This is a genomic window from Oligosphaera ethanolica, assembly GCF_030814695.1.
Lineage (GTDB): Bacteria > Verrucomicrobiota > Lentisphaeria > Oligosphaerales > Oligosphaeraceae > Oligosphaera > Oligosphaera ethanolica.
Genome location: NZ_JAUSVL010000001.1, coordinates 4,494,893 through 4,610,235 on the forward strand (window position 1 = coordinate 4,494,893; position 115,343 = coordinate 4,610,235).

The window sequence follows — 115,343 nt, forward strand, 5'->3', positions numbered from 1 at the left end:
CTGGATGGCCTGCACGAATGCTTCCAGAAACTTTCCGAAGCCATGGGCATCGCCTATCAGCTACAGGACGATATTGATGACCAGGAAGACGACCCGGCATCGGCTGTGTTCGTGTACGCGCGCGAAAGGCAGGTTGAGCTCGCCGATGCGCGGCGGGCCCTACGCGAACTCGCTGACGCGCAACGCGAGGATGCCTACGCGGCGCTGGAAGGCGTCAGCAGCCAGCCGCTCAAAAGCCTGCTCTTCCGCATGGTCGGCAAGCTCCTGCCACCGCCGCCGGCGACCTTGCCCACGCCGCCCTAAAAGGATCGTGACATAGCAAACAAGGAAAGGGAGTTCCATTGCCCCTTCGGCCCCAGTCAGCTTCGCCGACTGGGGCCGAAGAGGCCGAGGAACACGAACATAGAGGCGCTTTACCCAGGGCGGCGCGCGCTTTCAGCGCGCTGGCCCTGGGCTGGTATGTTTCGCGCCTTCAGCGCTTCTGCCGCTTCGCGGCGATGAAATGCCCCGTAGGGTAGCCCGTCGTTTCGCGGCGATGAAATGCCCCGTAGGGTAGCCCATCGCTTCGCGGCGATGAAATGCCCCGTAGGGTAGCCCATCGCTTCGCGGCGATGAAATGCTCCGTGGTGTAGCCCGTCGTTTCGCGACGATGAAATGCCCTGTAGGGTAGCCCATCGCTTCGCGGCGATGAAATGCCCCGTGGTGTAGCCCGTCGTTTCGCGACGATGACATGCCCGTGGCGGTTGCAAGGATTCATGTGGTTGTTGCGGGAACCCAAAGCCCTGCGGGCTGTAAATGAATTGCATTGGAGTGACAGGACTGACGATGAGCAAGCCGGACAGCATCACCCAACAACTCTATCAGGCGCTGCGACGCGGCCGCGAGCTCTGCGCGCCGGAGGCGCTGAGTGCCATGGCGGAGTTTGTGGCCGGTCAACAGCATGGCGATGGTGGTTTTGTCAATCGCGCCGGCGTGGCTGACGGCTATTACGGCATGTTCGGGCTGCTGCTGGCGAGTGTTCTTGACGCGCGCATTGACCTCGGGCGGCTGGACACCGCGCTGGCTAGGCAAGACCCCCGCGCGCTCGACCTGGTGCATCTGCTGTGCCTGCTGCGTTCGCGGCTGCTCGCGGCCTTTCTGCGTGTGGCGCCGGGCCTGCGTGGCGTGGCGGCGCTCCTGCCGGCAGCGCGGGCGCTGCCCAAGGACTGGCGGGATGCGGCGCGCGACCTGCTGGCCACGGGCGATCCCGGGCGTTTTCCCAATCACGACGCGCAGTCGCCATATTCGCAATTTCTGGCGCTGAGTCTGGCGCAGGACGCCGGGCTGCCCTGGGCGGTCGCCGACCTGCGGCCCTACCAGCTGGCCAGTGGCCTGTTCAGCAACGAACGCGGTGGTGCCATAGCGAGCGTAAATGCCACTAGCGCGGCGCTGGTTTTGGCGCGCTATGGCCAGGGCGGCGTCGCCGTCGCAGCGTCGGCCCTCGATGCCTTTGCGGCTCTGCAGCGGCCCGACGGTTCTTTTCCAGCCGTTGTGGCGGCGCCTGCGGGCGACCTGCTTTCCACGGCGACGGCGTGCTTCGCGCTGTCGCTCTACGACCGCCGGCCGCCGCATTCGCCGCGGGCTTTTCTCTACGATGCCTTCACGGCCAGCGGTGGCTTCAGTGCCGGCCCGGGCGACGACGTCGCCGACCTCGAATATACGACCTATGGCCTGTTGACCATGGGGGTGCTCTGAGATGACGCATAGCGCGAGCATCCACGAGCTGCGCGACGAGCTGCGGGACTACCGCCAGCACTGGCAGGAGAAACTGTTGGTGCGCCGGGGCGACGATGGTGCCTGGCACAGCGTGCTGTCCTCATCGGCGGTGTCGACGGCGACTGCCGTAGTGGCGCTGTGCCGCAAGGCGCCCGAGCGGCACGGCGCGCTCATCGGCCGTGCGCGCGCCTGGCTGGCGCAGACGCAGCTCGGTGATGGCGGCTGGGGCGATAGCCCGGAGTCGCCAGCGAATGTCACCGCGACGCTGCTGGCCTACGCTGCGCTACACAACGCGCCGGCGCAGGCCGATGCCGCGCAACGCGCCGCGCAGTGGCTGACGGCGCAGCTTGGCGGCGTCACGCCGGCGGCGATTCGCGCGGGCATCCTGGCCAAATATGGTCGCGACCGCACCTTTTCCGTGCCGATATTGGCCTTATGCGCGGCCAGTGGCCTGTTTGGCAGCGGCCGGGCAGCCTGGTCGGGCATACCGCGGCTGCCCTTTGAGTTGGCGGTGTTGCCGCAGCGACTGCTGAGCGTGATGAATGTGCAGGTGGTCAGCTATGCCATACCGGCGCTGATAGCAGTGGGGCTGGCGCAGCACGAGGCCTGTCACGGCGGGTTGACCTGGCAGCTGCGGCGGCCATCGATTGCGCCGGCGCTGCGGGTTTTGGCGGCCAAACAGCCGGCGTCTGGCGGCTTTTTGGAAGCCGCGCCGCTGACGGCGTTCTGCCTGCTCTGCCTCTGCGCGGCCGGGCGGGGCGGCCATCCCGTGGCGGCGGCGGCGGAGAATTTTCTGGAGCGGACCTGTCGGGACGACGGGTCGTGGCCCATTGACAGCAATCTCGATCAGTGGGTGACCGCGCTGGCCGGGCGGGCGCTGGCCGGCGTTCTTCCGGAGGCGGAGCGCCAGGCGCTGGCGGAACTCATTCGCCAGCGGCAGTTTGCCGACGTGCATCCCTTCACGGCGGCGCGGCCGGGCGGCTGGGGCTGGACGCCGTTGAGTGGCGCCGTGCCCGATGCCGACGACAGCGCCGCCGCGCTCATCGCGCTCCATGATTTTGTCGCCGCCGGCGGCGGGCCGCTGGCGCCGGTGGTCGTCCGTGGCTGTGAGTGGCTGCTGGCCTTGCAGAATCGCGATGGCGGCATCCCGACCTTTTGTCGCGGCTGGGGCAAATTGCCCTTTGACCGCAGCTGTCCGGATTTGAGCGCGCACGCCTATCGGGCCCTGAGCTGTTGGCAGGACGCTTTGCCGGTGGCGCTGCGCCGCCGCGTGGCGCGTTCGCGTGGACGCCTGCTGACCTACCTGTCGGCGCAACAGGGCGCGGACGGTTCTTTTGTGCCGTTGTGGTTTGGCGACCAGCAGGCCGACGACCTGCTGGCGCCCGTCTACGGCACGGCCGTCGTGCTCGAACATCTTGTCGGTATGGACAGCGCGATGACAACGCGCGCCCGTGACTACTTGCTGCAGACGCAGGGCGCCGATGGCGGCTGGGGCACCGCGCAGGGCACGCACACAAAGCTGATTTTCACCGCGCGGGCCCTGGCGGCCCTGGCCGGCTCCCCGGGCTGCGATGAGGCGCTATGCCGCGGCGTGGCCTACCTGCGCCCGTATCTGCAGGAGCGCCAGCCACTCCCGGTGGAGCCCGTGGGGCTATATTTCTCGCAGCTGTGGTATTCCGAGGAACTCTACCCGCTGGTTTTTTTGGTCCGGGCTTTGGAGCAACTGCACGCGCGAGCGTGTCGAAGGGACCTGTGAGCACAATTGCCCATAGCATACTCGTCATTTTTACCGGCTTGTGTCTGCTGACAGCCGTCGTGGGCATCCATGCCTACGTCAACTACAGCCCCGACCTCGGCCTGGTCTATGCCGAGCCCGGCCTGGATAACTCCGACCAGCGCCAGACGGCGACGGTCGCCGTAACCATCGGCGAGCATTTCGAACGCCTGTTGGCCGACGACGGCATTGCCTTCAGCGATGGCGAGCCCTGGCCGGGCTTTCGCGGACCGGCGCGTGACAACATTGCCGCCGCGGCGCCGTCGCTGCAGACTGACTGGGGCACCGACGGCCCAAGGGTGCTCTGGCGGCAGAGACTGGGCGAGGGCTATGCCGCGCCAGCGGTTGCCTATGGCCGGGTGTACGTGCTGGATTACCTTGAAGAGGAAGAGGCCGACGCGTTGCGCTGCTTCGTGCTCGCCGATGGTCGCGAGCTTTGGCGACGCAGCTATCGCAATCCTATGCGCCGAAACCACGGCAAGTCGCGCACTATCCCCGCTGTGGCGGCAAACACCGTGGTGACCCTCGGCCCCCAAGCGCATGTTATGGCCACCGACGCCAGCAGCGGCGAGTTCCTCTGGGGCAGCGACCTGGTGCGCGAATACGGCACAGAAGTGCCGCAGTGGTACGCCGGTCAATGCCCGCTGATCGATCACGGTGCGGTCATTCTGGCGCCGGCGGGGCCGGAACAGCTGCTGCTGGCTCGGGACTTGCGCAGCGGCGAGGTGCGCTGGCAGTTGGCCAATGTGCCGGGCCTGAAGATGTCCCATGGTTCTGTGGTGCCCATGCGCCTCCACGGCGTCCGCCAGTATGTCTATGCGGGCATTGGCGGGGTGGTCGGCGTTTCGGAGGCGGGCGAGCTGCTGTGGTTTTCGCGCGAGTGGCAGCCGCCCGTGTGGGCGCCGTCGCCCGTGCAGGTCGCCGACAACCGCATCTTCCTTACCGCCGGCTACGGCGCCGGTTCCGCGCTGCTGGAGATCGATTTGCAGGATGGTGCGTGGAGCACGCGGCAACTCGGCCAGTGGAAGGCCACGCAGGCGCCCGCCTGCGAACAGCAGACGCCGATATATTACCAGGGCATGCTGTTCACGATTCAGCCGAAGGATGCCGGAGCGCTGCGGGCGCAGCTGGTGGCGGCCGACCCGGCGCAGTTGCCGGCGGTAAGTGCCAGTTCCGGTCGCGAGCAGCGTTTTGGCATTGGGCCTTTTCTGGTGGCCGATGGCTGCCTGTGGATTGTTGATGACGACGGGCGGCTGTCGGTCTTCCGCTACCGCCAGGGGGCTTTTGAGCAGATCGCCAGCCATCGTGTTCTGTCTGGCGTGGACTCGTGGGGGCCCATTGCCATGGCTGACGGCCTGATGCTTGTGCGCGATGACAAGGCCATGGCGTGCATAGACCTCCGCCGCGAAACCCGATTGGCGACCCAAAGCGCCCAGTGACGCCGCACTCGCGGCCAACAGAGGACGACGATGGTAAAATTGAGCAAACTGCAAATGACGGCGCTGCTACTGGGCTGTCTCGTGCTCGCCGGCGGCGCCAGGCAGCTGTGGCGGGCGGCGACCGCGCCGCCGCCACCGCTGACGTCGGTAGTGCCGCCACCGCCGCCCACGCCGCCGCCGCGTGATTTTCCCGCGCCGCAGGCGCCGACCATCAACGGCCTGGAGTACCACTGCGATCGGGAGAATCGCCGGGTGTATGCGGTGAAGGCCGACACCGGTGAGATCGCATGGGTGTCTTATGGTGAAAGCGGTTGGCTTGTTCCCGGCGCGGCCTTCATGCTTGATGTCAGTCCGGAGAGCGAGTTGTGGGTGCTCAACCCGGGGCGGCGGCGCTTGGAACAGCTCAATCCGGAAACGGGCGACTACATCGCGTCGTGGGAGCCGCGGGAACCCCTGCCGGGCTGCTGTAACCCCGTACGCTTCGCGGCCATGAGTGGCGGGCGTTTTCTTACCATGGAAAAGGGGCGCCGGCAGGCGCGGCTGTATGCGCCGTCGGGTGACGTACTTAATGTGCTGGTGGCCAATTTGTCCGCATCGGAACACAACTACGTGCTGATACATAATGACGACCGTGTTTATATGTCTGATTTGCAGCCACTTAATGGCCGCGTGCGCCAGTGGGAGATCAATGTCCATGACTAGACGGGAACTACTCAAGAGTGGCGTGCGCGCGGGCTTGCTCGCGCTGATGAGCATCGGCGTTGCTCGGGCCTTGCGGCAGGCGGCGACGGAGCCGGCGAAAGACGGCGCGCGTCGCGGCTGTGAGGCACCGGGTGCCTGTGGCCGTTGCCGGCTGGCGGCGCGCTGTCTCCGCCAGCGTTCTGCGGGCAGGGGAGGGTGACGAGTATGGAACGACGCGATTTCTTCCAAAAAGCCCTGGCGGTGCTGTTGGCGCTGCCCTTTGTCGGTTGGCTGCGGCGTGGCAAAAGCGCGGGCGGGCCGCTGCTATGGCAGATTGATCCCAAAAAGTGTATCCAGTGTGGTCGCTGTGCAACGGAGTGTGTGTTGAAACCCTCCGCGGTCAAATGCGTCCATCAGTACGCCAGCTGCGGCTACTGCGAATTCTGCAGCGGCTTCTTTCATAATCAGTATCGGCAGCTGGATACCGGCGCGGAAAATCAGCGCTGCCCGACGGGCGCGCTGAAGCGCCGCTATGTGGAAGGGCCCTACTTCGAGTACACCATTGACGAGCAGCTCTGCAATGGCTGCGGGCGCTGCGTCAAGGGCTGCGCGGACTTTGGCAACGGGTCGCTGTTTTTGCAGGTGCGCCGGGACCTCTGCGTCAACTGCAACCAGTGCGGCATCGCGATGGCCTGCCCGAGCCAGGCCTTTGTGCGCGTGCCCCACGATCAGCCCTACCTCTACAAACACGCTCCAAAGGAGCCGGCCACATGATTTTCTTTGCGCAAATGCGATTTCCGCGGCCGGACTTCGAGGACTACGTCGAGCCGGCGATAAACCTTGAAACGCAGGTCGCCGACGACATCTACCTGCGACTGGCGGTGTTGGCTATCCTGCTGTTGTTCACGGGCTTGGCGGCGTATCGCTGGCGGTCCCGGCGGGTGCTGCTGCTGCTGTCGGCGCTGTCGTTGTTGCTGCTGGGTTTTGTGTTTTCGGCCTGCCCCTGTCCGGTGGGCATGGTCCAAAATGTGCTCGCCGGGTGGTTTACGGATTATCCGCTGACTTTGGGCGTGCTGCTGCTGTTTGTGCTGCCTTTGGCGGTGGCCTTGTATTACGGCCGGCTTTTCTGCATGGGCGGCTGTCCGCTGGGGGCGATGCAGGAGCTGTTGCATTTCAAGACCTTGCAGGTGCCGTTGTGGCTGGACCGTATTGGCCGGCAGCTCGCGTTGGCGCTACTCCTGGTTGGTGGCGTAACGGCGGCCAGCGGCGGGGGCTTTCATCTCTGTCATGGCGATCCGTACTTCGTGATCTTCAGTTTCGGCGTATCGTGGACGCATCTGGCCGTCGCCGGCCTGATGATTTTACTCGGCGTTTTTGTTTGCCGGCCCTACTGCCGCTACATGTGCCCCTACGGCGTGCTGCTGCGGCTTTGCGCGCTGGCGGCACCGCGGAAGATCGCCATCACCGGCGGCGACTGTATTTCCTGCCGGTTGTGCGAGCAGAGCTGCCCCAACGGCGCGATCGTCGCGCCGGAGCCACTGAAGGCTGCGGAGAGTCCTGAGCAGGGGCGACGGCGCCTGGGCTGGCTGCTGGCGTTGACACCCTACGTGATTATCCTCTGCGCTTGGGCTGGCTACAGCCTTGCCGGACCGCTGTGCGCTGTGCATCACGACGTGAAGTTGCTGCAGAGCCTTGACGGGAATCTGCGCAGTGATGCCACCGTGGCCTTTGCGTCATCAGGTCGGCCGCTGAGCGAGTTGCGCGACAGCGTTGCGCAACAGCGCCGGCGGATGCGCATAGGCCTGACCATCTCCGGTGCGATCGTCGGCTTGGCCATGATGCTCGAACTGATGGCCTTGAGTCGTCGCCGCTCGCCGGGACGGACCTACGAAGTGGACGCGGGCCTCTGCGTGGCCTGCGGTCGCTGCTACGATGTCTGCCCCGTGGAACACATGACCGTGAAACTTAGAAAGGCCTGCCCGTCTGCGGCAAAATCTGACGCATGAGAAAAGACCGACCACTGATCTATTTGTTGGCGCGCAACGCCGCCGGCATCGCCGCGGCATTTCTGCTGCTGCTGACGGCGCTGGTCGTCAGCGAACAGCGGCGCAACCACGTGTTGCTGCTGGAAGCCGACGCGGTGCTGACGACCATGCGCGAGCAGGTCAAGAGCCTGCCGGATGACGAGGCGGCGCTGAAAGTCGTCCGCGATCTCGATTATCTTTATCGCGATGGCTACTTCAGCAACGAACGGCGCCTGCGTCTGGGGATTGGCCTGGGCGGCTGCGCGCTGCTGATTCTCGCCGTTTGCGCCGTGGCGATGACGTTGTCGGCACCCGTGGAACTCAAGCGGCCCGCTGACGACAGCAAGGAGCGCTCGCTGCAGCTGCGCCGTTTGCAGCTGGCCACCGCCGCCAGCGTCGCGCTGCTGCTTTGCCTGGGCTTGCTCGCCTGGCGGGCCACGCGGCAAAACGCCGCCACTGCTGTTGGCGACGCAATGGGTGAGGTTGGTGGCGCTGGGGAATTAGGAACGGTCGCGGTCCTGGTCGCCACGCCAACCATCGCCGTGCCGGCGGCGGCGCCGCCGCTGGCTCTACCGGCGGCCCTGGCGGCGGGTGCGGGGCATTGGCCGGGCTTCCGCGGGTCGCTAGTGCCCAATGCGAATCGCCTGCCGCCGCATTTCCGGCTGCAGCGCGCCTGGGCGAGCAAAGTGCCGCTGACGGGCTATAATTCGCCGGTGGTCTGGGGCGACCGCATTTTTGTGTCGGGCGCGGATCGTCGCGAGCGGGCGATCTTCTGCTTCAGCCTGGCCGACGGCGCGTTATTGTGGCGCGTGGCCGCCGGGGCGCCGGCGGTCGTGCCGGAGGTCACTGCCGACACGGGCTACGCGGCGCCGACCATGGCTGTCGATGGCCAGCGCGCCTATGCCGTTTTTGCCACCGGGCAGGTCCTCTGCACGGATCACGAGGGCGCGGTGCTCTGGGAACGCAGCCTGCCTGAACCGAAGATACTCTACGGCTACGCGTCGTCGCTCCTGCTGGCCGGACCGGACCTGATTGTGCAGTACGACATGGAAGAAGAACAGACTTTGTACTGCCTGGACGTGACGACGGGCAAAGACCGCTGGGCGACGCCATGGCAGGCCGCGTCGTCGTGGTCCAGCCCGGTGCTGCTGGCCGACGAGCAACGGCAGGTGATTTTCGTCGCCGGCAACCGCAAGGCCGGCGGCTTCGACCTGGCCAGCGGCCGCCTGCTGTGGGAAAATTCCGGCATGGGGGGCGAAGTGGCCTGTTCGGCTGTCGCCGCCGACGGCACATTTTACTTTGCCAACAGCGGCGCCCTGGCCGCGGCTTTCGCTGCCGACAGCGGCGACATACTCTGGCGCAACGACAACGTGCCTATGCCTGACGTGGCCTCGCCGGTGGTCGCCGCCGGCGTCATGTACCTCTTCACCAGCGGTGGCAGCGTTATCACTCTTGATGCCAAGAACGGCGAGGAACTCTACGAGGAGAATTTTGACAACGGCTTTTATGCGTCGCCGGTGCTTGTTGACGGCCGGATTGTCGCGGTGAACATGGATGGCTTGCTGCTGGTAGTCGAGCCATCACGGGAGAGCTTCAAGGTTGTGGGTCGCTACGAGATCGGCAAAAAAGTGCTGGCGACGCCGGCGTTTGCGCAGCAGCGGCTCATTATCCGCAGCATGGACAACGAGCTTGTCTGCCTGGAGGCCGCCAATGGTCCATGAGCTCTTGCCGACACTGAATGCCCTGCAGCGCGAACACGGCTATCTGCCGCTGGCCGCCATGCAGCGCTATGCGGCTGCGAGCGGCCTGTCCATGGCGCGCATTTCTGCCGTGGCGACCTTCTTTTCGCGCTTTCGGTTGCAGCCGCAGGGGCGTCACCGCATCAACGTCTGCGTTGGCGCGGCCTGTCATGTCAAAGGCGCCGAGAGGGTCTACGCCGCGTTTCGCCGCGCTCTGGGGATCACGGGCACGAACGACACCGACGCCGACCGGCTCTTCACGGTCGATAAAGTCGCCTGCCTGGGCTGCTGCATGCTGGCAGTGGCCGTGCAGATTGACGACCACATCTACGGCTGGGTCGAGCCCGCCGATGTCGAGCAGGTCATCCGCGATTTTCTTGCGGAGCAGGCGCGCAAGCCCCGCGCCGTCGCGGCTGCGGTGACGGCGGCGGACGCGGCGGAGATCCGCGTCTGCCGTTGTTCGTCGTGCCGGGCATCGGGTGCGGGGGCCGTCTGGGCGGCGCTTTCTGAGGACATTTCGGCGCATGGCCTCCAGGTGCGCCTCAAGGACGTCAGCTGCACGGGCCAGTCTTACTCGGCGGTGCAGCTGACGGTAGCCGCCGCCGGCATGACCTTTCATTACAACCGGGTGCAACCGGCGGATGTCCCGGCCATCCTCCACGGCCATTTCAGTCCCGACGGGGCTCTGGCCAAATGGCGCTGGCAAGCCCATGGCGCTATTGACGCAATCTACCGCGGCGACCGCTGTCCCTGCCAGGAAAGCAAGCCGGACGCCTTCGCTGAAAAACAGTGCCGCGTGGTCACCGAGGGCAGCGCGGAAAATTCCCCAGCCGATCTCGCCGAGTACCGCCGCCACGGCGGTTTCGAAGCCTTTATACAGAGCCTGGCGCAGTCGCCGGACGAGGTGATTGACCGCCTGGTGCAATCTGGGCTGCGTGGTCGCGGTGGCGGCGGTTTCCCGACGGGCATGAAATGGCGTCTGGCGCACGACGCGCCTGGCGACTGTAAAGTGCTCATCTGCAATGCCGACGAGGGCGATCCCGGGGCATTCATGGACCGCATGCTGCTGGAGTCATTCCCCTACCGGGTCATTGAGGGCATGCTCATCGCTGCGGCGCTGTTGCCAGCGAAAATGGCCATCATGTACATTCGCGAGGAGTACGCCCAGGCCATTCGTATTCTGGAAAAGGCCATTGCCTGCTGTGAAGCCGAGGGCCTTTTGCGCCTTTTGGGTGGGGATTTCCAACTCAGGCTGTTCACGGGTGCCGGCGCCTTCGTCTGCGGTGAAGAAACGGCGTTGCTGGCGTCCATCGAGGGCTTTCCGGGCATACCGCGCGCGCGGCCGCCGTTTCCCACCCACGCGGGCCTCAATGGCCTGCCCACGCTGATCAACAACGTGGAGACTTTTGCCTGCGTGCCCTGGATCATGCGGCATGGCCCGGCGGCATTCGCCGCCCTGGGCACGAGCCATTCCGCCGGCAGCAAGACCTTTGCGCTGGCTGGCAAAATCCAGCGCGGTGGACTGATCGAAGTGCCCATGGGCATCTCCCTGCGGGAGCTGGTCTTCGCGATCGGTGGTGGCGTTGCTGATGGCCATGACTTCAAAGCCGTGCTTATCGGCGGCCCCTCCGGCGGCTGTCTGCCCGAAGCACTGCTGGACCTGCCGGTGGACTACGAGGCGCTCACCCAGGCCGGCGCCATCATGGGGTCGGGCGGGCTGGTCGTGCTTGATGAACGGGACTGCATCGTCGATATCGCCGCGTACTTCCTCCGCTTCGTGCGCGACGAATCCTGCGGTAAATGCACGTTCTGCCGCGAGGGCCTCAACCAGCTCTGCGACATGGTCGAAGAACTGACCCGCAAGAGCGACAGCCCGCACCCGGAGGCATTTCTGGACGAGATCCAGGCCCTGGCCGAAGACATCCAGCGCGGCTCGCTCTGCGGTCTCGGCCGCACGGCGCCCAATGTCGTGCTGACTGCTCTGCGCTACTTCCGCGCGGAATTTGTCGCCCACCTGGCTGGACAGTGTCCGGCAGGCAAATGCGTGGAGCTCACGCAGTTCGAGATCGGCGACGACTGCATTGGCTGCACCAAGTGCGCGCAGCACTGCGCGGCCGACGCCATTGCCTTCGCGCCCTTGGAAAAACACGTCATCGACCAGGAACGCTGCGTGAAATGCGGCGTCTGCCGGGACATCTGCCCACAGCACGCCATAGCCGTGCGCGCGGCGACGGTCAATGCCGCGGCGGTGGCAACGCCGGCGGCAGCGGCTCCGGAAGCGATTGCCGCTGCATCATCCTCATCGTCCTTGCCCCCGTCCTCACCGGCGAGTGTATCGCACGCGGTGATTGTGCTGGATGGCCGCGAGCTGCCCTTCGTTACTGGCGGGACCATTTTGTCGCATGCCCAACACGCCGGCGTGTCGCTGCCGACACTGTGCCACCACGGGGAATGCCAGCCGCAGGCGCGCTGCATGGTCTGCGCGGTATACGATTTGCAGCTCAGCCGTTTTGTGCCGGCCTGCGAGACCAGGGCCGTTGCCGGTCACGCCTACGAGAGCGACTGCGAGCGGGTGGCGCGCTTCCGCCGCCGGGCACTGGAGTTGCTGTTGAACCGCCATGATTTCCGTTGCGGCAGCTGCGCCAAACGCCAGAGTTGCGTGCTTCTGGATCTGGTTAAGCGCTATGGCGCCAAAAAACGCCATCGGCCGCAATTGACCAATGAGCGTGTTGAGTTGGCCAGCGGGCTGGTGATTGAGCCGGACAAGTGCGTGCTCTGCGGCCGCTGCGTGGGCCTGGCCGCGCAACTGGGCCTGCCCATGGGCTTCCAGCAACGCGGTGTGCGCACCCATGTCGCCGCCGCCCTCGGCGTCGCCTGGGATGATGCAGTCTGTGACACGGCTTCCGCACGGGCGCTGGCGGACATCTGCCCCGTCGGCGCGCTGCACATGGCCAAAGCCGCCGGAAAGGACGGCGTTGAATGACCATCAATATGTTGAACTGCAGTAAATTAGTGACAACGAAAATCGTTGTTTTAGCAGTCATTTCCGTCAGTCTGCTATTGTCGTCTTGCCGGCCGGCTGCCGATGGGGGCAGTGCGGGCGATGACGCGGCGCGCATGCGGGTGCAGAGCGTCCAGACCGGCCAGGTGCTGGGGCCGCCTGCGCTCATTGCCGACGAGGTCGTCGTCGGTACCGCCGATGGCCGGGTGTTCTTCATGCGCGGCGATGGTATCTATCTGAAGCTAAGTGATTTCGCCATTACTAGCGCGGTGCGGCGCGTTGACGATCGTTATTTTGTCGGCGACGAAGACGGCGTCCTGCACTGTTTTGCTGCTGACGGGACGATCCTCTGGCGCTTCAAGACGGACGGGAAGATCATGGGCGCAGTCGTGGCCTGGCGCGACCTGATCCTTGTTGGCTCCTACGACCAGGTGCTTTACGCTTTGGCGGCCGCCGATGGCGGCGTGCGCTGGCGTTGCGAGACCAAGGGCTTCATCCACGGCAGCGCGACGCTGGATGAAGAGCAAGGATGGATATTCTTGGGCAACTGCGATGGCGTCTTGCGCAAAATCAGTGCCGCTGATGGCAGCGTCCTGGCGGAGATCGACTTGGAATCGCCCATCCCCGCCAGCGTGGTCTATGCCGACGGCCACTGTTACCTGCTTACTCACGACGGTGATTTGCTCTGCGTGGACGGCGCGACCATGAGCACCCGCTGGCGCAGCGCTACCGGCGGCGACGCGACGTCGGCGCCGCTGTTGCTCAAAAACGCCGTGCTGACCTGCTCATCCGCCGGCGAGGTGGCGGTCTTTGACCGCGAGAGCGGGCAAGAGCAAAAACGCCTACCGGCTGACCTGCGGCTGGCGCCGCTGGCGGCATTCAGCGCCGACGTGGCCTGCGGCCTGAGCAAACGCGGCAAACTCTATCTCTTTCCGGCCGTGCACAAGTATGACACGTTGCCGCTGGAAGACTTTCAATGCGACGTGGAGAACGCGCCTGTCGCCGCTGAGGGCGTCATTGCCTTCGCCGATGACCACGGCGGCGTCTGGCGACTAGAACTGCCCCCGGCATTTGTGCGCACGGTGCTGAGCGGCGGCGGAAACGACAAGGACTGACCCCATGGCACTCGAAGTCAAACACTTGGCCAAAGTTTTTTCGCATGCCGGCGGCGATGTGCAGCTGTTTAGCAACCTGTGTTTCAGTGTGCCGGACGGCGGCAGCGTCGCCTTGGTCGGGCCATCCGGCAGCGGCAAGACCACGCTGCTGCGCCTGATCGCCGCGCTGGAAACGCCCAGCGCGGGCAGCATCGTCGTCAATGGCCAGGATGTCACCGCCCTGCGTGGTGAGGCCGCCCGGCGCTTCCGCCGGCAGAACATCGGTTTTGTTTACCAGGAACACCGGCTGCTACCGCAACTCACCGCGCTGGAGAATGTGTTGCTGCCGACCCTGGCGGAGAAGACCGCACGCAAGGCCAGCGACTTTTGCGACGAGGCCCGGCGGCTCCTCGCGGCTGTGGGCATGTCGCCACGCGAGACATTTTTCCCTGGTGAGATGTCCGGTGGCGAATGCCAGCGGGTGGCGCTGGCGCGGGCTTTGATCCTGCGGCCGACGCTGTTGCTGGCCGACGAGCCGACTGGCCAGCTTGATGCGGCGCGCGTGGAGCAGCTCCTGGCGCTGTTTCAGCAGATTAACCGCGACGAAGGCGTGACCATTGTCATGGCCACCCACAGCCGCCAGGCCATGAATTTCATGAAAGAACAGGTCGTCCTCCGCCAGGACGATGGCAGAAAATAGGGGAAAATAGGAGCGAATAGCAGCAAACAGAAGCCCCCGGGCGCCCTGGCGGGGCGCCGTCAACGTAGCCCCGGGCGCGGCCCGGGGAATGAGAAGCAATAAAACGTATGCCCTGGCAGGGCATTTCAACAACAATCATCATGCATTGCGGGACTGTCCTTGAGGTGCCCTTACAGGGCACTGAAGGTAACGGCGTTGTCCCCCGGCCTACGGCCGGGGCTACGATGAAGAAGCCCCTCCGGGGCTGCTAAAAGAGGAGCCCACGGTGTCACAGTTCATATTATTCCTTTTAGACCTTTGTCAACTAATCACTTAGGAGTCGTTCATTAATTACGTTTACACTTTTCAATGCAAACGCTCTTTGCCGAAATGCCGTGCCATTGGTCAACGCAAACGCTCTTTGCCGAAATGCCTTGCCATCGGTCAATATTTCCCTCGCCGCGAAGCGGCAGAAGCGCTGAAAGCGCGAAACATACCAGCCCAGGGCAAGCACGCTGAAAGCGTGCGCCGCCCTGGGTATAACGGCGACAATGTTCGTGTTCCTAGGCCCCTTTGGCCCCAGTCGGCGAAGCTGACTGGGGCCAAAGGGGCAATGGAACTCACTTTTCTTGCTTGCACTATCGCACCCTTGCAGGCTGCTTTCGCGAGGATAGACGCCTTCAGCGGCCGTGGGTATAGTTGTAAATGTTATTATCGAACAGCTCCTTATCCCAAGTCTTTTTTACTCAACTTATGACCCGATTTACCCTCTTCATCCGCAATGTGCGATATTATGGCCGGCAGTGCCTGCTGCTGGTGCTTGGCGCCATGCTGGTGTCTGGGGTAATAAGCACGGCGCTGTACCTGGGCGATTCGGTGGAGTGGACGTTGCGGCAGCGCGTCGAACAGCGCCTGGCAGGGGTGCGGTCGGTCGCGCAGTGGGACGGCGTCCGTCTGGCGCCGGGGGCGATTCTGCACACGCGCGGCTTCGTGCAGACAGCGGCTGGTCGGGCCAGAGCGATTGCGGTCTATGGTCTTGACGACCAGGCCGCCGCCGGCCTGGCTGACCGCGAGGCCTTGGCCAACCAAGCCCTGCTGGATTTCCTCGGTGGCGAGGCGGCCACCGCTGCCGGCGACCTGGTCATACGCGTGCAGACCATGCCCGAAATCGCTGCGGAGAGCATGCCCGGCCGACCTGGCCGGATCCGTCAGCTGCGGGTCAATCTGAAAGGCCTGTTGCCGACGCCGTTCCGGGATTTTTCGCTGGAGGACAGCCAGAACGCCCCGCTCAATCTCTTTCTGCGGCGGTCGTACCTGGCCAGCAGTCTGGAATGCGCGAACGGCGGCAATCTCGCCGTCAGCGAAAAAAGCGCCGATGCGTTGCAGCACGAGTTGCAGAATGCGCTGACGCCTGAGGACCTCGGCCTCTTCTTTGCCGATATGGGCGGCCGACCAATCCTCAAAAGTCGGCGCTACTTCTTGCCGGAGTTCGTCGCGCCGGCCTTTCCGGAAGCCCAACCCGTGCTCAGCTGGTTTTTTGCCGAGTTGGCTGACGATGCGGCCAGTTTGGTCTACAGCTTCATCGCGGGTGTGCCGGAGGGGCTGATGCCGATACCGGCGGACGAGTGCTGGTTGCCTGCGCAGCTCGGCTTGCAGCCCGGCGCGGGGCCGGCGCGCTTGCGTTATTTCCAGACCGGCGCGTTTCGGGACATCATGGTTAGCGACGCGTCCTTTGCGCGTCTGCGGCTGGTTGATGACCGCGCCATCACGCGCGCCTTGAGCGCGGACATACCCGGCCTGACGGACTCGGCGAGCTGCTCGCAATGGGACGCACCCTTGCCGGTGGACCTCAAGCGCATCCGCGATGACGACGAGGCGTACTGGCGCGAGCATGGCGCCAAACCCAAAGCGTACATCGCGCTCAGTCGCGCTCAGGAGCTCTTTGGCGCCGATGCTCTCAGTGGCCTGTTGTTTCCCGCCGGGGCCGAGGAGGATGTGCTGCGCGTCCGGCTGACGGCCTTGCTGCGCGATGAGCCGGGCCTGCTGCATTGCTTTGAGCCGCGGGCGGATGCCCTCGCCAACGCGCTTGCCGGCGTGGACTTCGCCGCGCTGTTTCTCGGCCTGAGTTCGCTGGTGATGGCGTCGGCCTTGCTGGTGCTGATGCTGATGCTGCGCCTGCAGCTGCTGGAGCGGCATGGCGAAAGCGAGCTCTTTGCGGCCTTGGGCTTTCCGGCGAACTGGCTGCGCTGGGAGCTGGCGGTGGAGCTGGGGCTGGCGCTAGTCCTTGGCAGCGCGCTGGGCGTGCTGGCTGGCATGGCCGTCAGTGCACTGCTTCTGCAGGTGCTCGGCTGGGTGTGGGGCGACTTGTACGGCCTAAGCCGGATGATATGGCGCTGCGAAACGTCGTCCATTGCCGGTGCTTTCGCCGCATCGGCGTTGTTGGGCCTGGGCGCGCTGCTGCTGCTGTTGTGGCGGGAAGGGCGGCCGGCGTTTTGGCGGCGCCAGTGGTCGCGGCCTATGAGCGGCATCGCCGATCTGTCCTGGCGGACTGTCTGCCGGCGGCAGTCCCAGAGCCGGCCGCTGGTGGCTTTGCTGACGCTGGGCATTACGCTCACTCTTGCTGTCGGCGCCAATGCCATTCGCACGCGTGGCGAAGAGGGCTTCGGCTACCAGTGGCTGCTCAGTACGGCACTGCCTTTTACGGGGCCGTTGCCGGGTCAGGACAGCGGCAAGGTGCTGCCCATACGCGTGCACCTTGCCAGTCCGGCTGACTGCAGTAACCTCAGCCGGGTCAGCACCCCAAATGTCTTTGGCGTGCCTCTGCAGTGCCTGGGCGAGAACGCGCCAAAACTGACGCCCGCTGGCGCCGCCGCCGATCGCGGTGTGCTGCAGTGGATTCTCAAGGCCCGCCTCGGCGACAGCCTGGAATACGCTGGCGGCAGCGTCGTCCTTGAACACGCCTTTGCCGGGTCGGTTTTCCAAGGCGGCATTGTGGTTGGGGCGGACACTTTCCAGCGGCTGTTTCCCGATGAGCACGGCGCGGCCATGTGGCTGCTGCGTGCCGATGCCGATCTGCCGGCGCTGACGGCGGCGCTAGCGGACCACGGCGTCAGCCTGGAGAGCAGCCGCGAACGCATGGCGCGCTTTGACGCCATTCAGAACCGCTATCTGTTGCTGTTTCTAGCGCTGGGCGTGTTGGCCTTGCTGCTTGGTGTTGGCGCTATGGCGTTGGCCTTGGCACGGGCCATGGAAGAACGCCGGGATGAAATCGTTCTGCTGGCGGAAATGGGTTTTGCAAACCACCGCCTTGCCGCCATATTTTTTGTTGAGCAGCTGGTCTTGCTGGGCGCCAGCCTGGCGCTGTCGCTGATCCTGCTGGGCATTTTGGCGCTGTTCAGCGCCCTATCTTTGCGCCTTGTCTTCCTGGTCCTGTCCCTGCTCGTGCTGTTGTGGTCAGTGGGCGTGGTCATGGAAGTGTTGGTCCTTGTGCGCCGCATCACGAATCGTGTATCGTAATTGCCTCCTGAACCCAAAAGCCACCCCTCAACCAGAAAGAAAACTGCCTATGAAACATCTATGCAAAGCCATTCTTACTGCCGCGTTGTGTGCCTTGCCGTGGAGTGTGTATGCTGACGACGTTCTGAGCTTCCGTGGCGAGAATCGCCAGGGGCGCTATGACGCTGACGACGTTCTCAAAAGCTGGCCGGAGGGCGGTTTGGAGCCCGTGTGGGTTTACGATGGCCTGGGGGCGGGCTGGGGGTCGCCGGCGGTGGTCAGCCGCCGTGTCTTTATCAACGGCACGGACCCGTCGGACCCGACGATGGAGACGCTCACGCATCTGGGGCGCAAGGGTGAGGTGATCTGGCAAGTCAAGACCGGGCCGGTGTGGGCAAAATCCCATTCCAGCGCCCGAAGTACGCCGACGGTGGTTCCTGGCGCTGCGCGTGGCGAAGGTCTGATCTACGTGCATACGGGCGGCGGTACGCTACTGTGTGTGGCGGAGAAGGACGGCAAGGTGCTATGGCGGCAGGATGTCAGCGGGACCTACGAAGGTCGTCCTGGCAACTGGGGCTATGCCGAATCGCCGGTGGTGGTGGACGACAAGGTGTTTGTCAGCCCCGGCGGCCGCAAGGCGTCCATGGTGGCGTTTCATCGCCTGAGCGGCAAGGTCATTTGGGAAGCTGAGCCGATGGGCGACAGCAGCAGCTACGCCGCGCCGGTGCAGTGGAAAGATCAGCTCATCCAAGTTAGCGGCAAGAATGTCTTCGGCGTGGACATCCGGAACGGCGCCATCCGCTGGAAAATGCCGGCGAGCGCCGAGGGCAGCAAGGGTCGCAACGACATCAACTGCAACAACGTGCTGCTGGAGGACAATCGCGTGCTGGTGATCAGCGGCTATAACGACCCGGCGCTGATGTTCGAGATCGCCCCCAATGGCAACAGCGCCAAGATGGTGTGGACCAACGAGATACTGGACCCGCACCACGGTGGCGCCGTGCTGGTGGACGGCAAGATCTACAGCTCGACTTGGCTGAATAACAGCAGCGGCACTTGGGCCTGCGTGGACTGGGCTACCGGCAAGACCTTGTACGATACGCCGTGGGATAACCTCGGCAAGGGCTCCATCATCGCTCTGGATGACGACCTGCTGATTATGTACGAAGAGAAGCGCGGCACGGTCGCCCTGGCGCGGCCCAATCCCGCCAAACTGGACATTATAAGTTCCTTCCAGTTCCGCCTCGGCGCCAAAGAACACTGGTCGCATCCGGTGGTCAGCAGCGGCCGTTTGTACATCCGCCGCGGCAATGTCTTGGCCATGTACGACATCCGCGACAAGAACAAAGACAAGGACTGACCGCGCGGCGCCGCGCAGCGCCGGGGACCGGCAGCAATAATCAGGGAGTAGCGCCATGAGCAGCAAACGCCCCAACGTGGTATTTATCCTGGCCGACGACATGGGCTATGGCGACGTGTCCTGCCTCAATCCCGCGGGCAAGATCCGCACGCCGTGCCTGGACCGCCTGGCTGGCGCGGGCATGGCGTTTAGCGACGCTCATGCCAGTTCGGCGGTGTGTACGCCGTCGCGCTACAGCCTCCTCACCGGCCGTTACAACTGGCGGTCGTGGCTCAAGGAAGGCGTGACCTTTGGTTACGATCGGCCGGTGATCGAAGCGGGGCGCATGACCGTCGCGTCCTTCCTAAAGAGCCATGGCTACGCTACGGCCTGCTTCGGCAAATGGCACCTGGGCTGGTCCTGGCAGCGCGAGAATGGCAGCGCTGACAGCCCCGTCGATTTCAGCCAGGCCATTACGGACGGGCCCACCGCGCGTGGCTTCGATAGCTTCTTCGGCATCAGCGCGTCGCTGGATATGCCGCCCTACGTCTATGTCGAAAATGACCGGGCGACGGCCATCCCGGACCGTGATACGCCGGGTTGCAGCGGCAAGGCATTCTGGCGCGAAGGGCCCATCGCGCCGGATTTTGAACACGCCGAGGTACTGCCCACGCTCTGTCGTCGCGCGGTGCAATGGCTGGAAAAACAGGCCGCCGGCGCACAGCCATTCTTTCTCTATTTTCCGCTACCGGCACCGCATACGCCGATACTCCCTGCCGAGCTATTCCGAGGCTGTTCTGGCACTAACGCCTATGGTGATTTCTGCCTGCAGGTGGATGCCGTGGTCGGCGAGATCGCCGACAGCATCGACCGCCTCGGCCTGCGCGACAACACCGTGCTGATATTCGCGTCCGACAACGGCTGCGCGCCTATGGCGGACCTGCAGGAACTCGCCGCCGCGGGGCATTTCCCCAGCTACCATTTCCGCGGCCACAAGGCCGACATCTACGAAGGCGGCCATCGCGTGCCCTTGATTGTGCGCTGGCCCGACACCATCGCCCCCGGACAGCGTTGCGATGACACGGTGTGTCTCGTTGATCTGCTGGCTACATGCGCGGATATCCTCGGCGAAAAACTGCCGGCTGACGCTGGCGAGGACAGTGTCAGCAATCTGCCGCTGTGGCGCGGTCAGCCCCTTGACCGAAGCCTGCGCGAAGCGACTGTGCACCACTCCATTGATGGATCTTTTTCCATTCGCAAAGGCCGCTGGAAGCTTGAGATGTGTCCGGGATCCGGCGGCTGGAGTTCGCCGCGACCCGGCAAGGAATGCGAAGGGCTGCCGCCAATGCAGCTCTATGACCTGCAGGACGATGTCGGCGAGCGGCGCAACCGCCTGGCCGAGTACCCGGAAGTCGTCGCCGATCTGCAGGATCTGCTTACCCAATACGTCGTCAACGGCCGCAGTACGCCTGGCGAGGCACAGGGAAACTACGGCGGCTGCAGCTGGCGCCAACTCTGGTGGCTGCAGCAATAACGCTTCTTCCACGTGTTGCCCCCCAAAAAATAGGCGGCTACAGTCTTCTCGCTGGAATTTCAACAAAGTCGTAGAGCACGCCACAATGCTTAGCCACACATCAGAAGGTTATACCCATGGACAATAAGGAGCGCGATTATACATCTGAGTTCAAGGCCAAAGTCGCCATGGCCGCGCTCAAAGGGGAAAAGACGCTGGCTGAGCTTGCCCTTGAGTATGGCGTGCGGCCCCAGGAAGTCAGTCAGTGGAAAGAGCAGATGCAAGCATCTGCCACCGCAGTGTTTAGTAGCGGAGCTGGTCGTAGCCATCGTGGCAAGAGGTCGAAAACAGAGGCAGCTGCTGCACACGATGAAGTCGACCGTCTTCGTGTGGAGCTGGCCTGGCTACAGAAAAAGGCACGTCAACTGGGCTTATCCGAAGACGAACTGAAGCCGTGAGGCGGGGACATACCCAGTCGTGGACAGCTCCCCCCTTGGCTTTTGCCAGGGGGGAGTCATTGTCCTAAGGAATTACAAACATACGGCTTCTGGGACCGGCCAGTCCGGTTGCGGTTTTACCCGTCAGCAAAATGTAACTCGTTCCCGGTCCCCAAGCGATCCCCAGTGGCACCGTGCCGGTCAAATCGCCGGTGACGGTCACTGGCCGATTGCGGGACTCCAGCCAGTCGGGGGCGCCGGGATAGAACAGGAGCACATCGACAGACTTTGGCGCAATTCCGACCCAGGTGATCTTGACCGTGTCGGGATCGGCGCCTTTGACTTTTTCAGCCATGCTGATCGTTGGCGCAGTCAAGTCCGCAATCACCTGGAAGTAAATAGGCGACTCGTGATCCGGCGTTCGCGGCGAATGGTTCCAGCCGCCATACTCGCGCGGACTAGCCCCGTTGTAGGCGACCAAGCACCACAGGTAGGTTCCTACCGGCAGCTCGATGCGCACGCCGTTGATGGAGTCGACCCAGGTCACATTGCCGATGTCCACGTAGTTCAGAATCGGCACGCCAGCAGCTGAAGAAAGATACATCATGTAGCCGGTTGCGCCCGGGACTGGGTCCCACTCAAAGGCCAGTGGCGCCGTGCCGCTGGCCGCAGTGGCCACCCACCAGCCATCCGTCGGTCGCATGTGCTTGTAGTCTGGCACACCGGCGGCCGGGATTGCCGTCCCCGTAGTCACGACAATGGCGGGGCCGGAACTCCATTCGGAATCGCCGTAGGGATTGAATCCGCGTACCCGCCACGTACAGGTGTCGGGACCAACCAGGGTGATCGGCCGCGTTGTCGGCACATTAAAGGGAACCACCTTGTCGGCACCGGGCATGAAGTAGGCATTGTGCAACACCTGGTTGTTCTTTGGCAAGGTGCCCTTGATTTCCACATCATAGCCTTGGGCATTAGCGGCATAGAAGCTGAGGCTGAAATTGCCGGGGGCGCCCGGATTGGGCGTGCAGCTCAAAGCGCTCGGGACGACTGGATACTGGGTGTCATTGACGGGTGGATTCCGGTAGTCGACCGTCAGTGGGCGCGCACCAGCTGCCGGCAGCCAGGTGTTGCCGTAGGTGTCAGTATTCGGATGCCAGGTGCGGTAGCGCCAAAAATAGGTACCAGGCAGGAGTCCGTAGTGGGTCATCAGCAGATACTCCCGTGCGGGGCTCAATTCCGAGCGCAGGACGTTGGTCTCTAGGATAATGTCGGCACCGATTGTACCTGGTGCGGCATCCCATATCTGGAAAATTATGGTGCTTCAGGCAATTCCGTGGGTTGCAAATCTGAGTGCGGGTGCTAGTTGGCGGCCTCTGGCAGCAGGTTAAGTTTCCCGCAATGAAACAGAATTGCATTGCGTAAAGATTCCTTGTTTTTGAAACCACAAGCACTTCTTTTGACAGCCTCAATTTTGCTGTTCAGCCCCTCGGTCAGGGCATTGCTGACCCCATGTTCGATTGCAGCCACTATGCCACAGAAGTGGTTTTTCAGCGTATGGGCGGCTTTTGCCATGTCCGGAATTTGTGAATGCGTCGCCCACCAGTACCAGTGTTTGAAATACTTCGGTGTCTCTTCTTTGTCGGGGCAAGTTGTCCACATGTCGCGAAGGTTTTCCTTGATTGCCCATGCCCGCGCCGTTTTCTTGGCAATCTGTCTAACTTTTTCGAACCTGGCCTTGTTTTTGTCAGGAAGATTCTCCCTGCCATACAGAAAATCATGGCGCGCTCCGAACATGCTTTTCTTGTCCTCATCGCTCATCGTGGCCTGTTCTTGCTTTCGTGTGCTGTCCACTGCCTTTTGGACGACCTGCATCACATGGAAATGATCAAAACACAGTTCGGCATTGGGCATGAAGTTTGACGCGATACGCTCATACCCCGCACTCATGTCCATGGCCGCGATCTGGACGTTTTGCAAACTTTCCTTGCGTTTTTCAAACCAGGGGCTGATGTCATCAATGCGCCGCTTGTCCACCACGTCAAACACGCTCCCATTGCCAATGTCAGTGATAATGGTGAAATAGCGATGTCTGGAAAACACCTGCTTCTCGTCAAGTCCCATGATGACCGGCGTCGTATCGCCACGTCGCTCAAGCCCTCGCTTGACGGCCCGATCGCGGATACTTTCCAACCTGTCCCAAGACACCCTCGTTAGTCCGGACGCATCGGTCAAATTGGAGGCCTGCATGGTCTTGATGCACTTGCTTTCCATCTTGTATGTAATTGAGATCTGTGAATCAGCCAGAGGAAAGTCGCTGTTGACGATCCCATGCTTGGGGCATTGAACTCGGGGAATACGGGCATGAAGGTAGGTCTTGCACTCGCAGGTGTCCAGATGTTGCCAGGTTCTTTCCGGAGCATGGTCGTAAGTAGGTGATGGGGTGCGACAGGCATGACACGAAAAGCGATAATGCTCCTGATGGATCAGCCAGACGTCAACACGGGTACTGTCGTCGGAAATTTCGACCTTGGAGACAGTCCAGGGCGATGGCGGATTAATCACGCGTTGATAAAACGATTCCAAGTTCATGGCGGACTCCCATGGCTCAATGTGAATGACGAGGTCAGGTGATTGACTGGGCATTGCGTGGCCATGAGGTAATGAAACACAAAAATGATCGGGTGCAACAAAAGTGAAGGCATTCTTGCAATAACAAGAAACACCGAAGCGGAAGATTACCCCGACTGCCTTCCATACAAATTGACATGGAAAGCTGGGCGGGCATCATAATTTGAACATTAATTGATCGTTGAATATCAACTAGTTACACTATTTTATGCGTACGATTAGATGGCTTTTTTGCCCCATGTGACAAGGCGTTGTCGTGATTCTAAGCACAAAACGTCGAAAAATCTACCCACAAAATTTCCGGAAGAACCGAAATTATACCACTCGAAGTCTGCCACCGGCGCCCAAGGTATGCGTGGATACCATGGCGGCTCGGCTAGGAACACTGCTGCGACTGTGATTGCAAAAGCAGGCATGGTAACTTTGGTGGATGCCGATGTTGTCTCCGCAACATGGGCGATGCTGCCTGCCCAGCTGGCGAAACCGCGACCAGGCGGGATGTTGGCGTTAATGCTAACGATCGTCCCGGCAGTGTACGCACCGCCGCCGGTGCCGTTGACCACGGTCAGCGTGTAGGTTGCTGGCGGGGCGTCCACAAATAATGCCGACACGGTGATGGCGAAGGCCGGCATTGTCGCGATGGTGGTGCCCTCGGTTGGGTCGGCCAGATGCGAGGTGTTCCCAGCCCAACTGTCAAATACTTTTCCAGTCGGAACCGTGGCGATGATTTGGACTGCCGTCCCGGCTTCATAGGCGCCGCCGCCGGTACCGTTGATCACGGTCAATGTGTAGGTGTCGGGAGGCACGTCCACAAATAACGCCGACACGGTGATGGGGAAGGCCGGCATTGTCGCGATGGTCGCGGGCGCCGTGGGGTCGGCGATGTAGGCAGTATCTCCCGCCCAGCTGTCGAACACTTTCCCGATCGGCACGGTAGCGATGATCGGGACGACTTGTCCTTCTTCGTAGGCGCCACTGCCCGTGCCGTTGACCACCGTCAGCGTGTAAGTCGCTGGCGGTGCGTTCACAAACACGGCGGTGATTGTCGCGGCATCGGCGGGCATGGTGGCGATGGTCGAGGGCGCCGTCGGGTCAACAAGGATGTCAATGTCGCCTGCCCAGCTGTCGAACACTTTTCCGGCTGGAACCGTGGCGATGACCGGGACGACTTCTCCTTCTTCGTAGGCGCCACTGCCCGTGCCGTTGACCACCGTCAGCGTGTAAGTCGCTGGCGGCGCATCCACAAACACGGCGGTAATCGTGGCGGCAACGGCAGGCATGGTCGCGATGGTTGCGGGCGCCGTCGGGTCGGCTAAGATGCCGATGTCGCCTGCCCAACTGTCAAACACTTTTCCGGCTGGAACCGTGGCGATGGCCGGGACGACTTGTCCTTCTTCGTAGGCGCCACTGCCCGTGCCATTGACTACGGTCAGCGTGTAGGTCGCTGGCGGCGCGTTCACAAACACGGCGGTGATTGTGGCGGCAACGGCGGGCATGGTTGCGATGGTCGCGGGCGCCGTCGGGTCAACAAGGATGTCAATGTCGCCCGCCCAGCTGTCGAACACTTTCCCAGCTGGCACGGTGGCGATGACTGGGATAATTATCCCGGCAATGTAATCGCCACTGCCCGTTCCACCGACGATGGTTAGTGCGTAGACTGGGATGACGGTTAGCGTTACACTTAGATCTACTGTTGCCACATTCGAGTCGAGGGCGCCGTCGTTGGCCAGGTAAGTGAAGCTATCGGCAGTGGTGAGACTGTTGTCGTGCGTATAGGTGAAGGAGCCATCGGCGTGGAAGGTGAGGGCGCCATGTTGGGGGCCGGACACCAATACTGCGGAGAGGGCGCTGCCTTCGGCGTCGGTGTCATTGCCCAGGACGCCGGGCGTAGCCGGGCTCAGCGTGCCGCCCTGGGTTGCCGCGTAGGCGTCATTGAGCGCTATTGGCGCGTCGTTGACGGCCGTGATCGTGAGGGCGACCGTGGCGATATTTGAGTTGAGCGCCCCGTCGGAGGCCATGTAGGTAAAGCCGTCGGCGCTGGTTTCGCCGCCGTCGTGGATGTAAGTGAAGGATCCGTCCGCATTCAGTGTCAAGGTGCCGTTTACCGGGTCGCTGACCAGTACTGCAGTAAGAATGGCGCTGTCTCTATCCGTGTCATTGTCCAAGACGCCTGGCGCGGCGGGGCTCAGTGTGCCGCCTTCGGAAAGCAAATACGCGTTGTTCAGCGCTACCGGCGCGTCGTTGACGGCCGTGACATTGATTGTCATGGTGTTCGGCGTTTGGTCAAGGTCAACCCCGCCGTTCAAGGAACCGCCGTCGTCCTGTACCTGAAAGGTGAAGCTCGCGTAAGCAACGCCGTTGGCATTGGCTACCGGATTGAAGGTCAGGAAGGGGATGTCCGCGACTGCCACAAACGTGCCTGCGTTCACCATCGCAAAGCCCAGTTTCAGGCTGCCAGCAAGGGGTACTGTGGTAATCTTGATGGCCAGAAGGGTATTCGGAGTCGGTTCATCGTTCAAATCTGTGAATCCGAAGTCACTCACCACAAAGCCGTACGCCGTGTCTTCGTCCATGGTCACCGTATGATCTGCACCATCCGGGGCGTGGTTTGGTGGCGGCAGGATGCTGCTGGTGCCGTTGAATGTTACTTGGCCGATTCGCGCTAACGCTCTGCCTTCCAGTACGCTGGTCGCATTCAAGGTAATGGACTGATCGGCCAATATGGTTCCCTTGAACACAGCTGCTGCGCCAATCGTCGCTGAAGAGCCGACTTGCCAGAAGACGTTTCGTGCTTGAGCGCCATTAGCCAAGATGACTTGAATTCCGCTATCGCCCACGGTCAGCCCGGTTCCTATCTGAAAAATCCAGACATCGTTGGGGTCACCTGTGCCGGTGAGGGTGAGGTTTCCCGTCGATATGTACGCCGTCGTCGTGAATTTGTAGAGGCCCGGGCTGAGGTTAGCCGAGCCGAGTTCACCGGCGCCGGGGTCAATGGCTGTTGGCAGAAGCCGGTTCTGGGCGTCATAGTACGCCGTGTCAAGGGCATCCTTGGCCACGCCTAACAATATCGGGTCCACCACTACGCCCGCTCCCAGTGGACCACCGGCATCGGTTTTGTAGATTATCCCGTTTACCTGCGCATCGGTCACGCCGATAAAAGCCCCGCCAGCGGGACTTAGCCCCACATCTCCCGTCACGATGCTGCTCCCGGCAGCCACGGTGATTTCGGAGGCCCCGAGGATCACAAAATGTGCTGCCGCGCCCAGGTCGACTGGAGCGGGGCCTGCCGCAGACAAGACTAGACCAGGCAGTAAAAGTGCCAGTGTGATGACGATGCTCTTGACGCTTCGTTTCGAGTACGATGTCATGGTGGCTGCTCCTGGTGAGGCGTGTGCAGGTGTCGAGCATTTTGCTAGCTTGTCTTGAAGGGCTTGGGCTTGTCGGCAACGCATATTCTGGTTTCTCCCGGTTCGGTTGGTCATTTCCAGAGCAGTATGAGCCGAGGGTATATGCCCAAGTCGCTTCTTCTCTTTGTGAATTCGATTAGTCGTATCCTTACCTTAGGTTTCAGAGGGAGTATGTGCCACGGGGTAATCCACCCATAGCCGATGGGGTAAAACCCGACTGCGATAGTCCATTCTGCCCATACTGGAGCGAGCCTGGCCAGGCAGGGTCGCGGACGGGGCGGGTGGATAGGAAACAAGGAAGACATACCATGGGGTTCCATTGCCCATTCGGCTTCAGTCAGCTTCGCCGACTGAGGCCGAATGGGCCGAGGAACACGAACATAGTTGCCGTCTTACCCACGGCTGCGCGCGCCTTCAGCGCGGCTTGCCCTGGGCTGGTATGTTTCGCGCCTTCAGCGCTTCTGCCGCTTTGCGGCGATGAAATGCCGCGAGTATATGGACAGAAAATGATGCCGCGGTTCCAGGAGCCCAAAGCACTCTGGAAACGTTACCCAAGGAGCATCGGCCTGATCAACTGGCTTTTGTCGCGGACGGATCGGACGGATCGGACGGATCGGACGGATCGTCGATTATCGCGGTCTGATCACTGTTTTGGTGGTGGTGTGACGGCGCGGATGCCTTGTGCGGGGTCGAGGACGGCGGGGAGGACGTGCCCGGTGTAGAGGAAGCGGCCTTCTTTCTCGGGGTCGTCGTGTTTTGGGGTGCGGCCAGCGATGAGGCTGCCATCGGGTAGGACGGCGAGACCGACGGCCGTGTTGAAGCTGTGTTTGGCGAGGAGTTTGAAGTCGGAGTCGCATTGCAGCAGTGCGGGTTTGCCGTAGCAACCGAACCACCACGAGCCGTGGGCGAAGCAGGCGGTCTGGATGCCCATCAGGGTCTGGCCGCTTTCGATCACATGGCGCTTGATGAAGGTGAAGGCGTTGTCGTATTCATAGACGTAATTTTGCTGGTGATCTTTGGGCAGGCCGCCAATGACGTAAAAGCGGCCATCGCGGCAGTCCATGCCGCCGGCGCCGTGGACGAGTTCGGGGACGGGGTGTTTGGCAAGAAGCGCGAGGTTGTCGGCTTGGTAGACGTAAACGTGGCTATCGGCACCAGCTTCGGTATTGAAGCGGCCGAAATTGACCGCGACGTAGAGTTTGCCGTCGTGGTAGCAGAGATCGCCGTGGTGGCTGCGCACGGGCATGTTGGCAAGGAGATTACCGGACAGGTCGGTGGTGACGATATTGGCCGTGAAGCTCCAGTAGATGTGTTGGCCGTCGGTAGCGATGCCCTGGAGATGGCCGCGGTATTGGCCGGGGCAATGGATGGGCTGGGCACCAAGCATACTGGCGCCGATGGCGGCAAGAGAGAATAGGGCGTGGTAGCGCATGGCGGGTTATCTCCTGGCGGGCTGATGGTGATTGTCTTGGCGAGCGGCTTGCGGCATGCTTGGCCAGCAGCGTTTTGTGGGTGAACGAAAGTCCTACCATAGCTTGCTGCGGTGGACCATGCCAATGCTTTGCTGCCGAAGAAATGGGGTGTTGCGGGTGTATTCGACGGCCGGCGCAATACAGTATGGTTTTGACAATGGGTGCGGCGTTACTGATCTTTGTGCTGCCGTCCCAAGGAGCCACTCATCTGGCGCTGCTGTCAGTCATCATACCATCCTACGACATGGCCGTCTGTGAGGATGGCCATGCCTTTTTGCCATAAGGCAAGTCCAGCGCATGAGTCCGCAAGAGCCGCAACGCATTTTCTCCAATCTCGATCTTTCGCGTCTGATTATACCGCTGATCATTGAGCAGTTTCTCAGCTGCATGGTGGGCATGATTGACACCATGATGATATCGTCGCTGGGGGAAGCGGCGGTATCAGGCGTGTCGCTGGTCGACCTTTTTAACATCCTGATCATCAATATCTTTTCAGCTCTGTCGACGGGCGGCGCGGTGGTGGCCTCGCAGTTTTTGGGGGCAAAGAGGGTGCGGGATGCGCAGGGGAGTACCAAGCAGCTGCTGCTGGTGACGCTGGCAACGTCCTTGCTGCTACTGTTGTTGGCGCAGGTCTTTAATCGGCAGCTCATCCGGCTGCTTTTCGGCAGCATTGATGCCGAGGTGATGAGTGCGTCCCAGACTTATTTCCGCATCACGTCGCTGGCTTTTCCGGCGATAGCGCTGTTCAATGCCTGCGCGGCGATATTCCGGGCGATGGGCAATTCGAAAGTGTCCATGTTTGGGTCGTTGCTGTGCAATGTCGTGAATGTCTGCGGCAACGCGCTGCTGATATATGTCTTCCAGATGGGCGTTGCCGGCGCGGCGTGGGCGACGGCGCTGTCGCGAGTGGTGGCGATGCTGCTGTTGCTGTTTTTGCTCAGCAATCGCCGGCATGCGCTGTATCTGTCCTGGCGGGACGGCTTTCGGCCGCACTGGCCGACGATTCGCAAGATCCTGTACATCGGCATTCCCAACGGCATTGAGAACAGCTTTTTTCAGCTTGGGCGGATCTTGGTGCTCAGTGTGATATCGTTGTTCGGCACGGTGCAGATAGCGGCGGTGGCGGTGGCCGGTAACCTGGGTTACATGAGCTGCATCACGGGTGGCGGCTTTTGTCTGGCCATGATCACGGTTGTTGGTCAATGCGTGGGCAATGGCAATCGCGAGCAACTGTACTTTTATGTGCGCAAGATGATGCGCATGGCCTACGTGGTGCATGTACTGTGGGGGCTGGTGGTACTGGCGGCGGTGCCGCTGGTGCTCAAACTCTACGCATTGTCGCCGGAGACCATGCGTTTGGCGCTCATCCTGGTGCTGATCCACAACATCTTTTCGCTGTTCATGTGGCCGGCGTCGTTTGTTTTTCCCAACGCGCTGCGGGCAGCGAACGACGTCACCTACACCATGCTGTCATCCGTGCTGTCGATGCTGATTCTGCGGGTCGGCTTCAGCTATGTGCTGGGCTACAATCTGGGCTGGGGCGCCATCGGCGTGTGGATCGCCATGATTTTGGATTGGGTCTGCCGCATCAGCTGCTTCTATCTGCGCTATCGCAGCGGCGCCTGGCTGCGCCGCGCCAACCTGCAGGCGGGGTGATGGGGCAGGTGGGATGCGTGAGCGCCGTTTCGCGTCGTGTCTTTCAGTATGCTCGGGTGAGGATGTCCATGAGCACGGCGTAGCTGTCGTCGGGACTGACGGGGCGCGGTGCCAGTTCGAGCTTCATGCGGTTTTCGCCGGCGCTGCGGGCGGTCTGATCCAGGAGAGCCGGGGTGATGCCCGGGATATCCCGCAGGGCCTGGGGGACGCCGCAGGCGGTGAGAAACTCCCGGAATGACGAGATGACCGCCATGGGCGTGTCGCCGGGGAAGATGTCCCGCAGGAGCATGGTGCGTTCGGCGACGGTGGGGTTGCCAAGATAGTATTCCCAGCAATGCGGCAACAGCATGATTGCTGCCAGGCCGTGGTCAATACGGCCGTACCAAGAGAAGCTGCACAGGTGCGGTAGGCCCGTGGATTTGTGGCGGATGACCATGCCGCCCAGGGTCGCGGCCACTGCCATCTTGCCGAAGCCGCCACGGCGGCGCAAGGCCTTGGGCAGGGCGTCGCTGACCAACTTGATGCCGGCAATGGCCCGGCGGTTGGCGTAGCGATCGTTGTTGTCGGCGCCGACATTGAGGAAGCCCTCCAAGAGATGGGCCAGGGCATCGCAGCCCGTGGCGCGCACCACGTTCTCGGGCATGCTCTTGGTGTAGGCCGGCACGCAAAAGGCGTAATCGGGGATGATGACCGGGTCGGAGATGAGTTTTTTCACGCCGGCTTCAGTGTCGACGATATTAGCGTAGGGCGTGACTTCCGAGCCCGTGCCGGAGGTCGTAGGGAAGCAGATAACCGTCTTGAGGCGCTTGCCGGCGTTGCTGGCGCTGAAGCGGTTGGCGCCGAAGAACACCCGCGTGGGCTGCCTGGTCTGGTAGGATAGGTAGGCGGCTTTGGCGGCGTCCATGACGCTGCCGCCGCCGATGGCGATGACCCAGTCGGGCTTCTGCTGCTGCAGAAAGACGCGCATGTGGCGGACGCATTCCAGATCGGGCTCGGGGTTGATGGCGGAAAAACGCTGTACGCGCGAGTTGCGGCAGTGGCTGCACAAGTCCTGCCAGGCGCCGGACACATCGGCCGAGTGTTTGCCAGTGAAGACGGCGATGACGCGGGGCTTGTCTCGTGCCAGAAGCTGGTGGAAGGCCGGCCAGGCGTCGTCACCCATGGCCACGTGGGTGTCGCTGTAGGAGTTGATTAGTGCGGGAAAGGAATTCATGGGGGCTTCTCCATGGGCTGGCAACGCGTTGCTCAGGGGCGTAGTTCAATGAGGGCGACATCCTCGGGGTCGAGGGCGACGCTGAAGGTCGTGCCGCCGGTGGCACCGGGCTGCACGGGCAGTTCCTGCTGGTGGACGTGGTCGTAAGCGCTGGTGGCGCTGATGCTGGTGCTGAGGCGGCCTTCCTGGCGCTGTTCGCCAGGATTGAAGACCGTGATGATGTTGGTGCCGAAACGCTCCAGCCACAGGGCGGCGTTGTCGCTGCGGGCGTTGGTGACGGGCTGCCAGCCCGCTTCACCGGCACGTTTGCACAGCGGCACGTACTTGCGAAAAAGTTCGCGGTCGCGATTGTACAGGTCGGGATTGCGGAAGTAGTGCTTGGTACAAGCGTCCGCGCTGAAAAAGCCCGGGTACATACCGTAGAACACGCAGCGGCGCATGTACTTTTCGACCTTCTTCCCGTCAAAATCGTCGAAGTTGGTGTTCTGGAGGAAACAGAAGGGCTTGGGCCCGCACATGGCGCGGCGGAAGAGCATGGTGCTATCGGCAGGCGGGCGCCAGTTGTTTTTGGGATTCCAGTTGCTTTCCGTGCCAAGGACGTCCAAGAGCGGCGTCAGCCACCAGAGGTTGTGTGGCGTGCTGTTGGCCATCATGAGCTTGTCCATGCCGTGCACGTCGTCGGCGATAGCGCGGGCGTATTCCCAAGCGATGAGGCCGCGGAAGATGACGGGACGTTGGCCGATCTGCGAGAAAGTCAATGGCGTCGAGGCGGCTGAGAAGTGCTCACGGCGGTAATTCATGACGTCGGTGACATAGCCTTCGCTGGAGTCGATGTACTCGCCATCGAGATCGGCCTTGCGCTCGGGGCCGTAGAGGCGCTGGCGCAGTTCGGGATTCCAGGCGATGCGGAAATGGCTGTCGGGACTTTTGATGCCGGGCATGGACGCCATGCTCCAGACGGCGCCTTTGCACCAGGGCGTGTCAAGCCAGCGCGCCGGTGCTTCGCCGTACTGGTTGTGGAACACGCTACTGGCGAAGGACTTGGCCCGGCGATCTCCCCCGGCGGCCAGGCGTTCGATTTCGGCGTTGGCGCTGGGCAGATCGCGGGGCATGTCGTCGGGCATGCGCAGCCACCAGGTCATGGGTTCGGTATAGCGGAAGGTGAGGATGTTGTGCTGGTCGTCCCACGCGCATTCGTTGTCGCCTTCTTTAATGGCGAAGCCAAAGTCTTCCCAGCCCTGTACCTCGCTGATTTTGGCGAAGGGCATCCACAGTCCATGGCGTTTGCTGCGGGCAGTAAAAGCTTCGGGAAAAATGCGATAGAGTGCGTCAACTGCGGAACGGAAGCCCCAGGTAGGCGCAAAGTCGAAGGAGAAGAGCTTGACGGTGGCGCTGTTTTTTTCCGGGGTCAGAGCGATGTCCCAAGCGACGTAGAGTTCGTTGCTGCGGCTGTTGTAGGCGCAACGGCCAAAGGCTGGTGTGAAGAGATCCATGGCGATGGCGCGGCCGGTAGCGCCGGCGCTGACGGCTGCCAGAGGATAGAGCGAGAGACGGCCGCTGCTGCCACAGGGGAAATTGACCGTATTGAGGTATTCCTGCTGCGGCGCGGGCTGGTCGGGCGCGTTTTGCGCGTTGGTTGGCCGTGACATGGTCAGCCACTGCCAGGCGGCAGCGGGGAGAGGCAGGGTGTAGACCAGCTGGAGGATGCGGTCTTTACCGCTGTCGTCGCTGATTTCCGCTTCGACGCATTGGGCGCCGTGGCGCGTGGAGCTTTTGGTGCTGATGCGTACGCCGTGGGCCTGGCCGTCGCTGAAGGACAGAAAGTCGGAATTGGCGGCGACATCGCGGAGGATGAAGCCATGGTAGCTCGTGGTGCTGCCGACGGGCACGCCATCAAAGACCGCGCTGCCATCGGGCACGGCCAGCTGGTAGATTTCGAGGTCTTTGAATTCGGCCTTGCCGCTGTGAGCGCGCATGAGCAGCCAGCATTGGACGCTTTTGATCGGCTTGTCCGGCACGACGAGCACCTGCTGTTCCTCCCAGTCGTGGGTGCCGGTCTGGAACGGCGTTTGGCGGCCCCATAGGGGGGTGCCGTCGTCGTAGACGATGTCCAGATAGAGGGAGTAATTGCTGTCAGGGGAGCCGCTGATCTTGCTGGCGCGGCTTTTGGCCTTGACGACGATGGGCGTTGGCGTGCTTTGCTTGAGTTCCACGGCCTTGCCGGCGCCGCGGCGGAGCTGCTGGTCGTCACCATTGTCGCAGACGATAACACCCTCTGGGCCGCTGCTGAAACCCACTTCCCACGGCTGCCATGGCAGGGCGCTGATGTCCATCGCTGCGTGGGATGCGGTGCTCAGCACGGGCTTGATGATTTCGGCAAAGGCGCCCATCGTGGAACAGAGCAGCAACGCAGCGGTGAGAAGGCGTCGATGTGTCATGTGGGGCCTCGCTTTTCTGGGGGTGGAAGAACGACGGGTGGCGGGATGTTAGCAATCGCGGTCGCTGCCGTAGTCCGGGCTGCCGGCGGCCAGGTAGCCGCCACTGCGGCCGTCCGGGTGTTCGCTGAACCAGAATGAATAGATGTCGCCGGAATCGATGGTGATGCGCAGTTTGCAGTGGGGGAGCGCCGGCATGGTCTGGTGCTCGTGCCAGCGGATGGGCGCCGCGCAGCTGTCGCCGCGGAAGGGCAGGGCGTCAGCAATGGCGTAGCCGGGGACGACGCGGTTGTTTTCGTCGAGGACTTCGACACGCAGTGCCTCGGCGGCGGCATTGATGAAGAGGTAGGGCCTGGCGCCGGGCGCGAGGCAGCGGGTGTGGATGAGCGCTTCGCTGTCCGTGTGCATGGAGGCGAAGCCATCGCGGCGCAGTTCGGCGAAGCCGGTGGCGGCGCCGGCGTACATGGCGAAGGCGCCGCGGCTGCTGTGGCCCTTTTGGCCGGGGCCCAGTGTTGACTGGCCGCTCCAGGCGCCGTAGTAGAAGCGTATTTTGTCTTTGTAGACCAGGCAGCCGCCACCGGCGGCGTGGAGATAGCCGCGGTCCCAGCTGCCGCGCTGCCGCGAGCAGGCGAGCAGGGGCTGGCGGTTGTCGCAGCGGGACCAGTGGAAGCCGTCGCGGCTGAAAGCGGGATGGAGATCAATGCGCTTGGGGCAGCCGAGGATTTCGCAGTGGTTGTTTTCGGGGCCGTGGAAGATCGCGAAGAGCCCAAGCATGACGCTTTCGTAGGGGGTGGCGTTGAGGTCGTAGAGCTGAGGCTGGAATTGCGTGGCTTCTTCGCAGCGGTCGTGCTGGTCGCTGCGGGCCCAGGCGATGGGCGTCAGGTCGTCGCCAACGGCGCCTTTGGCCATGCGGGCTTCGTGCCATGGGGGCGCAAAAAAGTTTTCGCGGGCGAGGTAGGCGCGGGCGCGGCCGGTGCCGGGGAACCCCACGCGGATGCTGAAGATCCAGCGCTGCTGGAAGGGATCGTAGAAGAAGCTGGAATTATCGCCGCAGGGCCCACTGGGACAGCGGTAATGCCAGTGTATGCCATCGGGCGAGGCCAGCAGCTCGGCGCCAGCGCCTTGGCGGTGGCGGTTGTAGATGAACATCTTCCAGCGTTCGTCGGGGGTATTGGCGTGTTGATCCAGCCACACCAGAGCGCCATCGCGTTCGTAGCTGTCGCGTATGGGCAGCAGCAGATTGGAGTGGCCGACGATGCCGAAATCGGGTCGTTGCCAGTGAATGCCGTCGTGACTGGTGGCCAAGGCGGTGCCGTGGAACCAGCCGGCGTGGTAGAAGAGCTTGTAGAGGCCGTCCTGCGGGTCGTACCAGACGCCGTCGTTGAAGGGTGCGGCCACGGGGCATTCGCCGTTGCCGAGCTCGTGTGGTGTCTCGGGCTGGAGGACGGGATTGCCGGCGTAGGGCTGCGCCTGGTGCCAACGGCGGACGCAGCTGCTGAACTCAATGAGCGCGTCGTCCACCAAGAGTTGCCGACCAGGCCGCAACGCGATGGGCGCTGCCGACGGCGCGCTAAGATATGGCACTGGCAGCGCTTCGCGGCTGGCCGGTTCAAAATCGCAGTAGAAGGTCTCTGGCATGGAAAGACGCCCTTTGCCTCGGCAAGAGTTGTGCTCGTAAGGGGTAAACATAACAATGTGAACCGGAACAGGGCATTTGCAAGGTCAACTGGCATTATCGCGGAGTAATCGGTCAGTGTACACCCCGGCGCTTCGCTGGGACAATTTGCAGGAAACCCACGGCCAGTCGCCGCCCAGCCATTACCCATGGGTGGCTAACCAAGCAGCGGACTTCATAGGAGCAATGCTCCTCACATAGCATGCGACAATCGCCGGCCATGAGTTGATTGGTAACCATGCACAAGATCATTCGCCGAGGTTTTGAGCACCGAAGGTGCGCCCTAAGATAGCCCAGGGCAAGCGGCGCCGAAGGCGCGCGCCGCCCTGGGCTATCTTAGGGCGCGCTTTCAGCGCTGCTGCCGCTTCGCGGCGGAAATGCACGACGAGAAAAGGTTGCTTGGTTGAACAAGTGCCATGGATACCGTTAAATGAAGAGCATCGGTTTCATAGGAGTGTACACCCCGGCGCTTCGCTGGGACAATTTGCAGGAAACCCACGGCCAGTCGCCGCCCAGCCATCCGACCTTGATTTCCGCCGACCTTTGCGGCAGCGTGTTTCATAGGAGTGATTGATAACGGATGCCCGGCATGCCTCGCGCTGGCGCGTGGCATGCCGGGTCACACCGCGCCTGAGAGTGATAATACTGGTAGTCAGTATCAATCACTGAGCGATTACCGCGAAATCTCCTCTTTTTGGCTAAAAGAGTTGTTTTCGCTCTGTGGCTGGAATACATTACGCCTCCGCTTTATGCGCCCGAGTGGTGGAATGGCATACACAACAGACTTAAAATCTGTCACGCGCAAGCGTTTGCGGGTTCGAATCCCGCCTCGGGTACCATTGATTAGCAAAGACTTACGACTAAAATCGTAGGTCTTTTTTTGTTTTCTGGTGTATCCTGTTTCCCCCCATTTTCCGGTATATTTGTTACGAATAGGGGATATAAACCGGATAAACTTATCTGTGCGGGCTCAATGGTGGTGTCGGTGGTGGATATCGGGGGTATGCTGATGTTCGTGGTTGCAAGTTTCGTGGGTGTGTTCATGGCTATGCGAGGCGGTGACAGGCGGGTTGTGGCGGTGAAGGTGATGCTGGTCTTCATGGGCGTGAGCATGGTCATGGGTTAGTGGTTGGTGCCTATGGTGATGGGCGTGGTTTTCCTGGATTGCGAGCCAGACGCCGCAGAGCATGATGGCGGCGGCCGCGGCAAAGGTCCATGAGGGAACGTCCTTGAGGATCAGCAGGGACAGCAGCACGCCCATGAAGGGCGCAGCCGCGTAGTATGCGCTGGTTCGCGCCGCTCCGAGGTGGCGTTGTGCCTTGACGTAGAAGAAAATGCTCAGACCGTAGGCGATGAAGCCGAGCAGGGCGGTCGCGACGATCGCCAATGCCGATTGCGGGAAGGGCGTTGTGGAGAGCAAGGCGATGGCCAATGCCGTGGTTCCCGATCCCAAGCCCTTAACGATAACAATTTCCATCGGTGATTTTGCGGAGAGGTTTCGCGTACAATTGTTCTCCAGGCCCCAACAGGCGCAGGCGGCAAGCACGAGTAATGAGCCGGGGGATATTTGCCAGGTAGCAGCGTCGGCAAAATCAACGCATACGAAGATGCTTGCCAGGGTGATGATTCCCAGTGACAGCCACATGCGTTTGCCAACGGCTTCGTGAAAAAACACCAATGCAATCACAGCGGTGGCGACCATTTCAAAGTTGAAGAGGAGGGCGGCGTTCGCCGCCGTCGTCAGTGTGAGGCCCAGCATAAGGAGAAAGGGGGCGATGACATCCAGGACGACCATGGTGACGACCCAGGGCAGGTCATGGCGCGACAGCGCCGCCTCTGTTTTATCTTTGTTTGAGAGGACATACAGCAGAAGCATGCCGATGCCGGCGCCAAGGTACAGGAACGCAACCATGTACAATGGGGTGATAATGGGAAGAAGCAATTTTGACAGTGGCGCGTTCAAGCCGAAGAGCAGAGCGGCAAACAACGCCAGCGCCATGGCGGCGTGGCTGCTTTGGTTGGGTGTATTCAGGTGATTCATGCTAACTCCATTGTCGGGCGAGCAGAAAATCTGCCATAACAATGCTGGTATTCAAATGGTTGGGGATTGTGAGATGGACTCTTTCTCAATTTCCCTCACCCAGGCGGGACCGAGCGTTGCGGCAGTTCACTGGTATTGGTGGTAGTTGTTCCTGACTACAAGGCGTCGGCGCGATATTGCGGACTCGTATGAATTGTGATCCGCCGGACGTTATTGCGTTGTTGGCAAAAAATGTGCATAATTATACCATGATGTCAGTTATTGTTTGTTTTTTAGCGTTTAGGCACGATATTATATGTTTTCGCTGCGGTCTCAAGATGCGCGCTATTTGTCTAGGATCGGCGATGTATGTCTTGTTTTGTCAGTTCTTATCAATGTATTAGTGAATGCAAGTGGTGTTAGCCAAACGGTTGCCGAGAGCAGTACTGTTGGCGTGTGAAAGGAAAGAAGAATGGACCGTAAGTACCCTTTGTCAAGAGTACGTAATATTGGCATCATGGCCCATATTGATGCTGGCAAGACGACCTGTACGGAGCGTGTTTTGTATTACACGGGACGCACGCACAAATTAGGAGAGGTACATGACGGTGCGGCGACGATGGACTTCATGGTCCAGGAGCAGGAGCGCGGCATCACGATCATGAGTGCGGCGACGACCTGCGTGTGGCGTGATCATCAGATCAACGTGATTGACACTCCCGGACACGTGGACTTCACGGTTGAGGTTGAGCGCAGTCTGCGTATTTTGGATGGTGCGATTGGCCTGTTCTGCGCGGTTGGCGGTGTTGAGCCGCAGTCCGAGACGGTATGGCGCCAGGCGGAGAAATATCACGTGCCGCGGATTTGTTTTGTGAACAAGATGGATCGCGTTGGCGCGGATTTCTTTTCGGTATTGAAGCAGATTCGTGAGATTCTTGGTGCGAATGCGGTGCCGTTGGCGATACCGATTCGCGAGGGGGCTGAGTTTGAGGGCATTATTGACTTGGTGCAGATGTGTCATGTCCGCTACGTTGAGGATCCCAAGGGGACCTATCCGGTTGACGAGCCGTTGACCGACGAGCTCAAGGAGTACGCCGAGCCCTGGCGCAAGAATCTGATTGAGGCGGTGGCCGAAGTCGACGAGGCTTTGTTTGACAAGTACTGCGCGGATCAACCGATTGATGTCGAGGAAGTTCGTGCGGCGATCCGCAAGGCGACGGAGTCGCAGTTGATCTGTCCGGTGCTGTGTGGCAGCGCGTTTCGTAACAAGGGCATCCAGCGGCTGCTGGATGCGGTGATTGATTATCTGCCCAGCCCCTTGGATGTTCCGCCGGCGGAAGGTACTCTGCCGGACGAGGATACGGTTGTTGTGCGTCATGCCTCGGATGAAGAGCCGTTTTCGGCTTTGGCGTTCAAAGTGGCGACGGACAAGCACGTTGGCAAGCTGATCTACGTCCGGGTGTACTCGGGTATTTTGGAGTCTGGCTCATACGTGTACAATTCGACCAAGGGCAAACAGCAGCGCATTGGCCGTTTGTTTCGGATGCACGCCAATCACCAGGAGATCGTCGAGCGCTTGTATACGGGTGAGATAGGTGCGGCGATTGGCCTACCGGACACGGTTACGGGCGATACGCTTTGTGCCGAAGCGCAGCCGGTGGTATTGGAATCGATTGATTTCCCGGCGCCGGTGATCAGCGTGGCGGTAAAGCCGCAGAGCCGTGGCGATCGTGACAAGCTGATGACGGCTCTCATGAAGCTGGCCGAGGAAGATCCGACCTTTACGGTACGAGTTGACAAGGAGACTGAGGACACGATTATTTCGGGCATGGGCGAGCTGCATTTGGACATTATTGTCGATCGCTTGCGTCGTGAGTTTAGTGTCGGGGTGGATAGTGGGGCGCCGGAAGTGGCCTATCGTGAGACCTGCACGCGTGTGGTTGAGCATGAAGAGCGCTACAAGAAGCAGTCTGGCGGTCATGGTCAGTTTGCGCATGTGATCATCAAGCTGGAGCCGCAGGAACCCGGTGTTGGCTACGAGTTTGTCAACGAAGTCAAGGGCGGCAACATTCCCAAAGAGTACATCCCGGCGATTGAGAAGGGTGTTAAGGACGCCATGGAAGAAGGCCCGAAGGCCGGTTATCCGGTGGTGGACCTCAAGGTGACATTGGTTGACGGGTCGTACCATGAGGTGGACAGTTCGGAAATGGCGTTCCGTCTTTGTGGCTCGATGGCCTTCAAAGCGGCCTTCCTCAAGGGCGGCCCGCAGTTGCTGGAGCCGGTGATGCGCTTGGCTATCACCACGCCGCCGGATTATTCGGGCAGCATCACGGGCAACCTCTGTGGTCGTCGTGGCCGGGTGATGGGCATGGAGGCCATGGGCGAGAAGATCCAGGTGGTCAAGGCGCTGGCGCCGTTGTCCAACCTCTTTGGTTACACCAGCGAGCTGCGGAATATGACTCAGGGACGAGCGGGCTTCAACATGCAGTTTGAGTTTTACGAGCCCGTGCCGAATGCCATTGCTGAAGAAGTGGTTATCAAACGCAAGAAGCTGCGCGAAGAGCGTCGCTGATGCGTCAGTAGCGAGGCATTTGCTCGCTACCTAGCTGAATAAAGACCACGGGCCGCCAGTGCTGGGAAAGCGTTGGCGGCCCGTGGTTTTCTCTGGGCAATTGGTTGCGGCTCTGGGGTGATCAGGCCTTCTGGTGTATGCTGGCGGTGTCGTGTTTGGCGAGCGGATTGGGGGTGCTAATGGGTTCGTCGGCCTTGGGGCGCGGCGTGGTACGTGGTGGCATGATCTGGATGGGGGCGGCCCAGCGGATGGCGTTGGCGATGACGCGCTGGACGTTCGGGTCGTGGTAGATGGGGTAGGTTTCGTGACCGGGAGAGAAGTAGAAGATCTTGCCGTTGTCGCGGTAGAAGGTGACGCCGCTGCGGAAGACGTTGCCGCCTTCGAACCAGGAGGCGAGGATGAGCTTGCCGTCGTCGGGAATGTCAAAGGGTTCGCCGTACATCTCAGAATGGGGCAGGGTGAAGGTTTCGGGGACGCCCTGGGTGATGGGGTGGTTGCCGGCGACGACCCACAGGCGTTCTTTTTCGCCGACTTCGCGCCAACGCAGGCGGCAGCTGGTGCCCATCATGCGGCGGAAAACCTTGGAGTAGTGACCGGAGTGGAGGACGATGAGGCCCATGCCGGCCTGGACGCGCAGCTGGATGCGGTCAATGAGGGCGTTGTCGACTTTGTCGTGGGCGCAGTGGCCCCACCAGACGAGCACGTCGGTGCTGTTGAGGATGTCAGCGGGCAGGCCCTGCTCGGCTTCGTCCAGGCTGGCGATGCGGATGTCGAGATCGTCGGCCTTGAGGGCATCACGCAGATAGGCGTGAATGCCGATGGGGTAGAATTGGCGAATGAGCTCGCCGAGGTTGTTTTGTTCGCGTTCGTGGACGAACTCGTTCCAGATGGTGACATGAATCATGCGGGGGTACTCCTTGGTTGCTGGGTTAGATGCCGGTGGGCACGATTGGGGAAAATAGATCAGAGAAGGAAGGTGCGGATTGCGTCTTCGATATCCGGGTGGAGCTTGTGGGGATTGCTGTCCGGAAGCCAAATGCAGTGGCCATCATTTTGGCGGTGATAAAAGTAGCTTTCGACGGGAGCGCCGACCTGTTTGGCGGCGGCGACAAGGTTGATGGCGGAGGCGATGGGCACGACGGTGTCGTGATGGCTATGGGTGAGCAGCAGGCGGGGGCCATCGGGGCGCAGGAAGGGCATGGGCGAGATACTATCGAGATCAGCCGGGGTGGCGTCGTGGCCGAAGAGAGTGCGGTAACGGTCGGGGAAGGCCGCTGCGTCGGGGCGGGGATCGGCGATGCCTGAGATGGAAATGGCCGCGCGGACGCGGCTGGCTGGCAGGCGCAGGCCGGTCATCAGGGCCAAATGCCCACCGGCGGAGGCGCCGATGATGACAATGCGGCGGCGATCTAGCGTGCTGATGGCGTCGTGCGCGCCGTTGAGGACGAAGCGTGCCGCCTCGATGCAGTCATCGCCGCAGGCGGGCCAGGGAGCGGTACCACAGAGGCGGTAGTGAGTGTTGAAGGTGGCGAAGCCGAGTTCGCAGAGGAATTGGGCGACGCCGGCGAAGCTGCTTTTGTCCATTGCTGACCAGCCGCCGCCGTGAATGGCGAGGGCGATGGGCGTGTGCTGGTCGGCGTGTTCGGGCAGGTAGAGATCACCCAGGCCGCGTTCGCCGTAGCTGGGATTGTAGACGATGTTTGGAATGACGGTCATGGGGGGTGTGACTTGTGGTTATGAGGAGTACCCTCGACGCGTAGTGGTGACTTCCCGCCGGCGACGACTGGGGGTGGGAATCATTTATCGTCAATGCGGTCACTGATGGCGTCTCGATCTGTCAGCAGCAGCGGGTAATCGACTATGGGCAGTCCCTGGCAACAGTGTATGCCAGAGGCGACGCTGGCGGTGTTGGTGACGGCGTAGACCGTGCCGGCGAGCATGTCGATGAGGACGGGATTGCAGATGGGCCGACCAGCTTCACCCGGGAGAAAATGCAGCTGGAAATTGCGGTAGCCGGGGAAGTCGCACTGGACATCCTCGGGGATGTGGTAGGCGTAGATAGGGAAGCCCTTGCGGGTAAAGGTGACGACGCTCAGGGCCAGGTCAAAAAGCCGGGACACGGGTGTGCCGCGGGGGATGCTGGCGGTGGTGTCGGGCTGGGCGTAGAGGTCGGTATGGAGGGTCTCGTCGTCGAAGAGGGCGGCGGCGCTGGCCATGGCGTAGTAGGACATTTTCGGGGTGTAGCTCAAGCCATTGAGCAGGCCGTGGCGGGCGGGGTCCTTGCGGGTGACGTCGCCCATGGAGTAGGGCTTTTCCATCATGTCGGCCATCTGGAAGAAGGACGTCATCATGAGGTCTTCGCCGAGATCGGCGACAATGCGGCGTAGGAGCCACTTGGCCTGGTTCTTTTCGCTGGCCATGACGTGGGTGCCCATCCAGTGGCCGGCGGGGAAATAGGACGCGTAGCCGCCTTCGCCCATGGCGAGTTTGAGGTGGCTGCCGCCGTGGGCCGCAAAACTGCGGCGCTGAGCCTGGACCGCGCAGTGCAGATTCAATTCGGGGAGGATGTTGTAGTTGTGGAAGCAATGGAAGTCTAACTCGGAAGCGATACCGGTAGCCACAAAGCCCGGGAAGTAATGGAGATTGACCATGCCGGCGAGACAGGAACCGATTTCTGCATCGGAGATCTCGGCGCGGATCAACGGCGCGGTCTCTCGGATGAGTCGGGCATATTCGCGGGGATCAGGATTGCTCGGTTGCCAGAAATTCTTGCCCTCGGGCTCGTTCCAGATTTCCCAGCGGCGGACTCGGCCGTGGAAGTGCTTGGCGACAGCGCTGACAAATTTTTTCCAGGCGACGAGTCCTTCGGGGTAGTAGAGTGGCACGAAGCCGACGGCGGCGTCGGTGTACACGTCGGGCATGTACAGCTTGTTGCCGAAACCGAGATTGAACCATGGCTGGACGCCAACAGCCAGCAATCTGTCGACAATATGGTCCAGCCAGGCAAAGTCGTATTCGCCCTTGCGGGTTTCGCATTTGCACCAGCCGGTTTGTACTCGCGCCCATTTGACGCCGATGGCGCCGAGCTGTTCATAGCAGCGGTCGAAATTAAAGACATCGCGGTCGAGGCATTCCATGCCGACACTAATGGCTGATTGACGGATGTCTCGTGATGGCAGGCGGCGTAGTGAGCCGATTTTCTGTAAGGGCAGCGTGTGATCGGAGAAAATCATGACAACGACCTCATTTGGTGACAAGCTACAGTAGGATAACCGAGAAACGCGTGAATATACCATCGGCGGCAAAGGACACAATGGACATCGGGGACAAAAGGCAAGCGGGCCCACCGGGGCCGCGATTGCTCCTCCCGGATTTGGTTGCTGGTAAATGGTCAGCCATGAGGACACTTGGTAACAAGCCAGCCATAGATAACAGCCAGTTCGATGGGACGCCTGGAACCGGTGAGACTTCTTGGCAATCGACGGCAATCGACGGCAATCGACGGCAATCGACGGCAATCGACGGCAATCGACGGCGACCATTGGCAAACAGCCTCACCGGTTCCATACATCTGGCCGATGACGATATTTGTGGCAAAATCTCCGCGGCGGGGGTGTCGGCGTCTGAATCGGGTTTATATTTCACGGTTTGGTATTTGGAAGCCGGGTCGGTGATGCGGCCCGCAGTTATCTAGGCAAGGAACAAAGAAAGTGACGGCCATGAGCAGCAACGACAGTCTGAAGAGCAGGAGTCTGAGTTATCACGAGGAGCCGGTTCCCGGCAAGATCAGCGTTATCTCGAGCAAGCCCTGTGAGACTCAGCAGGATCTGTCCTTGGCCTACACGCCCGGTGTTGCCGAGCCCTGTCTGGCGATCAAGGATGATCCTGCCAGCGTCTATCGTTATACCAGCAAAGGCAATACCGTTGCGGTGGTCAGTGATGGCACGGCGGTGCTGGGGCTGGGCAATATCGGTCCGGCGGCAGGCCTGCCCGTAATGGAGGGCAAGGCCGTGCTCTTCAAACGCTTTGCAGATATTGATGCGATTCCGATCTGCCTGAGCAAAGTGTTTACCGCCGATGGCCACACCGATGCCGACAAGCTCATTGCCGTAGCGGAAACTCTGGAGCCGACCTTTGGTGGCATCAATCTTGAGGATATTGCCGCGCCGGCCTGTTTCAAGGTCGAGACCGTGCTCAAGGAACGCATGGGCATACCGGTTTTTCATGACGACCAGCACGGCACAGCCATCATCTCCCTGGCGGCCCTGCTGAATGCGGTGCCCCTGACTGACCGCAGCCTGGACACGCTGCAGGTCGTGGTCAACGGTGCCGGCGCCGCCGGCATCGCCTGTGCGGAATTTTACATACTCGCCGGTGTGCGGCGTGAAAACGTGGTCATCTGCGACAGTCATGGCGTGGTTTATCAAGGCCGCGAAAAGGGCATGAATCCAGCGAAGGAACGCCTCGCGACCAGTAAGCCCTGCCGGACCTTGGCCGAGGCGTTGGTGGGCGCCGATATGTTCCTGGGCTGTTCCGTTGGCCGTTGTGTGACGCAGGATATGGTTCGCAGTATGGCCGCGAAACCCATCGTGCTGGCCATGGCCAATCCCGTTCCCGAGATTTTTCCCGAAGATGCGTTGGCTGCCGGCGCCTACGTGGTTGGCACGGGGCGCACGGATTTTCCGAACCAGGTCAACAACGTCCTGGGCTTCCCGGGGATCTTCCGTGGTGCCTTGGATGTGCGGGCGCGTGATATCACCGAAGAGATGAAGTTGGCGGCGTCGCGTGCTTTGGCAGAAGTCGCTCGGGCGACGATACCGGCCGAAGTCAAGGCCCAGTTGGCGAAGGCCTATCCGGCTGATGCGGCAGCAGGCGTTTTTGATGGCGAGTGCCCGGTGAAGCCGAGCTATGTCATTCCGAAGCCCTTTGATCCGCGTGTTGTACCGCACGTCGCGCGCCGCGTGGCCGAGGCTGCGGTGGCCCAGGGCAACGCCGATGCGCCGATCGCTGATTTTGACGCCTACGAGGCCGCGTTGGTCAAACGCCTGGCCCACGGCTGAGCGGCCTCAGAAGCCGTCGCCTGCGTGGGGCCATGGAACTGCGCGGGCGACGGCGGGTCGAAACGGGCACGTCGCCGATAGATTCTTGATTAACCGCATGGGCCGGCTACTGTATCGAACACCTTGTGAAATAACATGATGGATCGGATGCTACAGCGACATTTGCGCTGTCTGAACAGGGTGTCCAGGCCGGTATGGTAGCGGGCATTAACAGCAACTCTTGGATAACAACGACATGAACATGAAAACAACTTGGCTGACCGTGCTGTGGACAGCAGCGGCAACGACCTGTTTGCGGGCCCAGGACATCGCCAACACCGCCACCCAGGCAGCGGCGGAGGCTACTGGCGCAGTGCCGGCATTGACTATGACGGACATCATGTCCCGCGGCGGTGACATCATGAAGATTCTGGTACTGTTGTCCTTACTTGCGGTTGCCCTGATTATTTTTTACATCCTCACTTTTCGGGCCGGCCTATTGTATCCCAAACAGTTCATTCTGGAGGCGCAGGATGCCGCTGAGATAGGCGACCTTGCTACCCTGCGGGATCTCTGCCGGGAGAATAATTCCACGGCTGCGAAGATTATTTTGACGACCTTGGAGAATTGCCCTGACAGTAAGTCGCTGGATTATGGCCGGTTGCGTGACGCGATGGAGGACGAGGGCGGTCGTCAGGCTACTTTGCTTTGGTCTCGTCTGCAGTACCTGCTGGATTTGAGTGTAATTGCGCCGATGGTGGGACTGTTGGGCACGGTATGGGGCATGATGGTCTCTTTCTCCGGGTTGGAGAGCGGCGTGAGCATCATCAACAAGGCCGACGCGCTGGCCAGTGGTGTGTCCCAGGCCATGAATACGACCTTCGGTGGCTTGATTGTTGGTATTTTTGCCATGACGGCCTACGACATTCTCCGCGGTCGCCTCAGCCGCCAGATCAGCGCGTTGGAGACTGCCTGCAATTCGGTGCTGCAGCATCTGGTGCCGGTTGGCGGTGGTAATGGCAATGGCAATCGCCCGATGCGCTAAACGATACGGAGTCCACCGATGAATTTCCGAAACAAAGTCCAGGAGAACTCAGTGGGGTTTCAGATGGCCCCGATGCTGGATATTATTTTCATTTTGCTCATTCACTTCATGGCGGCGACGATATTTGCCCATTGGGAGCACAAGCTTGGCATTACGGTACCGACGGCGGACAGCGGCACGCGGGGGATACGGCAGCGCGGCGAAGTGATTATCAATGTGGACGAAGTCGGCAAGATCTACATCAACAGCCAGGAAATGTCGGTGGAACGCCTCGAATCGCTGTTGGCGGAGATTGCGGATGCCTTTCAGGAATATCCCGTGGTCATTCGTGCGGACCGCAACTCCCGGCACCAGTCGGTCATGACCGTGCTGGATATCTGCACGCGGGTGAAGATACACAATGTGGCCTTTGCGTCCATACCGGCAGAGGGGCGGCCTGAATGACCCGGTGTGGTGCCAGTCACAAAGTAGTTAATGCCGTCTGGTTTTCGTCGCGTCTATTGATGATGTGCGGGTGTGCGCTGCTGTTCTTGGCAGTGGGGAAAGTGCATTCCCAGCAAGTCGTCGAAGACATTACCGATGCCCGCACGCAGTACGCTCACGCGACGGGGCTCCTGCGGCGTGAATTTTACGACTTGGCCGAGCCGCAGTTCCGACTTTTCGTTGCCCGTTATCCTAACGACGCGCTGGTGCAGCAGGCCCGTCTTTATTTGATTGAGTGCCTGCGCGGGCAGGGCAAAAAAGATGCCATGCTCCAGGAAATCGCCGAGTTCAAGCAGAGCTATCCGGCCAATGGCAATCACGAAAGTCTGACCCTGTTGGAAGCGGACACGCATTTCAGCAACGGGAACTACGACGCGGCAGCGGCTCTGTTTGCCAGTTTGTTCGCCAGCAAAGACGCTCTGCGCGCGGAACAGGGGCGTTATTTCTGGGGGCAGTGCCAGTTGAAATTGAACAAGCAGGACGAGGCGATGGCGGCCTTCCGAGTTTTGTCGGCGCAGCCGTTTGCCGACGGCTATTTATACCGTCCCTACGCGGTGTATTATCTTGGCTGGCTGGCCTTACAGCGCGGTCACTACAGTGAAGCGGTGGCCACTTTCACCCGTCTGCAGGCTGGCACAGGCATAGCTGACGGGCTGGTTGAAAATGCGTCCTATCGCTTGGCCGAAGCGCTGTTGGGGGCGGGCCGGGAGGCTGAGGCGCTGGCGGCTTACGAAAAATACATCGCCAGTTTTCCCAACGGGCAGTTCGGCCAGGAGGCGCGGCGGCGGCGAATTGAATTGCTTGGCCGTGCCGGTGAGCATGCTCGCGTGGTTGCCTTAGGCAACGAATGGCTGCTGCTTTACCCGGACACGGCTGACCACGGCCTGCTCTTCATTTTTGCCCAAGCACTGTTGGAAACGGGCGACTACGAGCGGGCACAGTATTATTTTGAGCGCCTAGGCAACGAGCCGGCAGTGGCGGCAGACCTGCGCCGGGTTGCTCGCGCCTACACCATCAACTGCTTGTTCATGGCTGGCCAGTACGCCGTGGTGGAAGACTATGCCCGGGCCTTTCTAACGGATTTTCCGGCGGCGGCAGAGAGTGGCAATGTCCTGTTGTGGCGGGCGCGCGCGGCCCTGGAGAGCAACCGGCTCAATGATGCCGAAGTGGCTGGCAAGGCAGCAGTGGCTTTTTTCCATGACGATGTGAAACAGACCCTGCCGGCTACTGAGTTGCTGGTGGTTATCCTCGGTAAACAGGAAAAGTGGTCGGAGGCGGCAGCGGTGCTGCGAAGTCTGGCTAGCCGTGACGGCGTGCCTGATCCCGCGCGCCTGCGCCTGCGGGCAGCGGAGATCGCCTACAAAGCGAAGGATTTTGACAAGGCGAAAACCGACTGTTTGTTTCTGGTGGAGAACTATCCCCAGGAAGACGAATTGGTGCGAGCTGCTAAAAATTATTTGCTGCGCATCGGCTTGGACAACAAGGACTTTGCGAGTGCGAAACGCTATGCCGAAGAGCTGCTGGTCGGCGCACCACGTGATGAACAGGTGCTCTTGACCCAGACGCTCGCAGTCCTGCACTACAATCAGGGCGATAGCGCTGCAGCCATTCGGGTGTTGCAGGATATGCTGTCCAAATCGGGACTTCCCGAACACACGATTTTGCCCATGAAGGTGTTTTTAGGCCGCATCCTGCTTGAAACGGATCGCCAGCGGGAGTCCTTGGTGATCTTCAGCGAGCTGCTGAGTTCGGCGCCTGAGGCGGCGTTGCGGGAGTTGCTTGGCCCCAGCATTCTTTACCAACTCGGTGATAGTGCGGACAAACTGCAGGAATACGCCTTGGCTGAGCAGGCCTGGCAGGCGATCAGCGCGCGCCAGGATTCGGCCTGGACGACGCGGGCGCGACTGCGGCTGGCGCAGACGCTTAGCCTGAAAGGTCAGCCGGAGCAGGCTGCGAAAATGCTTTGGGAGTTGGAGAAGGGTTTTGCCGACGACAATGAGGCCATGGCACTGTACGGGCCGGAACTCTACTCGCTGTTGGCGGAGATTGAGTTGCAGCTGGGGAACAATGACCAGGCGTTGCTCTGTGCCCGCAAGGCGTTGAAAACTGACGGTGGGGACGATGCCCGCCAGCTTACCCGCGCGCGCTGGGTAACGGCTAAAGTCCTGTTTGAAGACGAAAACAGCCCGTCACAGGCCTTGCCGTACGCGGTCAAGTGTTTTATTTTGGCCGAGGACGACGTGTACAGCCCTCGGGCGATGCTTTTGGCCACGCGAATCTTCCTGGCTTTGGGGCGTCGGCGCGATGCCTTGGCGACCTGGCAGGAATTGGCGGCGAAATACCCGTCATGGGCGGCCGCGCAGCGTTCACAAGACTACATTAAGGAGTTGCTCGCCTCAGAAAAGCACGGGGACGGCAAGCACCAACAGTGAAGGCCTGACGGGTTTTTCAGGTGAGTGTCAGTCATCTGGCAAACATGGCCAACGGCTCGGAAGCAATCAGCGTTTCAATAAGTTAAATGCATTGCTTTTGTAAGAAAATTACACAAAGTGGCAATTTCGGCTATATTTATCCGTTGTCTGGCTGTGGAATGAGTACTGATGCTCGCACGGGCTTGTGAAAGTGTGTGATAGTGCGGGTGCGGAGAGCCTGGGTCAAAGGACTTTCAGGAGAAAAGAAGGAAAAAACATGGCTGCTGCAAAAATATTGATCTTGTCAGAGCAGATGCGTGGCGCGTCATTTTCTTTGACGAACGAGCAGTATACCATCGGTCGTTCAGAGAGTGCGGATATATGTATTGCTGACCCGACCATCAGTGGCCACCACTGTACTCTGATTCAGCAGGCTCCTGGCTCATTCGCCATTCGCGATGAAGGCAGCACCAATGGCACTCGTGTCAATGGTGAAAAAGTCCAGACTGAGATCGTACCCTTGAATAACGGTGACATTCTTCAGGTTGGCGGCGTTGAGATACTCTATGACAACAGTGAGGAACGCCGCTCGGATATGCGGGCGACGACGGTGATCAACCTGGAGGAGACAGGCACGGTTGACGTATCGGTCACGGCCATGAAGAATTTGGCCGGTCGTTCGAAGATGAAGCGCAATGGCGCCTTGCGTGAGAACAAGAAGCATACAATGCTTTTCATTGCGCTCATTGCGGGATTGGGCGTTGTCGTTTTGGCCCTGCTGGTGTACATGTTGATCAAAATGAGTAAGTGATGGTTCAACTGCAGGGGGAGAAAAGCCGCACCGGATATTTATTTGGCAGGTGCAGGCATGACTTTGGCAGTTGGCTGCTGGCAGGACAATCAGGGCTTTCAGCCTGAAGGGGTTGAAGGCCTTTTTTTGTGGATTCGGTTGCATGAATGAGTTGAAGTCGATCTAGGTATAGAAGAAAGTTCAGGATAGCACGCACATGGCTGATGATACTGAGACCCCGCGGGACCGACGCCCAAAATCGGGCAAGAAGCTACCCACGCCGATGAAGCACCTGGCCTTTTGGGCCGTATTGTTGTTTTTGGGACCGCTGCTGATGATCATGACCTTCCGTGGCGGCGCTGCGGCCAAGGTCGTGGATCTGAAGGCGGCCGAGTTTGAAGAGCTGTTGCGGGGGCGCCGTATTCACAGCGTGACGTTGGAAGAGCAACAGTCCAGCAGTGTGCAGCTGCTGGTGGGCGAATTTTGGCCTGAGGACGTGCCCCTGGGCAGCGCCGAGGGGCTGCGGGCTTATCGCAGCAAAGTGATCTACACGGATTCCTTTGACAAGATGCTGCGTGAGTCGGGCGTGATGCGCGATGTGCGTTCTTCGAACAACCTGCTGTTGAATATCATCCTGTCGCTGTTACCGATTGTGCTGCTGGTTGGCGTTTTTTATTTTCTGTTCACCAGGCAGATTCGCTCGGCGAATCGTGGCGCCATGCAATTTGGCAAGAGCCGGGCGCGGATGCTCAATCCGTCCTTGGAAAAAGTGACTTTCAAGGACGTTGCTGGCATCACCGAGGCCAAAGATGAGATGCAGGAGATTGTGGAGTACCTCAAAGCGCCGCAGCGTTTTCAGCGTTTGGGCGGCCGCATTCCTCGTGGTGTGCTGATGGTCGGACCGCCCGGCACGGGCAAGACCCTGCTGGCCAAGGCCATTGCCGGCGAAGCCGACGTGCCGTTTTTTTCCATTAGCGGCTCGGATTTCGTCGAGATGTTCGTTGGTGTTGGCGCCAGCCGTGTTCGCGATATGTTCGAAGAGGGCAAGAAGCACGCGCCCTGCCTAATTTTCATTGACGAGATTGACGCCGTTGGCCGTTCCCGTTTCAGCGGCATTGGCGGTGGGCACGATGAGCGCGAGCAGACCCTGAATGCGTTGTTGGTGGAGATGGACGGCTTCGAAGCCAATTCCGGCGTGATCGTGCTGGCGGCTACCAACCGCCCGGACGTTCTTGATCCGGCCTTGCTGCGTCCCGGTCGTTTTGATCGTCAGATCGCCATCGACCTGCCGGATTTACGTGGCCGTTACGACATTCTCTGCATCCACGCGAAGAAAGTCGCCCTGGATCCGGCGGTGGATATGCGGGTGATTGCACGCGGCACGCCGGGCTTCAGCGGTGCGGACCTGGCCAATCTGATTAATGAAGCGGCGCTCTTGGCCACCCGGATGAACAAGGACACCGTTGGCATGGTCGAGTTGGAGGAATCGCGGGACAAAGTCCGCTGGGGCAAGGAGCGCCGCAGTCGCAAGATTGACGAGAAGGACCGCCGGATCACGGCTTATCACGAGGCCGGCCATGCGCTGGTTGGCCTTCTGAGTGAGCACAGCGAGCCGTTGCACAAAGTGACGATCATACCGCGTGGCGTCGCCTATCTGGGGGCCACCATGCAGTTGCCGCAGCAGGATCGCTACACCATGTCCTGCGGCGAATTGCTTGACGACATTGCCGTGTCCATGGGCGGGCGGGTAGCCGAAAAACTCATTTTCAACGAACTGACCAGCGGCGCGTCCATGGACATCCGCCATGCGACGGACATTGCCAAGAAGATGGTCTGCCAGTGGGGCATGAGCGAAAAGATGGGCCCGCTGAGCTACATCGGTCGCGAAGAACATATCTTCATCGGTCGCGACATTACCCGCAGCGAAGATTATAGCCCCGAGACGGCGCGGGAGATTGACTTGGAAATCCGCCGCCTGGTGGAAGAGGGCGAAGCTCGGGTTACCGCCTTGCTGACGAAGCATCGCGAGCAACTGGAACTGCTAGCGGAGACGCTGCTCAATCGCGAAACCATGCAGGGCGCTGAAGTCTACGAACTCCTGGGTATGCCGGAGCCCGAATCCAAGAGTCTGACGGACGATTTGCCCGACGCCACGCCCGATGGCAGCAATGCCGAGAAGCCGGCCGAGACAGATGCACACACTGATGAGGTGGCGGCTGCCACTGTCGGAGCCACGGATGCAAGCAAGGCGCCGGAGGCAACGGTGCCGGTGTCTGGTTCCGACAGTAACGCTGACACTACAGACAAGCGCTCGTAACGGTTTGGCATGGACAGCTATGACGTCATCATCATTGGCGCGGGCATGTCGGGGTTGTCGGCCGGCCTGCGCCTGACGTATTATGGCAAGCGCGTGCGGATCTTTGAGCGTCATCGCCTGCCTGGCGGGATGAACTCCTACTATCTGCGTTCCGGCGTCGCCATGGACACGGGACTGCATGCTCTCACCAACTTTGTGCCGGCGGGGCAGCGTGGCGCGCCCTTGAATACCTTGCTGCGGCAGCTGCGCATTCGTCGCGAGGAGCTCGACCTGTGTCCACAGAGCTTCTCCCTCATTGATTTTCCCTTTGGCACGCTGCGACTAAACAACGACTTTGCGGCTTTTGCGGCCCAGGTTGGCAAACTTTTCCCGGCGCAGACGGCGGGATTCAATGCCCTAGTGGCGCGCATTCGGGCGACGGACGCGCTGTCGCCAGGGGCGCTGCGTCTTTCGGCGCGGCAGGTCGTCGGCGAGTACATCGACTCGACACAGCTTCAGGACATGCTGTTTTGTCCAGTCATGTATTACGGTAACGCCCAGGTTGATGACATGGACTTCAACCAGTTCTGCATCATCTTCCAGAGTGTGATTCTTGAGGGCTTTGCCCGGCCGCGGCATGGCATGCGGCCCTTTTTGCAGGTGCTTCTCGACCGCTTCGCCGCCCAGGGCGGCGAGTTGTCGCTGGGCGTCGGCGTGCGGGCCATTTCCCGGAGGGCTGACGGCCGGCAAGTGGTGACCACGGACGACGGTGCGAGCTACACGGCGTCGGCGCTGCTCTCCAGCGCCGGCGGCGTGGAGACAGCGCGACTTTGTGCCGAGGCGCCGCCGCCGGAGCTGTCGGCGATGTCGCCGGGTCAGCAGGGCTTTACCGAGACGCTATGCCAGCTGAACTGCCATCCGCGGGAGCTTGGTTTGGACGCTTGCGTGATCTTCCGTAATACGACGACCAGTTTCCGTTTTCGGCCGCCGGCTGCGGGTGTTGATCCCGACAGCCACGTCGTGTGTATGCCTGGCAACTATGTCGGTTGTGAAGACACGGACTGCGCCCGGCTGGTGCGCTTGACGCATCTGGCGGCGCCGGGCTGGTGGCATGCCTTGTCGCCAGCCGACTATCGTCGCGCGAAAGACGAGTTGATGGCGCAGCATGTTGCCATGATGGATGCGTGGAAGCCTGGCTTCAAGGCGGCGCTGCAATCCTGCGACATGTTTACGCCCAAGACCATCAGCCGCTACACGGGCCGTATCAACGGGGCGATCTATGGCAGTAGCGACAAACTGACCAGCGGGCAGACCTCGCAGGACGGGCTATACCTCTGCGGGACAGACCAGGGCTTCCTGGGGATTGTCGGAGCGATGTTGAGCGGCGTGGCGATAGTGAACCGCTATCTGTTAGCCTGAGAGTCGATGAAGCCCTGGCTGGGCACCTTTGGGCCGCGTTGTGATGGTGATATGGGGCCCGTTCCGGAGCCATTCTCGCCGGATGGGCAGGTGTTGGGCGTCTATGAGTGTGCAAAGCGCCGGCGAAGGAGACAACTGAACATGGAACGAGTGATTTCCCATGATTTTCCCCTGGCCTTTGTCCACGAGGGCACTTTGTTGGGCAACGGTAGCTGTGGCCTGATGCTGTGGGGTGCGGAGCGCACGCTGAGCGTCACGGTGGGCAGCGCCGCGCTGTGGGACCACCGCGGCGGTATGAACTGGACTGCCAAGCAGAATCTGGCGGACATCCGGGCGGCGCTTGACAAGGGCGATGCCGGAGCAATCAAGGCGATTTTTGCTACGGACACCGAACAGATCGCCGGCCAGCCGGCGCGGCCGTCGTTGATCCCCGTCGGGCGCCTGGAAATCACCTTGCAGGATGGCTGCCGTCTTGAACGCTGCGAGGTGCAGCTTGGCGATGGTCTGTTGCGGGCGGTGTATAGCCGGGACGGCGTGGAAAATGCCTGTCTCCTGCGCCTGGACATGAGCGACAAGGGGCGTTTCGCCTGTCAATGCAACGACCTTGAGCAGTTCCGGGTGATTTCCGCCTTCGAGCTGACCAGGGGCGCCATGGCGGCCATATCATTTGCAGCGCCAGCGGCCGTGGCCACCGCAACGGGCTGGACGGGCTTTCTGCAACCGATGCCCGCCGACGAGCCCTACGCGCTGGTGGTGAAGCACTACTACAATCAGCTCAGCGGTCAGTTTGTCCGCGCGGCGGACGTGCCGGCCCTGCAGGCCCGACTGGACGCTCTGGACAACGGCTGGTTCTGGGACGACTTGAGCGCCGCGAATCAGCGTTGGTGGGATGACTACTGGCGGGATGTCCCGCAGGTCGCGCTGGATAACGAGCGCCTGGAGGACCTGTATTACCTCGGGCTGTTCAAATTCGCGGGTATGACGGCGCCCGATGGCGTTGCCGCTGGCTTGCAGGGACCGTGGATTGAGGACCACGCGTTACCGCCATGGTCCGGCGATTACCATTTCAATATCAACGTTCAGATGTGTTACTGGCCTGCCTATCGTGCCAACCGCCTGGAGCATCTGCGGCCCTTGTTCGATCTCGTCTGGTCCTGGCGGGACTTGCTGCGGCGCAACGCCCGGCATTTCATCGGCATTGACGACGGCTACATGCTGCCCCACGCCGTTGACGATCACTGTACGTGCATGGGCGCGTTCTGGACCGGCACCATCGACCACGCCTGCGCCGCCTGGATCGCACAAATGATGTTCGACTACGTCGATTACAGCGGCGACCAAAAATTTCTCCGCGATGTCGCTTTTGATTTCATGCGCGGGACCATGCGCGTCTTCGAGGCGATGCTGGAGCGCGGCGCGGATGGCCAGCTGGTCTTGCCGGTGAGCGTCTCGCCAGAGTATCGCGGTGCGGCCATGAATGCCTGGGGTGCCAACGCCAGTTTCCAGCTGGCGGCAATACACCGTCTGGCGATGAATCTGCTGACGGCGGCCGAATGGCTGGGCGAGAAGCCCGCGTCGGCTTGGCTGGAAATTCGCGCCAAGTTGCCAATGGCGGCGTTGGTGGGTGCCGACGGCAAGCAGGAGATTGGGCTCTGGGATGGCTTGACGCTGGAAGAAAGTCATCGGCATCATTCCCATTTGGCGGCCTTGTGCCCATTTGACACTATTGATGCCGATGCGCCGGAATGGCGGGACATTGTTGCCCGCAGCCGCCATCGCTGGATTGAGAAGGGCATGAGCCGTTGGACTGGCTGGTGCATGACCTGGGCGTCCATGCTCAACAGTCGCTTCAACAACGGCCACATGGCCGAGCTGATCCTGGAAATCTGGCAGCGGGTCTTCACCAATGCCGGCGGCGGGACTCTGCACGACGCGGCGTTCACCGGCTTCAGTCTGCACGCGGGCAATCCCCGCATTATGCAGATGGACGCCACTATGGGCGCCGTCACCGCAATCCAGGACATGATTTTGCATAGCCGCCAGGGCGTGCTGCAGCTGCTGGCGGGCATGCCGCCGCGCTGGCGGCAGCTGCGCTGTACGGACATGCCCGCGCCGGGCGGGTTCCGCGTCAGCGTGGACTATCAGAAGCGGGGGCCGCTGGCAATCACGGTCAAGGCGACGCGCGACGCGCGGTTGCGCTTGGTCACGCACCTGCCGGGGACTCTCGTGGCGCGGCTAGGCGACGAGCAGTTTAGCGGCAGCGGCCTCATTGACCGGCCCATGCGCGCCGGCCAGGAGCTGCGCATCAGCCGTGACTGATGACGCGTAACAGCAAGTCATTCAACCCAAACGGTCCGCCGGCACATGGTACCGGCGGCCCGTAGGCGTTTTGGAGTTTTTCTTATGCGGTCACTCAGAGTTTCATGCCGCCATCGATGGCGATATCGGCGCCGTTGATGTAGGCGCCGGCGGGCGACGCCAGCAGGAGCGCGGCGCCGGCGCAGTCCATGGCGCTGCCGAAACGCCTGGCGGGCACGAGCGACCGGAGTTTTTCGACGATGGCCGGGTCGGCCAGCGCCTCCGCGTTGCGGTCGGTGTCGATGACGCCGGGCGAGATGGAATTGGCAGTGATGCCGTCGGCGGCGTAGGCACGGGCGCAATTCAGCACGAGATTGAACTGCGCGGCCTTGGTGCTGGCGTAGATCGCCAACCGCGCGCCGGGGCGCCACTGGTTGACGCTGCCGATGCTGATGATGCGCCCGAAGCGCCGCTGTTGCATGCCGGGAAGAAATCCCTGCAGCAGCAGGAAGCACGACCGCAGGTTAGCATTGACGTCCAGTGCGAAAGTCTCCGGATCGAAATCCGGGACGGTCTGGTAGTGCTGCATGGACGCGTTGAGCACGAGGATATCCACGTCGCCGACGGCCTGGATGAGGCCCTTGACGGCGTTGATATCGCCGATGTCGGCGCTGACGGCTTCGGCGCTGGCGCCAAGGGCCCGGGCTTCGGCGAGTGCCTCGTCGAGTTTGGCGGATGGCTTGCTGCCGTGGATTATTACGTGCGCGCCGGCTTCCGCATAGAGCATGGCGATGGCGCGGCCGATGCCGCGGCTGGAGCCGGTGATCAGCGCCCGTTTGCCTTTGAGAGTGAAGAGTTCGTTGAGCATAGTGGCTCGCTTTCAGGCCTAGAAATAGCCGCCTTTGGCAATGATTTCAGCGATTGAGTCGCCCTGGCGCACCCAGGAGAAGATGTCGATTTCGTTGCGTTCGATGCCTTCGGCGCGCAGGAGCACGTCGTAGGCGATTTCGCGGGGGATGCAGAGCACGCCGTCGATATCGCCGAAGATGATGTCGCCGGGACGGACAGTGACCTTGCCAATGCGGATAGGCACCTGGTAGTGGGTGATCATACAGCGGCCGAGGGAGCCGTTGCTGGTGCGGTACTTGTAAAAGACGGGAAAGTCCTGCTCAAGAATCTGTTTGGTGTCGCGAATGCCGCCGGCGATGACCGCGCCGCGGATTTGCTTGCTTTTGGCGGTAGCGGTCATGACGCCGCCCCAGAGGGACGCTTCGACGTCCTCTGAGGTATCCCAAACCACGAGACCCTCGGGCTTCATGTCGTCGAGCATTTTGGCGCGGAAGGTCATTTCTCCCTGGATAAGGACGTTCGGGGCGCTCTTGACAGTGAAGGCCTCGCCGCAGACGACCATTTCGTCGCGCAGCGGCATGATGGACGATGGCAGATTCTGGTCGAGGAGGCAGAGTTCGCGCATGACGTCGTTGATGCAGCCGGTGTAGAGCTTTTCGTAGCGTTCGCAGAGTTCGCGGATGGGAATGGGCAGTTCGCAGTTGGGGATGCGCTCGCGGGTTTGCACGAGCTGTCCCAGGTTCATGAGGCCGGCTTCTTTCATGGTGATGGGCGTGTTGTTGTCGCGTGCGGGCATGACTGTTCCTTGGGGTTGAGGTGGCACTTAGGGGTGCGAGAGAAAAGACTGCTGATCTTGTTGTTCTGGTTATTGCTTAGGACCATTGGCGGTCGTTGGCCCATTCCTTGTCCCACTCGTCGGTGGGCTGCCAGGCGATGGGGAAGTCCCGGTGGAGCTTTTCGGCGATGAGCTCTTCATTGAGTTCGGTGATGCCCAGGCCGGGTGCGTTGGGCACGTCGATATAGCCGTTCTGGATGAGCGGCTGGGGCAGGCCCTTGACCAGCTGGTCCCACCAGGGCACGTCCACCGAGTGGACTTCCAGCGACATGAAATTGCGCGTGGCGGCGGCGACGTGGACGGCGGCCATGCAGGCGATGGGGCTTTCGGCCATGTGGATGGACATTTGCACGCCGTGGTCTTCGGCGAGGTCGCCGATTTTCTTGGTTTCCATGATGCCACCGGCGGTGAGGACGTCCGGGTGGACGACGGCCAGCGCGCCGGATTTGAACAGCGGCATGAAGCTTTCTTTGAGGTAGATGTCTTCGCCGGTGCCGATGGGCGTGGTGGTGGACTGGGCGAGGCGGACGTACTGGTCGGTCCACTGCCATGGCACGGGGTCTTCCATCCAGGCCAGATTGAAGCGCTCCAGGCGCTTGGCCAGTTTGATGCAGTCTTCGAGGGGAATGTGGCCGAGGTGGTCGATGGCGATGGGAATCTCGTAGCCGGTGACTGCCCGGCAGTCGGCCATGTATTGCTCCAGGTAGTCCAGGCCGACGTCGGTCAGGTGGATGCCGGTGAAGGCGTGGGCGGTGTTGAAGAGATCGTAGGCCTCGCCGCGCATCGCTCGCGGATCAATGGAGCCGTGGGGAGTGGAAAACACCGTCTTCTTGTACTCGCGCATCTTCTCCAGAAAACCGAGCGGTGCACTGAGGGCCCCCTTGACGTTCATGAGCAGCTCAATGCCGAGGTCCATTTTCAGAAAGGTATAGCCTTGGTCCATGCGTTCTTTGAGCGCCTTGCCCATGTCGCGACCACCGCCGGCGGAGTCGGTGTCGCAGTAAATGCGGATGCGGTCACGAAATTTGCCGCCGAGGAGCTGCCAGATGGGGACGCCCCAGGCCTTGCCGGCCAGGTCCCACAGTGCGACTTCAATGCCACAGACGCCGCCGGCCTGCCGCGAATGGCCGCCAAACTGCTTGATGCGCCGGAATATCTTCTCGACATTGCAGGGATTTTCGCCCAGAATGCGGCTTTTCAGCATGGCGGCGTAGCTGCGACTGGACGCGTCGCGGACTTCGCCGTAGCCGACCAGGCCCTGGTTGGTATAGAGCTTGATGAGCGTACAGCGTTTGGGCGCGCCGTCAATGTCGGCGAAGCGCATGTCGGTGATCTTCAGCGTGGAGGGATCAATCTGTGGAGCCATAGTTCGTTCCCGTGCTTGGAGGTTGTCAGGTCAAGGCGACAGAGTCGCGGCACTCGGCCGCGGCGTGTAACAGACAGCGCGCCAGCGCCTGGCGCTTCTTCCCCTGGAAATCCGCTTCGAGGCCAATGATCGTCAGGGCGGCAATGACCGCGCCGTCGGCATTGCTGACTGGTGCGGACATCGCGGCGATGTTCCAGCGGTTCTTGCGGATGTTCACCGCGTAGCCGCGGCGACGGATATCGCGGACGGCATTAAAGACCAGTTCGGGCTGCTCTTTTTCGGCGATGGCCGTGGGGCAGTCGTGGATCAGCTCGGCGATGCGCTCGTCGTCTTCCCGCGAGAGCAGGGCGGCGCCGACTGTGCCCTCAATCAGCGGGAAACGCGAGCCGCTACGGCCCGTAAGCGCTATGGGGGCGTCGGGTTCGGCGCGCAGTAGCGTGAGCTGTTCATTGTCCTGGCGGATGGAGAGTTTGCAGGCGATGTCGTTCTCGCTGGCCAGGCGGTCAAGGATGCCCTGAGCATGGTCAAAATGCTCCAGGCGCTGACGGAAGGCCAGCAACAGGGGCAGCAGGCCGTGGCTCAGTTCGTAATGGCCATCCTGGCGTTTGCGGACCCAGTCGTGCTTCAGAAAGGTCTGCAAGATGCGGTAGGCCGTGCTCGCCGTCGTCGCTGTGCCCTGCTGCAACGCCGCCTGCGACGCGCCATTACGCGCGCTGGCCAGTAGCACCAGCGTGGCCATGGCCTTCTCAACGGCAGGGATGGTATTTTTCATATCTGAAAACCATGTTTTATGATTTGAAAACAACGGCATCACCATAATGCCAGATCTCACGCTGTCAAAGACGGGGCCGAAAAAATGATTTGCGCCCCGGAATCGGTCAGTAACCACCCCGGTGGGGAAAACACCGGGGACAATTTGCAGGAAACCCACGGCCCGCCGCCGCCCAGTCATTACACATAGGTGGCTAACCAGGCAGCGGATTTCATAGGAGCAATGCTCTTCACATAGCATGCGGCAATCGCCGTCCATGTGTTGATTGGTAACCATGCACAAGATCATTCGCCGAGGTTTTGAGCACCGAAGGCGCGGCCTAAGATAGTCCAGGGCAAGCGCCCGCAGGGCGCGTCGCCCTGGGTAAAAGTCCCACCCGAAAAGAGCTCTGTAGATGGTATGCTTTTGTCAACTCAATCAGCGTCATTTTCGGGTGAAAAACTCCTTTTTTTTCTTTCCCGCTTAATCCGACGTTTGGTTGTTGCCGGTGCTTCATAGGGAACCAACTTCTTGCTTGAAGGCTGATACTCCTTGTAATTTTCCGTGCCGCATAGCACCGACCAGCAGATCATCAGCAACTTGCGCATGACGGCGCAGCGCTTCTGCATGGGGGTAAGATTCGTCAAACGCTCCAAGATGGGTATTCTCGCTTGGGCGGTGAGGGTGGCCATGTAGAGCATCTGCCTTATGACCGGCGCTCCTTGCTTGGACAAGCGGGTGGATTTCACAGACGTGCCGGAACACTTGTTCTTCGGGTTCATGCCGGCAAAGCTCACGACCTGCCGGATGTTTTGGAAACGGTCTTCCGGCCCGTATTCGGCGATGAGAGTAGCCGCTATGATCATTCCTATCCCGGGAATCGAATCCAGCTTGGTGACGCGTTCCTGCAGGGCGGCGTGGCTCCGCAGGTATTCCCTTATTTTCACCACGAGACCGTCCAGTTGTTCTTCCACGCTCTTCAACAGATTTTGAAAAATCTGACGTTCGCCCGGATCATCCAGGTTCGTCAGCTGATTCTTGAGTATCGTGCTTATTTTGGTCAAACTGGCATTCATTCTGGTTAAACGCTTGAGCCCCGCGTAGTCTGCCGGCATTTCATACATGGCGTCCGGCTTTTGCGTGGTACCCAACCTCGCCAGGCATTGGGCGTCCAGCTTGTCCGTCTTGCTTTCGATATCGTTGAACTTCTTGAAGGCAGGCACTTTGGCTGGATTGATGAGCGCAATATAACTATCGGGCTTCGCCGCCTTTAACTGTTTGATCAGACGGTATGAATAACATCCCGTCGATTCCATCACCAGCCGGTACACAACCTTGCGCTGCGGATGCAGCCGTTCCTCAATATGCTTTTGATTCGCCTTCAACCAGGTGAAGAAATCTTTCACGCCTTCACGCGTGTTGGTGATGTGCTTGACCGCCAGGGAGGTCAACCCCTTGTTCCTGTTCAATTCCTGGTTATCGTCAAGCCAGTCTATGGCGCAGACGGTATCTCTTTTGCCGACATCAAGACCGACCCAGATTATATGTTCGCTAAGCATGGCTTACTTCTCCGCTTGCTGCTATAGTGTTGGAAGTGTGCGTGCAAGGCCAACCTTGTCTATGCGGGGAGTTTCCCCAAAGATGGTGAATACGGCCATTATTGCACTGCACGGTAACGGTCGTGCCGCCTAATCTTCAGGCTGAGGAACTGAATAGTTACTCATGGGCCACAGGCAGGCACGGCCGTGCTTTTTTGTGTGCGAAACACAAAAAAGCGCCTGATAACACGACTCCAAAGGCAGAAGAGAAGAGAAGAGAAGAGAACATACACCGGAAAAAAGAAAGAGGTACCACAACCTTCAGGACGCATAGAGACTATGCATAGGGCGTCTCGTGGATAACCTCTTTGATACTTATACGTAGCCATTTGCCGCTCCTTGTTACTTGGTTCTCCCAAGAGAATTACGGGGAAAATCGCAGTGGCTATCGACACACAGGTGTCAATGACGCCACTATACAAAGGGCGACCTAACAACACTGCGAAGGTCGTTATGCACATGACGGGCAAGACGTTATATGGGGTTCCATTGCCTCTTTGGCTCCAGTCAGCTTCGCCGACTGGAGCCAAAGAGGCAGAGGAACACGAACAAAAGATGCGCGTTACCCAGGGCGGCGCTCCGCCTTCGGCGCTCCGCCTTCGGCGCTCCGCCTTCGGCGCTCCGCCTTCGGCGTCGCTTGCCCTGGGCTGTCATAGTTCGCGCTTTCAGCGCTCAAATGCCAACGCGATGAGGGTTTGCGGGAGTGAAGCCTTACGGTCGTCCCACTGTGACGGCCGTAAGGCTGAGGCTGTGCCAAAATGGCGCAGTTGTGCGGCGAGGTCGCGTGGCGCGTGGGTAGCGCGTGGGTAGCGCGTGGGTAGTGCAGCCTATTTTTCTCCTTGGCATGTTTTCTGCTGAATAGAGCATGACATGTTGCAGTACATTACATAACCGGCCTAGCGCGAGCGGGCCAAGGAGGACAGCGATGAATTACGACAAGTTTACCGAGAAATCCCGTGAGGCTCTGGGTGTGGCGCAGCAGATTGCGGCGACCATGAATCACCAGGAGTTGACGGATCTGCATCTGTTGGCGGCCCTGCTCAAAGACAGCGAGGGCATGGCGTCGGCATTGTTGCAGAAGATGAAGCAGGATCCCAAGCAGGTCAATCAGGAGATCGACCAGGCCTTGGCGCGCATTCCGCAGGTGACTGGCGACGGCGTCACGCAGGTCTATATGGGTCGCGACGGCGCGAAGATATTGCAGGTCGCCGAAGAGAAGGCCGGCCAGCTCAAGGACGAGTACATCAGCGTCGAGCATTTGCTCTACGGCATTGTCAGCAAGGGCCGCGAGGCTGCGGCAATCCTGAAGCGCCATGGCGTCAGCGATGACAGCCTTATGCAGGCATTGCAGAGCGTGCGCGGCAACCAGCGGGTGACATCGGCGACGCCGGAAGCGACCTTCCAAGCGCTCGAGAAGTACGGCAAGGACCTGACCGCGCTGGCGGCGCAGGACAAGCTCGATCCGGTGATTGGCCGCGACGAAGAGATTCGTCGCGTGGTGCAGATTTTGTCCCGGCGCACGAAGAACAACCCGGTGCTGATTGGCGAGCCCGGCGTGGGCAAGACGGCGATTGTCGAGGGCCTGGCGTTGCGCATCACCAATGGCGACGTGCCGGAGGGCTTGAAGAACCGCCGACTGATCGCGCTGGACATGGGCGCGCTGATCGCCGGCGCGAAGTACCGCGGTGAATTTGAGGAGCGGCTGAAGGCCGTGCTCAAGGAAGTGACATCGGCGAAAGGCGAGGTCATTCTCTTCATTGACGAGTTGCACACGGTCGTCGGTGCCGGCGCGGCTGAAGGCGCCATGGACGCCGGCAATCTGCTCAAGCCGATGCTGGCGCGGGGCGAGCTGCATTGCGTTGGTGCGACCACGCTCAACGAGTACCGCAAGCACATCGAGAAGGACGCCGCGCTGGAGCGCCGTTTCCAGACCGTACTAGTGGAACAGCCCAGCGTGGAAGACACCATCTCCATACTGCGTGGTCTGCGCGAGCGCTACGAAATCCACCACGGCGTGAGCATTCGTGATGCCGCGCTGGTGAGCGCCGCCGTGCTGTCCGACCGTTACATCTCCGACCGCTTTCTGCCGGACAAGGCCATCGACTTGATTGACGAGGCTGCAGCGAAACTACGCACGGAGATCGACAGCAGCCCCGTTGAGCTCGACGAAGCCATGCGCCGCAAGATGCAGGTGGAAATCGAACTCACGGGCCTGCGCAAAGAAAAGGACGATGCCTCGCGGGAACGCGCCGAGAAGCTTGAGAAGGAGCTGGGCGCCCTGCGGGAGAAAGCCGGCGCGCTGCAGGCGCGCTGGGAAGCTGAAAAGGGCGGCATTGCCAAGATTCGCGAGTTGAAGGAAGCCATGGAGCTGGCCAAGAGCAGCATGGCCAAGGCCGAGCGCGAAGGCGATCTCGGTAGGGCTTCCGAACTCAAGTACGGCACCATTCCGGGCCTGGAACAGCAGATGCGGGATGCCGAAGCGCGGGTGCAACAGAAAGATGGCGAGCGGCTGCTGAAGGAAGAAGTCGACGAAGAGGACATTGCTGATATCATCAGCCGCTGGACGCACATCCCCGTGGCGAAGCTCATGGAAGGCGAGCGCGAGAAGTTGTTGCGGCTGGACGAACAGCTCCACGAACGCGTGGTCGGCCAGGACGAGGCCGTGCAGGCTGTCGCGGAAGCGATTCTGCGCGCCCGAGCGGGCTTGAAGGACCCGCGGCGGCCCAATGGCAGTTTCATCTTCCTGGGCCCGACTGGCGTAGGCAAGACCGAGCTGGCCAAGACCCTCGCGGCCGCGATGTTTGACGACGAGCGCGCGATGGTACGCATCGATATGTCCGAGTACATGGAGAAGTACTCGGTGTCGCGACTCATTGGCGCGCCTCCCGGCTACATTGGTCATGACGAGGGCGGCCAGCTGACTGAGGCCGTACGGCGCCGGCCCTACTGCGTACTCTTGTTCGATGAGATCGAAAAGGCCCACCCGGACGTCTTTAACGTCCTGCTGCAGGTGCTAGACGACGGCCGGCTGACCGACTCGCATGGCCGAGTGGTGGACTTCAAGAACACCATCATCATCATGACCTCGAACATCGGCAGCAAGGACATTGTCGATTTCGCCGGCGGCGACTACGAGGCCATGCGCGAACGGGTGATGAATGAGCTGCGCGGGATGTTCCGGCCGGAATTCCTCAACCGCGTGGACGACGTGGTGGTCTTCCATCGCCTGGACGCTCGGCACATCTTGGACATCGTCACCCTGCAGTTGCGGGACTTCAAAGCGCGGTTGGCAGCGCAGCGCATCGGCCTGGAGGTCAGCGACGCGGCGCGGGTGGCCCTGGCCGACGAGGGCTACGACCCCGTGTATGGTGCGCGGCCGCTGAAGCGGGTGATTACGCGGCAGCTCGAAACGCCGATTTCGCGCAAGCTCATCGCGGGCGAACTCGGCGAAGGCCGGGCCATACACGTGGACTATCGCGACGGCGAGTACAAATACGAGGTCCGCTGACGTATGTAGTGATCAAGTCGGCGCCGGCGCGTTGCACAAGCGCGTCGGCGCCGTGTCGTTTGTGCGGCGCCCGTCGTATTCAGCGTCCGGCCAGTGCCCGTTGGTGGAGGTGTCTGACCACGAGATCGACGGGCTCTTGGTCGCTGAGGGCCATGACGTGCTCGACGTCCAGGCCGGCGCAGACCTGTCGGCAGCGGTAGAGAAATTCCTCTATGGCCTCCTGGTAGCTGGCGCGGATGTCTTTGGGGGAGGTGACGATGCGTTCGCCGCTTTCGAGGTCTTCGAAGGCGCCGACTTCGCGGAAAGGGAAGTCGAGTTCAGCGCGGTCGAGGACCTGGTAAACGATTACGTCATGGCGGCGGCGACGGAAATGGGCGAGGGCGGCCTTGAGTTTGTCGCAGTCGTCGAAGAGATCGCTGAAGATGATGACGACGCCACGGCGTTTGGCCTGTTCGGCGAGGTGATGCAGGGTCGCGGCCATGTCGGTTTTGGCAGCGGGCTGGTGTTGGGCGAGCTGCCGGCAGATGATGCGCAGCTGCTCGGCGCCGCCGTGGGGCGGGATGACCGCGCGGCAGCTTTCATCGAAGAGCGCCAGGCCGACGGCGTCCTGCTGGTGGACGGTGATGTAGGCCAGCGCGGCGGCGCAGGACGCCGCGAAGCGGTATTTGCTGACCTTGCCGTGCGCGTAGGACATGGAATTGGAGCCGTCGACGATGAGATGCACGCGCAGGCTGGTTTCTTCCTCGTATTGGCGCAGGTACAGCCGTTCATTGCGGCCGAAGACGCGCCAGTCGATGTGCTTCGGGTCGTCGCCGGCTACGTATTGGCGATAATCGGCGAATTCGACACTGACGCCTTTGAGCTGGCTGCGGTGGGCGCCGGCGATGGACCCCTCCACGGTGAAGCGGGAACTGAGGTGCAGCCGGCTGAGCCGCGCGAGGTCGCTGGCGGAGAGAAGTTGGCTGATGCCGTCGGATTCTGCCATGCTGATGCCACCTGTAGGGGGAAGGGCCGGTCAAAGTGCGTGCGAGCCGGGCGGCGCGGGTTGTCCGGGCCGGCGGTGGGTCTTACTTTATATGCCAAATGCCGGCCCGCCATGTGCGGGCGGCTGGAAATGAACAACTGGCGTGGCGGGGCGATGCTCCGTGGCGCATGAGGATAGTGGTGACATGACGGAACAGCCAGCCCAGCCCATTTTTCGTTCGCAGGACGTGCCGCGCGAGCCGGGCGTGTACGTCTATCGCAATCGCGCGGGCGAGGTGATCTACGTGGGCAAGGCGCGAAATCTGCGCTCACGCATGAGCTCGTACTTCCGACCCTCGGGCATCATGCGCAGCGATCCGCGGCGGCGGGCGCTGATTCATAGCATCGCGTCCTACGAGGTTTTCCAAGTGTCCTCCGACTCGGAGGCGCTGCTGCTCGAAGAGCGCTTTATCAAGGAGTACACCCCCCGCTACAACGTGCTGTTGCGCGACGACAAGCGTTTCCTGCACATCTGCATTGACATGAGCGAGACCTATCCGCGGCTGGGCGTGGCGCGCATCCGGCGGGACGACAACTGCCTGTACTTCGGGCCCTTTCCACAGGCGGCGGCACTGCGCGCGACCATCGAATTTCTCACCAAGCGCTGGCATTTGCGCAGCTGCCTGGCGACGGAGCCCAACGAAGAGACGCGCCGGCACTGCCTGGAGCACGTGCTGCGCGAGTGCAGCAGTCCCTGCATCGGCGCCATTTCGCCGGAGGAGTACCGCGCGCGTTTTGACGAAGTGCTGGCCGTGCTGCGCGGCGAGGGCGCCGCCGGCGCAATGGTCGCCGAGCTCAGCGTCGAAATGCAGGCCCTTGCCGCTGAGATGAGGTACGAGGAAGCGGCGGCGCTGCGGGACATGATCAGCAACCTCAAGGTCGTGTTGGAGCCCACACGGCGTTTTCGCAGCCAGACCATCGCGCGGCGTTCGCAGCCGGCGGATATGGCATCTGTCGAGGCCCTGCAGGAGGCGCTGGGTTTGGCCATGCCGCCGCTGGTCATGGAGTGTTTCGACATGTCGAATATCTCTGGCCGCATGGCGGTGGGCAGCATGGTGTGTTTTCGCAATGGCCGACCAGCCAGCGCGGATTACCGGCGCTTCCGCATCCGCTCGGAAGCCGCCGCGGACGACACGGCTTATATGTCCGAAGTGCTCACCCGCCGCTACGGGCGCCTCCTGCGGGAAAGTCTGCCGCTGCCGGATCTGATCATCCTCGACGGCGGCCAGGGCCAGCTCAATGCGGCGCTGCGGGTTTTCGCGGAAATCGGCATGCCGCCGTTGCCCATGCTCGGGCTGGCCAAGCGCGACGAACTAGTGATACTGCCCGGCCGGGACGAGCCGTTGGCGCTGGCGCGCGATGGCGCGGCGTTGAAATTGCTGCAGGCCATTCGCGACGAAGCGCACCGCTTCGCCAACGGCTACCACCGCGAATTGCGCAACAAGCGCATTGTGGACTCCATTCTGTCGGACATTCCCGGCATCGGCGCCGTCCGCCGCCAACAGCTGCTGCAGACTTTTGGTTCCGTGCGCGCCATGGCGCGGCTAACGCCTGAGGAACTCGCCGCCGGCGCGGCGGGCATCGGCATGGAAACCGCGCAGAAAATCGTGGATTATCTCCGCCAGCATTTGAAAAACTGAACGCGGACACTAGGCTTGCATATTGACTGCCGTCACGCGCCGGCGGGTTGCGCCGGTAAGGCCGCTGGTCAGCGCTGGCGTGGTCAGGACGGCATATTCATCCATGTAAGCAAAGGAGTCTGCAGATGAACTATCATAGTCGGAATGCCCTGGTAGCGCTGGCGATGTTGGCGCTTGGTGTCGGGTGTTTGCAGGGGCAGGCCAATCACGGGTGGGTACGTAAGACCTTCCATGCCGCTATGATTGCCGATATCTATGTGAGTCCTACGGGTAACGACGCCGCTGACGGCAGCTTCGGCGCGCCACTGGCCAGCTTAGATGGCGCCCGCCTGCGTGCCAGGGCGCTGCGTGACAGCGGCCATGTCGGCACCATTGTCATTGAGTTCATGGCCGGCACCTATCGTTTTGCGCGGCCGGTGCAGTTCGAGGCAGCGGACTCCGGTCGCGTGGACGCCTGTGTCATCTACCGCGCCATGCACGGTGCCGAGGTGATCTTGAGTGGTGGCGTACCGGTGAGGGACTTCCAGCCACTGACTGACGCGGCTTTGCTGGCGCGGCTGCCAGAGGAAGCCCGCGGCAAGGTGCTCGTGGCGGACCTGCGGGCGCAGGGCATTGCCGACTACGGCAAACTCGGCGTGCGCGGTCAGACCAAAGGTAAGCCATTGGCGGAGGCCGAGTTTTTTTACGACGCCAAGCCCATGACGCTGGCCCGCTGGCCCAAGGAGGGCTTTCGCAAAGCTCTCGCCAAGGACGACGGCAACAACCGTGTGGTGCTGGATGCCGAGGGGCGCGTCGCCCGCTGGCGAGACGAGAAGGAGCCGTGGATTCTCGCCTACTGGCATCACGACTGGGCGGACCTCTTCGAGCCTATCGTGGGCTTTGGCGACAAAGCAGACGAGATTCTGCGCGATCCCGCCCAGAAACCCCATTACGGACTGACACCGGCGCGGACGCGTTGGTACGCCTTCAATCTCTTCAGCGAGCTGTCCGCACCCGGCGACTACTATCTTGACCGCGAGGAGGGTAAGCTGTATTTCGTGCCGCCGCATGAGGGCGGTGACGCGGTGTTGTCGCTGTCCGAGGGGATAATTCGCGGCAAGGACCTTTCCTACGTGTTGTTTGATGGCTTCACCATGGAGGCGACGCGCGGCACGCTGCTGTCCATCAGTGGCGGGCAGTACTGCCAGGTGGTCGGCTGTTTTCTGCGCAATGCCGGTCACAGTGCGGTGGCCATGAGTGGCTCGCATCACACGGTGTACGGCTGCGACGTGTACGAGACGGGCGAGGGTGGCATCAGCGCCAGTGGCGGCGACCGCAAGACTCTCACGGATGGTCACAACAACATCGAGAACAATCACGTCCACCATTATTCACGGCGCACTCGCTGCTACCGCCCTGGCGTGTCCGTGAGCGGCTGCGGCAATCGCCTGGCGCACAACCTGGTGCATCACGGCCCGCACATGGCGATATCGGCCAGCGGCAACAACCACATCGTCGAATACAACGAAATACACAATACCGTGCAGGAAAGCGGCGACGCCGGCGCTTATTACGTCGGTCGCGATTGGACGCAACGCGGGAACATCCTGCGCTACAACTACTGGCATAATATCAAGGGCAGCAGCACTTACGGCGGCATGACCATTTACCTGGACGACCAGCACAGCGGTCATACCATCTTCGGCAATATCTTCGAGAACTGCAATCAGGCGGTGTTCATCGGCGGCGGCGATGACAACGTGGTGGACAACAATATCTTCGTCAACTGCTGGAAAGCGGCGCACTTGGATAACCGCGGCATGGGGTGGCAAAAAGCTGCGACGGATAACGAGCAGGGCGAGCTGCGCACGCGTCTGCGGGCTATGCCCTACCAGAGCGAGCTGTGGGCCAAGGCATACCCGCAACTGGTGAATATCCTCGCCGACGATCCTGGTGTGCCGAAGCGCAATGTCTTCACCCGCAATGTCAGCAGCGGCGGCTTGTGGTACGACGTCCATCGCGGCACGCTGGAGTTCCAGACCGTGGAACGCAATGTGGTCTATGACGACGACCCTAGCTGGATCACGCTCAGGAAAGACAGTCTCGGCCGTATCAGCGGCATCACCTTCAAGGACGAGGCCGAGCTTAAGGCCATCAACTTCGAGCCCATTCCCTACGAGAAAATGGGCCTGCAGCGCGATGTGCGCCGGGCAAACTGGCCGATGCAGCGCCGCATCGACCTGGTTAAAATCGGTTCCGGCGAGGCCAAGAAGTCCGCAGGGCCGGCCAAGAAGATGGCGAACTTGTCCAAGCTGCCGACGCTGGTGGTGCCGCGTGGCGCGACGCCGGCGAGCGAGCTGATGGTCTTGTCGGTAAATTTTGATGGTGTGGTGGCGGAGCCGGCGGCGTCGGCGCGCTTTGCGCACGACGGCGCGGTGTTGCGCGTGCTGGTGGAGAGTCCCTTGCCGGCGAAGCGTGATCTAGGCGAGAAATGGGGGCCGTCGGACGCGGTGGAGTTGTCGCTGATGGCGTCGGATGGTGCCAATGACGATGTGCACGTCTTCCGCGGCTATGGCACGGGCGCCTTCGAGCACTTTGTGATACGTGCCGGCCAGAAAGTCGCGGGCGAAGCGGCGGGTGCCGCGACGCATCGTGCCGGGGTGACGGCCTCGTCCTGGCGCAGCGAGTGGTCGCTGCCGCTGTCGCTGTTGGGCGTGGCGGCGGGTGACCGCCTGCGGGCGAATGTGACCGTGCGGCGCAGTGGCACCGGCGAGTTCATCATGTGGCGCCCCACGCACGGCGACAGCACCCACTGCGAACGCGTCGGCTTCCTCGAACTGACGCCATGAGCACATTTTTCACGTAAATCAGCATCTTGGACGACTAACAATCACTTTTACCGGAGGATTGACCAACCATGAAAAAAGCACTGTTTGTGACGATGGCTTTGGCGGGCCTGTGCGGCTGTCAGAGCGGCCGGCACGCTGACGAATCGATGTTTGCTGTTTCGCCGGCGATTTACGTTGCGCCGGATGGCGACGACGGTCGCCTCGGCATGAAGCACCAGCCCATGGCGACCCTGGCTGGCGCCCGGGATTATCTGCGCAAGAGCCGCGCCATCATGAGCGGCCCGATCGTGATTGAATTTGCCGAGGGGACGTACCGCTTTACGGAACCGACGCTGTTCGAAAAACGCGATGGCGGCAGTGAGGACGCACCGGTGATCTACCGTGCCGCCAAGGGCGCCCGCGTACGTTTCACGGGCGCAGTGCCCATCGCCGACTGGCAAAAGGTCACGGACAAGGCCGTGCTGGCACAGTTGCCTGAAGCGGCGCGCAAACAGGTGCTGGTAGCGAATCTACAGGAGCAGGGCATTACGGATTACGGCCAGTTGACGCCGCGGGGCTTTGGCAAGGCCAGCCAGCTCTCTGAAGCCGAACTGCTCTGTGACCGTGTGCCCATGGCTTTGTCCCGCTGGCCTAAGACCGGCTGGCTTGGCGTGGACGACGCGGATGAGAAGAACGAGTGGGTGCAGGTCAACAGCGAGGGCCGCATGGCCCGCTGGGTTGCTGAAAAAGACCCGTGGATTTTCTCCTACTGGCATGTTGACTGGGCCGAGGCTTACGAGCCCATTGTGGGCCTGGATCCGGCCAACGAACGCCTGCAACGCGCCGTGCAGTACAAGCCCTACGCGGACAAGATCAGCCCCGGCCGCGTGCGCTGGTACGCCCTCAACCTGCTCTCTGAGCTGGAAAAACCCGGCGAGTACTACCTTGATCGCGAAGCCGGCTTGATCTACTTCATTCCGCCCCACGCCAGCGGTGCCACGGAATTAACCCTGGCCAGCGGCTTGATCAGCGCCAAGGACTGCTCCTATCTGCGCTTTGAAGGCATTGAGTTTGATGGCGTGCGTGGTCGCGCGCTCCATTTTGACAACGCGGTCGGCTGTGCGGTCGTCGGTTGCACCATTCGTGCCACGGCCTTCAACGCCATCAGCATGAACGGCAGCCATAACGAGGTCTACGGCTGTGATGTCTTCGACACCGGCGAGGGCGGCATTCACGTCAACGGCGGCGATCGCACGACCCTCACGGCTGGCGAGAACAACGTCGAGAACAACCACGTCCATGACTATTCGCGGCGGGCGCGGACGTACAAGACCGGCATCACGGTGTCGGGCTGCGGCAATCGTATGGCGCACAACCTAGTGCATCACGGCCCGCACATGGCCTTGTCCGCCCCGGGCAACAACCACATACTGGAATTCAATGAGGTGCATAACGTCGTCTACGAAAGCGGCGATGCCGGCGCCTACTACGTCGGGCGCGACTGGACGCAGCGCGGAAATATCCTCCTCTATAATTTCTGGCACAACATCATGGGCTCCAGTAGCTTCGGCGGAATGACCATCTACCTTGACGATCAGCATTGTGGCCACACGATCTACGGCAACATCTTTTATCGCTGCAACAAGCCGGTGTTTATCGGTGGCGGTGACGACAACAAGGTGCTCAACAATGTCTTCATTGACTCGCATCGTTCGGCCCATTTGGACAATCGCGGCATGGGCTGGCAGAAGAAATTCACGGACGACACGACCAGCTCCATTCACAAGGCGCTGCATGCCATGCCCTACCAGGGCGAGCTATGGGCGAAGGCCTACCCCGAACTGGTGAATGTGCTCGACGATGATCCCGGCGTGCCCAAGCGCAATGTCTTTGCACGCAATGTGCACAGCGGCGGCCCATGGGACTCCCTTAACAAACAGACGCTGCATCTGCAGACCGTCGAGGACAATATCGTCCACGAGGACGACAAGGATTTCGCGCAGCTGCGCCGGGACAAGTATGGCCGCATTACCGACCTTCGTTTTAAGGACCCGGAAGCCGTCGCAGCCATCGGTTTCGAGCCCATACCAGTACAGAAGATCGGCTTGTACAAGGATCCGCGGCGGGCGAGTTGGCCCGTGGCGCGGCGCATTGACCAGGTGGTGCTGCCGCATGATGGCAAGGCCGCCGAAGTCAGCGCCGCGGCGAAGATCAAGGCCCGGCCGACGCCGACGCTGAAAGTCCCGCGCGGCAGCAGTCCGAGCAGCGAGGTCATGGAATTGGCCTACAACTACAGCGGCGAGAAGGTCAAGCCGCCAGCGCAGGCGCGTTTCTCGCACGATGGCACCATGCTCTACGTGACCGTCGCGACCCCTCTGGCGGAGAAGCGCTCTCTCGGCGATGGCTGGGCCGGCAACGATGCCGTCGAGCTGTCCTTCAAGGGTGCTGACGGCCCCAACGCCGACACGTACGTCCTCCGCGGTTTCACGTCCGGCGCGAAGACCGTGTTCAAGATCGTCGGCAATGGCAGCCAGCAGCCGGCTGACGATCTTGCGGCCGGCACCTTGTACAGTGCGAAGGTCGAGGACGCGGCCTGGAGCTGCCGCTGGGCCGTGCCGCTCAAGGCCATGGCCTTCTCGGCCGGCGACCGTGTCTGGGCCAATGTGACCGTGCGCCGCACGGCCAGCAACCACTTCGTCATGTGGCTGGCCACCCACGGTGACAGCACCGACTGCGACTCCGTCGGCTACCTCGAACTGGCACCGTGAGGCACACCGAGATGGCTCCGTTCCCTCATGGAAGTGAGCAGTAATTGTCAGATGCTATGAAGGTGTTTTCAATCGCCAATTAATTATTGGCTTATAGTAAACTTCGTCTTTGAGGATGGAAACGTGAACGATGATTGGGTGCCATGAAAAACATAGATTTATTCAGCAATACTGGTGATATATCGGAGACCTTCGGTCTTGATGCCGATTCGGTATTGTTTTGTGGTCACTGTCTTGATTTACTCAAGCAGATACCAGATCGCAGCATTCAACTGGTGGTGACATCTCCACCCTATAACATTGGAAAAGAATACGAGAAGAAACGCCAGCTGCAAGACTATATCCAATTTCAGGAGCAGGTGATTCGAGAATGTGTGCGGGTATTGGCGGATAACGGCAGTCTGTGCTGGGAAGTGGGTAATTATGTCGCGAATGGTGCCATCATCCCGTTGGACATTGCCCTGTACCCGATCTTCAATGCTCTTGATCTGGTCATGCGCAACCGGATCATCTGGAGTTTTGAACACGGCCTGCACTGTTCAAACCGTTTCTCCGGCAGATACGAAACCATCCTCTGGTTTACTCGGAAAACGGACAACTATATATTCAACCTTGATCCAGTTCGCGTGCCGCAAAAATACCCCGGTAAAAAGTATTTCAAGGGCCCCAAGGCCGGTCAATATTCCTGCAACCCACTGGGTAAGAATCCAGGCGACATCTGGGATATTCCAAACGTCAAAAACAATCATGTTGAGAAGACGGACCATCCCTGCCAATTTCCTGTCGAGCTCATTGAACGCCTTGTGCTGTCCATGAGCAACGAAGGCGACTGGGTGTTTGATCCCTTTGTGGGCACCGGCACGTCCATCATCGCGGCGATCCGGCACGGCAGGCGCGGCGCTGGTGCCGAAATTGAGCCTAAGTATGTGGACATCGCCAGAACACGCATTCGCGCCGCCTTTGACGGCACGTTGAAGGTGCGCCCCATGAACAAGCCGAAATATGAGCCCGGTGCTGGGATAAAACCTGTGAATGGCCCTTGGCTGCTGGCAGATGATTTCCTTCCTCCAGAACTTTGATGTGAGGCGTTGCATGAAGATCGTTGAGACGTATTCCCATTTGAACGGCTGGGAGTTCCTCCTTGTTCATAAACGAAAACTCTGGAAGGAAATCCAAGACGTCATTCGTGATATTGACGGCGAGCAATGCAAGATCAAAGTTTCAAAGGAGAAGCGCAGTCGTGATAGGCTTCTGTACAGTCCGGTTGAAATGAACCGGCAATTCAAGATAAGACTGTCTGCTCGATCTTGGGATGAAAGTCGCGTCAACTATTGGGTGACCAGTGACCGGAAATTGATTCAGCAGACCCTAACCATGCCACCCGATGATCAAAAGCGGCATATTGAGGATAACGGACATGTTCCCATCCTGAGTTACAACCAGACTGACTTTGTCAAAGAACGCGTGGCGATGGAAGTGCAGTTTGGCAAGTACGCTTTTGTCGCCTATGACTTGTTTGTCAAACATCTGGCTTTTTTTGTTAGCGACAAAATTGATGTCGGGATTGAAATCTTGCCCATGAAATCCCTGCAGGCACAGATGAGTTCTGGCCCGGGATATTATGAGGGTGAGCTCTACAACGTTCTTCGGCAGGGACGGGGAGTGCCGGCGGTACCGCTGGTTATGATCGGTATTGATGTCTAGCCGCGGTGAATCCTCGTGGCGCCCTCCTGGAGCAAGTCGAGGCGGTTGACATATTCCCATTTGTGGCGCCCTGCGAGCGTTCCATCCCACTTGGGAAAATTCATCGTGCGGCTCTCCGAGCGAAACTTGCTCGGTCACGTGATTCGTCCGCTTCAGTCCGAGCAGTTTGTTGCTCGGACTGCTTGGGCCGAGAATCGGGCAATATCTGGCTATTCTGGGCAACCCGTCGTCACCTGTGGCCTGAGTATGTGCTCTGGCGGGTTGCCCTTGGTGGTTCTGGTATTGTCCTGTGGGTTACAGGTCGGCGATTTTGCGCATAGCGGCGGCGGTGTCTTGCCAAGGCGCGAGGCTTTCGGGCACTTCGCTGACCAGCGGTCCGGCGTAGCCGGCGTTGCGCAGTTCGTGCATGACGGCGGGGAAATTGACGGCGCCTTGGGTGAGCGGCGTCCACTTGCCATTGAGAGCATTGCCCTGCCAGTCTTTGAGGTGGACGTGGCGGACGCGTTTGCCCAGTGCGCGGACCCAGTGCTGCGGGAACTGGAAGACGGCCATGTTACCCGGGTCGAAATAGAAACCGACGTAGGGGCTGCCGACTTCGTCGAGGAAGCGGCGCATTTCCAGGGGGCTGAAGAGGAAGCCGTTCCAGATGAATTCGACGGCGAGGGTGACTTTGAGTTTTGCGGCGCTGATGGCGATTTTCTTCAGGTTGGCGACGGCGTTGTTGTAGGCGTCTTCGTAGAAGAGGTCGGCGCTGAAACGGCCGAGGGTGTGGAGGGCGACGGCGGCGCCGAGTTTGCTGGCGCATTCCAGGCCCCAGAGCGTCTGGTCGATGCAGTCCTGGGCTTCGCTGCCGCTATCGAGGAGATTGCCCTTGCCGGTGGAGATGGTGATGGAGGGAATGTCCAGGTTGAGGGCGCGAGCTTGTTGCACGAAGGCGGCCAGATCGGCGTCGCTGCTGCGATAGTTCAGGGGCACGTCGTCTTTGGGGCGGAGACTAAGTTCGACGCCATCGTAGCCGCAGTCTTTGGCCTTCTGCATGAAATCGGCCATGGACAGACTGGCTGGGGCGGCGACCAATTCACTGACGGCAATTTTCATGGTGGTCTTTCCTAGGTGATGGCCGGGCGCGCCGCTGCGGTGGTGGCGGCCCGGTTGGCAAAGGTGGTGTTATTGCTTACAGGCGGGAGATATTGGCTTTGAGGGCGTGGGTACCGCCGGGGGCGATATCGCGGCCGTCGGCGAGGGCGTTGCAAGTTTCGATGCAGACCATGGTCTGGTAGGAGGTCGGCTCGTAGCCGGGCAGATTCTTCGAGCGTTCGATCCAGGGATTCCAGACGACGGCGGAGTTGCTGCCCTCCTTGTCGATGCGGATGTGGCGTTTGCCGGCGTGATCTTCGAGTTCGGCGGCGCCGGCGCAGTTGAGGAACACCGCGTCGATTTCCTTATCGACTTTGATGGGGCCCTGCTGGATGAGGGTATTGTTGGCGCCGCCGACCTTATTGAAGTAGCTCACGCCGTCGAAGCCGTGGATGGTGATGGCGCTGACGTCTTTGACGCCGAAGTAGGTGTGGATGCCCTGGGTGATGTGGAAGGGCGTGCAACCCGAATTGTAGGTGCGGAGAGTTACTTCAAGGCGTTCGCCGATGCTGACTTCCAGTTCGAGCTTGAAGGGGAAGTTCCAGATGGCGCGGGTATGGTCGTTGTCTTTGATGACGAGGACGACGATGGTGCGTTCCGGCGTAGGCGCGCAGATGGAGCAGATGTCCCACATCATGGTGCGGACGAAGCCGTGGAGGGGCTGGCTCTTGTCCGTCGGGTGGGGGCCAAACCAGGGCCAGCAGATGGGAATGCCGCCGCGGATGGGCAGGCCGTCGGCAAAATCAGATTTTTTGCTGAGCCAGAGCATCTCGTCTTCGCCTTTGGGCTGGTAGGTCAGGACGTGGCCGCCCATGATGCTGATTTCCGACTTCGCGGCGTTGTTGTTGACGTTGATGGTCGGAAGACCGCCGCGGCCGGCGACGATTTCGACCTGACCGGGAATGGCGTACTTAGCGTTGAGAGAGGCAATGTCCATGTGTTGTCCTTTGTGGTTACGAGTTGATGTGAAAGAAGTTCGGCACGCAAATTGTTGGGCTGGCGGCGTCAGGCGCCGACCGTCTGGAGAACGAGGGAGAGGAAATTGTCCTTGCTGGTGCGGAGTGCCTGCGGGTTACCGGCGACGCGGTAGCAGTTTTCGGCGTAGTCGCGCAGGTCCGGCGCGGGGTTGAAGAGAAAGAGCGGTTGTTGTGGTGCAAGCGCGAGCATGGTGCCTTTGAGGCCGCCGCATTTGTGGATCATAGGTTGGAAGGCCTCTGGGGCGAGCCAGGCGGCGCTGTCGTCGCCGACGCTGCCAAGATGTAGCGCTGCGGCCTGTACGGGCGTGGTTAGCGCCAAGGCGCAGAGGGTGGGGCGGGCCGCTTCGCCCATGGCGATGACGACGATGGGGCGGGTGCCTTCCTCGCGCAGCAGGGTGAGCGTCGTGAGGATGTCCTGCACGCGCATGGAAAAGAGACTGGGGTTGAAGGCGAAAAAACTCGGGTCCTGCTCGTTGCGTGGTGAGCGCGCGGGCATATCGGCGCTGTCGCCGCTGCCCATGAGATCGATGGTCAGAGCGGGGCAGCCGTGTTTGGTGACGGTGTTGAGGACGGCACTGTGCTGCCCATCGTCAAAGAATTCCTGCTTGCCGTCGGGGGCGATGAGCAGGCAGACGGGCGTGTTGTCCCGGCATTCGTCTGGCGTGACGCGGATGGCGGGAATGACATCGCCCTCTTCGCGGCGGGAGATGAGCTGGCCGGCGGCCTTGGCGTGCGGGAGGCGCCATTGCGGGCACGTGACGCGGACGACCACGTCGTGGAGATCAAGGTCGTCGTTGATGACATCGCTGAGCAGGGCGACCTGTTGGTCGCGCAGGTCGGCGAGCTGCCGTTTTTCCTGCGGGTGCGGCAGGGCGTTGGCGCAGTAAGCGGTTTTGAGTTGGCTGATGGCTTGGCGGGTGGATTCCTCGGTCGGCGCGGCGGGGTTTGTGCAGTGGAGGAGAATGTTAGCCGGTGGCACGGCGACGTCGTCTTCGGGGATGGCGTTGCGGAGGGACTGATTAAGGAGCCAGTGGGTGAACCAGGGGTAGACGTGTTCGCGGGTTTCCTGGTTGTAATTGTGTGGCGCGTCGAGCTGGAAGGCCTTGATGGCGTCGCCGGCGTGGAAGAGGTCATAGACCTTGCGCAGTTCCTGAACTTCGTAGCGCAGGTTGAGGTTGGTCCAGTCGCTGGTGACGGAGGGCAGCAGCAGGGGCCTGGGGGCGATGGCGGCGAGGATGTCGAAGCTGGTGACGCCGCAGAGCCGCAGCAACGGTCCTTCTTCGCATTGGCAGCCGCCCTGGAAATGGGACGACAGCATGCAGACGGGGGCGATGACCTTGATGCGTTCGTCCAGTAGCGCGACGGTCCAGGTCTGGGACGCGCCGCCGGAGGTGCCGGTGCAGCCGATGCGGCGGGGATCGACCTCGGGGAGATCGCAGAGGACATCAAGGGCGCGGAGGCTGTTCCAGGTCTGCAGGCCGAAGGGGCTGACGCCCGCGAGGTAGGCATCGTTGGCGATATCCAGCGGCCAGGCATGCAGCAGCTGGTCGTTGTCGTTCTTGCCGATCATGTCGTAGCAGAGGACGACAAAGCCGAGGCGGGCGAGCATGAGGCAGCGCATGGGCACGGAGCCGCGCTGGTCGTGGTGAATGCGGCCCTGCGGCCAGTGGCCGTGCGGGCAGAGAATGCCCGGCGCGGGATTCTTGATCTTTTCCGGGTAGAAGATATTGCCAGTAAGGACCAGCCCGGGGAGTGTCTCGACGCTGATTTTGGCGATGACGCTGCCTTCGTGGCTGGTGTGGCCCCAGATGCGCGGATTGAGCGGCATGGCCTGGGGCATGGGGCGCAGGCCGGCGGCCAGGGCAACCTGGTTGCGGGTGAAGTCCCGGCGGCGTTTCCAGCGTTCGACGTCCGGCGGCACATCCGCGCGGTAGGCGAAGTTGTTGTGGTGTACAGTCAGCAGCCGCTGGTCAAGCCAGTGGGGGTCGTTAGGCAGGATGCGTGGAATACTCATGGATAAAGTCCCGTCTGGGGCCCGTTGGCCGGCCGCACTCCTGGCACACGGAATTAGTGATGGCGGCAGCCGGCACAGCACTGGTGGCCGCTGGCGGCAGCAGCAGGACAGCTACCGGCCGCAGCGCAGGCCGACGCCGGCGCGGCCACGCGGGCACTGAAGGTCGAGATGCGCTTGCGGGCATTGGCGCCCTGGCATTTCGGGCAGGCCGGGGCGGTTTCGCCCAAGCGCTTGTGGAGGTGGCTGAACTGGTTGCCGCAGTCGGGACAGCTGTATTCGTAGATGGGCATGGCGACTCCTGTTGGCAGAGACGTGGACGTGTAGCGCCGGCGTCGCGCGGCGCGGCGGTGCATAAACCATGAAATGTATCCCGAGACGGCAATAAAGCCATGGCCGACGGTGAAAAAAGAGAAGGGGGCGCAGAGGGAAAAGAGATGGACCGGGTGGACCGGGTGGACCGGGCCGTCCATTGAGTCCATCGAGTCCATAAGAGCGGCACATCTCTTCATCACCGCCGGGCATCATTCGGATTATGGTGCTGCTAGCGCCGTCGCCGGCGGTGGAGGATGGCGGAGATGGTGTTGAGTTCGTGGCGGCGGCAGAGGAGGCAGAGGGCGAGGTAGCAGAGGCCGCCGGCAGCGGTGCCGCCGATGGTCATGGCGGCGTTTGTCCAAAAGGCGCCAGGCCAGGCGATGGTGGCGATGGCGCGCGCTGCGCCCCAGGCGGTGACGCCGGCGATGCCGGTGAGCGCGGCGAGAGTCGCGCCGGCCTGGACGGTCCGCATGGGCTCCCAGGCGGGGAGCGAGCGTCGCGCCAGGCGCAGCAGCAGCACGACGTTGAGCCAGGAGCAGATGCTGGTTGACAGCGCCAGGCCGCCTTGGCGGAGGAATAGCATGAGAATGATGTTCAGTGGCAAGTTCACGGCGACGCAGATCAGGGCGATTTTGACGGGCGTGGTGGTGTCCTGTTGGGCGTGGTGGGCGTTGGCGGCGATCTTGGCGCAGCTGAATGCGGGTAGGCCGAGGAGGTAGAAATACAGCGCCCAGGCGCATTCGCGGACGGCTTCGTCAGTGAAGGCACCGCGGAAGAAGAGCATGCGGATGAGCGGCTCGGCGAGCACGCCGAAGAACACGGCGCAGGGCAGGGTGAGGAAGAGCATTTGTCGCAGGGCAAAATCCAGGCTGCCGGCCATTTCGTCGTAGTCTTTGCGAGCGAAGGCACGGGAGAGGCTGGGGAGACAGACGACGCTCATGGCGACGCCGAAGATGCCCGTTGGCAGGTAGACGAGGTGCTGGCTGTAGTTCAAGGCGCCGATGGCAGCCGGGCCGAGGATCATGGCCAGGGCCTTGTCGATGAGATTGTTCACCTGGGCGACGCCGGCGCCAAGGAGTCCCGGGGCGATGCGGCGGCCGAGGGTGTTGATGTCGGGATCGCGCCAGTCCAGGCGGAAATGGAAGATGAAGCCCTGACGGCGGCAGGCGACAATGACGGCGAGCAGCTGCAGCAGACCTGCGAGGATGATGCTGCCGCAGAATATCAGCAGGGGCGTGAGCTCGGTGATGGACCAGTGGATGCAGACCAGCAGGATGGTCGCGATCTGTACCACGTTGAAGATCACCGGCACGACGGCCGGCAGCGCAAAACGGCGCTGGCAGTTGAGAAAGGACGAGAAGGCGCCGACCATGCAGATCAGCAGCGCGTAGGGCATGAGCAGAGGCAAAATCAGAAAGGTCACGCGGACGTGCGCGGCGATGTCCGCGGGCAGAAACGCGTGGATGACCATGCTGGCGATGGAACCGAGGATGACGAAGAGGCCCAGAATCACTGCCTGGGCTGATATGGTGCGTTCGGTCAGGCGCCACGCCTCCGCCGGACTGGCCGTCGCGGACTTGGCGGAGAGCATAGGCACGAACGCCGCCGTGAAAGCGCCTTCGCCGAAGAGCGAGCGGAGCATGTTGGGGATGGCAAAGGCCACCTGGAAGGCTGCCTGCATAACGCCGGTGCCGCCCCAGTAGCCGGCCATGACGATGTCGCGCAACAAGCCGGTGATACGGCTGCCGAAGATGCCCGCGCTGGTTGTCCACATGGACTTGTTGAGGGAACTATTGACGGCGTCGGGGGTTGAAGAAGGTACGGGCATGACGGCGTGGTCCTGACGGGGGGGACGGCGGGGGCAAGGAGCGGAAATTGAGGGTGATAATATAGCGGGCTGCGGTCCTTTTTTAGCTTTGTGGTGTTACATTATTTCAGTACTGCGCGGCGGCGGAATTCGTAAACAAGCGCGAAGACTGTGGCGCTGTTGCCAGAGTGAGCGTGGATTGAGCATGAAACTATACAAATACATGTTGGCGTCTCTGCTGTTATCCTGCCTGTTTCACTACGTGGTGATCATGGCATTAGGACGCATACCCTTCCGGGAACCGGGCAAGCAGTTCCATGAGGAAGAGCAGACGCCAATACGGCCGACGGTGCAGGTCATTGACTTTCGCGACCTCACCCAGCGGTCCAACCGGCTGCCGGACGACCGCAACCGCCCGCAGGACGACCCGTCGCTGGCTGATGCCACTCGCGAGGCGGGCGCTGAGTTGATCCGGAAAGTTCTGGAGAAAGAACAGCTGCTGGAGCCACCGCCGCTGCCCAAGCTGCGCTTTGCGGGCATTGCGCCGGCGGTGCTGGCGCCGAAGTTGCCGGATTCGGCGCCGCCGGAGCCTGAGGCGACGGCGCCGCGGCCGAAAATTGTCGAACTCGACTTCAAGGATTTACCGCCGGAGCGTCAGGCTCGGCCGTCTGATTTGTCGCCGAAGCTGGATCGGTTGGACGTGACGGATCTGAAGTTGCCCAGTTTGTTGCCGCACGGTCCTTTGACCAGCAGCCAAGGCGGGGAGTACAGTGTTGCGGCGCGGCAGGGCAATGTACCCAAATTCCGGGTGCCGACTTTGGGCGAGGCCGATGTGGCCATTCCAGAGGGCACAGGCAGCCAGCTGGATCAGCCGGTGCCATTCCTGGCGACGACCTCGCCCATGCAGACCGAGCGGTTTATGCCGGGCGATCTTGAAAGTGGCTTGATTGAGTTGTCCCAGCCCTTTGATGCCTTTGTCAATGTCGACGTGTTGGTGCACAACGACGCGTTGCGTGGTGGCGGCTATTTCAAGATATCGATCACGCCGAAACTGGAGAGTGATTCCCTACGGGACATTCCCAAGGACACGTTGTTGATCATTGACCATTCGCTGAGTATCAGCAACGACAAGTTCAAGCAGTTTCAGTCGGCGGTAATTGAGGCGCTGGCGTATTTGAATCCCAAGGACCGATTCAATGTCGTGGCCTTCAATGACCGTCCTCAGCCGCTCTTTGAGTCTTTCGCGCCGGCGCTAGCGCAGCCGGTGCAGGAAGGCCAGCAGTTCGTGCGCAAATTGCGTCGCGGCGGCATGACCGACGTGTTTGGCAGCATTGCGCCGTTTGTGCAGGCCAGTAATGGCGAGATGAGCCGGCCGCTGAACATCTTTCTTCTTTCCGATGGCCAGTCGACGGTGAACATCTATCAAGCCGACGACTTTTTGCGGCGGATGGTGGGGATCAATCCGGGCAATGTGTCCATCTATCCCTTCAGCGTGGGCAGCGAGGCCAACCGCGAACTGCTGGATTTTCTTGGCTACCTGAATCGCGGCTACAATTATCACGTGGCCGAGCTGGCGAATTTTCGTGCGCAACTGGTTGATTACATTGCGACGCATTCGAGTTTGATCATCAACGACTTGAAGTACATGGCGGCCGGTGATGTCGGCAAGGAGCTGTATCCCAAGGCGATACCGCATTTGTACCGGCGCGAGACCCTGTTGATTTTCGGTCGTTTCGGGCCGTTGGATGACGAGCTGGTGCTGACGCTGTCGGGACGCGACGCATCTGGCGCCAGGCGCGATTTGGTATTCCGTCGCCGCTATCGGGACTGCCTGCCTGCGGGGCCGGAGCTGCCTCAGCAGTGGGCTGGGCAGAAGATCCTGCATCTATTGGCCGAGCGCACGCTAATCGTTGAGCCGCAGGCCCGCGTGCAGTTGCAACGCGAGATTCGGCGGGTGGCGGCGGAGCACAATGTCTTCGTCCCTTATTGATGCGGGCCGATGACGATAATAGTCCTGTAGAAAATGAATCCGGGCGCGGCCCGGTGCTAATGACAATGCATTCTATTGGTGGCAAGTAACGACATAAGGCAAGCAATGGCGAAAAGACCTGTTCTGGTGGCGATGGACCTCGAGGGCGTTCTGGTTCCGGAGGTGTGGATTTCAGTGGCGGAAAAAACGGGCATACCCGAACTGCGGCTGACGACCCGCGACATATCGGATTACGACCAGCTCATGAAGCATCGCCTGGGCATTTTGCATGAGCACCGCCTGAGCCTGCGAGACATCCAGGACGTGATCGACACCATGGAGCCCCTGCCGGGCGCTCTGGAGTACATGGACTGGCTGCGGGAGCGCTACCAGAACGTCATTCTCTCTGATACTTTCTACGAATTTGCCTCGCCGTTCATGCGCAAACTCGGTTGGCCGACCCTCTTCTGCAATTCACTGCAGGTTGCTGGCGACGGCCAAGTGGTAGGCTATCGTATGCGCCTGCAGGATGGCAAGCGGCACGCGACCCTTGGCTTCAAACAGCTCAACTTCGACGTCGTCGCTATGGGCGATTCCTATAACGACACGGCCATGCTGGCCGAAGCCGATCTGGGCATTCTGTTCCGGCCGTCGGACAATGTCCGCCGCGAATTTCCCCAGTTTCCGGTGGCGATGGAGTACCGGACGGTCATTGACCTCATCCAGGAATTTGCCGCTCGCTAAACGCAGGTGGTGGCTATAAACGCAGAGACTGGCGGCGGTTTATCCGGCGCCAGTCTCTTTGCGTACGGGGTGAGCTCGGCCAACGCTTTTGGTTGCTCAGTTTTGGTAATGGCGTTGGCCGGCGGCGGCGGCGGCGGTGCCGATGCCGCAGTAGACGACGTGGGCGATGGTGTGGGCTTTGTCGCAGAGTTCCCAGACGGTGATTTCCTGGTCGCCCTGTTTGCCGAGGAGCACGGCTTCGTCGCCGACCTGTGCGTCCGGCAGATCGGTGAGATCGACCATGACCATGCCCATGCAGACAGTGCCGAGAATGGGCACGCGGTGGCCGCGCACCAGCGCTTCGCCGCGGTTGGAGAGCTCGCGCAGGTAGCCGTCGGCATAGCCCACGGGCAGGACGCCGACCAGCGAGGGGCGCTTGAGAGTGCAGATGCAGTTGTAGGAGACATTTGCGCCAGCCGGGAGGGGCTTGCAGGAGATGATGCGGCTGCGCAGGGACATCGCTGGCCGGAGGTCCAGCTGTAGGCCGGGGAATTCTGGTGCGCCGTAAACGCAGATGCCGGGACGGATGTAGGGCAGTTCTGGCAAGTAGCGGTGGAGGATCGCCCTCGAGGCGCAGAGGTGATTCTCGCAACAACTGTCCGGCAGAACGGGCAACAGCGTGCGGAAGCAATCGAGCTGCTGGCGGGTTACGGGGTGCTCCGGGCTGTCAGCGTTGGCCAGATGGGAGAAGATGCCGCGGATGCGTAAGCCCGGTAGGGCGGTGAGCTCCCGCACGGCGTCGGTCACTGTTTCCGGCAGAATGCCCAGCCGGCCCATGCCGGTATCGACCTTGACGTGGATATCGAAGTGTCGCTTGCGGGCGGTGGCGATCTGTGAGAGCATCCGGGCGTTGGCGAGGTCCGGGCAGGCGATGCGGAAGCCGGCGTCGTTGGCCTCTTCGGCTTCTTCCGGTAGGAGACCCATCATGATCCACAGATCCTGGGTGATGCCGGCCCGGCGCAGGGTCAGCGCTTCTTCCAGGCGGAATACGGCGAACTGCCGGGCGCCGGCGTCGGCGAAGGCCCTGGCGACTTCAACAATGCCGTGGCCGTAGCCGTCGGATTTGATCACGGGCACGAGTTGGCTGGGCTCAGCCAACGACGCAATGGCGCGAAAATTCTGCCGCAGGGCGCTGCGGTCGATGATGACTTCGGTGGGGTACATGGAAGCAGATCGATTCGAGTTTGGGTTGTTGTTGGTTGCTGGGGGGGCAACAGCCGAGAAAGCCGCCGCGTGAGCGGCGTGGCCAAGTTCAGCAGAGTGCCAGGGGCGGGATGAGTTTTTCGGCGCCATAGCGGACGCAGTCGGTGGTTGGCAGTTGTGTTTCGTCTTCAGTACGGGCGATGGCGTCTTTTGCCTGTTCTTCGTTGAGCAGGGAGGTATTGAGGGTGATGCCGACGACTTTTGCGGGTACGAGGGTACCGCAGGCCGACGCGATGGCTTCGTAAAGCGCCGCCAGCTCTTTGAGCGGCGGTATCTTCAGCCACGGGAAGTCCCGCAGGGTAAGCATGTCAGCGCGGTGATTGAGGATGAGGTGTGTCGGGCAGGACCCGCGCAGCAGCGGCAGGGTCGCGGTGCTGCCGGGATGGAGGATGGAGCCCTGGCCTTCGACAACGATGAGATCGGCGTCGGCCAGTTCCATCACGCCTTGCTCGATGGCGCCGCATGCGTAGTCGAGCTTGATGGCGTCCAGGGGTACACCGCGGCCGCTGATGACGATGCCGATCTGGCCGGTGGCCAGAAACTCGGTCTTGACGCCGTGGCGTCGTGCTGCTTCGGCAATGAGCAGGCCGCTGGTCATTTTGCCGTTGGCCATGTCGCTGCCGACGATGAGCAGGCGTTTGTTGGTGAGTTCGCGGGCGCGGCCTTTGCCGACACCGATATTGGCGGGTTCCTGGCGGATGTCCCATATCCATTGGCCGGGCGCGAGGCTGTGGTAGCGGTCATTGAGACGCTGGTGCAGGCCGTTGATGATGCAGAGTCCCAGGGCGATGGCCTGGTCCAGGGCGGGCAGCCACGCGTCGGGAAGGCGACCGCCGGAAGGCGCGCTGCCCAGTAGCAGCGCCTTGGCGCCCAAGGCTGCCGCGTCCGCGACGCTGGCGACGATCGGGCAGTCTGGCCGCGGGGTTGCGGGCATGACCTCGCCGGCGCGCTTGCCGGCCTGGGTGCTGTCCACGATGCAGACGACGGGATTGGCGGAGAATCTCAGAACGCCGTAGCCCATCTTGCCAAAGGGTTTACCGAAAGTGTCTTCCATGAAAATGGCCAAGGGGGTGTCCGGCGTCAGCATGGGTGGAATAACCTCTGTGGTTAGGCGTGGACAAGGCGTGTCGGGAGGTGACAAACAAGCGGCGAAAAAGATACTGCCTGCGCCCCGAAAAACAATGGCCCAAGCCCCCAAAATGGGCAGGAGGGGGAGAGGGTGCAGGGGGGCTATAGGGGGGCCGCCGGGCAAAAGTAACGAACGAAATGTGGGTCATGCCTCACTCATTGGTACCAGCCTTTCCTGCAGTCTTTTGTTTTCAGCGCTTTCGGCTCTCAAATACCACCGGGATGACGGTTTGCGGCTGGCCGGCCAAAAAAGACGCAGGGACAACGATTATCAATGAGCGAGGGATTACAAATGCGGAACAAAAGCGAGGTTGCGCGCCGTGGAATCCGTAATTATTGACTATATACTATTCATGTTGCGTATTTCCAAATAGTTGTTGGGGCGTGATTCAGGCGGCGGTGTGAATGGGCTTGCATGGAAAAATGAGTACTTTGCGATCAATTGAATTGTTTACAGGCGCTGGTGGCCTGGCGCTTGGTTTGGAGAAGGTCGGCTGTCGTCATTTAGCGATGGTTGAATACAATGCTCAAGCGTGTGACACCATACGAGCCAATGTCAACCGTGGCCAGGATCTGGCAAAAGGGTGGGTGTTACATCAGAGAGATGTCCGAAGCATCAACTACGGGAACATCGCGAAGTCTGTTGATCTGGTCGCGGGGGGGCCGCCCTGCCAGCCTTTTTCTCTTGGGGGGAAAGCGTTGGGGCGCATGGATGCCCGCGACATGTTTCCGGAAGCCGTTCGCGCTGTTCGTGAACTGACTCCCCAGTGCTTTGTCTTTGAAAACGTCAAAGGGCTTCTGCGTGGAAGCTTCTCGACCTATTTGAATTACGTGCTTCTGCAATTGACCTATCCGACAGTGTCCATGCTTGACAACGAGGATTGGAGTGATCATCTGTCCCGCTTGGAAAAAATTCATACTGGCTGTCATTTCAGCGATTTGTCGTACAGGGTGGTATTCAGATTGTTGGACGCGTCGGATTTTGGCGTTCCGCAACATCGGCATCGCGTTTTCATGGTTGGTTTTCGCTCGGATTCGGGCTTGGAGTGGAATTTTCCCAAAGCCACTCACAATCTTGATCGTCTGCTTTGGGAGCAATGGGTTACCGGAGAGTATTGGGATTTGCATGCCGTGCCGTTGCGTGAACGGCCTGAATGCTCGCCCTACGCCCAAATGAGGGTGAGACGTCTATTGGATCAGTATGGTTTATTTCCGCCAGATGGCGAGCGTTATCAAACGGTCCGTGATGCTTTGGCCGGGCTTCCGGACCCTCTGTCGCCCAATGACATTCCCAATCATGAGTTTCGAGGCGGTGCGAAGCCCTATCCAGGTCATACCGGGAGTTTGCTGGATGAGCCATCAAAAACCTTGAAGGCTGGCGCGCATGGCGTACCAGGCGGGGAGAACATGATTGTCTATGCGGATGGGCGCTGTCGATATTATACGGCTCGCGAGGCGGCCCGCATACAGACGTTTCCAGATGATTATATTTTCTGCCGGTCGTGGACCGAGGCCATGCGCCAGATTGGGAATGCCGTGCCCGTGCGACTAGCTGAGGTCGTTGGACGGAGCATTGTTGAGCAAGTGATGCAGGAGAGGGGCTGATGAGTTCGACGAATGATGTTCCGCGAAAAGTGCCTCCATTCAATCCGCTTGACAAGAGAAATCTCGGGAAGAGTGTCGCTGCCGCGCTGATAAAGCAAGCGGTGAGCGTGTTGCCGCCCAAGCCTTTTGTTGGTGCCGGGATATATGCCATATACTACGTAGGGCCGCATCCGTTTTATACCAAGATAGCCCAAGCTAATCGGGGTGATAAGTTTGCCTTGCCAATATATGTCGGCAAGGCGGTTCCTCCCGGTGCACGCAAGGGCGGCTTTGGTCTAGGTGAAGACCCTGGACAAGCGTTGTACAAGCGACTGGATGAACATGCCAAATCACTGCAGCTTGCCAACGATTTGTCGATAGACGACTTTTGGTGTCGATATCTTGTGGTTGATGACATTTGGATTCCACTTGGCGAGTCTCTGCTCATTGAGATGTATGCGCCGCTGTGGAATCGAGTCGTTGACGGTTTTGGCAATCACGATCCAGGCAGTGGCCGATATAATCAGCGGCGTTCGGCCTGGGATTCGTTGCACCGAGGACGACTTTGGGCGGAACGTCTGCCGGCATCCTCCGTATCCAAAGAGCGTATCATGAAACGGATTGATGATCATCTCAAGGGTGACGATGGCTGATACCGTGAGCAAGGCGCGGCGTTCCCAGATCATGTCCAAGGTGAAATCCAAGGATACGCGTCCTGAAAAGATGGTTCGCTCTGAGCTGCACCGATGCGGATTTCGGTTTAGGTTGCATGGCAGTGGATTGCCTGGGAAGCCCGACATAGTTTTGCCCAAGTACAAAACTATTGTGCTGGTCAATGGCTGTTTTTGGCATCGGCATCCAGGATGTCGCTTGGCTGCGTCTCCCAAGCAAAATTCCTCATTTTGGGAAGAAAAGTTTCGTCGCAATGTCGAACGCGACCACTTTGTACTCGACCTGTTGAAGAAGCTGGGTTGGCAAGTCCTGGTGGTGTGGGAATGTGATATTGAGGGTGGGACTCAGGCCGTCATTGAATGCCTGCGGAGGGTCGGTGGAAAGATACCGGCACGGCGTGGATGATTACTGCATTGGTGCGGTCTCAATGGTTACGGAATGATGTCAGAGTTTATCACGGTTGCTTTCGAGAACTCCTTTGAGAAGGTGTCCTCCACATCAGCTAAGCCCCGCCGGGGCGTCGTCAACATCGTCCATGGCAACGCCCAGTAAAATGTGCATCACTTCTGGCAATGCCCTTTGGGGGCTTATCATTAACAACGGCATACATTAACGAGACAGCAAGGTGGTGGCTATGAGCGGGCATAGTGATGGCGGTGGAAGCCTTGGTGTGGGGGGGGGGATGCGTTTTGCTGGGCTGGCGGCGACATGCGTTCGTGCGTGGGTGGCGTCGTGGCTGATTGCCTGGCTGCTGCTTGTGGCTGGTGTCGCGTCTGCTGCGGAGTGCCTGGTCAATGGTGATTTTGAGGACTTGGCGCGTGGGTGGGCGTATTCGCATTGGAGTGGCCTGCCGTCGCCGGGGCAGGTGGTGGGCGACGACGTCTATGGCGGTGGTCACGCCTACTGCCTGCACAACGCCGATTGCGGCAAGACGAATTACCTGCTGCGTTCCTTCACCTACACGCCGGGCGAGAGTTACCGCATCCAGCTGGCCATGAAGGGCGAGGGCCTGGCGGAAAAAGGTGCTTTTGTGCGGGTGCTGTGCTTTGGTCGGGACGCCGAGGGCAAGGAGAAAGTGCTGCCCTTTGCCATGTATCCCGGCGGCCGCAACAATCTCATTCAGGCGGGCGGGATATTCCCCTGGCAGCTCTTCGCGGCGGAAGTCCTGCCGGAGCATTTTCCTGCGGGTACGACACGGGCGCATCTGTACATTTATCACGCGCCCAACAATCAGGGGCGGCTGTGGATCGACGAGGTCTCGGTGCGTGACAGCCGGCCGGAGCCACTCAATGTGCGGGCGCTGAGGCCGGCGCCGCCGCTGGGCGAACGGCCGACGGCGGCTGTGGCCGTCGGGGCGGCAGCAAGCGCTGCCATGCCAGAAGAGCCGGCGAATATCTGGCCGGGTGACGCGTCTTTTGAGACTGGCAGCGAGCACTTGCGGCTGCCGCGGGACAACAGCGTCCCGGCTTGGCATGGTGACTACAGCCTGCTTTTTGCGGCCGGCGAGAAGAGCGTCCAGACCAAATACCTGTTTCAGCTGCTGCGGCCTGGCCGGCACTATCGCGTGAGCTTCTATGTTCGTGGTGATCGGGCGGGCGAGTGCGTCTTCAGTTCCTGGAACCAGTCGTACAGCATGATCATTCACCAGCGCTTCAACGTGGATAGCGAATGGCGGCGGGTGAGCTTCGCGTTTCCAGTGAGCAAGACCATGACCAGCCCGACGGTCGGCATCGCCAAAGACAGCGACCAGACTCTCTGGATTGACGCCATGCAGATCAGCGAGGGCGAGGAATTGCCCGAGTTCACGATGCCTGGCGTGTTGAGCGTGGGCATGGACGATATCGGTGACGCCGCCGGCTTCCTGGCGCCAGCGGCTGAGCCTTTGCGCGGGACACTGCGGCTGCGCAACAATGCCGGCGAGGCGCAATCCGTGCGGATTGAGGCGCAGTTGTCCAGTCAGGATGGCAAGGACCAGAGCCTCTTGACGCGTGACATCACGTTGCCGGCCGGTGCGTTACATGAAGAAGCGCTGGCGGTCATGTCGGCCTGCGAACGCGGTTATTATGTCGTGCGGCTGCGGGCGACGTCGCCGTCGGGTACGGCGGCATACGATCTGCCTTTTGTGGTGATGGACGAGCCCCTGCCACCGCGGGCGGATTCGTATTTCGGGCTGCATCCTGGGCCGGTGGCGTACGGACGGCGCATTGGCGCGTCGTGGCTGCGGCATTTTCGCGATTGGCGCTGGCTGAAGGAAAGCGACGGCCATTATGCGCTGGCGGAGCTGCTTGGCCGGAGTGCGCGGGACTACGGCATGTCCGAGCTGGAGTGCCTCGGCGTTTGTTCCCCGCCGCCGAAGTATCGGCTCAAGGACAGCGATCCGCCCGGCCTGGCCGATCCCGTCGAGCAAGAGCGCTTTGTGCGCGAATTTGTGCTTGCGGCCAAGGACAGCGCTTGCGTCGAACTGATCAACGAGCCGGACCTGAGCGTTGTGAATCTCTATCAGAAAGGCCGTGAGTTCGCCGTAGAGCGCTACTGCGAGATGCTGGAGCGCATTGTGCCGCTGATCCGCCAGCAGCGACCGGAGATGAAGGTTCTCGCCGCTGGCGTGTCCGGCGTGGATTTCACCCGCGGTTTCCATTTTTTGGACGGGGTGCTGGCTCGCGCCGGGCAGCACATCGACGTGCTTGCGGTGCATCCCTACGCCGATGCGCGTTACATCAGCGTCGACGGTGCCGACATTGGCCCGGAACAGAACGGCGTGTACGAGAAGACCATGCGTTTGCGCGAGATCATTGCCAGCCATGGCGGGCAGCAGCCGATCTGGTATGGCGAGATCGGCTGGGGCCTGTCGGTGGAGGAGGACTACTTGTCAGCGGCGGCCATGCGTCATGCGTCCTATTGCGCGCGGCTCATGCTGCTGGGCATGAGCGCCGGGGTTGAGCGGGTGATGTATTTCCTTACGGATTCCTGCATTGAGCGCCAACGCTACTACTACGGGCTGTGGCGAGCTGGCCGGCCCCTGCCGGTGGCGGCCGTCTATGCGGCCACGGCGCAGGTGCTGGACGGTGCCAAGGGCGAACGCCTGATCGCCAACAGCGACCTGCACTGCTTCACCTACCGCCATCGCGACGGGCGGCTTTTTGCCGCGCTATGGACGAGCCTGCCCAACGGCTTTGCCGCTGAGATAGGGCTGCCTCCGGGGTCGGTCGAATTGCGCGACATGTTCAATCGTCCGCTGGACTGCCCGGCGGGCGACAGGGTGAAGCTGACACTGTCCGGCCAGCCGCAGTACGTCTTCTGCGGGGCGGAGCTGAGTGCGGAGGTGTTTCATGCCGCGCTGCGCGACATGCGTTACGACTGTCCGCCGCTGAGTTTTGCCTGGCAGCTGCAGCGTTCGGATTGCCTAGCGGTGCTGGTTAGCAACCTCCGCCAGCAGGCGTTGAGCGGTCGTTGCCGTCTTGATGGCGCGGAGTTTGCGGAGCCAGTGCGGGAATTGACGCTCGGCCCTGGTGAGACCGTGCTGCTGACCTTTGCGTCGCCAGCCTCGCTGAATCAGCGTGCGCTGACCATGACCGCGCAGACCACGTTGGGGGATCTGGCTGGCAACTATCGCGCCGAGATCATGGCTTGCCCCAGGACGGCGGCGGGCGCACAGCTCCTGGCCGACGCGGGGTTGCCGGCAATGGCCGGCCGGCTGCCGTCGTTATCAACGCGGGACTACCTGCTGCCCAACGACCCGGGCAATGGCTGGGCCGGCCCACAGGACCTCAGCCTGGAAGGCGCGGTCGCCTATGACGACGAGAGGCTCTACCTGCTGCTGAATGTGCGCGACGACATCCATTTCCAGCAGCAGAAGCCGGGCAAGCTCTGGTCGCAGGACGCCGTGCAGGTGGGCATTGATTCGCTGGCCAACGCGCTGCCGTATGTCCACGGCTACGGCCAGGACGACTACGAGTTCGGCTTCGGCTTGACGCCGGCAGGGCCGGCTGCCGAAGTCACCCAGCTCTATGAAGTCGGGCGGCTGGCCGACGTGCAGGCGGCGATAACCACTTGCGTTGAGCGCCGGGATGATATCACCTGTTACCGCATCGCCATTCCCTGGACGGCGCTGAAGTTGGTGCCGCGCACCGGTATGATCTTCGCAATGAATATCACCGCCAATGACAACGATGGGCACGGCCAGCGCTTTTGTATGGGGCTGACGCCGGGCATCGTCGAGGCGAAAAATCCTTACGTGTTTATGAAATTTGCCTTGGAATAGGGCCGTGAACGGCGAGGACCGGCGGATGAACAAACGATGAGCACGACGACGATTATGGCGCTGTATGAGCGCCTGTATGCGCATTACGGCCCGCAGCACTGGTGGCCCTGCCGGCATGGCGGCCGCTGGGAAATTGTGGCGGGGGCGGTACTGACCCAGAATTGCGCCTGGTGCAATGTGGAGCGGGCCCTGGCCAATCTCTACGCGGCGGGCGTGGACAGCGCCGCCGCCGTGCTGGCTACGCCGCTGCCGGCGTTGCAGGACCTCATCCGCCCGGCGGGCTTCTTCCAGCAGAAAAGCGCGTATCTGCATAGCCTGGCGGCATTTTATCTTGAGCATGATGTCGAGTACGCAGCGGCCTGTTCGCCGGTGGAGCTGCGGCGGCGGCGCCGGGAGCTGTTGGCGTTGCGCGGCGTGGGGCAGGAGACGGCCGATTCTATTCTGCTGTACGCTTTTGGTCAGCCGATTTTTGTCATCGACGCCTACACGCGGCGGGTGAGCGAACGACATCTGGAAATAGACGATGCAACTCGCATGCGCTATGAAGACCTGCAGGCGCATTTTATGGCGGCGCTGCCGAAGGACACGCGGGTGTACAACGAGTACCACGCGCTGCTGGTACAGCTCTGCAAAGACTCGTGCCGCAAAAGGGGCTGTGGCGTTCAATGCGCCGCGCTAGAACTTGACCGAAAAGCATAGTTTGGTTTTGCCAGGGGGAGGAAAATACCCTTCGCTTCGCTCGGGCCGCCGCTTCGCGGCTATCCGACTATCCCTGCGCCTGCGGTGCAGGTCTGCGGCCAGTTGGCCCTTTCCTCCCCCTCGCGCTGCCCCACCTATCCCTTTTCGGCTCAGCAGCTGAGGGCATGGGCTGGAACTTTACTCCGCTGTATACGCGGCAGTCATGTCTATTTTATGACTAAAGAAAGGCAGATTAAACGCCTCCGGCAGGCGAAAAACGCTTGGTGCTCCTTTTGGGGGTGACCTTACGCTAGCCGGCGGGGAAGAGCGATAGCCCCGGCGCGCGTGGGCGCGGCAGGGCTTTGCGAAGGCGCTGGGGAGGAGGGGCGTGTGCCGGCGTTATTTCAGGTTGGTGCAGATGGTCGCGGCGGCGTCCAGGAGTAGGCGGACCATCTGGTCCTGATAGTCGTCATTGAGGTAGTAGCTGGAAAAGACGACGGCGAGGGCTGCAACGACATGCTGGCGGGCGCTGTCCATCACGGGCACGCCCAAGGAGCAGAGGCCGAAGACGCTTTCGTCGCGGCAGAGGGCAAAGCCCTTGTCGCGGACGGCATTGATCTCGCTGTCGAGCTCCTGCCAGTCGGTGATGGTCTTATTGGTGAAGCGCTGCAGGGGGACGCATTGCTTGAAATCGTCGTAGCGATCGGGGGGCATGGCCGCGAGGAGTATTTTGCCGGCGGCGGTGCAGTGCAGCTGTTCGAGCCAGTCCTGATTGCGGGGCACGATGAGCGGGCCATTGCCCTCGGCGATGCTGACCGCAATCAGTTGCGACTGGCATTCGACGCCAAGAAAACACAGCGATTTGCTCTTTTTGCTGACGCCGAGCATGGGCTCGCGGGCTACGCTGCGCAAGTCGCCCCAGCTGTCGGCCGCGCCGCCCAGCAGGTAGGACTTGCCGCCCAGCAGATAATGGCCGTGGTCGTCTTGCGTGAGATAGCCGCGGATGAAGAGAGTGCGGACAATGTTGTTGGCCGCCGCCGGGCTCAGGCCGACTGCCCGTGCGATATCAATGGCACGCACGGATTTCGTGCTGTCGCGAACGACTTCGAGGATATTCAGCGCGCGTTCGACGGACTGAATGAGACTTTTGCGCGTGGGCTTGGGCATGGCGTGGACACTCCGTTCAAAGAAGTGACAACAATAACGCCAAAATGCCAAAAATCACCCCGCGCGGAAACATATCCGGGCGGAACGGTAATCGGTCAGTAACCACCCCGGTGGGGAAAACACCGGGGACAATTTGCAGGAAACCCACGGCCAGTCGCCGTCCAGCCATTCGACCTTGAATTTCGCCGACCTTTGCGGCAGCGGAGTCATGGCGGGCCCAGAGTAGCAGCGGCTTCCAGCCGCTGTGCGCACGGTTCGTGCGGCGGGGGAGACGGGCCGGGTACGGTCGGCGTGGATGACGAGGACGGTTTAATGAGCCGTCTTGTCGGAGTGGGCGAGACGCCCACTCCACGGCCGCGAGACGTAATCGGTCAGTGTACACCCCGGCGCTTCGCTGGGACAATTTGCAGGAAACCCACGGCCCGCCGCCGCCCAGCCATCCGACCTTGATTTCCGCCGACTTGTGCGGCAGCGTGTTTCATAGGAGTAACCACCCCGGTGGGGAAAACACCGGGGACAATTTGCAGGAAACCCACGGCCAGTCGCCGTCCAGCCATTACCCATAGGTGGCTAACCAGGCAGTGGATTTCATAGAAGCAATGCTCTTCACATAGCATGCGGCAATCGCCGGCGATGAGTTGATTGGTAACCATGCACAAGATCATTCGCCGAGGTTTTGAGCACCGAAGGTGCGCCCTAAGATAGCCCAGGGCAAGCGCCCGCAGGGCGCGTCGCCCTGGGTAAGGTGCCCCATCCCAAAAGAGCCCTGAAGGGGCGGCCTAAAAGACCTGCGACGAAGGGTCACAGCGCAAAATTGCCGCCGCAATCAATGAGTTCCATTGCCTCTTTGGCTCCAGTCAGCTTCGCCGACTGAAGCCAAAGAGGCTGAGGAACACGGACCAATATGGCGCGCTACCCAGGGCGGCGCGCGCCTTCGGCGCCGCTTGCCCTGGGCTATCATATTTCGCGCTTTCAGCGCTTCTGCCGCTTCGCGGCGGAAATGCGCGACGAGAAAAGGCTGCTTGGTTGAAACAACAAGTGCCATGGATACCGTTAAATGAAGAGCATCGGTTTCATAGGAGCCATTGCTATTGGATGCACGACATACCCCCCTCCGACGCGGTGAGACGTGACGGGCAAGACAATGTGGCGCCCTCCGGGCGCAATTCCAACTTGCTGTCACACCCTGGGTTGCGGCGCCCTCCGGGCGCTGGCTTTCTTGGCTTCGTCCACCCTGGGTTGCGGCGCCCTCCGGGCGCCTCAGCCAGGGTTATGCATGGTTCGGCCCTCCGGGCCGAACTCTGGACTTTGGACAATCTTGCACGGACTCCTACGCAACGTCCGGTGCTGATTTTTTTTCCTCCGCCAGCTCGCTTTGCATTAAACGCACCAGATCGCGCAGGGATGGACGGGTGACCTGGTCGTTTCGCCACCGTTCTCGCGTTGGGAATGCCTCGTTTCGCTTGTCATCGTAGAGTCGTATGCTTGCCAGAAGCAAAGCGGCATAGCAAGCCGAGATGAAAGCGGGCACTTTAGCTACTGAATCTTTGTTCCACACCTGGGCTTTGCCAATGCCAAGTATTGCTTTCTGGTCTCGAAAGCTGACTTCGATCTCCCAGCGAAGCAAGTAAGCCCTTATAGCCTGTTCGATCGTGATCTTGTTTATGGCACCGGTTACGACCAGGAAGGCAGGCTGCCGATAGAGAGTGCGCCCATTCTTGGTCAGACGATAGGGAAAAGGCTTAATGACTATGAGATTACAGGGCTGATCGTGGGTCGCACCCGGCCACCTGACGTTTTGGACGCACTTGTAATGCACGGCAAGTTTACGTCCGTGCTTGAATACCTCCATGGTCCGCGTTGCGTAGTTGTCGCTGGCAAGAATATCCTTGGGTGAAGGCAGACGTTGGCCGTACTTGCGATTGCCTTTGCGTTGTTCGGGGCAAAGAGGCTCGACAAAGACCGTGTCCTTCCTCGCTCGCGCGACGATCACGGTGTTGTGAGGAGGATCAGTCAGGAAACAGCTGTTGGCAAAACTGCCGTCGGCGCTTTGGATAAGGACACGGTCGTAACCGCCAGGTATTGCGTCGATTGCCCCACGAAGGGAAAAAAGCTGCTGGCGACCGCGCACACTCATGTTGTGCTTTTTCTTCTCTTCCTTCAGTATCTGTTCCTCCTCCGGACTTGTCACTTTTCCAGCCTTGACCGGTGGTGCGTGTCTGAACGCCACGGGTACGGCTCGACTGGAGTTGGGATCAGAGCCGTGGCACATGATGGTCGTTTCCAGATAGCGCTGGCCAATGACCAGATTGACATGAAACGGGGGGCTGATAGGGTCCCGGGCGTAAGCAGTACCGGGGATTTTTTTGCCGGTCTTGCGCACGAGCGTATCGTCGATGGCGGAAATGATGGGGTCGTAGACTGGGCAGAGACTGACGGCCTCCTGGATAATGGGCCCGAATATGCCTTCACAGTCCCATTTACTCCGGGAGAAAAGTTTATAGAACGCGCTCCAGTGGAACACCATATCTAGAAAGTTAATGGCGCTGGTTATGGTTTTTGGATGACTGGCGCCCAAAAGGCCGATGCCTATCGTGACAAATCGCTTTCGTGACCGAACATCCTTGATGCCCACGCTCAGTGTCGCCAAAAAGGCACGCAACCACACAAGCAGCGATTTGTTTTCCATGGTTACTCGTCCTCCTCTTGGTCCAGCAGTGCAAATTCGTTGCGTCCTGTACGCCGGAACGTGTGTCCGTCGAGAACCTTCTTGGTCATCGCCGACACGATGGACTCGCGACGCAGCTTCACGCCATGGCGCTTCTGCACGCGGTCAAGGATCTCATTGATGTGAAGAGGCTCCCCCGCTTCTCGGAGTATATCGCTAACTAGTAACATGTTAGATATTTTTCCGGCTGCCTTTCGGTTCGCTTCCAGGCGACCGTCCAAACCTTTGGCCGAGCGCAATGCCTTTAGTCCGGATTCAAGCATTGTTTCCAAGACATTACAGAGATCGTTGCTGCTGATTTCTTTTGCCATACCCATAGCCTTTCCTTGTTGTGACCAGACACGCCAGCATTCAAGCTACGGGTAGCATAATACGGAGTAGGTAGAATGCAAATTCATTTTTAGATTTATTTTTTAACAAAAAAAATTGTCCAAAGTCCAGGGTTCGGCCCTCCGGGCCGAACTTGGCCGATCAGACGACTTGCTTTGTCCGGTTCGGGCCGAAAACCACCATCATTCAATTTATTTGCCGGCGGCGCACTTGAGCAGGCAGCGTTCGACAATGCAGGGGATGCGCTTCTGCAGGGGGTCCATATGCTTCATGGCTTCGACCAGGGCGTCGGCGTTGATTTTTGCCGGCGGCATGATATTGGTCTGGCTGCCCATGAATTCGGGTCCTTCGGCGCCGACGAGGCCGTAGCGTTTGGCCCAGTCGCAGCGGAGGCTGTCAATGCGTCCCTGTTTCCAAGTGCGTTCGCCGAGAGTGAACTGCAGATCGTCGCCGCCGATGGCGTTGACGGGGCAGGCCTTGGCGCACTTCATGCACTGTTTGCAGAGTGGCTTGCCGTTGTCCATGCTGTCGGGCACGAGTTTGGCGTTGGTGACGATGGCGTAGAAGCGCTGGCGTTTGCCGTACTCGCGAGTGAGTGGGTAGCCGCACCAGCCGATTTCGGCCAGGCCGGCGGCGACGGCGGCAAAGCCGTTGGCGCGCAGATCGACGATTTCGCCGAAGGTATGTGCGACCTTGGAGGCGCTGCCGTTGAGGTCTTCGGTGGGGACGGCCTGGTAGCCGAACTGGTTGAGCTGGCGGGTCAGTTCAAAGGACAGATTATTGAGCAGCATCCAGGTGCAGTGCTGAGCGAACATGGAATGCGGGCCGACGGCTTCCGCCGGCGGCTGCTCTGCGCGTTTCATGATGCCTTCCGGCCAGCTGATGCCGATGACCACGACGGACTGCGCGTCGTCCAGGTAGTCCCACGGGTCTTTGAAGACGGACTCGCGTTGTTCGACAACGGGATCGAAGCGGGTGCCGCCCATGCGTCCTTGCAGGTCCTGCACAGACAGCCCGAGGGCCTTCTCGTCCAGGTTGGCGCGGAGCTGCTTCTTGAAGTCCTTGAAGACCTTGGCGGGAGCGACGCCGATCATGTCGGCGCCGTGGTCGAGGGCGTAGGCCTTGATCTTGCGGGTGATATCTTCCGCGCTGGGCGCCTTGACCTTGACGGAGCCGGCGGGGCCGTTGTCGCGTGGCGTTCCGGGGACTTCTTCCAGCGGGGCGTTGGTGATGATGCTGGTGACCAGCTGGCGGTTGCCGTAGGCGTCGGTGATCAGCTCGCCGTTGGCGGCGACTTTGCCGATGCCGCAGGCCTGCGCCACGTAGTTGTCGGGCAGATAACTCAAGCCGATGGCCAGGTAGCCTTTTTCCTCCAGGTGCCGGGTGACGTCGAGAATGGCGTCCATGATCTTTTCCTTCATGGCCGATTCCACCAGTGGTGCGGCTTTGGAGCTGTCGTATTCATTCATGAAGCCAATGCCGGCGACGATGAGGTGATTGGACTTTTTGTCCTTGTTGACTTTGGGGCGTTGGCCTTCATCGCGCATGCGGCATTCTTCAGGGAAGGAAAAGCCGAAGGAGATGACACGGGTGGCTTCCTTGAGGTAGTTCGTCGGCTCCATGGAGAGCTTGCCCCATTTTTCATTGAAGGGCATGGGAATCAGGTTGAGCTTGTAGAGCTTCTCGTCGGCGGGGGTGTTGCGGACCTTGTCGGCCGAGCAGACGCCGAAGATATCAACGCCCTTGTCGAAGAGGATCTTTTCGACCTCGATGCTGAGTAGTCGTGACACCGGGGAGAGGCCATTGGGCCATTCGGCGCCATTAAAGTCCCGTTCCAGCCACATGCTGTTGCGTGATGGCACATTGCGGTTGGGATTCTGGCCACGGCTGTAGGCCGGCACGCAGTTGCGCCAGCAGGGCTCCAGCGAAGCCCCGTAGCCTTCGCGTTGATCAGGCAGCCGGGAGACAATCACGCTCTCATCGACTGTGTCGGGAATGTCGGCGTCAAAACTGAGCTGGAAACGCTCGGCCCAGGCGCAGCGGCATTTATTCTTGTTCATGTAGGAGAAGATCTTGCCGCCGATGTCCACTTTGGTCGTGCCTTGGACTTCTTTGCGCAGGCCGCAGGACGGCGCGCAGGTCTTGACGCAGCGCATGCATTTGTCGCACAGCGACGGGCCGTTGTAAAGCGGATCGGGCTCCAGGTCGGCTTCAGTGATGATGGTCATGAAACGCTGGCGGGCGCCGTATTCCGGCGTCATCAGCAGGCCGTGAAAGCCAATTTCGCCCAGACCGGCCGCCGCTGCCGCATGGATGTGCGAGAGATCAGGCGAGAAGGTGATGTCCAAATCCTTGAAGGGACGATAACGCCAGATGGCCGTCTGCGGTATCGGCACGCTGGCAAAGCCGTAGCCCTCAAGAAACTTCGCGACATTCATGCCAATGCGCTCCAGACGGGAATTCACCGCGGTCACGCAGCTCGCCGGACCCCAGTTGTGAATCGGCTCGCCACCGAGCTCCCAGGCGCTGTCCGGCGTGTGCACCGCCGCCACAATCACCGACTTCGCCGACGGTAAATGGCCTTGCGGACTGATCCGCAAGGGCGCGTGCTTGAAGCGCTCAATCGGCGAGATGCCGACCAAATCCGCACCGAGACTCCGACACAAGACTTTGACCTGTTGTGCGCTGATCGTCATGAGAGGCGTCCTTTCTGAGAGTTGTGACTGGGGATGGGGAGTGAAAACGCGGGACAAGATAAAACAATAATGTACATAACGAAATAATGCTGTATTTATGGTAACACTGCAACTGGACGCCGTCAAGTTTATTGGGGGGGGGGAAGTTGGGGACGTATGGGACGTATGGGACGTATGGGACGTATGGGACGTAGGGGTATGGGACGATGGGACGATGGGACGGATTACAGCGGTGATTTTGCGGTGATTTGGGTGGTGATGCTATATTGTGGGGCTTTTAGGTACACCAATCACCATGGGACGCACACATGCTTGAGATCTTACAAGACCGGATAGAGTCCGGAGCTTATCCGGCGGGGGAGCGCTTGCCCAGCGAGCGCAAGCTGGCGGATGAATACGGCGTGCCGCAGAGTCAAGTGCACCGGAAGCTGCAGGAGTTAGTGCGCGATGGCTTTTTGGATTGCTTTCGCGGCAATGGCTACTTTGTGCGCGCGGGCAAACCGCGTACGGACAAGGCGCATAAGATTGCGTTTTGCTGGGAGTCGACCAATTCGTTGGCGGTGAACGAGAATTTTTACACCGACCTGCTGGTGGGCATGGCGAGCGAATACGCGCTGAGCCTCAATATCTTTTCGGTGCCCGATACTGCAGAAGAGCAGAACGAGCTTTTTCTGCAGTTGATCAATGAGGGCTTCGAGGGCATTTTCTGTTTTCCGCATTTGCTGCACGAGTATCTGCCGGTGTTCAGCGAACTGCGTAAGTTGGGCATACCATTGATATTCTGGGACTACAGTCCCTTTCCGGGCATATTCCCGGCGGTTGGCGTTGACCACTTCAGTTCCTGTTTCACGGCGGCGACGGTATTGTCCGGGCTGGCCATGCCGGTGACCTACATCGGCTATGAAGACGCCGAGCAGAACGTGTTGAAGTTGAAGGGCTTTGAGGCCGGCTGTGCTTGTCATGGCGTGACTATTGATAACAAGCTGCTGGTGCCCTACCGGCTGGCGCAGGTCCGGCCATTCCCACAGGACTATTTTGTCGGTCTGGCGCCGCATAAGCTGTACTTCACCGCCACCAGGAACCTCACGGAATTCTTTGTCGGGGCGATGTTCGACCAGGGATATTTTCCGGGCAAGGACTACCGGCTGCTGGCCGTCGACCGCCTGCAGATCATGGAAGGCAGTACCTTCCAGCTCGATTGCATGATGCGCGACCGCGCTGCCATCATCCGCAAATTCCTCCTGGAAATGAAAAATTCCGTGGACAGCAACGACTACACCTGCAATGACTACCGCATTGCCATGCGCTATATCAAGGGCAGAAGCCTCCGCGGACACGGCACCGGGGAGTAGGCCCGGTCCGATCGACTGTCTTTTATCGCGGACGGATCGGACGGATCGGACCGATCGGACCGATCCGAAGACTTGATCAGTCGGATCCGTCGGATCCGTCGGATCTTCTGTCTGTTGTCTTCTTCGCGGACGGATCGGACGGATCGGACGGATCGGACCGATCCGATGACTTGATCAGTCCGATCAGTCGGATCAGTCCGATCGACTGTCTTCTTCGCGGAGTTGTCGGGTCTTCTGGCTTCTGTCTTTTGTCTTCTTCGCGGAGTTGTCGGGTCTTCTGGCTTCTGTCTTTTGTCTTCTTCGCGGACGGATCGGACGGATCGGACGGATCGGACCGATCCGATGACTTGATCAGTCCGATCGACTGTCTTTTTTTCTCCTTTTGCTATTGCTTTTCGGGGGTTTTGGTGCTATAATCGATTTAGATATACAAAATCAATTTGATTTGTGAATCATCAAAATTGATCCAAGGAGCTATAACTCATGTACAAGTCGGTATTTACGGACGAATTGTCGTTGGATTTTGCGAAGACCATTCCGTATTTGAAAGAATGGGGATTGACGTACTGCGATTTACGGGCGCGGATTTTTCAGCGTCCGGTTGAGGGCTTGAGTGACGATCAGCTGCGCGAGGTGAAGGCGCTGTTGGACGCCAATGGCTTGAAGGTCGGCTGCATCCAGTCGTCGTTGGCGAAAGTGCATTTACCCAATCAGGAGCGTTTGGATGCCGAGATGCACAAGTTGGAGCGGATTATACGGGCGAGTGAGATATTGGACTGCAAGCTGGTGCGGACCTTCTTTTTCTGGCAGCCGCCAAAGGGCCAGGAGCAGACGGTTGGCGAGCTGGCCGTGCGGCCGGATGTGCTGGCGCAGGTGATGGAGGTCTTCCGGCCTTTTGCCGAGAAGGCGAAGGCCGCTGGTTTGCGTCTGGCCTTTGAGAACTGCGGCTGCACCAAGGAAGAGTGTTTCAAGATCATCGACGCTTTTGATGTCCAGGGCTGGGGCTTTGCCTGGGACCCGAAGAACTCCTGGATGACGGACAAGGCTGAGCGCGACAAGGACCTCAATGCCTACCTGAAGCGCCTGGCGGAGCGCGCCATATGCGTGCACGTCAAATCCACGGGCAGCATCTGGTTTGAGGACGGCGCATTCGAGGCCGTTCCTTACGCGAAGATCTTCAAAGCGCTGGAGGCTGCGGGCTTTGATGGCCCGGTGAGTCTAGAAACGCACAATTACGACAAGACCATATCGGATGCGGAAGCGACGAAGCGGGTGTTGGACGTGGTCAACAAGGCCTGGCCCACTGCGGCGGCCGGCGCCCAGCAGGAGTCGTGCTCCATTGACGCGGCGACGCTGGTGCGGGAATGGGCTGACAACCCGGTGCGTTTTGGCATTGTCGGCCTGGGCATGGGCCATGTGCGGGCGCAGGAAATGGCGAAGACCTCGGGCATCAAGGTGGTGCAGGTCTGCGACAAGCGCCTGGACCGCTGTCAGCGCACGGCCGAGGCCTGCAAGACCGCCTATACGCAGGACTTCGCCGAGATGCTGGCCAATCCAGAGATTGAGGCCGTGATGGTGATGAATGAGACCGGCCGCCACGGCGAGCTGGCCATCCAGGCGCTCGAGGCCGGCAAGCACGTGCTGGTCACCAAGCCCTTGGAGATGACCGTGGCCAAATGCGACCAGATCATTGCTTTGGCCAAGAGCAAGGGGCTGGTGCTGGGCTTGGATCACTGTCGGCGCTTGCGGCCGTCGGTGCAGTCCTTGCGCGCGGCGGTCGAGAACGGCTACTTCGGCCGGCCGTTGGGGCTGAGCGTCAGCCTCCGGGTCAAACGCGAAATGCCCTATTTCCAGGAGAATGGCGGCTGGCGCGGCACGCGCGAGCTCGACGGCGGCGTTCTCTGCAATCAGAGCATTCATCACTTGGACGAAGTGATTTTCATGTTCGGCCTGCCTGAAGCGGTGTCTTGCCACACCTGGACGCAGAATCACGCCATTGAGATGGAAGACCTCGGTGTGGCGACCTGGCGTTATGCCAATGGCCTGGTCGTGAACATCTTTGCGACGACCTGCTATCCGCAGGCCACTTGGTACTACCAGATGGAACTGCACGGCACCGACGGCGCCTACATCCACCGCGAAGGCGGCATCGAAAGCACGCCGGTGACCAAGTTCTTCAAGAACGGCCAGTGGAGCGACACGGCGCCCTATCCACGGGAGTGCGAGTGGCTTAATTCCATGGATAATTTTGCCAAAGTGATCCGACAGGGCGGCGATCTGCTGACGGCACCGGCGGACGGCCGGCGGGCTGTGCAGCTGATCAACGCGATGTACGAGTCGGCATACAAGCGCAATGGCGCGTGGGTGGAGCTCTGAGGCATGGACGGCGTCATCACCAGCATACAGCGCTTTTCCCTGAATGACGGCCCAGGCATTCGCACGACAGTCTTTTTCAAAGGCTGCAACTTGCGCTGTGCCTGGTGCCACAATCCCGAGACCTTCTCGCTGGCGGACGACATCATGGTCGATGCGTCGAAATGCATCGGCTGTCTGCATTGCGTGAAAGTCTGTCCCAGTGGCGCGCAGCGCGAAATCGACGGCAAGCACGCGTTTCAGCGCGATCTGTGCACGCACTGTGGTGCCTGCGCAGACGTCTGTTTCCCGGGCGCGCTGGAGCACACCGCCAAAGTGATGACTTGCGACGACGTCATGCGGGAAGTCCTGCAGGACAAGGCCTACTACCTGGATTCCGGTGGCGGCGTCACGCTGTCGGGCGGCGAGGCGATGCTCCAGACCGATTTTGCGGCCGAAATCACTGCCGCCTGCCACGAGCACGGCATTGAGTGCGCGGTGGAGACCAATCTGGCCTACGACCTTGCGCCCTGCGAGGCCGTGCTGCGGGACTTCGATCTGATTATGTTCGACATCAAACAGATGGACTCGGCCCAGCACAAGCGGTGGACGGGCGCCGGCAATGAGACCATCCTGGCCAATGCCAAGCGCATGGACGGCTTTGCTCGGCCCATGATTGCGCGCGTGCCCTTGATACCGGGCGCCACCGACGACATGGCGAATCTGGCGGCAACGGTGGATTTCCTGGCCACGCTCAAGAACTTGCGGTACCTGGAGCTATTGAATTTCAATCCCCTGGGCGAGGCGAAGTACCGTTGCCTGGCGCTGGACAATCCTTTTGTGACGGCGCGGCCTTACAGCGACCAGCAGATGAGCGATTATCAGCGGGCCTTGTCAGGTCGTGGTGTCGAAGTGCGAGTGGGGTGACGGCATGATGATACAATTTATCAATCAGTATCCGGCGGACGAAGAATTCAGCTACGAGAAGCGCCTGCGTTTGTTGCGCGAGCGCAAGTTGGCGCAGACGCAGGAGAAGGTCGAGAAGCAGGGCGAGTTGAATCAGGACGACTACGGCCTGGTGGTGCCGCCGGACTACTTCCAATTTCAGATCACGCCGAACCATCCCGACGGTAAATTTTATGGTTATTCGGGTTGGACGGAGAACTACACGCGCCTGTTGGGCGAGCACCCGCTGTACTGCGATCCGCTGGACGCCTTTGTGGGCCGCGGCTTTTTCTTTCTGATTTGGTTGCGTGGCTTCGGTTGGCATCCGGATTATCCCTACGATGAGTTGCAGAAGGCCTTTGACAAGTACAACATCATCTCGGGCATTGGCCGCGACCACCATTTGAATCCCGACATCACGATGGGCATGCAGCTAGGCTGGGGCGGCATTCTGCAGAAGCTGGAGCATTATCGCGGGACGCACACGGCTGAGCATTATGAGTTTTACGACAGCGAGATTGCGGTGGTGAAGGCGATCATCACCTTCTTGCGGCGCATTGCCGGGCAGCTGGCGGAGTTGGCGCTGATTGAGCGCAACCCGACGCTGCGGCTGAATCTGTCCGAGATGGCCGACATCAATTTGCGCATGGCCGACGGCGCGCCGCAGACCATGCGTGAGGCGATCCAGTGGATGTGCTGGTTCAGTTTCTTCTCGCGGCTCTACAATCGCGGATCGGCGGGCGGGCAGCTTGACCAGATGCTGTTGCCGTACTACGAGCACGACATCGCGGCGGGTATCATCGATGACGACGACGCACGCTTCTACCTGGGCTGCCTGTTCTTCAACGACAGCCGCTATTATCAGCTGGGCGGGCCGGACAAGGACGGCAACGACACCACCAATCACCTGTCTTACCTGATCTTGGAAGCAGCAGACATGGTCAATATCGCCTGCAACCTGACGGTGCGCGTGCACGACAAGACCGACCCGGTCTTCATGCGCAAGGCCGTCGGCTACCTGTTCAGCAACAAGAATGGCTGGCCGCGCTTCACGGGCGATCGCGCGTTGGTCGAGGGCTTCATGCGTTGCGGTTTCTCGCGGGATCTGGCTCGCCGGCGACTGGCGTCGGGCTGCCATTGGATGAGCATACCGGGCATGGAATACACCCTCAATGACGTCGTTAAAATCAATATCGCGAAGGTGTTCGAGGTCGCCTACCAAGAGATGGCGGCCGGAGCCGAGCAGAGCGTGGACAAGCTCTACGAGCTTTTCACCAAGCACCTCAAGGCGGCGGTGAAAGCCACGACTGACGGCATTGCCTTCCATCTCAAGTACCAGGACAAGAACGAGCCTGAGTTGATCCTGAACCTGCTCAGCCACGGCCCCATCGAAAAAGGGCTCGATCTGACCAAGGGCGCGACGTTCTTCAATATGTGTGTGGACGGCTCCGGTATGGCCACCATCGCCGATAGCTTCGCCGCTTGCGAACAACGCATCGAGCGCGAAAAACGCCTGAGCTTCGCCGAACTGACCGAGCTGCTGCAGACGAATTTCGCCGGCGTGGAGGGCGAGTACCGCCGGCAGATGCTGCAGCATTCCGAGCGCTTCTGCCAGGGCGAGTCGCTGGGCGATGCTTGGGCTGTGAAGATCACAGAGCTGTTCACGGGGCTGGTCCGCGCCGCGAACGACGAGCACCCGGGGTTGAATTTCATTCCGGGGTGGTTTTCGTGGGCGAACACGATTGAGTTCGGGAAGAAAGTGGGCGCGACGCCCAATGGCCGGCAAGCTGGCGAGCCGATCAACCACGGCGCCAATCCGCACCCGGGCTTCCGGCGTGACGGCGCGGTGACGGCGATGGCCAATTCGATTGCGGCGATACAGCCGGGTTACGGCAATACCGCGCCCGTGCAGCTGGAGCTCGATCCCGCGCTGGGCGATACGCCCGAGTCGCTCGACAAGTTGGTGAGCATGGTGCGCACGCTGCTCAACAGCGGCAATACCCTGCTGAACATCAATATCATTGACGAAGACAAGATATTGGCCGCACATGAAGACCCGTCGAAGTATCCGGACCTGGTGGTGCGGGTGACGGGCTTCACCGCGTATTTTTCGATGTTGTCGAAGGATTTCCGACAGCTGGTGGTCGATCGGATTTTGAGCAAAAGGAGTGCCTGATGGACGACGTGAAGATGGTTAGTGTCAATGACGCGCTCAAGGCGGGCGAAAGCCGCGTGATGCTGCCCGGTGAGATACCCGGCGCGACGGTATATCTGCATGCGCTGGGGGCGGGCGAACGCAAGACCTTCGCGGCGCTGGCGGACCGCGCGGTGATCCTCATGTCCGTTGATGGCGCCTACTGCTTCAGTTCCGGCGGCAAGACCGTCGCCGCCGAAGGCCGCTATGTCTTTGTGCCGGGCTGCGGCCGGGACGCCGACGTGCAGGCGCAAACCGCGACGCGCATGCTGGAAATACAGTGGGAGATACCCGCCGCTGGCCGTGCGGCCTGGGCGACGCCGGAACGGGAGTTCCCCTACGTGCAGGAGTATTTCGCCGCCGTGCAGTATCGCGATCCCAACAAGAGCGACAAGACGATCAGCCGCGAGCTGGTGCGGCAGCGGGTGGTCCCGGGTTTCTGCATGGGGTCGGTCGAGTCCTATGGCTATGACAAAGTCGCGCAGCATCCGCATCCTATGCTCGACCAGTTCTTCTTCAGTTTTCCGGAAAATGACGTCGATGTGCTCATTGACGACTTCAAAGTGCCCATGCAGGGCGACACGCTGCTGCACATACCGCTGGGGTCGAATCACGGCGTTGAAGTGCACGGCGACAAGCACATGCACTACATCTGGATTGATTTCTTCCTCGGTCAGGCCGGCTTGGAGCGCCTGGACCGCAGTCATAAACCGACCGGGACCATGCGCAGTTTCAAGTAGGACTAAGCATGAAAAACATCTATCCACTGCAACGCGCAAAGGCTTGGCGAAGTTACCTCGGTGGCGCCATGATCGGCGCGTTCTTTGGTGAAGATGGCGTGCGTGACGGGCATTATCCGGAAGAATGGATTGCCTCGGTGGTGCCGGCGCGCAATGCCGGGCGGCCGGCAACGGACCCGCCCGAGGGCCTGAGTATGCTCAAGGACGATCCGGGCGTGTCGTTGCGGGACTTGCTGGCCGCCGAGCCGGCGCGGTTGCTGGGCGATGTGCATGTTCGGCGCTGGGGTGCATCGCCGGGCGTGCTGCTCAAGATCATTGACGCAGCGGAACGCCTGACCATCCAAGTCCATCCGGATCGCGCGACGGCCGCCGCGTTGTTCAACTCGCCTTTCGGCAAGACCGAATGCTGGCATATCCTCGGCGGGCGCGACATTAACGGCGAGCGCCCTTGCATCTATTTTGGTTTCAAACCGGGCGTTACTCGCGCCCGATGGGAAGGGGTTTTCGCGGCGCAGGACATTCCAGCCATGCTCGACTGTCTGCATCGGCTGGATGTCCGCGCCGGCGAAACCTATCTGATTCCGGGCGGCATTCCCCATGCGATTGGCGCGGGGTGCTTCCTGCTGGAGGTCCAGGAGCCCACAGATTTCACGATCCGCACCGAGCGGACCACGCCGTCGGGCATGGTCGTGCCTGACGAGAGCTGCCACCAGGGCCTGGGCTTCACGCGGATGTTCGATTGTTTCCACTACGACGGCGTGTCGCGTGACGAGCTACTGCGGCACTGGCGCGTGGAACGCCAGGGCGACACGCTGATCAGCCACGAGCAATCGGGCTGTTTCGCCATGACGATCCACGACTGCGAGCAGGCGCGTACGCTGCCGGCTACCGGGGCTTTCCGCGGGCTGTTTGTGCTGTCGGGCCAAGGCGTGATCGCCGCCGACGGCGAACGGCAGACTGCCTGCAAGGGCGACCAGTTCTTCGTGGCGGCATCGGCCGGCGAGGTCCAGCTGCTGCCCGATATGGCCATGACACTGATCGAATTTGCTGGCCCGCAATGCGCGGCCAGCCAAGAAAACTGACCGGGCCGCCGCTGGCGAAGGTCGCCGGCGACGGGAAGATGAGCATGCATAATGATCTCTGCGGGCCGCAATTGGCCTCGCAACGGAGAACACAACCAACTGGGGAGCTGATCATGAAATTCGGTGTGGGTACGTCCATCAAGAATGCTGAAATCGTTGCCGCCGCCGGCTTCGATTACCTCGAAATTTTTGCGGCAGGCAATTTGGCTCTGAGCATTCCGGAAGAGACCTGGCGGGAGAATCTGCGGCGGATCAAGGGCGCGCCGTTGCCGGTACTGGCCATGGCGGCGATATTGCCGGCGACGGTGCAATTGGTCGGGGATGGCGTCGATATGGCTGCCAATGTGTCGTACATGGAACGCCTGCTTGACCGGGCGGCGGCGGCGGGTATCCGCAAGCTGGTCTTCGGCTCGAATAAATCGCGCACCATCCCGGAGGGCTTTGATCACGCGGTGGCGGCGCGGCAGCTGGAAGATTACTTGCTGGCGATTGTTGGCCCGGCCGAGGACCGCGGCGTGCAATTTGTGATCGAGCCCCTGCATGCCGAATGCACCAACACCTTCACGACCATCGCCGCCAGCGCGGCCATGGTGCGCAAAATCAATCGGCCGGGCATGGCCCTGCTGGTGGACTTTTATCACTTCCACAAGACCGACCACGATGTGCTGTCGCTGTGCTGGAATGCCGACCTGCTGCGGCACAGTCATGTCTCCGGCAAGAGCCGCGAAATACCCGGTACCGTCGCTTGCGATTACGTGCCCTTTATGCGGATTTTACGTCAGGCCGGCTATGACCACAGCATGTCCATTGAGGCGACATTCCCCCTGACGGCAGACAACGCCAAGGCCGCGCAGGAAACGCTGCAACAGGCATGGACGGCCGCTGGATGAGGTATCTGCTTGGCAGACTAGTCAGCAGGAACTACAGTTGAGTCCATGCGGCCGGTGTGGTGCCGGCCGCTGTTGTTTTGGCTTGGGAGATGATCATGGAAGCGACATTTGGGCAGGCGGTGCAGGACTTTTATCTGGAGCAGCTGCGACTGAATTACCGCGAACGGCAGGAGCGCCTGCGGGCTGTGCGGAACGCTGCTGACGCCTTGGCCTATGTGCGGCAGGTCCGGGAGAAGATACGGCCGCTGTTTCGTCTGCCGGCGGAAAAATGCCCCTTGGCGGTGGAGACCTTGGGCGAGTTGCGTTTTGACGGCTTTCGGATGGAGAAGCTGCGCTATTACAGCCGGCCGGGCTTTGCGGTGACGGCCAATCTCTATGTGCCGGATGGGCTGTCGGCGCCGGCGCCGGCCGTTCTTGAGCAGTGCGGCCACACGGCGGAGGGCAAAGCCGGGCCGATTTACCAGCAGGCAGCGCGGGGACTGGCCCTGGCGGGCTGTGTCGCGCTGGTGATTGATCCGATTGGCCAGGGCGACCGTCGGCAATTTCTGCGGGTACCGGGTTTCGAGGGCGCTTGCTGGGACGAGCATTCCATCATCGGCAGGCAGCTGATACCCCTCGGCGACTGGCTGGGCAGCTGGATGGCGTGGGATGGTATTCGCGCGATCGACCTGTTGCTGTCGCGGCCCGAGGTGGACGCGACCCGCATTGCGGTCACCGGCACTTCTGGCGGCGGCACGGCGACGACTTTTGTTGGCGCTCTGGATGATCGTATCAGCATGCTGGCACCGAGTTGCTATATCACCAGCTGGCTGCGTAATGTCAGCAATGAACGGCCCACTGACAATGAGCAGATGCCGCCTGGAGCGCTGGCGGCCGGACTCGAAATCGCCGACTTCCTGATCGCCCAGGCGCCGCGGCCGACGCTGATTATGGGCCAGAAAAACGACTTCTTTGATGCGCGCGGTACTCGTGAGGCCTACGAGGACGTCGCGCACATTTACGACATGCTGGGCGCGCCAGGTGCCGTTGAGCTGGTGATCGGGCCGAGCCATCACACGCTTTGCGTAAATCTGCGCGAGGCGCTGTACAGCTTTGTCACCCGCCACGCGGGCTTGCCGGAAATGCGGCAGGAGCCGGCGGACATTCCGGTATCGACGCCTGACGAGTTATGCTGTGCTGAGACGGCGCCGCGAGTGGCGCGCGAGCTGTTCGCCGAGGACGCCCGCCGGCGTATTGCGCTGCGGCCCTCGCTCAGCGCTGACGAGCGGCAGACATATTTCCGCGACGCCTTGCGGCTGGAGCTGCCCGTGATGGCGCCGGCCTATCGCGTGTTGCGCGAGACGCGCTTGGGCGGGTGGGCCTTTTCGCGCTTTGGTCTTGAGACTGAGCCGGAGCGGGTCATGGCGCTACTGCTGCGGCGGGACCGCAGCGTGTTCTATCATCTGCCGGAAGAGCAGGGCGATATCACGCTGTACATTCCGCATGTGGATGCCAAGGACGAGATGGCCGCGATGCCCGACGATGGACCGCTGTGGGGTCTGGACCTGCGCGGTGTCGGCGAACTCACGCCGGCGGGCTGCTATCAGGATCGCCCACGGGAGAATTTTTTCCGCAGCAACGGCTTTGATTACAACTACGCGGCCTTGGGGATGATGCTTGACCGGCCCTACCTGGGGGGGAAGGTGCGGGACATTCTCGGCGCGCTGGCGTTGCTCGGCCGGGGTGGTGCGCGGGTGCGGCTGGTTGCGCGCGGGCAGGGCTGCGTGCCGGCGCAATTGGCCGCCATGTTCGCGGAGTGCGTCGTGGCTTGCGAGTTGATAGACCAGCCGGAAAGCTGGGCCGAGGCCGTGCTCAGTGATCTGCCGGCGCTGCCGCAGTCGGCCATGCTCTTCGGCGCCATCGACCACGCCGACTGGCGGTGACGGGATTACCAGGAGTTTTTTCTATCCGCAGATTGCGCAGATTGGCGCCGATTTCAGAGAGCTAGTGCCTGTCCGAAAAGCATAGTTGGGTTTTGCGAGGGGGAGGAAAATACCCTTCGCTTCGCTCGGGCCGCCGCTGCGCGGCTATCAGACTATCCCTGCACCTGCGGTGCAGGTCTGCGGCCCATTGGCCCTTTCCTCCCCCTCGCGCTCCCCCACCTATCCCTTTTCGGCTCAGCGCCTTGCGGCAATCGCTTCGCGTTTGCCGCAAGACGCTGAGCGTCAGCAGCTGAGGGTTCGGACTGGGCTTTTTACCGCTGTTTTCGCTGAAGTCATGGCTATTTTATGGCTAAAGAAAGACGGAAAGCACGCTTACGGCAGGCAAATATAGTTTTCGGATGACCTCGAGCTAGTGGGGAGCGTGCTGGAAAACTGTTGTTATATTGTTGTTGCAACAATGATACAACAACCAGGAGGTATTTATGTTCAAGACCCTCACCCGTCACGGCAACAGCCTCGCGCTGGTGATTGAGCGGCCCATTTTGGAGCTTCTTGGCGCGGGCATTGACACGCCCTTCGAGGTGACGACTGATGGCAATGCGCTGATTTTGACACCGGTCAGGGATGCCGCCCGGGCGGAGCGTTTTCGCGCTTCGCTGGAAAAGGTCGGGAAAAAATACGCCGGCACTTTTGAGGAACTGGCCAAGTGAATGGCGAGCTGGAATTTCTGACTTTTGCGGACGTCATGGCGATGCACGCGTATCAGATTGGGCACTTCGGCGGTGCGTTGGGGATTCGCGATGTCGAGTTGCTCAAATCGGCGTTGGCCATGCCGCCGGCGACGTATGGTGGTCAGTATCTGCATACGGACATCTTCGAGATGGCGGCTGCATATCTCTACCACTTGGTTGCCAATCATCCCTTTGTTGATGGCAACAAGCGCGTTGGTGCCATGGCCGCGTTGATCTTTCTTGATCTCAACGGTGTGGACTTTGCGGCGAGTAACGACGAACTCACCGAGGTGGTTCTCGCGGTCGCCAGCGGCGGGATGAAAAAGCCGGAGATAGCCGTTTTTCTGAAAGGGCACGCGCACTGAGTGGGCACTGGGTATCCAACGCCTGTTTCCGGAGTCGTATGACTGCGGCAGGCAAACAACTCTCTCTGGGGCAGTTGGACGCGAGGTGCCCGGCCAATGTGGCGCCCTCCGGGCGCAATGCCAAGGTGTTGTCCTACCCCGGGTTGCGGCGCCCTCCGGGCGCCTCACCCGGGGTTATGCATGGTCCGGCCCTCCGGGCCGAACTTGGCGGATCGTCGATCTGATCGGTCTGATCGACGGTCTTTTATCGCGGACGGATCGGATTACTGATCGGTCTGAGCGATGGTCTTTTTGCGAGAGCTGGTCGGGTTATTTCTGCTGGGGTAGTGCGAAGCAGCCGCTGGTCCATTCGTCGATGGTGGTGCGTTTGAGTTCGCGGGCGCCGAGTGCCTGGTAGCGCTGGAGAACTTCGGGGTACTGTTCGGTGAGGATGCCGGAGAGGATGAGGTAGCCATCGCCGTGTTTGCGGTCGACGAGTTTGCAGACATCTTCGGCGTATTTGAGGAGGACGACGGCGAGGATGTTGGCGGCGACGACCTGGCATGGTTGTGGCGGCTGGTAGGCGCCGAGTTCGGCGCAGTGGATGGCGACGTCATGGACGCCGGCGAGAGCGAGGTTGTCATAGGCGGTGTCGACGGCCTGCGGGTCGTTGTCGAAGGCATAGACGGGCTCGTAGCCGAGGAGGCGCGCACCGAGGGAGAGGATGCCCGAGCCGCAGCCGGCGTCGAGGAAAGAGCGCGGGCCTTGCTGGGCTTCGAGGTCGTCGAGGAATTGCAGGCAGGCTTTGGTGGTGCCGTGGTAGCCGGTGCCGAAGCACATGCCGGGATCAAGCGAGAGAATGATGTCGCCGGCCTGTGGTTCGACGTCTTCCCAGCTGGGTTTGACAACCAGGCGCGCGGAGGCGCGGAAGCTGTGGAAGTGCTTTTTCCAGCTTTCCGACCAGTCTTCCTGCTGCATGCAGGCGGTTTTGACGGCGCTGGGGCCCGTGAAGGCGTCCTGCCAGGGAATGAGCGCGTCACTGACGCGTTTGAGTTTGTCGTTGGCGTCGTTGTCGTCATCGGCCATGACGTAGGTGCTGGCGCGGCCGGTTTCGCGGCTGCTGTAGGAAGAGACGACGAAGTCGGCGGCGGCAAGGGCTTCTTCGATCATGGGCACGTCCGCGGCAGCGGATTCAATGACGACGACATGGATGCATTCCACGGCGGGGGCCTTTCTGAGGATAGGTACTTTGGAGACCTACGATTATTTCATGTATAGCGTAACATGAACACGCTGATAGTGTGTAACATAGCAAGCAAGAAAAGCGAGTTCCATTGCCCCTTTGGTCTCCGTCAGCTTCGCCGACGGGGACCAAAGGGGCCGAGGAACACGGGCATATTTGGCGTTGTACCCAGGGCGGCGCGCGCCTTCAGCGCGCTTGCCCTGGGCTGGTATGTTTCGCGCTTTCAGCGCTTCTGCCGCTTCGCGGCGCAGGTCTACAGTAGTTGCTTCGCGGTTGTTGCTTCGCGGCTTGGGAGTGTTGGCTGGCGAAGCTGTTTATTTTCGTCCGAAGGGCGACAGGTCGCGGAGGGCACTGATGATGGGTGGCACGACGCGGATGATGGTGTCGACTTCGTCTTGGGTGTTATAGCGTGAAAAGCTGAAACGGATGGAGCCGTGGAGGGACTGGTAGTCCAGGCCCATGGCGCGCAGGACATGGGAAGGCTCCAGGGAGCCGGAGGTGCAGGCCGAGCCCGAGGATGCGCAGATGTGCGCGGCCTGGTACATACGCAGGAGGATGGCTTCGCCCTCGATGTATTTGAAGCAGATGCTGCTGGTGTTGGGCAAGCGGTGTTCGGGATCGCCGTTGACGACGGGGTCCATGCAGCTGGCGAGTAGGCCCTGTTCCAAGCGGTCGCGCAGGGCTTTGACCGTGGATTGTTCGTCGCGGAGGTGTTCCATGGCTAGTTCGGCGGCTTTGCCAAGGGCGGCGATGCTGGCGACGTTTTCCGTGCCGGCGCGCTGGCCGTGTTCCTGGTGTCCGCCGATGAGGTAGGGCAGGAATGGCGTGAAACGACGCCGGTAGAGAACGCCGACGCCCTTGGGCGCGTGGAGCTTGTGGCCGCTGAGGGACAGGAAGTCAATCTGGCTCTGGCGCAGATTAATGGGAATCTTGCCGACGGCCTGGACGGCGTCCGTGTGGAACAGCGCGCCGTGTTCGTGGGCGATGGCGGCGAGTTCTTCGACGGGGTAGAGATTGCCGATTTCGTTGTTGGCCCACATGACGGTGACGAGGGCGGTGTCGTCGTCAATGACGGCGCGGGCCTCGTCGAGGTTGATGCGGCCCTGGTGGTCCACTGAGAGGAAGTCCACGTGGATGCCCTGTTTCTGCAGGAAATGGCAAGTGCTGAGGACGGCGGGGTGTTCGACGGCGCAGGTGACAATTTTGCGGCGGCCCTTTTGGGTTTCCAGGGCGCTCATGATGGCGGCGTTGTCGGACTCGGTGCCGCAGCTGGTGAAGATGATCTCTTCGGGCTCGGCGCCGATGAGTTCGGCGACGGCTTTGCGGGACTGGACCATGACTTTGGCGCAGCGGCTACCGAAGGGGTGGGGGCTGGAGGGATTGCCGTACCACGTGGTCAAAAAGGGCTCCATCGCCGCGAAGAC

Annotated in this window: 84 protein-coding genes and 1 tRNA gene (2 of these 85 running past the window's edge); 55 read left to right on the forward strand and 30 right to left on the reverse strand. The window is 60.8% G+C overall.

Annotation, left to right across the window (positions count from 1 at the left end):
* From J3R75_RS15790 to J3R75_RS15865, 16 genes are all read left to right on the forward strand, one after another.
* On the forward strand, positions 1-303 hold the 3' portion of the coding sequence (locus J3R75_RS15790; protein WP_307263516.1) for a polyprenyl synthetase family protein. It extends 1,227 nt beyond the left edge of the window; the window shows 303 of its 1,530 coding nt (coding positions 1,228-1,530); the start codon falls outside the window, past its left edge; it ends in the stop codon at positions 301-303.
* A 522-nt stretch (positions 304-825) separates the two neighbouring features.
* On the forward strand, positions 826-1,734 hold the full coding sequence (locus tag J3R75_RS15795; RefSeq protein WP_307263519.1) for a hypothetical protein: 909 nt from the start codon (positions 826-828) through the stop codon (positions 1,732-1,734).
* A 1-nt stretch (position 1,735) separates the two neighbouring features.
* Positions 1,736-3,511, forward strand: a complete 1,776-nt coding sequence (locus J3R75_RS15800) for a prenyltransferase/squalene oxidase repeat-containing protein (protein WP_307263521.1) — start codon at positions 1,736-1,738, stop codon at positions 3,509-3,511.
* A complete protein-coding gene (locus J3R75_RS15805) occupies positions 3,508-4,968 on the forward strand; it encodes an outer membrane protein assembly factor BamB family protein (protein WP_307263525.1) in 1,461 nt (486 codons plus the stop codon). Before J3R75_RS15800 ends, J3R75_RS15805 begins: the two co-directional genes overlap by 4 nt.
* 30 nt (positions 4,969-4,998) lie before the next feature.
* Positions 4,999-5,670 carry a hypothetical protein gene (locus J3R75_RS15810; RefSeq protein WP_307263528.1) on the forward strand — a complete coding sequence of 224 codons (672 nt, stop codon included), beginning with the start codon at positions 4,999-5,001 and terminating at the stop codon, positions 5,668-5,670.
* Entirely contained in the window at positions 5,663-5,869 is a 207-nt protein-coding gene (locus tag J3R75_RS15815; protein ID WP_307263531.1) for a hypothetical protein, read from the forward strand. The genes J3R75_RS15810 and J3R75_RS15815 overlap by 8 nt, the downstream gene beginning before the upstream one ends.
* Before the next feature lie 5 nt (positions 5,870-5,874).
* A complete protein-coding gene (locus tag J3R75_RS15820) occupies positions 5,875-6,423 on the forward strand; it encodes a 4Fe-4S binding protein (RefSeq protein ID WP_307263534.1) in 549 nt (182 codons plus the stop codon).
* Positions 6,420-7,655, forward strand: a complete 1,236-nt coding sequence (locus tag J3R75_RS15825) for a 4Fe-4S binding protein (protein WP_307263536.1) — start codon at positions 6,420-6,422, stop codon at positions 7,653-7,655. Before J3R75_RS15820 ends, J3R75_RS15825 begins: the two co-directional genes overlap by 4 nt.
* A complete protein-coding gene (locus tag J3R75_RS15830; protein WP_307263538.1) occupies positions 7,652-9,394 on the forward strand; it encodes an outer membrane protein assembly factor BamB family protein in 1,743 nt (580 codons plus the stop codon). Before J3R75_RS15825 ends, J3R75_RS15830 begins: the two co-directional genes overlap by 4 nt.
* Entirely contained in the window at positions 9,384-12,395 is a 3,012-nt protein-coding gene (locus tag J3R75_RS15835) for an NAD(P)H-dependent oxidoreductase subunit E (protein WP_307263540.1), read from the forward strand. The genes J3R75_RS15830 and J3R75_RS15835 overlap by 11 nt, the downstream gene beginning before the upstream one ends.
* On the forward strand, positions 12,392-13,528 hold the full coding sequence (locus J3R75_RS15840) for a PQQ-binding-like beta-propeller repeat protein (RefSeq protein ID WP_307263543.1): 1,137 nt from the start codon (positions 12,392-12,394) through the stop codon (positions 13,526-13,528). The genes J3R75_RS15835 and J3R75_RS15840 overlap by 4 nt, the downstream gene beginning before the upstream one ends.
* Positions 13,529-13,532: 4 nt before the next feature.
* Complete coding sequence (locus tag J3R75_RS15845) at positions 13,533-14,207, forward strand: ABC transporter ATP-binding protein (protein WP_307263545.1); 675 nt, start codon at positions 13,533-13,535, stop codon at positions 14,205-14,207.
* A 732-nt stretch (positions 14,208-14,939) separates the two neighbouring features.
* Entirely contained in the window at positions 14,940-17,702 is a 2,763-nt protein-coding gene (locus J3R75_RS15850; RefSeq protein WP_307263549.1) for an FtsX-like permease family protein, read from the forward strand.
* Between the two features lie 49 nt (positions 17,703-17,751).
* The gene (locus J3R75_RS15855; RefSeq protein WP_307263551.1) at positions 17,752-19,041 is read left to right on the forward strand and encodes an outer membrane protein assembly factor BamB family protein; all 1,290 of its coding nucleotides are present in this window, start codon (positions 17,752-17,754) and stop codon (positions 19,039-19,041) included.
* 55 nt (positions 19,042-19,096) lie between these two features.
* Positions 19,097-20,554 carry a sulfatase family protein gene (locus J3R75_RS15860; RefSeq protein WP_307263553.1) on the forward strand — a complete coding sequence of 486 codons (1,458 nt, stop codon included), beginning with the start codon at positions 19,097-19,099 and terminating at the stop codon, positions 20,552-20,554.
* A gap of 116 nt (positions 20,555-20,670) precedes the next feature.
* Positions 20,671-20,991, forward strand: a complete 321-nt coding sequence (locus J3R75_RS15865; RefSeq protein WP_307263556.1) for a transposase — start codon at positions 20,671-20,673, stop codon at positions 20,989-20,991.
* A 64-nt stretch (positions 20,992-21,055) separates the two neighbouring features.
* On the opposite strand, the gene J3R75_RS15870 is transcribed toward J3R75_RS15865, so the two are convergent.
* The 4 genes from J3R75_RS15870 to J3R75_RS15885 form a co-directional block, all read right to left on the reverse strand.
* Positions 21,056-22,177 carry a hypothetical protein gene (locus J3R75_RS15870; protein ID WP_307263558.1) on the reverse strand — a complete coding sequence of 374 codons (1,122 nt, stop codon included), beginning with the start codon at positions 22,175-22,177 and terminating at the stop codon, positions 21,056-21,058.
* Positions 22,178-22,329: 152 nt separating this feature from the next.
* Complete coding sequence (locus tag J3R75_RS15875; protein ID WP_307263561.1) at positions 22,330-23,613, reverse strand: ISL3 family transposase; 1,284 nt, start codon at positions 23,611-23,613, stop codon at positions 22,330-22,332.
* Between the two features lie 203 nt (positions 23,614-23,816).
* Positions 23,817-26,966, reverse strand: a complete 3,150-nt coding sequence (locus tag J3R75_RS15880; protein ID WP_307263565.1) for an InlB B-repeat-containing protein — start codon at positions 26,964-26,966, stop codon at positions 23,817-23,819.
* A gap of 682 nt (positions 26,967-27,648) precedes the next feature.
* On the reverse strand, positions 27,649-28,437 hold the full coding sequence (locus J3R75_RS15885; RefSeq protein WP_307263567.1) for a Kelch repeat-containing protein: 789 nt from the start codon (positions 28,435-28,437) through the stop codon (positions 27,649-27,651).
* A 337-nt stretch (positions 28,438-28,774) separates the two neighbouring features.
* On the opposite strand from J3R75_RS15885, the gene J3R75_RS15890 reads away from it, so the two are divergent.
* A complete protein-coding gene (locus J3R75_RS15890) occupies positions 28,775-30,133 on the forward strand; it encodes an MATE family efflux transporter (RefSeq protein ID WP_307263569.1) in 1,359 nt (452 codons plus the stop codon).
* Positions 30,134-30,176: 43 nt separating this feature from the next.
* Here J3R75_RS15890 and J3R75_RS15895 read toward each other — a convergent pair whose 3' ends face one another.
* Genes J3R75_RS15895 through J3R75_RS15905 form a run of 3 tightly spaced genes read right to left on the reverse strand, consistent with a single transcriptional unit; the run spans position 30,177 to position 35,419 of the window.
* Positions 30,177-31,346 carry an iron-containing alcohol dehydrogenase family protein gene (locus J3R75_RS15895; RefSeq protein ID WP_307263571.1) on the reverse strand — a complete coding sequence of 390 codons (1,170 nt, stop codon included), beginning with the start codon at positions 31,344-31,346 and terminating at the stop codon, positions 30,177-30,179.
* 32 nt (positions 31,347-31,378) lie between these two features.
* Complete coding sequence (locus tag J3R75_RS15900; RefSeq protein WP_307263574.1) at positions 31,379-33,784, reverse strand: hypothetical protein; 2,406 nt, start codon at positions 33,782-33,784, stop codon at positions 31,379-31,381.
* Positions 33,785-33,832: 48 nt separating this feature from the next.
* Positions 33,833-35,419, reverse strand: a complete 1,587-nt coding sequence (locus J3R75_RS15905; protein ID WP_307263577.1) for a glycoside hydrolase family 32 protein — start codon at positions 35,417-35,419, stop codon at positions 33,833-33,835.
* 115 nt (positions 35,420-35,534) lie between these two features.
* Between J3R75_RS15905 and J3R75_RS15910 the strand changes: the two genes are divergently transcribed.
* The 3 genes from J3R75_RS15910 to J3R75_RS15920 all read left to right on the forward strand — a co-directional run bounded on the left by J3R75_RS15910 (position 35,535) and on the right by J3R75_RS15920 (position 36,295).
* A complete protein-coding gene (locus J3R75_RS15910) occupies positions 35,535-35,657 on the forward strand; it encodes a hypothetical protein (protein WP_307263579.1) in 123 nt (40 codons plus the stop codon).
* A gap of 229 nt (positions 35,658-35,886) precedes the next feature.
* Positions 35,887-36,030, forward strand: a complete 144-nt coding sequence (locus J3R75_RS15915; protein ID WP_307263582.1) for a hypothetical protein — start codon at positions 35,887-35,889, stop codon at positions 36,028-36,030.
* A 179-nt stretch (positions 36,031-36,209) separates the two neighbouring features.
* Positions 36,210-36,295, forward strand: a tRNA-Leu gene (locus J3R75_RS15920).
* 131 nt (positions 36,296-36,426) lie between these two features.
* On the opposite strand, the gene J3R75_RS15925 is transcribed toward J3R75_RS15920, so the two are convergent.
* Complete coding sequence (locus J3R75_RS15925) at positions 36,427-37,497, reverse strand: DMT family transporter (protein WP_307263585.1); 1,071 nt, start codon at positions 37,495-37,497, stop codon at positions 36,427-36,429.
* Between the two features lie 451 nt (positions 37,498-37,948).
* Between J3R75_RS15925 and fusA the strand changes: the two genes are divergently transcribed.
* Complete coding sequence (fusA, locus tag J3R75_RS15930; RefSeq protein WP_307263587.1) at positions 37,949-40,048, forward strand: elongation factor G; 2,100 nt, start codon at positions 37,949-37,951, stop codon at positions 40,046-40,048.
* 121 nt (positions 40,049-40,169) lie between these two features.
* On the opposite strand, the gene J3R75_RS15935 is transcribed toward fusA, so the two are convergent.
* From J3R75_RS15935 to J3R75_RS15945, 3 genes are all read right to left on the reverse strand, one after another.
* Entirely contained in the window at positions 40,170-40,952 is a 783-nt protein-coding gene (locus J3R75_RS15935) for a ThuA domain-containing protein (RefSeq protein WP_307263590.1), read from the reverse strand.
* Positions 40,953-41,011: 59 nt separating this feature from the next.
* Entirely contained in the window at positions 41,012-41,764 is a 753-nt protein-coding gene (locus J3R75_RS15940) for an alpha/beta hydrolase (protein WP_307263591.1), read from the reverse strand.
* A gap of 80 nt (positions 41,765-41,844) precedes the next feature.
* Positions 41,845-43,281 carry a GH39 family glycosyl hydrolase gene (locus tag J3R75_RS15945; RefSeq protein WP_307263593.1) on the reverse strand — a complete coding sequence of 479 codons (1,437 nt, stop codon included), beginning with the start codon at positions 43,279-43,281 and terminating at the stop codon, positions 41,845-41,847.
* A gap of 80 nt (positions 43,282-43,361) precedes the next feature.
* Between J3R75_RS15945 and J3R75_RS15950 the strand changes: the two genes are divergently transcribed.
* The 9 genes from J3R75_RS15950 (at position 43,362) to J3R75_RS15990 (ending at position 55,850) form a co-directional block, all read left to right on the forward strand.
* Positions 43,362-43,742, forward strand: coding sequence for a hypothetical protein (locus J3R75_RS15950; protein ID WP_307263596.1), 381 nt, complete (start codon positions 43,362-43,364; stop codon positions 43,740-43,742).
* Between the two features lie 25 nt (positions 43,743-43,767).
* The gene (locus J3R75_RS15955) at positions 43,768-45,108 is read left to right on the forward strand and encodes a malic enzyme-like NAD(P)-binding protein (RefSeq protein WP_307263599.1); all 1,341 of its coding nucleotides are present in this window, start codon (positions 43,768-43,770) and stop codon (positions 45,106-45,108) included.
* A 235-nt stretch (positions 45,109-45,343) separates the two neighbouring features.
* Positions 45,344-46,132 (forward strand): MotA/TolQ/ExbB proton channel family protein, encoded by a 789-nt coding sequence (locus J3R75_RS15960; protein ID WP_307263603.1) that lies wholly within the window; start codon positions 45,344-45,346, stop codon positions 46,130-46,132.
* Positions 46,133-46,150: 18 nt separating this feature from the next.
* On the forward strand, positions 46,151-46,576 hold the full coding sequence (locus J3R75_RS15965; protein ID WP_307263605.1) for an ExbD/TolR family protein: 426 nt from the start codon (positions 46,151-46,153) through the stop codon (positions 46,574-46,576).
* 101 nt (positions 46,577-46,677) lie between these two features.
* On the forward strand, positions 46,678-49,047 hold the full coding sequence (locus J3R75_RS15970) for a tetratricopeptide repeat protein (RefSeq protein WP_307263608.1): 2,370 nt from the start codon (positions 46,678-46,680) through the stop codon (positions 49,045-49,047).
* A 256-nt stretch (positions 49,048-49,303) separates the two neighbouring features.
* On the forward strand, positions 49,304-49,837 hold the full coding sequence (locus tag J3R75_RS15975; protein WP_307263610.1) for an FHA domain-containing protein: 534 nt from the start codon (positions 49,304-49,306) through the stop codon (positions 49,835-49,837).
* Positions 49,838-50,033: 196 nt separating this feature from the next.
* A complete protein-coding gene (gene ftsH, locus J3R75_RS15980) occupies positions 50,034-52,133 on the forward strand; it encodes an ATP-dependent zinc metalloprotease FtsH (protein WP_307263612.1) in 2,100 nt (699 codons plus the stop codon).
* Positions 52,134-52,142: 9 nt separating this feature from the next.
* Positions 52,143-53,531, forward strand: coding sequence for a phytoene desaturase family protein (locus J3R75_RS15985; protein ID WP_307263614.1), 1,389 nt, complete (start codon positions 52,143-52,145; stop codon positions 53,529-53,531).
* Positions 53,532-53,672: 141 nt separating this feature from the next.
* The gene (locus tag J3R75_RS15990; RefSeq protein ID WP_307263616.1) at positions 53,673-55,850 is read left to right on the forward strand and encodes a glycosyl hydrolase family 95 catalytic domain-containing protein; all 2,178 of its coding nucleotides are present in this window, start codon (positions 53,673-53,675) and stop codon (positions 55,848-55,850) included.
* Between the two features lie 94 nt (positions 55,851-55,944).
* Here the strand turns inward: J3R75_RS15990 and J3R75_RS15995 are convergent, their stop codons facing one another.
* The 5 genes from J3R75_RS15995 to J3R75_RS16015 all read right to left on the reverse strand — a co-directional run bounded on the left by J3R75_RS15995 (position 55,945) and on the right by J3R75_RS16015 (position 61,189).
* The gene (locus J3R75_RS15995) at positions 55,945-56,697 is read right to left on the reverse strand and encodes an SDR family NAD(P)-dependent oxidoreductase (protein ID WP_307263619.1); all 753 of its coding nucleotides are present in this window, start codon (positions 56,695-56,697) and stop codon (positions 55,945-55,947) included.
* 18 nt (positions 56,698-56,715) lie between these two features.
* Positions 56,716-57,474 carry an RraA family protein gene (locus J3R75_RS16000; protein ID WP_307263621.1) on the reverse strand — a complete coding sequence of 253 codons (759 nt, stop codon included), beginning with the start codon at positions 57,472-57,474 and terminating at the stop codon, positions 56,716-56,718.
* Positions 57,475-57,550: 76 nt separating this feature from the next.
* A complete protein-coding gene (locus J3R75_RS16005; RefSeq protein WP_307263624.1) occupies positions 57,551-58,879 on the reverse strand; it encodes a mandelate racemase/muconate lactonizing enzyme family protein in 1,329 nt (442 codons plus the stop codon).
* Between the two features lie 25 nt (positions 58,880-58,904).
* Entirely contained in the window at positions 58,905-59,651 is a 747-nt protein-coding gene (locus J3R75_RS16010; protein WP_307263626.1) for an IclR family transcriptional regulator, read from the reverse strand.
* A gap of 413 nt (positions 59,652-60,064) precedes the next feature.
* The gene (locus J3R75_RS16015) at positions 60,065-61,189 is read right to left on the reverse strand and encodes an IS110 family RNA-guided transposase (protein WP_307263629.1); all 1,125 of its coding nucleotides are present in this window, start codon (positions 61,187-61,189) and stop codon (positions 60,065-60,067) included.
* A 964-nt stretch (positions 61,190-62,153) separates the two neighbouring features.
* On the opposite strand from J3R75_RS16015, the gene clpB reads away from it, so the two are divergent.
* Positions 62,154-64,736 carry an ATP-dependent chaperone ClpB gene (gene clpB / locus J3R75_RS16020; protein ID WP_307263632.1) on the forward strand — a complete coding sequence of 861 codons (2,583 nt, stop codon included), beginning with the start codon at positions 62,154-62,156 and terminating at the stop codon, positions 64,734-64,736.
* A 79-nt stretch (positions 64,737-64,815) separates the two neighbouring features.
* Here clpB and J3R75_RS16025 read toward each other — a convergent pair whose 3' ends face one another.
* Positions 64,816-65,721: a DUF58 domain-containing protein gene (locus J3R75_RS16025; protein WP_307263634.1), complete on the reverse strand. Its 906-nt coding sequence runs from the start codon at positions 65,719-65,721 to the stop codon at positions 64,816-64,818.
* 184 nt (positions 65,722-65,905) lie between these two features.
* Between J3R75_RS16025 and J3R75_RS16030 the strand changes: the two genes are divergently transcribed.
* From J3R75_RS16030 to J3R75_RS16050, 5 genes are all read left to right on the forward strand, one after another.
* The gene (locus tag J3R75_RS16030; protein ID WP_307263636.1) at positions 65,906-67,399 is read left to right on the forward strand and encodes an excinuclease ABC subunit UvrC; all 1,494 of its coding nucleotides are present in this window, start codon (positions 65,906-65,908) and stop codon (positions 67,397-67,399) included.
* 125 nt (positions 67,400-67,524) lie between these two features.
* Complete coding sequence (locus J3R75_RS16035; protein ID WP_307263639.1) at positions 67,525-70,227, forward strand: right-handed parallel beta-helix repeat-containing protein; 2,703 nt, start codon at positions 67,525-67,527, stop codon at positions 70,225-70,227.
* Positions 70,228-70,295: 68 nt separating this feature from the next.
* Positions 70,296-72,974, forward strand: a complete 2,679-nt coding sequence (locus J3R75_RS16040) for a right-handed parallel beta-helix repeat-containing protein (RefSeq protein WP_307263642.1) — start codon at positions 70,296-70,298, stop codon at positions 72,972-72,974.
* A gap of 143 nt (positions 72,975-73,117) precedes the next feature.
* The gene (locus J3R75_RS16045) at positions 73,118-74,053 is read left to right on the forward strand and encodes a DNA-methyltransferase (protein ID WP_307263644.1); all 936 of its coding nucleotides are present in this window, start codon (positions 73,118-73,120) and stop codon (positions 74,051-74,053) included.
* Between the two features lie 13 nt (positions 74,054-74,066).
* A complete protein-coding gene (locus J3R75_RS16050; RefSeq protein WP_307263646.1) occupies positions 74,067-74,678 on the forward strand; it encodes a BglII/BstYI family type II restriction endonuclease in 612 nt (203 codons plus the stop codon).
* Positions 74,679-74,972: 294 nt separating this feature from the next.
* Here J3R75_RS16050 and J3R75_RS16055 read toward each other — a convergent pair whose 3' ends face one another.
* From J3R75_RS16055 to murJ, 5 genes are all read right to left on the reverse strand, one after another.
* Positions 74,973-75,776 carry a sugar phosphate isomerase/epimerase family protein gene (locus J3R75_RS16055; RefSeq protein ID WP_307263649.1) on the reverse strand — a complete coding sequence of 268 codons (804 nt, stop codon included), beginning with the start codon at positions 75,774-75,776 and terminating at the stop codon, positions 74,973-74,975.
* Between the two features lie 76 nt (positions 75,777-75,852).
* Complete coding sequence (locus tag J3R75_RS16060; protein WP_307263651.1) at positions 75,853-76,752, reverse strand: D-hexose-6-phosphate mutarotase; 900 nt, start codon at positions 76,750-76,752, stop codon at positions 75,853-75,855.
* Between the two features lie 68 nt (positions 76,753-76,820).
* Positions 76,821-78,806, reverse strand: a complete 1,986-nt coding sequence (locus J3R75_RS16065) for an alpha/beta hydrolase family protein (RefSeq protein ID WP_307263654.1) — start codon at positions 78,804-78,806, stop codon at positions 76,821-76,823.
* Positions 78,807-78,859: 53 nt separating this feature from the next.
* Positions 78,860-79,096, reverse strand: coding sequence for an FmdB family zinc ribbon protein (locus tag J3R75_RS16070; protein ID WP_307263657.1), 237 nt, complete (start codon positions 79,094-79,096; stop codon positions 78,860-78,862).
* Positions 79,097-79,347: 251 nt separating this feature from the next.
* Entirely contained in the window at positions 79,348-80,946 is a 1,599-nt protein-coding gene (gene murJ, locus J3R75_RS16075) for a murein biosynthesis integral membrane protein MurJ (RefSeq protein ID WP_307263659.1), read from the reverse strand.
* A 184-nt stretch (positions 80,947-81,130) separates the two neighbouring features.
* Between murJ and J3R75_RS16080 the strand changes: the two genes are divergently transcribed.
* Positions 81,131-82,915: a VWA domain-containing protein gene (locus tag J3R75_RS16080; protein WP_307263662.1), complete on the forward strand. Its 1,785-nt coding sequence runs from the start codon at positions 81,131-81,133 to the stop codon at positions 82,913-82,915.
* 105 nt (positions 82,916-83,020) lie between these two features.
* Positions 83,021-83,638, forward strand: coding sequence for a bifunctional phosphoserine phosphatase/homoserine phosphotransferase ThrH (thrH, locus tag J3R75_RS16085; protein WP_307263665.1), 618 nt, complete (start codon positions 83,021-83,023; stop codon positions 83,636-83,638).
* Positions 83,639-83,734: 96 nt separating this feature from the next.
* On the opposite strand, the gene alr is transcribed toward thrH, so the two are convergent.
* Complete coding sequence (gene alr, locus J3R75_RS16090) at positions 83,735-84,841, reverse strand: alanine racemase (RefSeq protein ID WP_307263668.1); 1,107 nt, start codon at positions 84,839-84,841, stop codon at positions 83,735-83,737.
* Positions 84,842-84,929: 88 nt separating this feature from the next.
* Complete coding sequence (locus tag J3R75_RS16095) at positions 84,930-85,967, reverse strand: N-acetyltransferase DgcN family protein (protein ID WP_307263669.1); 1,038 nt, start codon at positions 85,965-85,967, stop codon at positions 84,930-84,932.
* Positions 85,968-86,413: 446 nt separating this feature from the next.
* Between J3R75_RS16095 and J3R75_RS16100 the strand changes: the two genes are divergently transcribed.
* The 5 genes from J3R75_RS16100 to J3R75_RS16120 all read left to right on the forward strand — a co-directional run bounded on the left by J3R75_RS16100 (position 86,414) and on the right by J3R75_RS16120 (position 93,224).
* Positions 86,414-87,613 (forward strand): DNA cytosine methyltransferase, encoded by a 1,200-nt coding sequence (locus J3R75_RS16100; protein WP_307263672.1) that lies wholly within the window; start codon positions 86,414-86,416, stop codon positions 87,611-87,613.
* Positions 87,613-88,245, forward strand: a complete 633-nt coding sequence (locus J3R75_RS16105) for an Eco29kI family restriction endonuclease (RefSeq protein WP_307263675.1) — start codon at positions 87,613-87,615, stop codon at positions 88,243-88,245. Before J3R75_RS16100 ends, J3R75_RS16105 begins: the two co-directional genes overlap by 1 nt.
* Positions 88,238-88,669 carry a very short patch repair endonuclease gene (locus J3R75_RS16110; RefSeq protein WP_307263677.1) on the forward strand — a complete coding sequence of 144 codons (432 nt, stop codon included), beginning with the start codon at positions 88,238-88,240 and terminating at the stop codon, positions 88,667-88,669. The genes J3R75_RS16105 and J3R75_RS16110 overlap by 8 nt, the downstream gene beginning before the upstream one ends.
* A 229-nt stretch (positions 88,670-88,898) precedes the next feature.
* Complete coding sequence (locus J3R75_RS16115; RefSeq protein WP_307263679.1) at positions 88,899-92,525, forward strand: sugar-binding protein; 3,627 nt, start codon at positions 88,899-88,901, stop codon at positions 92,523-92,525.
* 36 nt (positions 92,526-92,561) lie between these two features.
* Positions 92,562-93,224, forward strand: a complete 663-nt coding sequence (locus J3R75_RS16120; RefSeq protein ID WP_307263681.1) for an endonuclease III domain-containing protein — start codon at positions 92,562-92,564, stop codon at positions 93,222-93,224.
* A gap of 378 nt (positions 93,225-93,602) precedes the next feature.
* Here J3R75_RS16120 and J3R75_RS16125 read toward each other — a convergent pair whose 3' ends face one another.
* Positions 93,603-94,370, reverse strand: a complete 768-nt coding sequence (locus J3R75_RS16125) for an IclR family transcriptional regulator (RefSeq protein ID WP_307263683.1) — start codon at positions 94,368-94,370, stop codon at positions 93,603-93,605.
* A 374-nt stretch (positions 94,371-94,744) separates the two neighbouring features.
* Here J3R75_RS16125 and J3R75_RS16130 point away from each other — a divergent pair, with 374 nt between their 5' ends.
* A complete protein-coding gene (locus J3R75_RS16130; protein WP_307263684.1) occupies positions 94,745-94,936 on the forward strand; it encodes a hypothetical protein in 192 nt (63 codons plus the stop codon).
* Positions 94,937-95,274: 338 nt separating this feature from the next.
* Complete coding sequence (locus tag J3R75_RS16135; RefSeq protein ID WP_307263686.1) at positions 95,275-95,400, forward strand: hypothetical protein; 126 nt, start codon at positions 95,275-95,277, stop codon at positions 95,398-95,400.
* Between the two features lie 300 nt (positions 95,401-95,700).
* Here the strand turns inward: J3R75_RS16135 and J3R75_RS16140 are convergent, their stop codons facing one another.
* From J3R75_RS16140 to J3R75_RS16150, 3 genes are all read right to left on the reverse strand, one after another.
* Positions 95,701-97,059, reverse strand: coding sequence for a transposase (locus J3R75_RS16140; RefSeq protein ID WP_307263689.1), 1,359 nt, complete (start codon positions 97,057-97,059; stop codon positions 95,701-95,703).
* A 2-nt stretch (positions 97,060-97,061) separates the two neighbouring features.
* The gene (locus J3R75_RS16145) at positions 97,062-97,409 is read right to left on the reverse strand and encodes an HTH domain-containing protein (RefSeq protein ID WP_307261650.1); all 348 of its coding nucleotides are present in this window, start codon (positions 97,407-97,409) and stop codon (positions 97,062-97,064) included.
* Positions 97,410-97,619: 210 nt separating this feature from the next.
* On the reverse strand, positions 97,620-100,124 hold the full coding sequence (locus J3R75_RS16150; protein ID WP_307263691.1) for a hypothetical protein: 2,505 nt from the start codon (positions 100,122-100,124) through the stop codon (positions 97,620-97,622).
* 308 nt (positions 100,125-100,432) lie between these two features.
* On the opposite strand from J3R75_RS16150, the gene J3R75_RS16155 reads away from it, so the two are divergent.
* From J3R75_RS16155 to J3R75_RS16200, 10 genes are all read left to right on the forward strand, one after another.
* Entirely contained in the window at positions 100,433-101,476 is a 1,044-nt protein-coding gene (locus J3R75_RS16155; protein WP_307263694.1) for a GntR family transcriptional regulator, read from the forward strand.
* Between the two features lie 483 nt (positions 101,477-101,959).
* A complete protein-coding gene (locus J3R75_RS16160) occupies positions 101,960-103,852 on the forward strand; it encodes a TIM barrel protein (protein ID WP_307263696.1) in 1,893 nt (630 codons plus the stop codon).
* A 3-nt stretch (positions 103,853-103,855) separates the two neighbouring features.
* Complete coding sequence (locus J3R75_RS16165) at positions 103,856-104,755, forward strand: glycyl-radical enzyme activating protein (RefSeq protein WP_307263698.1); 900 nt, start codon at positions 103,856-103,858, stop codon at positions 104,753-104,755.
* Positions 104,756-104,759: 4 nt separating this feature from the next.
* Positions 104,760-106,949 (forward strand): pyruvate formate lyase family protein, encoded by a 2,190-nt coding sequence (locus J3R75_RS16170; RefSeq protein WP_307263703.1) that lies wholly within the window; start codon positions 104,760-104,762, stop codon positions 106,947-106,949.
* Positions 106,949-107,707 carry a hypothetical protein gene (locus J3R75_RS16175; protein ID WP_307263706.1) on the forward strand — a complete coding sequence of 253 codons (759 nt, stop codon included), beginning with the start codon at positions 106,949-106,951 and terminating at the stop codon, positions 107,705-107,707. Before J3R75_RS16170 ends, J3R75_RS16175 begins: the two co-directional genes overlap by 1 nt.
* Positions 107,708-107,715: 8 nt before the next feature.
* Positions 107,716-108,789, forward strand: coding sequence for a class I mannose-6-phosphate isomerase (locus tag J3R75_RS16180; RefSeq protein WP_307263708.1), 1,074 nt, complete (start codon positions 107,716-107,718; stop codon positions 108,787-108,789).
* A 113-nt stretch (positions 108,790-108,902) separates the two neighbouring features.
* Positions 108,903-109,679, forward strand: a complete 777-nt coding sequence (locus J3R75_RS16185) for a sugar phosphate isomerase/epimerase family protein (RefSeq protein ID WP_307263711.1) — start codon at positions 108,903-108,905, stop codon at positions 109,677-109,679.
* Between the two features lie 95 nt (positions 109,680-109,774).
* Positions 109,775-111,601 (forward strand): acetylxylan esterase, encoded by a 1,827-nt coding sequence (locus J3R75_RS16190; RefSeq protein WP_307263715.1) that lies wholly within the window; start codon positions 109,775-109,777, stop codon positions 111,599-111,601.
* Between the two features lie 482 nt (positions 111,602-112,083).
* On the forward strand, positions 112,084-112,311 hold the full coding sequence (locus J3R75_RS16195) for an AbrB/MazE/SpoVT family DNA-binding domain-containing protein (protein ID WP_307263718.1): 228 nt from the start codon (positions 112,084-112,086) through the stop codon (positions 112,309-112,311).
* Positions 112,308-112,697, forward strand: coding sequence for a type II toxin-antitoxin system death-on-curing family toxin (locus tag J3R75_RS16200; RefSeq protein WP_307263721.1), 390 nt, complete (start codon positions 112,308-112,310; stop codon positions 112,695-112,697). Before J3R75_RS16195 ends, J3R75_RS16200 begins: the two co-directional genes overlap by 4 nt.
* A 309-nt stretch (positions 112,698-113,006) precedes the next feature.
* On the opposite strand, the gene J3R75_RS16205 is transcribed toward J3R75_RS16200, so the two are convergent.
* Positions 113,007-113,897, reverse strand: a complete 891-nt coding sequence (locus tag J3R75_RS16205) for a 50S ribosomal protein L11 methyltransferase (RefSeq protein WP_307263724.1) — start codon at positions 113,895-113,897, stop codon at positions 113,007-113,009.
* 336 nt (positions 113,898-114,233) lie between these two features.
* Positions 114,234-115,343, reverse strand: partial view of a cysteine desulfurase NifS gene (gene nifS, locus J3R75_RS16210; RefSeq protein WP_307263727.1) — the 3' portion only. It continues 60 nt past the right edge of the window; only the last 1,110 of its 1,170 coding nucleotides appear in the window; its start codon lies beyond the right edge, outside the window; the stop codon is at positions 114,234-114,236.

Coding starts and splice junctions, on each gene's coding strand:
- J3R75_RS15795 (WP_307263519.1), top strand. CDS start 826: ATGAGCAAGCCGGACAGCATCACCCAACAACTCTATCAGGCGCTGCGA.
- J3R75_RS15800 (WP_307263521.1), top strand. CDS start 1,736: ATGACGCATAGCGCGAGCATCCACGAGCTGCGCGACGAGCTGCGGGAC.
- J3R75_RS15810 (WP_307263528.1), top strand. CDS start 4,999: ATGGTAAAATTGAGCAAACTGCAAATGACGGCGCTGCTACTGGGCTGT.
- J3R75_RS15815 (WP_307263531.1), top strand. CDS start 5,663: ATGACTAGACGGGAACTACTCAAGAGTGGCGTGCGCGCGGGCTTGCTC.
- J3R75_RS15820 (WP_307263534.1), top strand. CDS start 5,875: ATGGAACGACGCGATTTCTTCCAAAAAGCCCTGGCGGTGCTGTTGGCG.
- J3R75_RS15825 (WP_307263536.1), top strand. CDS start 6,420: ATGATTTTCTTTGCGCAAATGCGATTTCCGCGGCCGGACTTCGAGGAC.
- J3R75_RS15830 (WP_307263538.1), top strand. CDS start 7,652: ATGAGAAAAGACCGACCACTGATCTATTTGTTGGCGCGCAACGCCGCC.
- J3R75_RS15835 (WP_307263540.1), top strand. CDS start 9,384: ATGGTCCATGAGCTCTTGCCGACACTGAATGCCCTGCAGCGCGAACAC.
- J3R75_RS15840 (WP_307263543.1), top strand. CDS start 12,392: ATGACCATCAATATGTTGAACTGCAGTAAATTAGTGACAACGAAAATC.
- J3R75_RS15845 (WP_307263545.1), top strand. CDS start 13,533: ATGGCACTCGAAGTCAAACACTTGGCCAAAGTTTTTTCGCATGCCGGC.
- J3R75_RS15850 (WP_307263549.1), top strand. CDS start 14,940: ATGACCCGATTTACCCTCTTCATCCGCAATGTGCGATATTATGGCCGG.
- J3R75_RS15855 (WP_307263551.1), top strand. CDS start 17,752: ATGAAACATCTATGCAAAGCCATTCTTACTGCCGCGTTGTGTGCCTTG.
- J3R75_RS15860 (WP_307263553.1), top strand. CDS start 19,097: ATGAGCAGCAAACGCCCCAACGTGGTATTTATCCTGGCCGACGACATG.
- J3R75_RS15865 (WP_307263556.1), top strand. CDS start 20,671: ATGGACAATAAGGAGCGCGATTATACATCTGAGTTCAAGGCCAAAGTC.
- J3R75_RS15870 (WP_307263558.1), bottom strand. CDS start 22,177: ATGACCCACTACGGACTCCTGCCTGGTACCTATTTTTGGCGCTACCGC.
- J3R75_RS15875 (WP_307263561.1), bottom strand. CDS start 23,613: ATGCCCAGTCAATCACCTGACCTCGTCATTCACATTGAGCCATGGGAG.
- J3R75_RS15880 (WP_307263565.1), bottom strand. CDS start 26,966: ATGACATCGTACTCGAAACGAAGCGTCAAGAGCATCGTCATCACACTG.
- J3R75_RS15885 (WP_307263567.1), bottom strand. CDS start 28,437: ATGCGCTACCACGCCCTATTCTCTCTTGCCGCCATCGGCGCCAGTATG.
- J3R75_RS15890 (WP_307263569.1), top strand. CDS start 28,775: ATGAGTCCGCAAGAGCCGCAACGCATTTTCTCCAATCTCGATCTTTCG.
- J3R75_RS15895 (WP_307263571.1), bottom strand. CDS start 31,346: ATGAATTCCTTTCCCGCACTAATCAACTCCTACAGCGACACCCACGTG.
- J3R75_RS15900 (WP_307263574.1), bottom strand. CDS start 33,784: ATGACACATCGACGCCTTCTCACCGCTGCGTTGCTGCTCTGTTCCACG.
- J3R75_RS15905 (WP_307263577.1), bottom strand. CDS start 35,419: ATGCCAGAGACCTTCTACTGCGATTTTGAACCGGCCAGCCGCGAAGCG.
- J3R75_RS15915 (WP_307263582.1), top strand. CDS start 35,887: ATGAAGAGCATCGGTTTCATAGGAGTGTACACCCCGGCGCTTCGCTGG.
- J3R75_RS15925 (WP_307263585.1), bottom strand. CDS start 37,497: ATGAATCACCTGAATACACCCAACCAAAGCAGCCACGCCGCCATGGCG.
- fusA (WP_307263587.1), top strand. CDS start 37,949: ATGGACCGTAAGTACCCTTTGTCAAGAGTACGTAATATTGGCATCATG.
- J3R75_RS15935 (WP_307263590.1), bottom strand. CDS start 40,952: ATGATTCATGTCACCATCTGGAACGAGTTCGTCCACGAACGCGAACAA.
- J3R75_RS15940 (WP_307263591.1), bottom strand. CDS start 41,764: ATGACCGTCATTCCAAACATCGTCTACAATCCCAGCTACGGCGAACGC.
- J3R75_RS15945 (WP_307263593.1), bottom strand. CDS start 43,281: ATGATTTTCTCCGATCACACGCTGCCCTTACAGAAAATCGGCTCACTA.
- J3R75_RS15950 (WP_307263596.1), top strand. CDS start 43,362: ATGGACATCGGGGACAAAAGGCAAGCGGGCCCACCGGGGCCGCGATTG.
- J3R75_RS15955 (WP_307263599.1), top strand. CDS start 43,768: ATGAGCAGCAACGACAGTCTGAAGAGCAGGAGTCTGAGTTATCACGAG.
- J3R75_RS15960 (WP_307263603.1), top strand. CDS start 45,344: ATGAACATGAAAACAACTTGGCTGACCGTGCTGTGGACAGCAGCGGCA.
- J3R75_RS15965 (WP_307263605.1), top strand. CDS start 46,151: ATGAATTTCCGAAACAAAGTCCAGGAGAACTCAGTGGGGTTTCAGATG.
- J3R75_RS15975 (WP_307263610.1), top strand. CDS start 49,304: ATGGCTGCTGCAAAAATATTGATCTTGTCAGAGCAGATGCGTGGCGCG.
- ftsH (WP_307263612.1), top strand. CDS start 50,034: ATGGCTGATGATACTGAGACCCCGCGGGACCGACGCCCAAAATCGGGC.
- J3R75_RS15985 (WP_307263614.1), top strand. CDS start 52,143: ATGGACAGCTATGACGTCATCATCATTGGCGCGGGCATGTCGGGGTTG.
- J3R75_RS15990 (WP_307263616.1), top strand. CDS start 53,673: ATGGAACGAGTGATTTCCCATGATTTTCCCCTGGCCTTTGTCCACGAG.
- J3R75_RS15995 (WP_307263619.1), bottom strand. CDS start 56,697: ATGCTCAACGAACTCTTCACTCTCAAAGGCAAACGGGCGCTGATCACC.
- J3R75_RS16000 (WP_307263621.1), bottom strand. CDS start 57,474: ATGCCCGCACGCGACAACAACACGCCCATCACCATGAAAGAAGCCGGC.
- J3R75_RS16005 (WP_307263624.1), bottom strand. CDS start 58,879: ATGGCTCCACAGATTGATCCCTCCACGCTGAAGATCACCGACATGCGC.
- J3R75_RS16010 (WP_307263626.1), bottom strand. CDS start 59,651: ATGAAAAATACCATCCCTGCCGTTGAGAAGGCCATGGCCACGCTGGTG.
- J3R75_RS16015 (WP_307263629.1), bottom strand. CDS start 61,189: ATGCTTAGCGAACATATAATCTGGGTCGGTCTTGATGTCGGCAAAAGA.
- clpB (WP_307263632.1), top strand. CDS start 62,154: ATGAATTACGACAAGTTTACCGAGAAATCCCGTGAGGCTCTGGGTGTG.
- J3R75_RS16025 (WP_307263634.1), bottom strand. CDS start 65,721: ATGGCAGAATCCGACGGCATCAGCCAACTTCTCTCCGCCAGCGACCTC.
- J3R75_RS16030 (WP_307263636.1), top strand. CDS start 65,906: ATGACGGAACAGCCAGCCCAGCCCATTTTTCGTTCGCAGGACGTGCCG.
- J3R75_RS16035 (WP_307263639.1), top strand. CDS start 67,525: ATGAACTATCATAGTCGGAATGCCCTGGTAGCGCTGGCGATGTTGGCG.
- J3R75_RS16040 (WP_307263642.1), top strand. CDS start 70,296: ATGAAAAAAGCACTGTTTGTGACGATGGCTTTGGCGGGCCTGTGCGGC.
- J3R75_RS16045 (WP_307263644.1), top strand. CDS start 73,118: ATGAAAAACATAGATTTATTCAGCAATACTGGTGATATATCGGAGACC.
- J3R75_RS16050 (WP_307263646.1), top strand. CDS start 74,067: ATGAAGATCGTTGAGACGTATTCCCATTTGAACGGCTGGGAGTTCCTC.
- J3R75_RS16055 (WP_307263649.1), bottom strand. CDS start 75,776: ATGAAAATTGCCGTCAGTGAATTGGTCGCCGCCCCAGCCAGTCTGTCC.
- J3R75_RS16060 (WP_307263651.1), bottom strand. CDS start 76,752: ATGGACATTGCCTCTCTCAACGCTAAGTACGCCATTCCCGGTCAGGTC.
- J3R75_RS16065 (WP_307263654.1), bottom strand. CDS start 78,806: ATGAGTATTCCACGCATCCTGCCTAACGACCCCCACTGGCTTGACCAG.
- J3R75_RS16070 (WP_307263657.1), bottom strand. CDS start 79,096: ATGCCCATCTACGAATACAGCTGTCCCGACTGCGGCAACCAGTTCAGC.
- murJ (WP_307263659.1), bottom strand. CDS start 80,946: ATGCCCGTACCTTCTTCAACCCCCGACGCCGTCAATAGTTCCCTCAAC.
- J3R75_RS16080 (WP_307263662.1), top strand. CDS start 81,131: ATGAAACTATACAAATACATGTTGGCGTCTCTGCTGTTATCCTGCCTG.
- thrH (WP_307263665.1), top strand. CDS start 83,021: ATGGCGAAAAGACCTGTTCTGGTGGCGATGGACCTCGAGGGCGTTCTG.
- alr (WP_307263668.1), bottom strand. CDS start 84,841: ATGTACCCCACCGAAGTCATCATCGACCGCAGCGCCCTGCGGCAGAAT.
- J3R75_RS16095 (WP_307263669.1), bottom strand. CDS start 85,967: ATGCTGACGCCGGACACCCCCTTGGCCATTTTCATGGAAGACACTTTC.
- J3R75_RS16100 (WP_307263672.1), top strand. CDS start 86,414: ATGGGCTTGCATGGAAAAATGAGTACTTTGCGATCAATTGAATTGTTT.
- J3R75_RS16105 (WP_307263675.1), top strand. CDS start 87,613: ATGAGTTCGACGAATGATGTTCCGCGAAAAGTGCCTCCATTCAATCCG.
- J3R75_RS16110 (WP_307263677.1), top strand. CDS start 88,238: ATGGCTGATACCGTGAGCAAGGCGCGGCGTTCCCAGATCATGTCCAAG.
- J3R75_RS16115 (WP_307263679.1), top strand. CDS start 88,899: ATGAGCGGGCATAGTGATGGCGGTGGAAGCCTTGGTGTGGGGGGGGGG.
- J3R75_RS16120 (WP_307263681.1), top strand. CDS start 92,562: ATGAGCACGACGACGATTATGGCGCTGTATGAGCGCCTGTATGCGCAT.
- J3R75_RS16125 (WP_307263683.1), bottom strand. CDS start 94,370: ATGCCCAAGCCCACGCGCAAAAGTCTCATTCAGTCCGTCGAACGCGCG.
- J3R75_RS16135 (WP_307263686.1), top strand. CDS start 95,275: ATGGCGCGCTACCCAGGGCGGCGCGCGCCTTCGGCGCCGCTTGCCCTG.
- J3R75_RS16140 (WP_307263689.1), bottom strand. CDS start 97,059: ATGGAAAACAAATCGCTGCTTGTGTGGTTGCGTGCCTTTTTGGCGACA.
- J3R75_RS16145 (WP_307261650.1), bottom strand. CDS start 97,409: ATGGCAAAAGAAATCAGCAGCAACGATCTCTGTAATGTCTTGGAAACA.
- J3R75_RS16150 (WP_307263691.1), bottom strand. CDS start 100,124: ATGACGATCAGCGCACAACAGGTCAAAGTCTTGTGTCGGAGTCTCGGT.
- J3R75_RS16155 (WP_307263694.1), top strand. CDS start 100,433: ATGCTTGAGATCTTACAAGACCGGATAGAGTCCGGAGCTTATCCGGCG.
- J3R75_RS16160 (WP_307263696.1), top strand. CDS start 101,960: ATGTACAAGTCGGTATTTACGGACGAATTGTCGTTGGATTTTGCGAAG.
- J3R75_RS16165 (WP_307263698.1), top strand. CDS start 103,856: ATGGACGGCGTCATCACCAGCATACAGCGCTTTTCCCTGAATGACGGC.
- J3R75_RS16170 (WP_307263703.1), top strand. CDS start 104,760: ATGATGATACAATTTATCAATCAGTATCCGGCGGACGAAGAATTCAGC.
- J3R75_RS16175 (WP_307263706.1), top strand. CDS start 106,949: ATGGACGACGTGAAGATGGTTAGTGTCAATGACGCGCTCAAGGCGGGC.
- J3R75_RS16180 (WP_307263708.1), top strand. CDS start 107,716: ATGAAAAACATCTATCCACTGCAACGCGCAAAGGCTTGGCGAAGTTAC.
- J3R75_RS16185 (WP_307263711.1), top strand. CDS start 108,903: ATGAAATTCGGTGTGGGTACGTCCATCAAGAATGCTGAAATCGTTGCC.
- J3R75_RS16190 (WP_307263715.1), top strand. CDS start 109,775: ATGGAAGCGACATTTGGGCAGGCGGTGCAGGACTTTTATCTGGAGCAG.
- J3R75_RS16195 (WP_307263718.1), top strand. CDS start 112,084: ATGTTCAAGACCCTCACCCGTCACGGCAACAGCCTCGCGCTGGTGATT.